The organism is Demequina pelophila, assembly GCF_000971175.1.
In the GTDB taxonomy this organism is placed as follows: Bacteria; Actinomycetota; Actinomycetes; order Actinomycetales; family Demequinaceae; genus Demequina; species Demequina pelophila.
In genome coordinates this window covers 57,672-154,220 of sequence record NZ_BBLY01000007.1, presented here as the reverse complement: position 1 = coordinate 154,220, position 96,549 = coordinate 57,672, and the positions used below count along the sequence as shown (strand labels likewise).

At 72.2% G+C, this 96,549-nt stretch carries 91 protein-coding genes, 2 tRNA genes and 1 pseudogene (1 of these 94 cut by a window edge); 53 read left to right on the top strand and 41 right to left on the bottom strand.

Features of this window, described 5'->3' with window-relative positions:
- The first annotated feature begins 55 nt into the window (after window positions 1–55).
- Entirely contained in the window at window positions 56–427 is a 372-nt protein-coding gene (locus AOM03_RS11205) for a YccF domain-containing protein (protein ID WP_062381381.1), read from the top strand.
- Window positions 428–449: 22 nt separating this feature from the next.
- Here AOM03_RS11205 and AOM03_RS11200 read toward each other — a convergent pair whose 3' ends face one another.
- Both AOM03_RS11200 and AOM03_RS13100 read right to left on the bottom strand, forming a co-directional pair.
- Window positions 450–3,140 (bottom strand): DEAD/DEAH box helicase, encoded by a 2,691-nt coding sequence (locus tag AOM03_RS11200; RefSeq protein ID WP_062381379.1) that lies wholly within the window; start codon window positions 3,138–3,140, stop codon window positions 450–452.
- Window positions 3,137–4,531 (bottom strand): hypothetical protein, encoded by a 1,395-nt coding sequence (locus AOM03_RS13100; RefSeq protein WP_082092364.1) that lies wholly within the window; start codon window positions 4,529–4,531, stop codon window positions 3,137–3,139. The genes AOM03_RS11200 and AOM03_RS13100 overlap by 4 nt, the downstream gene beginning before the upstream one ends.
- Between AOM03_RS13100 and AOM03_RS11190 the strand changes: the two genes are divergently transcribed.
- The 11 genes from AOM03_RS11190 (at window position 4,520) to AOM03_RS11145 (ending at window position 14,646) form a co-directional block, all read left to right on the top strand.
- Window positions 4,520–5,161, top strand: a complete 642-nt coding sequence (locus AOM03_RS11190) for a hypothetical protein (RefSeq protein ID WP_062381375.1) — start codon at window positions 4,520–4,522, stop codon at window positions 5,159–5,161. The two genes, AOM03_RS13100 and AOM03_RS11190, sit on opposite strands and share 12 nt — an antisense overlap.
- 46 nt (window positions 5,162–5,207) lie before the next feature.
- Entirely contained in the window at window positions 5,208–6,212 is a 1,005-nt protein-coding gene (locus AOM03_RS11185; protein ID WP_062381374.1) for an HAD-IIA family hydrolase, read from the top strand.
- A gap of 6 nt (window positions 6,213–6,218) precedes the next feature.
- On the top strand, window positions 6,219–6,392 hold the full coding sequence (locus AOM03_RS12760) for a hypothetical protein (protein WP_156157730.1): 174 nt from the start codon (window positions 6,219–6,221) through the stop codon (window positions 6,390–6,392).
- A gap of 2 nt (window positions 6,393–6,394) precedes the next feature.
- Window positions 6,395–7,216, top strand: a complete 822-nt coding sequence (locus tag AOM03_RS11180) for a TlyA family RNA methyltransferase (protein ID WP_062381372.1) — start codon at window positions 6,395–6,397, stop codon at window positions 7,214–7,216.
- On the top strand, window positions 7,213–8,076 hold the full coding sequence (locus AOM03_RS11175; RefSeq protein ID WP_062381370.1) for an NAD kinase: 864 nt from the start codon (window positions 7,213–7,215) through the stop codon (window positions 8,074–8,076). Before AOM03_RS11180 ends, AOM03_RS11175 begins: the two co-directional genes overlap by 4 nt.
- 2 nt (window positions 8,077–8,078) lie before the next feature.
- Window positions 8,079–9,761 (top strand): DNA repair protein RecN, encoded by a 1,683-nt coding sequence (gene recN, locus AOM03_RS11170; protein WP_062381368.1) that lies wholly within the window; start codon window positions 8,079–8,081, stop codon window positions 9,759–9,761.
- 5 nt (window positions 9,762–9,766) lie between these two features.
- Complete coding sequence (steA, locus tag AOM03_RS12835; protein WP_062381366.1) at window positions 9,767–10,891, top strand: putative cytokinetic ring protein SteA; 1,125 nt, start codon at window positions 9,767–9,769, stop codon at window positions 10,889–10,891.
- Complete coding sequence (locus tag AOM03_RS11160) at window positions 10,888–11,793, top strand: copper transporter (protein ID WP_062381364.1); 906 nt, start codon at window positions 10,888–10,890, stop codon at window positions 11,791–11,793. Before steA ends, AOM03_RS11160 begins: the two co-directional genes overlap by 4 nt.
- 14 nt (window positions 11,794–11,807) lie before the next feature.
- Window positions 11,808–13,535 (top strand): CTP synthase, encoded by a 1,728-nt coding sequence (pyrG, locus tag AOM03_RS11155; protein WP_082092362.1) that lies wholly within the window; start codon window positions 11,808–11,810, stop codon window positions 13,533–13,535.
- On the top strand, window positions 13,532–14,188 hold the full coding sequence (locus AOM03_RS11150; RefSeq protein ID WP_062381362.1) for an NUDIX domain-containing protein: 657 nt from the start codon (window positions 13,532–13,534) through the stop codon (window positions 14,186–14,188). The genes pyrG and AOM03_RS11150 overlap by 4 nt, the downstream gene beginning before the upstream one ends.
- A 104-nt stretch (window positions 14,189–14,292) precedes the next feature.
- Window positions 14,293–14,646 carry a hypothetical protein gene (locus tag AOM03_RS11145; RefSeq protein ID WP_062381361.1) on the top strand — a complete coding sequence of 118 codons (354 nt, stop codon included), beginning with the start codon at window positions 14,293–14,295 and terminating at the stop codon, window positions 14,644–14,646.
- Window positions 14,647–14,659: 13 nt separating this feature from the next.
- On the opposite strand, the gene ilvA is transcribed toward AOM03_RS11145, so the two are convergent.
- Together ilvA and AOM03_RS11135 are read right to left on the bottom strand one after the other, a co-directional pair.
- On the bottom strand, window positions 14,660–15,889 hold the full coding sequence (gene ilvA, locus AOM03_RS11140) for a threonine ammonia-lyase (protein ID WP_062381359.1): 1,230 nt from the start codon (window positions 15,887–15,889) through the stop codon (window positions 14,660–14,662).
- A complete protein-coding gene (locus tag AOM03_RS11135) occupies window positions 15,886–16,803 on the bottom strand; it encodes a COX15/CtaA family protein (protein WP_162197282.1) in 918 nt (305 codons plus the stop codon). The genes ilvA and AOM03_RS11135 overlap by 4 nt, the downstream gene beginning before the upstream one ends.
- A 294-nt stretch (window positions 16,804–17,097) precedes the next feature.
- On the opposite strand from AOM03_RS11135, the gene AOM03_RS11130 reads away from it, so the two are divergent.
- The 10 genes and pseudogenes from AOM03_RS11130 to AOM03_RS11090 all read left to right on the top strand — a co-directional run bounded on the left by AOM03_RS11130 (window position 17,098) and on the right by AOM03_RS11090 (window position 24,370).
- Complete coding sequence (locus AOM03_RS11130; RefSeq protein ID WP_062381356.1) at window positions 17,098–17,748, top strand: helix-turn-helix transcriptional regulator; 651 nt, start codon at window positions 17,098–17,100, stop codon at window positions 17,746–17,748.
- Between the two features lie 2 nt (window positions 17,749–17,750).
- Window positions 17,751–19,175: a Fe-S cluster assembly protein SufB gene (sufB, locus tag AOM03_RS11125; RefSeq protein WP_062381354.1), complete on the top strand. Its 1,425-nt coding sequence runs from the start codon at window positions 17,751–17,753 to the stop codon at window positions 19,173–19,175.
- Window positions 19,172–20,380, top strand: a complete 1,209-nt coding sequence (gene sufD / locus AOM03_RS11120; RefSeq protein ID WP_062381352.1) for a Fe-S cluster assembly protein SufD — start codon at window positions 19,172–19,174, stop codon at window positions 20,378–20,380. Before sufB ends, sufD begins: the two co-directional genes overlap by 4 nt.
- Entirely contained in the window at window positions 20,373–20,723 is a 351-nt protein-coding gene (locus AOM03_RS11115) for a Rieske (2Fe-2S) protein (RefSeq protein ID WP_062381350.1), read from the top strand. Before sufD ends, AOM03_RS11115 begins: the two co-directional genes overlap by 8 nt.
- Window positions 20,720–21,490, top strand: a complete 771-nt coding sequence (gene sufC, locus AOM03_RS11110) for a Fe-S cluster assembly ATPase SufC (RefSeq protein WP_062381347.1) — start codon at window positions 20,720–20,722, stop codon at window positions 21,488–21,490. Before AOM03_RS11115 ends, sufC begins: the two co-directional genes overlap by 4 nt.
- A 4-nt stretch (window positions 21,491–21,494) precedes the next feature.
- Window positions 21,495–22,766, top strand: coding sequence for a SufS family cysteine desulfurase (locus AOM03_RS11105; RefSeq protein WP_062381345.1), 1,272 nt, complete (start codon window positions 21,495–21,497; stop codon window positions 22,764–22,766).
- The gene (gene sufU / locus AOM03_RS11100) at window positions 22,763–23,248 is read left to right on the top strand and encodes a Fe-S cluster assembly sulfur transfer protein SufU (protein WP_062381343.1); all 486 of its coding nucleotides are present in this window, start codon (window positions 22,763–22,765) and stop codon (window positions 23,246–23,248) included. The genes AOM03_RS11105 and sufU overlap by 4 nt, the downstream gene beginning before the upstream one ends.
- Window positions 23,245–23,571, top strand: coding sequence for a metal-sulfur cluster assembly factor (locus AOM03_RS11095; RefSeq protein WP_062381339.1), 327 nt, complete (start codon window positions 23,245–23,247; stop codon window positions 23,569–23,571). Before sufU ends, AOM03_RS11095 begins: the two co-directional genes overlap by 4 nt.
- Window positions 23,572–23,577: 6 nt before the next feature.
- Window positions 23,578–23,733 (top strand): annotated as a pseudogene (locus AOM03_RS13155) (DUF1697 domain-containing protein); the annotation flags it as partial.
- A gap of 160 nt (window positions 23,734–23,893) precedes the next feature.
- Window positions 23,894–24,370, top strand: coding sequence for an acyl-CoA thioesterase (locus AOM03_RS11090; protein WP_062381337.1), 477 nt, complete (start codon window positions 23,894–23,896; stop codon window positions 24,368–24,370).
- A 92-nt stretch (window positions 24,371–24,462) separates the two neighbouring features.
- Here AOM03_RS11090 and AOM03_RS11085 read toward each other — a convergent pair whose 3' ends face one another.
- From AOM03_RS11085 to AOM03_RS11060, 6 genes are all read right to left on the bottom strand, one after another.
- Window positions 24,463–25,353 (bottom strand): glycine betaine ABC transporter substrate-binding protein, encoded by an 891-nt coding sequence (locus AOM03_RS11085; protein ID WP_062381335.1) that lies wholly within the window; start codon window positions 25,351–25,353, stop codon window positions 24,463–24,465.
- A gap of 104 nt (window positions 25,354–25,457) precedes the next feature.
- Window positions 25,458–26,390 carry an ABC transporter permease gene (locus AOM03_RS11080; RefSeq protein ID WP_082092361.1) on the bottom strand — a complete coding sequence of 311 codons (933 nt, stop codon included), beginning with the start codon at window positions 26,388–26,390 and terminating at the stop codon, window positions 25,458–25,460.
- Window positions 26,387–27,682 carry a quaternary amine ABC transporter ATP-binding protein gene (locus AOM03_RS11075; protein WP_062381332.1) on the bottom strand — a complete coding sequence of 432 codons (1,296 nt, stop codon included), beginning with the start codon at window positions 27,680–27,682 and terminating at the stop codon, window positions 26,387–26,389. Before AOM03_RS11075 ends, AOM03_RS11080 begins: the two co-directional genes overlap by 4 nt.
- 425 nt (window positions 27,683–28,107) lie before the next feature.
- A complete protein-coding gene (locus AOM03_RS11070) occupies window positions 28,108–28,977 on the bottom strand; it encodes an acyl-CoA thioesterase (protein ID WP_062381330.1) in 870 nt (289 codons plus the stop codon).
- Window positions 28,974–29,408 carry a globin gene (locus AOM03_RS11065; protein WP_304524059.1) on the bottom strand — a complete coding sequence of 145 codons (435 nt, stop codon included), beginning with the start codon at window positions 29,406–29,408 and terminating at the stop codon, window positions 28,974–28,976. The genes AOM03_RS11070 and AOM03_RS11065 overlap by 4 nt, the downstream gene beginning before the upstream one ends.
- A complete protein-coding gene (locus AOM03_RS11060; protein WP_156157729.1) occupies window positions 29,405–30,514 on the bottom strand; it encodes a mechanosensitive ion channel family protein in 1,110 nt (369 codons plus the stop codon). The genes AOM03_RS11065 and AOM03_RS11060 overlap by 4 nt, the downstream gene beginning before the upstream one ends.
- Before the next feature lie 55 nt (window positions 30,515–30,569).
- Here AOM03_RS11060 and malQ point away from each other — a divergent pair, with 55 nt between their 5' ends.
- Entirely contained in the window at window positions 30,570–32,726 is a 2,157-nt protein-coding gene (gene malQ / locus AOM03_RS11055; RefSeq protein ID WP_062381326.1) for a 4-alpha-glucanotransferase, read from the top strand.
- Window positions 32,727–32,893: 167 nt separating this feature from the next.
- Here malQ and pepN (AOM03_RS11050) read toward each other — a convergent pair whose 3' ends face one another.
- Together pepN (AOM03_RS11050) and pepN (AOM03_RS11045) are read right to left on the bottom strand one after the other, a co-directional pair.
- Window positions 32,894–35,491, bottom strand: a complete 2,598-nt coding sequence (pepN, locus tag AOM03_RS11050) for an aminopeptidase N (protein ID WP_062381325.1) — start codon at window positions 35,489–35,491, stop codon at window positions 32,894–32,896.
- 176 nt (window positions 35,492–35,667) lie between these two features.
- Complete coding sequence (pepN, locus tag AOM03_RS11045) at window positions 35,668–38,265, bottom strand: aminopeptidase N (RefSeq protein ID WP_062381323.1); 2,598 nt, start codon at window positions 38,263–38,265, stop codon at window positions 35,668–35,670.
- A 118-nt stretch (window positions 38,266–38,383) separates the two neighbouring features.
- Between pepN (AOM03_RS11045) and AOM03_RS11040 the strand changes: the two genes are divergently transcribed.
- Window positions 38,384–39,751 (top strand): MFS transporter, encoded by a 1,368-nt coding sequence (locus AOM03_RS11040; protein ID WP_174441940.1) that lies wholly within the window; start codon window positions 38,384–38,386, stop codon window positions 39,749–39,751.
- 18 nt (window positions 39,752–39,769) lie between these two features.
- Here AOM03_RS11040 and AOM03_RS11035 read toward each other — a convergent pair whose 3' ends face one another.
- From AOM03_RS11035 to AOM03_RS11020, 4 genes are all read right to left on the bottom strand, one after another.
- Window positions 39,770–40,366 carry a DUF3558 family protein gene (locus AOM03_RS11035; protein ID WP_062381321.1) on the bottom strand — a complete coding sequence of 199 codons (597 nt, stop codon included), beginning with the start codon at window positions 40,364–40,366 and terminating at the stop codon, window positions 39,770–39,772.
- 71 nt (window positions 40,367–40,437) lie between these two features.
- On the bottom strand, window positions 40,438–41,739 hold the full coding sequence (locus tag AOM03_RS11030; protein ID WP_062381319.1) for an MFS transporter: 1,302 nt from the start codon (window positions 41,737–41,739) through the stop codon (window positions 40,438–40,440).
- Window positions 41,736–42,677: an AraC family transcriptional regulator gene (locus tag AOM03_RS11025; protein WP_062381317.1), complete on the bottom strand. Its 942-nt coding sequence runs from the start codon at window positions 42,675–42,677 to the stop codon at window positions 41,736–41,738. Before AOM03_RS11025 ends, AOM03_RS11030 begins: the two co-directional genes overlap by 4 nt.
- 162 nt (window positions 42,678–42,839) lie before the next feature.
- Window positions 42,840–44,630 carry a chloride channel protein gene (locus tag AOM03_RS11020; RefSeq protein ID WP_227589976.1) on the bottom strand — a complete coding sequence of 597 codons (1,791 nt, stop codon included), beginning with the start codon at window positions 44,628–44,630 and terminating at the stop codon, window positions 42,840–42,842.
- Between the two features lie 56 nt (window positions 44,631–44,686).
- Between AOM03_RS11020 and AOM03_RS11015 the strand changes: the two genes are divergently transcribed.
- The gene (locus AOM03_RS11015) at window positions 44,687–45,142 is read left to right on the top strand and encodes a MarR family transcriptional regulator (RefSeq protein WP_062381313.1); all 456 of its coding nucleotides are present in this window, start codon (window positions 44,687–44,689) and stop codon (window positions 45,140–45,142) included.
- A gap of 59 nt (window positions 45,143–45,201) precedes the next feature.
- On the opposite strand, the gene AOM03_RS11010 is transcribed toward AOM03_RS11015, so the two are convergent.
- A complete protein-coding gene (locus tag AOM03_RS11010; RefSeq protein WP_156157728.1) occupies window positions 45,202–45,684 on the bottom strand; it encodes a tRNA (cytidine(34)-2'-O)-methyltransferase in 483 nt (160 codons plus the stop codon).
- A gap of 78 nt (window positions 45,685–45,762) precedes the next feature.
- On the opposite strand from AOM03_RS11010, the gene AOM03_RS11005 reads away from it, so the two are divergent.
- Window positions 45,763–47,607 (top strand): ABC transporter ATP-binding protein, encoded by a 1,845-nt coding sequence (locus tag AOM03_RS11005; protein ID WP_062381395.1) that lies wholly within the window; start codon window positions 45,763–45,765, stop codon window positions 47,605–47,607.
- Between the two features lie 35 nt (window positions 47,608–47,642).
- A complete protein-coding gene (locus AOM03_RS11000; RefSeq protein ID WP_062381309.1) occupies window positions 47,643–49,340 on the top strand; it encodes an alpha-glucosidase in 1,698 nt (565 codons plus the stop codon).
- Between the two features lie 40 nt (window positions 49,341–49,380).
- On the opposite strand, the gene AOM03_RS10995 is transcribed toward AOM03_RS11000, so the two are convergent.
- Window positions 49,381–50,400: a DUF3558 domain-containing protein gene (locus AOM03_RS10995; protein ID WP_062381307.1), complete on the bottom strand. Its 1,020-nt coding sequence runs from the start codon at window positions 50,398–50,400 to the stop codon at window positions 49,381–49,383.
- Between the two features lie 142 nt (window positions 50,401–50,542).
- Window positions 50,543–52,480, bottom strand: a complete 1,938-nt coding sequence (locus AOM03_RS10990) for a M13 family metallopeptidase (RefSeq protein WP_062381305.1) — start codon at window positions 52,478–52,480, stop codon at window positions 50,543–50,545.
- A gap of 176 nt (window positions 52,481–52,656) precedes the next feature.
- On the opposite strand from AOM03_RS10990, the gene AOM03_RS10985 reads away from it, so the two are divergent.
- The gene (locus tag AOM03_RS10985) at window positions 52,657–53,109 is read left to right on the top strand and encodes a ribose-5-phosphate isomerase (protein ID WP_062381393.1); all 453 of its coding nucleotides are present in this window, start codon (window positions 52,657–52,659) and stop codon (window positions 53,107–53,109) included.
- A 37-nt stretch (window positions 53,110–53,146) separates the two neighbouring features.
- On the opposite strand, the gene AOM03_RS10980 is transcribed toward AOM03_RS10985, so the two are convergent.
- The gene (locus AOM03_RS10980) at window positions 53,147–54,412 is read right to left on the bottom strand and encodes a GNAT family N-acetyltransferase (protein ID WP_062381303.1); all 1,266 of its coding nucleotides are present in this window, start codon (window positions 54,410–54,412) and stop codon (window positions 53,147–53,149) included.
- A gap of 78 nt (window positions 54,413–54,490) precedes the next feature.
- Complete coding sequence (locus AOM03_RS10975) at window positions 54,491–54,991, bottom strand: CoA-binding protein (RefSeq protein WP_062381301.1); 501 nt, start codon at window positions 54,989–54,991, stop codon at window positions 54,491–54,493.
- 140 nt (window positions 54,992–55,131) lie between these two features.
- Between AOM03_RS10975 and AOM03_RS10970 the strand changes: the two genes are divergently transcribed.
- Entirely contained in the window at window positions 55,132–55,632 is a 501-nt protein-coding gene (locus tag AOM03_RS10970) for a Dps family protein (protein WP_062381299.1), read from the top strand.
- Between the two features lie 100 nt (window positions 55,633–55,732).
- Here AOM03_RS10970 and AOM03_RS10965 read toward each other — a convergent pair whose 3' ends face one another.
- The 3 genes from AOM03_RS10965 to cysK all read right to left on the bottom strand — a co-directional run bounded on the left by AOM03_RS10965 (window position 55,733) and on the right by cysK (window position 58,330).
- Window positions 55,733–56,665, bottom strand: a complete 933-nt coding sequence (locus tag AOM03_RS10965; protein WP_062381297.1) for an aldo/keto reductase — start codon at window positions 56,663–56,665, stop codon at window positions 55,733–55,735.
- Between the two features lie 20 nt (window positions 56,666–56,685).
- Complete coding sequence (gene cysE / locus AOM03_RS10960) at window positions 56,686–57,333, bottom strand: serine O-acetyltransferase (protein WP_082092358.1); 648 nt, start codon at window positions 57,331–57,333, stop codon at window positions 56,686–56,688.
- Window positions 57,334–57,394: 61 nt separating this feature from the next.
- On the bottom strand, window positions 57,395–58,330 hold the full coding sequence (gene cysK / locus AOM03_RS10955; protein WP_062381294.1) for a cysteine synthase A: 936 nt from the start codon (window positions 58,328–58,330) through the stop codon (window positions 57,395–57,397).
- A gap of 695 nt (window positions 58,331–59,025) precedes the next feature.
- Between cysK and AOM03_RS10950 the strand changes: the two genes are divergently transcribed.
- From AOM03_RS10950 to AOM03_RS10935, 4 genes are all read left to right on the top strand, one after another.
- Window positions 59,026–59,502 carry an SRPBCC family protein gene (locus AOM03_RS10950; protein WP_082092357.1) on the top strand — a complete coding sequence of 159 codons (477 nt, stop codon included), beginning with the start codon at window positions 59,026–59,028 and terminating at the stop codon, window positions 59,500–59,502.
- Window positions 59,503–59,558: 56 nt separating this feature from the next.
- Window positions 59,559–60,017, top strand: coding sequence for an SRPBCC family protein (locus AOM03_RS10945; RefSeq protein WP_062381291.1), 459 nt, complete (start codon window positions 59,559–59,561; stop codon window positions 60,015–60,017).
- 167 nt (window positions 60,018–60,184) lie between these two features.
- Complete coding sequence (locus tag AOM03_RS10940; RefSeq protein ID WP_062381288.1) at window positions 60,185–60,601, top strand: DUF1761 domain-containing protein; 417 nt, start codon at window positions 60,185–60,187, stop codon at window positions 60,599–60,601.
- A 154-nt stretch (window positions 60,602–60,755) separates the two neighbouring features.
- Window positions 60,756–61,703: an aldo/keto reductase gene (locus tag AOM03_RS10935; protein ID WP_062381286.1), complete on the top strand. Its 948-nt coding sequence runs from the start codon at window positions 60,756–60,758 to the stop codon at window positions 61,701–61,703.
- 171 nt (window positions 61,704–61,874) lie between these two features.
- Here AOM03_RS10935 and AOM03_RS10930 read toward each other — a convergent pair.
- Window positions 61,875–61,948: transfer RNA gene (locus tag AOM03_RS10930), tRNA-Gly, on the bottom strand.
- Between the two features lie 77 nt (window positions 61,949–62,025).
- Here AOM03_RS10930 and AOM03_RS10925 point away from each other — a divergent pair.
- The 4 genes from AOM03_RS10925 to AOM03_RS10910 all read left to right on the top strand — a co-directional run bounded on the left by AOM03_RS10925 (window position 62,026) and on the right by AOM03_RS10910 (window position 63,749).
- Window positions 62,026–62,099: transfer RNA gene (locus tag AOM03_RS10925), tRNA-Pro, on the top strand.
- Window positions 62,100–62,397: 298 nt separating this feature from the next.
- A complete protein-coding gene (locus tag AOM03_RS12830; protein ID WP_062381284.1) occupies window positions 62,398–62,688 on the top strand; it encodes a type II toxin-antitoxin system prevent-host-death family antitoxin in 291 nt (96 codons plus the stop codon).
- Window positions 62,689–62,710: 22 nt separating this feature from the next.
- Entirely contained in the window at window positions 62,711–63,085 is a 375-nt protein-coding gene (locus AOM03_RS10915; RefSeq protein WP_062381281.1) for a type II toxin-antitoxin system RelE family toxin, read from the top strand.
- Between the two features lie 76 nt (window positions 63,086–63,161).
- On the top strand, window positions 63,162–63,749 hold the full coding sequence (locus AOM03_RS10910; protein ID WP_227589975.1) for a type IV toxin-antitoxin system AbiEi family antitoxin domain-containing protein: 588 nt from the start codon (window positions 63,162–63,164) through the stop codon (window positions 63,747–63,749).
- 33 nt (window positions 63,750–63,782) lie between these two features.
- Here the strand turns inward: AOM03_RS10910 and AOM03_RS10905 are convergent, their stop codons facing one another.
- Window positions 63,783–64,178, bottom strand: a complete 396-nt coding sequence (locus tag AOM03_RS10905) for a DUF1304 domain-containing protein (protein ID WP_062381279.1) — start codon at window positions 64,176–64,178, stop codon at window positions 63,783–63,785.
- Between the two features lie 211 nt (window positions 64,179–64,389).
- On the opposite strand from AOM03_RS10905, the gene tig reads away from it, so the two are divergent.
- Window positions 64,390–65,934 (top strand): trigger factor, encoded by a 1,545-nt coding sequence (gene tig, locus AOM03_RS10900; RefSeq protein WP_082092355.1) that lies wholly within the window; start codon window positions 64,390–64,392, stop codon window positions 65,932–65,934.
- Between the two features lie 94 nt (window positions 65,935–66,028).
- On the opposite strand, the gene AOM03_RS10895 is transcribed toward tig, so the two are convergent.
- A complete protein-coding gene (locus AOM03_RS10895; protein WP_062381277.1) occupies window positions 66,029–66,544 on the bottom strand; it encodes a DUF4190 domain-containing protein in 516 nt (171 codons plus the stop codon).
- Window positions 66,545–66,622: 78 nt separating this feature from the next.
- Window positions 66,623–67,069 carry a DUF4190 domain-containing protein gene (locus AOM03_RS12825; protein ID WP_062381275.1) on the bottom strand — a complete coding sequence of 149 codons (447 nt, stop codon included), beginning with the start codon at window positions 67,067–67,069 and terminating at the stop codon, window positions 66,623–66,625.
- A gap of 286 nt (window positions 67,070–67,355) precedes the next feature.
- Here AOM03_RS12825 and AOM03_RS10885 point away from each other — a divergent pair, with 286 nt between their 5' ends.
- The 3 genes from AOM03_RS10885 to clpX all read left to right on the top strand — a co-directional run bounded on the left by AOM03_RS10885 (window position 67,356) and on the right by clpX (window position 70,148).
- Window positions 67,356–67,934 carry an ATP-dependent Clp protease proteolytic subunit gene (locus AOM03_RS10885; RefSeq protein ID WP_062381388.1) on the top strand — a complete coding sequence of 193 codons (579 nt, stop codon included), beginning with the start codon at window positions 67,356–67,358 and terminating at the stop codon, window positions 67,932–67,934.
- Entirely contained in the window at window positions 67,931–68,632 is a 702-nt protein-coding gene (locus AOM03_RS10880) for an ATP-dependent Clp protease proteolytic subunit (RefSeq protein ID WP_439645044.1), read from the top strand. Before AOM03_RS10885 ends, AOM03_RS10880 begins: the two co-directional genes overlap by 4 nt.
- Window positions 68,633–68,894: 262 nt before the next feature.
- Window positions 68,895–70,148 (top strand): ATP-dependent Clp protease ATP-binding subunit ClpX, encoded by a 1,254-nt coding sequence (gene clpX / locus AOM03_RS10875; protein ID WP_062381273.1) that lies wholly within the window; start codon window positions 68,895–68,897, stop codon window positions 70,146–70,148.
- 115 nt (window positions 70,149–70,263) lie between these two features.
- On the opposite strand, the gene AOM03_RS10870 is transcribed toward clpX, so the two are convergent.
- From AOM03_RS10870 to AOM03_RS10855, 4 genes are all read right to left on the bottom strand, one after another.
- A complete protein-coding gene (locus AOM03_RS10870; protein ID WP_062381271.1) occupies window positions 70,264–71,193 on the bottom strand; it encodes a DUF559 domain-containing protein in 930 nt (309 codons plus the stop codon).
- A gap of 254 nt (window positions 71,194–71,447) precedes the next feature.
- Window positions 71,448–74,267, bottom strand: coding sequence for a valine--tRNA ligase (gene valS / locus AOM03_RS10865; protein ID WP_082092354.1), 2,820 nt, complete (start codon window positions 74,265–74,267; stop codon window positions 71,448–71,450).
- 83 nt (window positions 74,268–74,350) lie between these two features.
- A complete protein-coding gene (locus AOM03_RS10860) occupies window positions 74,351–75,091 on the bottom strand; it encodes an anti-sigma factor (protein ID WP_082092368.1) in 741 nt (246 codons plus the stop codon).
- Window positions 75,088–75,537 carry an RNA polymerase sigma factor gene (locus AOM03_RS10855; RefSeq protein WP_062381267.1) on the bottom strand — a complete coding sequence of 150 codons (450 nt, stop codon included), beginning with the start codon at window positions 75,535–75,537 and terminating at the stop codon, window positions 75,088–75,090. Before AOM03_RS10855 ends, AOM03_RS10860 begins: the two co-directional genes overlap by 4 nt.
- Before the next feature lie 107 nt (window positions 75,538–75,644).
- Here AOM03_RS10855 and AOM03_RS10850 point away from each other — a divergent pair, with 107 nt between their 5' ends.
- The gene (locus AOM03_RS10850) at window positions 75,645–76,058 is read left to right on the top strand and encodes a carboxymuconolactone decarboxylase family protein (protein ID WP_062381265.1); all 414 of its coding nucleotides are present in this window, start codon (window positions 75,645–75,647) and stop codon (window positions 76,056–76,058) included.
- Window positions 76,059–76,063: 5 nt separating this feature from the next.
- On the opposite strand, the gene AOM03_RS10845 is transcribed toward AOM03_RS10850, so the two are convergent.
- Entirely contained in the window at window positions 76,064–77,686 is a 1,623-nt protein-coding gene (locus tag AOM03_RS10845) for a cation:proton antiporter domain-containing protein (RefSeq protein ID WP_062381263.1), read from the bottom strand.
- Between the two features lie 339 nt (window positions 77,687–78,025).
- Here AOM03_RS10845 and AOM03_RS10840 point away from each other — a divergent pair, with 339 nt between their 5' ends.
- From AOM03_RS10840 to AOM03_RS12885, 3 genes are all read left to right on the top strand, one after another.
- Window positions 78,026–78,412 carry a phage holin family protein gene (locus AOM03_RS10840; protein ID WP_062381262.1) on the top strand — a complete coding sequence of 129 codons (387 nt, stop codon included), beginning with the start codon at window positions 78,026–78,028 and terminating at the stop codon, window positions 78,410–78,412.
- 117 nt (window positions 78,413–78,529) lie between these two features.
- Window positions 78,530–79,987 (top strand): NAD(P)/FAD-dependent oxidoreductase, encoded by a 1,458-nt coding sequence (locus tag AOM03_RS10835; protein WP_062381387.1) that lies wholly within the window; start codon window positions 78,530–78,532, stop codon window positions 79,985–79,987.
- Window positions 79,988–80,000: 13 nt separating this feature from the next.
- On the top strand, window positions 80,001–80,144 hold the full coding sequence (locus AOM03_RS12885; protein WP_169746429.1) for a hypothetical protein: 144 nt from the start codon (window positions 80,001–80,003) through the stop codon (window positions 80,142–80,144).
- 233 nt (window positions 80,145–80,377) lie between these two features.
- Here AOM03_RS12885 and AOM03_RS10830 read toward each other — a convergent pair whose 3' ends face one another.
- Both AOM03_RS10830 and AOM03_RS10825 read right to left on the bottom strand, forming a co-directional pair.
- Entirely contained in the window at window positions 80,378–82,018 is a 1,641-nt protein-coding gene (locus AOM03_RS10830; RefSeq protein WP_062381260.1) for an alpha/beta hydrolase, read from the bottom strand.
- Between the two features lie 557 nt (window positions 82,019–82,575).
- On the bottom strand, window positions 82,576–82,773 hold the full coding sequence (locus tag AOM03_RS10825) for a hypothetical protein (protein ID WP_062381257.1): 198 nt from the start codon (window positions 82,771–82,773) through the stop codon (window positions 82,576–82,578).
- Window positions 82,774–82,954: 181 nt separating this feature from the next.
- Between AOM03_RS10825 and AOM03_RS10820 the strand changes: the two genes are divergently transcribed.
- Genes AOM03_RS10820 through AOM03_RS10810 form a run of 3 tightly spaced genes read left to right on the top strand, consistent with a single transcriptional unit; the run spans window position 82,955 to window position 85,535 of the window.
- Window positions 82,955–83,152: a hypothetical protein gene (locus AOM03_RS10820; protein ID WP_062381256.1), complete on the top strand. Its 198-nt coding sequence runs from the start codon at window positions 82,955–82,957 to the stop codon at window positions 83,150–83,152.
- A complete protein-coding gene (locus AOM03_RS10815) occupies window positions 83,149–83,967 on the top strand; it encodes an ABC transporter ATP-binding protein (RefSeq protein WP_062381254.1) in 819 nt (272 codons plus the stop codon). Before AOM03_RS10820 ends, AOM03_RS10815 begins: the two co-directional genes overlap by 4 nt.
- Complete coding sequence (locus AOM03_RS10810) at window positions 83,949–85,535, top strand: hypothetical protein (protein WP_062381252.1); 1,587 nt, start codon at window positions 83,949–83,951, stop codon at window positions 85,533–85,535. Before AOM03_RS10815 ends, AOM03_RS10810 begins: the two co-directional genes overlap by 19 nt.
- A gap of 52 nt (window positions 85,536–85,587) precedes the next feature.
- Here AOM03_RS10810 and AOM03_RS10805 read toward each other — a convergent pair whose 3' ends face one another.
- From AOM03_RS10805 to AOM03_RS12880, 4 genes are all read right to left on the bottom strand, one after another.
- The gene (locus tag AOM03_RS10805; protein ID WP_062381250.1) at window positions 85,588–86,847 is read right to left on the bottom strand and encodes an arginine deiminase; all 1,260 of its coding nucleotides are present in this window, start codon (window positions 86,845–86,847) and stop codon (window positions 85,588–85,590) included.
- A gap of 74 nt (window positions 86,848–86,921) precedes the next feature.
- Entirely contained in the window at window positions 86,922–87,146 is a 225-nt protein-coding gene (locus AOM03_RS10800) for a TM2 domain-containing protein (RefSeq protein ID WP_062381249.1), read from the bottom strand.
- Window positions 87,147–87,263: 117 nt separating this feature from the next.
- Window positions 87,264–87,641 (bottom strand): PH domain-containing protein, encoded by a 378-nt coding sequence (locus tag AOM03_RS10795; protein WP_062381247.1) that lies wholly within the window; start codon window positions 87,639–87,641, stop codon window positions 87,264–87,266.
- Between the two features lie 94 nt (window positions 87,642–87,735).
- Window positions 87,736–87,906 carry a DUF8730 family Cys-rich protein gene (locus AOM03_RS12880; protein ID WP_169746428.1) on the bottom strand — a complete coding sequence of 57 codons (171 nt, stop codon included), beginning with the start codon at window positions 87,904–87,906 and terminating at the stop codon, window positions 87,736–87,738.
- A gap of 132 nt (window positions 87,907–88,038) precedes the next feature.
- Here AOM03_RS12880 and AOM03_RS10790 point away from each other — a divergent pair, with 132 nt between their 5' ends.
- Complete coding sequence (locus AOM03_RS10790; protein ID WP_062381245.1) at window positions 88,039–88,449, top strand: ribonuclease E inhibitor RraB; 411 nt, start codon at window positions 88,039–88,041, stop codon at window positions 88,447–88,449.
- Here the strand turns inward: AOM03_RS10790 and AOM03_RS10785 are convergent.
- Window positions 88,446–89,933, bottom strand: coding sequence for an MFS transporter (locus AOM03_RS10785; RefSeq protein WP_082092353.1), 1,488 nt, complete (start codon window positions 89,931–89,933; stop codon window positions 88,446–88,448). The two genes, AOM03_RS10790 and AOM03_RS10785, sit on opposite strands and share 4 nt — an antisense overlap.
- A gap of 73 nt (window positions 89,934–90,006) precedes the next feature.
- On the opposite strand from AOM03_RS10785, the gene AOM03_RS10780 reads away from it, so the two are divergent.
- Window positions 90,007–90,681 (top strand): SDR family NAD(P)-dependent oxidoreductase, encoded by a 675-nt coding sequence (locus AOM03_RS10780; RefSeq protein WP_062381243.1) that lies wholly within the window; start codon window positions 90,007–90,009, stop codon window positions 90,679–90,681.
- 27 nt (window positions 90,682–90,708) lie between these two features.
- Here the strand turns inward: AOM03_RS10780 and AOM03_RS10775 are convergent, their stop codons facing one another.
- Entirely contained in the window at window positions 90,709–92,391 is a 1,683-nt protein-coding gene (locus AOM03_RS10775; RefSeq protein WP_062381241.1) for an esterase/lipase family protein, read from the bottom strand.
- A 110-nt stretch (window positions 92,392–92,501) separates the two neighbouring features.
- On the opposite strand from AOM03_RS10775, the gene AOM03_RS12755 reads away from it, so the two are divergent.
- The 3 genes from AOM03_RS12755 to AOM03_RS10760 form a co-directional block, all read left to right on the top strand.
- A complete protein-coding gene (locus AOM03_RS12755; RefSeq protein WP_156157726.1) occupies window positions 92,502–94,604 on the top strand; it encodes an ATP-dependent helicase in 2,103 nt (700 codons plus the stop codon).
- A gap of 126 nt (window positions 94,605–94,730) precedes the next feature.
- A complete protein-coding gene (locus AOM03_RS10765; RefSeq protein ID WP_062381238.1) occupies window positions 94,731–95,663 on the top strand; it encodes a 5'-nucleotidase in 933 nt (310 codons plus the stop codon).
- A gap of 135 nt (window positions 95,664–95,798) precedes the next feature.
- Window positions 95,799–96,549, top strand: partial view of a hypothetical protein gene (locus AOM03_RS10760; protein ID WP_062381236.1) — the 5' portion only. The gene runs 167 nt beyond the window's last position; 751 of the gene's 918 nt are visible here — the first part of the coding sequence; it begins with the start codon at window positions 95,799–95,801; its stop codon lies off the right edge, out of view.

The following is a 96,549-nucleotide window of genomic DNA, read 5'->3' as shown; positions in this document are numbered from 1 at the left end:
ACATCACGAAAGCCCCCCAACCCACGGTTGGGGGGCTTTCGCATACCCTGAGCATGTGCGCACACTTCTCAACATCATCTGGTTCTTCCTCGCGGGCATCGAGCTGTGGATCGCCTACATCCTGGTGGGCCTGCTCGCCTGCGTGACGATCATCGGTATTCCCGCAGGCGTCGCCTGTTTCCGGATCGGCAACTACGCGATCTGGCCCTTCGGCCGCGAGGTGGTCGACGACCCGGGTGCCGGCGGATGGTCGCTGCTGGGGAACATCCTGTGGCTGCCCTTCGGCGCCATTCTCTCGATCGCGCACGTGATCACCGCGATCCCTCTGGCGCTGACCATCATCGGTCTGCCCCTGGCGTGGGCGAACATCAAGCTCATTCCCGTGTCGATGTTCCCCCTGGGGAAGAGGATCGTCGAGTCGCACTGACGCCGGGCGACCGGATCTGTCGTCAGGAGGCTCCGACCGCCAGCACCTCGAGCACGGGTGCGCCGGCCTCGTCGCTCGCGTCCAGGTCGACCGCGGCGACGATCGCCCAGTCGTGATCCCCGGCCGGATCGTCGATCACCTGCCGGACCAGCCACGTACGGTGCGGCAGTTCGGCGTGACCGCTCGCCCGTAGCGCCGCGGCGGCGCGCCCCTCGGACGGGTCCGTGGAGGCGTCGACGAAGGTGATCAGCGCGGTCGAGCGTGCGTTCGGCCCGATGCCGATCGCGTCGTCGCCCTGATCCTCGAAGAGCGGGTCGAGCGCGTTCTCCCAGGTACGGGCGTTCCAGCCCGCACCGCCGTCGAGCGATCCGAGCGCCGCATAGTCCTCGCGGGAGGCGAGCTCCACGCGGCGGAACAGGGCATTGCCCACGAGGCGGCGCAGCACCCGCGGCGTCGCGCTGAGGGGACGGGTCGCCCCGACGACCGTGCTGGAGGTCGCCGCGATGGCGGGATCCGCGTCGTCCGCCGTGAGGTCGGGGTTCGACAGGCGCTCCCACTCGTCCAGCAGCGACGAGTCGGTGGAGCGCACCATCTCACCCAGCCAGTCGGTGATCTCGACGACCTCTTCGGTGCGATGCTCCTCCGGCACGGTCTGGCGCATGGCGCGGAAGGCCTCCGCAAGGTAGCGGAGGACCACGCCCTCGGTGCGCTCGAGGCCGTACACGGACACGAGGTCTCCGAAGGTCATGGCCTTCTCGAGCATGTCGCGCACCACGGACTTGGGTGACAGCTGCGCATCCAGGACCCACGGGTTCGAGCGGCGGTACATCGTGAACGCCGGCTCGAGCAGGTCGGCGAGCGGTTGCGGCCAGGTGACGTCCTCGAGCGCCTCGATGCGCTCCTCGTACTCGAGGCCCTCGGCCTTCATCGCCGCGACCGCCTCGCCACGGGCCTGGTGCTGCTGTGCGAGCAGGATCTGGCGCGGGTCGGACAGGGTCGCCTCGATCACGGAGACCACGTCGAGCGCGTGGTCGGGCGACTCGAGCGAGAGCAGATCCATCGCCGCGAGCGCGAACGGGGACAGCGGCTGATTGAGCGCGAAATTGCGCGGCACGTCGACCGTGAGGCGGAGCGACGGACGCGCCCCCCGCGGGTGCGCCGGGTCCGGGATGCGCACGCGCTCGACCACGCCGGCGACGCGGAGCGACCGCGCGATCCGCAGCGCCTGGCGCGCGTGCGCCGAGCGCTGCGCGGGCGACTCGTGGACCGCCGCGAGCAGGTCCCTCATCGCGAGAACGGGATCCTGGATCTCCCGGCCGCCCCGTGCATCGTCCCTGGAACGGGCCAGGACGTTGAGCACCATGGCGTGCGTGACCTGGAAGCTCGAGGTGAGCGGCTCGGGAGGCGCGTCGCGCAGGCGCTCGAACGTCGCATCGGTCCAATTGACGGAGCCCGCGGGTGCCTTCTTGCGTACGATCTTCTTGCGCTTCTTGGGGTCGTCGCCGGCCTTCGCCAGGGCCTTGCGGTTCTCGATGACGTGCTCGGGGGCCTGGACGATCACCTCGCCCTCGGTGTCGAAGCCGGCGCGGCCCGCGCGCCCTGCGATCTGATGGAACTCGCGCGCGGTGAGGTGGCGCATGCGCTCGCCGTCGAACTTCACGAGCGAGGTGAGCAGCACGGTGCGGATGGGGACGTTGATGCCCACGCCGAGCGTGTCCGTGCCGCAGACCACCTTGAGCAGGCCGCGCTGCGTGAGCCGTTCGACGATGCGGCGGTAACGGGGGAGCATGCCCGCGTGGTGGACCCCGATGCCGGCGCGCAGGAACCTGCTGAGAGTCTTGCCGAACCCGGTGGAGAAGCGCTCGCCGTCGAGCGCCTGCGCGATCGCGTCGCGCTCGGAGCGAGTGGCGACCTGCATCGACAGCAGCGCCTGCGCGCGGTCGATCGCGTCCTTCTGAGTGAAGTGGACGACGTAGACGGGCGCGCGTCCGGTCTCGACGAGGCGCTCGACCACGTCCGCGAGCGGCTCGTCCGAGTAGTCGAACGTGAGGGGCACGGGGCGCTCGGCGTTCGCGACCTCGACGACCGGCCGGTCCGAGCGGCCCTCGAGGTCCTCCACGAGCCACGTGGTGTCGCCCAGGGTCGCGGACATGAGCAGGAACTGCGTGCGCGGCAGTTCCAGCAGCGGCACCTGCCACGCCCACCCGCGCTGGGGGTCGGAGTAGAAGTGGAACTCGTCCATGACGACGAGCGACGCATCGGTCTGCGCGCCGTCGCGCAGCGCCAGGTTCGCGAGGATCTCCGCGGTGCAGCAGATGATGGGCGCATCCGCGTTGACGGCCGAGTCACCGGTCATCATGCCGACGTTGGCGGTGCCGAACATCTCGATGAGCGCGAAGAACTTCTCCGACACGAGCGCCTTGAGAGGAGCCGTGTAGAACGTGCGGCCGCCGCGCCCTGCCCGGTGGGCGGCGAGCGCCGCGAAGTGCGCACCCGCGGCGACGAGCGACTTGCCCGAGCCGGTGGGCGTGGCGAGGACGACGTGGGAGCCGGAGACCAGCTCGATCAGGGCCTCGTCCTGGTGCGGGTACAATGGTGTGCCCTGGTCCGCGGCCCAGGAGGCGAATGCCTCGTACACCGCGTCGGGATCGGGGTCCGTGCCGGGCGCAGTCTCGGGCAGCCGGGCGAGCAGGGAGCGGTCGGTGGAGGTCATCTCCACCATTGTCCCGCCTTCGCCGGCCCCCAGGCGCCGCGACCGCACACCGCCGCGCCACCCGGGACCGTCTCACCAGGTGATTCGCGCGAGACTTCAGGGACAATGGGACGAGTCCCACATTTGATCGGAGCATCATGGCCGCAGAGAACGACCGCAGCGCGGGCGACGACGAGCGCAAGCGACGCCGTCCCAGCTACGACGAGCGGCCCGGACGCAACCCCCGCGGGGGAGAACGCGGCGACCGTCGTGACGGCCAGCGTCCCGCGCGCGGCTCCGACCGCGACGGCGAGCGCCGTCCCCGTCGCGATGGGGATGATCGTCCGCGTCGTTCGTTCGATGGCGACCGGAATGACCGGCCTCGGCGCAACTTCGATGGGGACCGGAACGATCGTCCCCGTCGCAGTTTCGATGGGGACCGTCCGCGTCGCGATGGCGACGAGCGCCCGCGCCGTTCCTACGATGGTGATCGGAATGACCGGCCTCGTCGTAGCTTCGATGGTGACCGTCCGCGTCGCGATGGCGACGACCGACCCCGTCGTTCGTTCGACGGGGACCGCAACGACCGCCCTCGGCGCAGCTTCGATGGTGATCGGAATGACCGGCCTCGTCGTAGCTTCGATGGTGACCGTCCGCGTCGTGACGGTGATGATCGTCCGCGCCGTAACTTCGATGGTGATCGCAACGACCGTCCCCGCCGTAACTTTGATGGCGACCGCAACGACCGTCCGCGCCGTAGCTTCGATGGTGATCGCAATGACCGGCCTCGTCGTAGCTTCGATGGTGACCGTCCGCGTCGCGACGGTGATGATCGGCCACGTCGTTCGTTCGACGGCGACCGGAATGACCGGCCTCGCCGCAACTTCGATGGTGACCGCAGCGACCGCCCGCGCCGTAGCTTCGACGGCGACCGCAGCGACCGCCCGCGCCGTAGCTTCGACGGGGACCGCAACGACCGCCCCCGCCGCAGTTTCGACGGCGACCGGAATGACCGTCCCCGCCGCAGTTTCGACGGCGACCGGAATGACCGTCCCCGCCGTAGCTTCGACGGCGACCGCAACGACCGCCCCCGCCGTAGCTTCGACGGGGACCGCAACGACCGCCCCCGCCGCAACTTCGATGGCGACCGCAACGACCGCCCCCGTCGCAACTTCGATCGGGACGGCGACCGTGGCCCCCGTCAGGGAGGCGGCCCCCGCCAGTACCGCGAGGACCGTGGCGGCGCCGACCGCGAGCGCGGCCCCCGCAACGCCGCCGTGCCGCTCACGCGTGGTCCCGAGGTCGACGCTCCGGAGATCCCCGAGGAGATCACGTACAACCAGCTCGACCGCGCGGTGCGCGCGCGTCTGCGGACCCTGAGCAAGGACAACGCCGAGGACGTGGGCCGCCACCTGATCATGGCCGGCCACCTCATCGACATCGACCCGGAGCTCGCCTACCGGCACGCCCAGGTCGCGGCGCTGCGCGGCGGCCGCGTGGACGTCGTGCGCGAGGCCGCCGCCCTCACCGCGTACGCGACGGGCCGGTACGCGGAGGCGTTGCGCGAGTTCCGCACCGTCCGCCGTCTGGGCGGCTCGAACGAGCACCTGCCCGCGATGGCGGACTGCGAGCGCGGCCTGGGCCGTCCCGAGCGCGCCCTGGCCCTCGCGCAGGAGCCCGAGGCCAACAACCTCTCGCGGGAGGCCGCGGTGGAGATGCAGATCGTCGTCGCCGGCGCCCGTCTGGACATGGGAGACGCGGAGGCCGCGCACCTGGTCCTCACGCGCATCGTCCCCCCGAACGAGGAGCTGCGCGCACGAATCGACGAGGCGCGCGTCGAGGCGCTGCGCGTGCTGGGCCGCGACGAGGAGGCGGACGCGCTCGAGGCCTCGATCCCCGAGCCCGTCGAGGAGCCGGTGGACGAGGACGTGGTCCTGTACGACACGGCCGAGCTGCCCGACCCCGAGGCCGAGTTCGAGGACGACGACGAGGCGCCCGGGCAGGATGAGCCTGGTAGCGACCAGCCCGCCGGGGACCGCTGACCCCGAGCACGCACGAACAGCACGACCGAGGAGCGAGGGACACGCGATGACCGGACTGATGGGCACGAGCGCGCCACTGCAGGAGGAGTTCGACGTCGCGCTCGTCGACCTCGACGGCGTCGCCTACAAGGGCCCGTACGCCATCCCGACGGCGCCGCCCGCCCTGGCGGCGGCGCGCGCCGCGGGGATGCGGATGATGTTCGTGACGAACAACGCCTCCCGCGAGCCCGAGACCGTCTCCGACCACCTCACCGAGCTCGAGATCCCCACCGACCCCGGCGAGGTCATGACGGCCGCCCAGGCGGGCGCGGAGCTGCTCGCCGAGCACGTCCCCGCGGGCGCCAAGGTGCTCATCGTGGGCGGCGCCGGGCTCCACACGGCGGTCGCGGCCAAGGGCTACGAGATCGTCGCGAGCGCGGACGACCACCCCGCCGCGGTGATCCAGGGCTTCGACCCGACCGTCGGCTGGAAGCACCTCGCCGAGGCGGCGTACGCCATCCGCGCGGGCGCCCGCTTCTTCGCCACCAACCTCGACATCACCATCCCCACCGACCGCGGCATGGCACCCGGCAACGGCACGCTCGTGGGCGTGGTGCAGGCCGCGACCGGCGTGACCCCGCTCGCGGCCGGCAAGCCCGAGCCCGAGATGTTCCGCCTCGCCGCCCGCAAGGCTGGCGCCGAGCGACCGATGATGATCGGCGACCGCCTCGACACCGATCTCCAGGGCGCGCGCGCCGCGCACATGCCCGGGCTGCTGGTCTTCACCGGCGTCTCCACCGTCAAGGACGCGATCCTGGCCCGGCCGGAGGAGCGTCCGGCGTTCCTGGGCACCGACCTGGGCTGCCTGGCCGAGCCGCACCCCGAGCCGCAGCTGGTCCACCACTGGTGGCACGTGGGCGAGGCCCGCGCGCGCGTCACCGAGGGCCGACTCGTGGCCGACGGCGGCCGCCCCATCGACCGCATCCGCGCCGCGTGCGCGGCGGCCTGGGCGGCGGCGGACGCGGGGGAGCGCCTCGAGGTTGAGACGCTGCCTCGCCTGCCGCTAGCCTGACGCATCATGGCTGACACCACCGAGTCGCAGTCCGAGCACAACGAGGTCGAGTACCCCGCGGAGGTCCGCGAGGCGCTCCTGGCCGTCACGGAGCTGCCGGACGATCTCGAGCAGCAGGCCGAGTTCTTCGAACGCGTCCAGCAGGCGCTCGCGACCCGCCTGCGCGAGGACACGCAGTAGGCATGAGACTCGACCGCGCGCTCGTCGCGCGCGGGCTCGCCCGCTCGCGCACGCACGCCCAGCAGCTGCTCGCGCGCCACCTGGTCACGGTCAACGGCCGCGCCGTCGACAAGGCCTCGCTCGAGACCGGGGACGATGCACGGGTCGAGGTGGCCTCCGAGGGCACCGACTACGTGTCCCGGGCCGCGCACAAGCTCCTGGGCGCGCTCGACGCCTGCCCCGAGATCGCGGTCGAGGGCCGGCTCGCGCTCGACGTGGGCGCCTCGACCGGAGGCTTCACCCAGGTGCTGCTCGAGCGCGGCGCCGCGCGCGTGCACGCGATCGACGTGGGCCACGGCCAGCTCAGCCCGCAGGTCGCCGCGGACCCGCGCGTGCGCGTCCGCGAGGGCCTCAACGCGCGCGAGCTCACCCCCGCGGACCTGGGCGGCGACCGGCCCGACCTGGTGGTCGCGGACGTGTCCTTCATCTCCCTCACGCTGCTCGTGAGGCCCCTCGTGTCGACCCTCGCGGACACCGCCGACCTGCTGCTCATGGTCAAGCCCCAGTTCGAGGTGGGGCGCGAGCGCCTGGGCCGCGGCGGCGTGGTGACCGACGCCGACGATCGGGCCCGCGCGGTGGCGACCGTCGCATCGTCCCTTGTCCAGGAGGGTGTCGCGATCCACCGGATCGCTGCCTCCCCGCTGCCCGGCCCGCATGGCAACGTCGAGTTCTTCGTGTGGGGCTCGCGCGCATGGCAGGCTAAGGGCCACGGCGCCCGGCCGCGCCCGCTCGACGAGGCGGAGGTCCGGGCGGCCATCGCCGAGCAGACGGGAGGGACGCCATGACGCGGCGCATCCTCGTCGTGGCGAACCCGCATCGCGACGAGACGCTCGAGGCCGCGCGCCTGGTCGCCGACACCCTGGGCGACGCCGTCGTGGACGTGTGCACGGAGCTCGATCGCATGCCGGCGGGGCCGGCCGAGGCCGCCCTGGTGCTGGGCGGCGACGGGACCATGCTTCACGCGGCCGCGATGACGCGCGGCACCGGCATCCCGCTCCTGGGCGTCAACCTGGGGCGCGTGGGCTTCCTCGCCGAGCTCGAGCGCGACGACGTGGTGCACGCCGCGCGGCGCCTGGCCGACGGCGACTTCGACATCGAGGAACGCGGCACCCTCGACGTCGTGGTGACCGCTCCCGACGGCACGACCACGCACGGCTGGGCGCTCAACGAGGCGACCGTCGAGCGCGCCAACCTGCGCACCACCGTGGAGGTCGCGCTCGACATCGACGACCACCCTCTGTCCACCTTCGGCTGCGACGGCGTGGTGGTGGCGACCGCGACCGGCTCGACCGCGCACGCGTTCAGCGCCGGCGGCCCCGTGCTGTGGCCGGAGGTCGACGCGGTGCTGGTGGTCCCGCTCGCCGCGCACGCGCTGTTCTCCCGGCCGCTGGTGGTCGGGCCCACGTCGCGCGTGTCGATCGAGATCCTCGAGCGGTCCTCGAGCGACGGCCAGGTGGTGCTCGACGGCGCCCGCGCGATCGACCTGCCGCGCGGCGGCCGCTGCGAGGTGCGCCGCGGTACCCAGCCCGTGCGGCTGGCGCGCATGAACGACGCCCCCTTCTCGGAGCGCCTGGTGCGCAAGTTCTCGCTGCCGGTCGACGGCTTCCGCGGCACGCGCCGCGACCGCTGGAACCCGGAGATCTAGGCATGCTCGACGAGCTCAGCATCGAGAACCTGGGCGTCATCGAGGCCGCGCGCCTGCCGCTGCGCGCCGGGCTCACCGTGGTCACGGGCGAGACGGGCGCGGGCAAGACCATGGTGCTCACGGGCCTCGGGCTCATCCTGGGCGCCAAGGCCGTCCCGGGCACCATCCGCGGCGACGCCGAGGAGGCCGTGGTCGAGGCCGTGCTCGGGGTGGCGGGGGACGATGCGCTGGCCCTGGTCGAGGACGCGGGCGGCCGCCTCTCGGACGGCGGGGAGATCATCGTCACCCGCACGGTGGGGCGCGCGCGATCCCGCGCGACCCTGGGTGGGCGCACGGTGCCGCAGGCGCTGCTGAGCGACCTCGCCGAGCACCTGGTGACCGTCCACGGCCAGGCCGATCAGGGACGCCTGCGGTCCGCCGCGCGCCAGCGCGACCTGCTTGACGAGTACGCGGGCGAGGAGCACCGGGCGCTGCTGGCCGGGTACCGCGAGGCGTGGGCGGCGTGGACCGCCGCGACCCGCGAGCTCGAGAGGATGCGCGACGGCGCGGAGGCCGAGCGCGCCGAGGCGCGCCGCCTGCGCGACGACCTGCGCGCGATCGAGGAGGTCGAGCCCGTCGAGGGCGAGGACGAGGCCGTCGCGGCGGAGGCGCGCGCGCTCGAGAACGTCGAGGCCGTGCGCATGGGCGTTCACGGCGCGCACGAGGCGCTCGCGGGGGACGCCGAGCTGACCGCGGCGGCGGCCCTCGAGGCGGCACGCCGGGGGATCGGGGAGGCGGCCCGCCACGACGAGTCCCTCTCCGAGCTCGAGACCCGCGCCGCCGAGCTCGCGTACCTCGCCTCCGACCTCGCCTCGGACCTGCTGCGCCGGCTCGACGACCTCGAGGCGGATCCGGCCCGCCTCGACGCGGTCCACCGCCGTCGCTCGGCTCTGAACGGCCTGCTGCGACGCCTGGGCACCGACCTGCCCGGCGCGCTCGAGTACTGGGAGCGCGCGCAGGAGCGGGTGGCGGCCGACGACGGCTGGGACGCCCGGCTCGCCGCGCTCGAGGAGGACGAGGCCCGGCTGGGCGCGCGCGTCCGCGAGGCGGCCGAGGCCCTCACCGCATCGCGCACGACCGCCGCGACGGCGTTGGCCGCGCGCGTCGCGCAGGAGCTGCGTCTGCTCGCCATGAAGGACGCCGCCTTCGCCGTCGAGGTGACGGCCGCGGAGCCGGGGCCCACGGGCGCCGACGTGGTCGCCATGACGCTCGCCGCGCATCCCGGCGCCGAGCCCCGACCCGTCGCGCAGGCGGCCTCCGGGGGAGAGCTGTCGCGCATCATGCTCGCGCTCGAGGTGGCGCTCGCGGACCACGCCCCCGAGGGCGGCCACACCTTCGTCTTCGACGAGGTCGACGCCGGCGTGGGCGGGCGCGCCGCCGTCGCCGTGGGCCAGCGGCTCGCGGCGCTCGCGCGCACCCACCAGGTCATCGTCGTGACGCACCTGGCCCAGGTGGCCGCGCACGCCGACCACCACCTGGTGGTCGCCAAGAGCGTCGACGGAGGCACCACCCGTACCGCCGTGCGCGAGGTCGACGGCGACGCGCGCGTGGAGGAGCTCGCGCGGCTGCTGTCGGGCCACGAGGACTCCGCCACGGCGCGTGCGCACGCGCATGAGCTGTGGGAGGCCGCCCGCGTGGCACCATGAGCGGCATGACCGCCCAGACCACCTCCGCGCTGACCGGGCCCGCCCGCGTCGCGCCCACGACCGCGGCGCTCCTGCGCCGGCTGCGTCCCGGTGACGTCGCCATCATCGACGCCCTCGACCTCGACTCGCGGACCGCGCGGGCGCTCGCCGCGCATCGTCCCGCGGCCGTCGTCAACGCCCGCGCGTCCGTCTCCGGACGCTTCCCCTCGACCGGGGCGCGCACGCTCCTCGAGGCCGGCATCCCGCTGATCGACGCGGCGGGGCACGACGTGCTCGGCGTGCGCGACGGCGCCGCCGTCGAGATCGTCGACGGCACGGTGCGCATCGACGGCGCGGATGTCGCGACGGGCATGCGCCTCACCCGCGAGGCCGCCGAGGACCGCATGCGCGAGGCCGCGTCCGACCTCCACGTCCACGTCGCATCGTTCACCGCGAACGCCCTCGCCGTGCTCGAACGGGACGCCGACCTGCTGCTCGACGGCGTGGGCCTGCCCTCGTTGCGCGTGCCCGTGCTCGGGCGCGCGGTCGTCATCGTGACCCCGCGCGCCGGCGAGCCCGACCGCGCGCTGCGACGCTTCGTGCGCGAGCGCCGGCCCATCGTCATCGGCGTGGGCGAGGGCGCGGACATCGCGCGGGCCGCGGGCATCTCGCCGCGGATCATCGTCGGCGACGTCGAGGCGCTCGGCGAGGAGACGCTGCGGCGCGCCACCCAGGTGATCGTCCACGACCCCGAGGGCGCCGAGGCGGGCCTCGCGCGCGCCCAGGCGATCGGGCTCACGCACGACGTCGCGGACGCCTCGCTCGCGAGCGAGGACCTCGCCGTGCTCGCGGCCTACGCGGGCGGCGCGTCCGTCATCGTCGTCGCGGGCGGCCGCGAGGGCCTGCTCGACTTCGTCGAGGACCGCTCGACCACCGCCGGCGCCGCGCTGCTCACGCGGCTGCGCGCGGCGGGCGTCGTGGTCGACGGCGCCGTCCTGCCGCACGTCTACCGCCACCGCTACAGCGGATGGACGGTGGGCACCGCGCTCACGCTCGCCACGGGCGCGCTGGGCCTCGCGCTGTGGGGCACCCCCGAGGTGCGCGACGCCCTCGTCGACGGCTGGAGCTGGCTGACGGGGCTGCTCGGATGAGCGATCGCCGCGCGCTCGCCCTGGGCGGCGCGGTGGGCATCGCCGCGCTCGCGTTCGGGGTGCTGCTGGGCTCGGGTCCGCTGCGCACCTCGCTCCTGGGCGGCTCCTCCGACACCATCGCGGGGCTCCAGGCGGACCTCGACGCGGCCACGGCCGCCGGGGACGCCGCGCAGGCCGCGGCCGACGCCTCCGAGGGCTACCTCGACGGCGTCGCGCCGTACCTGCTGTCCGGCGTGCTGACCGACCGGCGCGTCGCGCTCGTGACCGGACCCGACGCGCCCGCCGACGACGCGATGCGCGCCGGGCTCGAGGCGCGCATCGTCGACGCCTGGGGCGAGCTCGCCGGGGTCGTCTCGATGAGCGCCGAGTGGAGCGACACCGCGACGGCGCCGTTCCGCGAGGCGCTCGCCGGGCAGGTGGCCGGATCTCTCGTGGGAGTGGACGATGCGACGGCCACCGCCGTGCTCGCGCACGCCTTCGTGCAGGGGGCCACGGGCGCGGCGCCCACGGGCGCCGACCGGGCCGACGTCGACGCCGCCGGCACGGATCGCGGCGCGGTGGTCTGGGACCTGCTCGCGCAGGCGGACCTGGTCGCGGGGGAGTCGCTCAGCGCGGTCGACGCGGTCGTGGTGGTCGCCGACGGGTCCGAGGCGCTCGGCTCGGTGGTCGAGGCGCTGGTCGCGTACGACGCGCCGGTGACGGTCGTGGGGGCCGCCGCGGATGTGGCGGACTACCAGGACAGGGACGATCTGGCGACGGTCGCCGGCGACGCGCTGGTGGCGCCCATCTCCGGCGCCGCGACGGTCGCGGAGACGCTCGCCGGAGCGCTGCCGCACTACCGTGACGGCGATGTTCCTGCCCGACTGGGGACCTCCGACGCCGCGTCGGGGACCGTCGGCTGATAGAGTCGAAGCCCGTGGAGCGAACGCGATTCTCGTCCGGTACGGACGCTATTACCAAGCACATCTTCGTCACCGGAGGCGTGGTCTCCTCCCTCGGGAAGGGCCTGACGGCGTCCAGCCTCGGCCGCCTCCTGCGGTCCCGTGGACTGCGGGTCACCATGCAGAAGCTCGACCCGTACCTCAACGTGGACCCGGGCACCATGAACCCGTTCCAGCACGGCGAGGTCTTCGTGACCGACGACGGCGCGGAGACGGACCTGGACATCGGCCACTACGAGCGCTTCCTCGACGTGGAGCTCTCGGCGGCCTCGAACGTCACCACCGGCCAGGTGTACTCGCAGGTGATCGCCAAGGAGCGCCGCGGCGAGTACCTGGGCGACACCGTCCAGGTGATCCCGCACATCACCGACGAGATCAAGCGCCGCATGCGCGCGCAGGCCGGCCCGTCCGTCGACGTCATCATCACGGAGATCGGCGGCACGGTGGGCGACATCGAGTCGCAGCCGTTCCTCGAGGCCGCCCGCCAGGTGCGCCACGACGTGGGCCGCGACCACGTGTTCTTCCTGCACGTCTCGCTCGTGCCGTTCATCGGCCCCTCGGGCGAGCAGAAGACCAAGCCCACCCAGCACTCGGTCGCCGCGCTGCGCTCGATCGGCATCCAGCCCGACGCCCTGGTGCTGCGCTCGGACCGGGTGGTCCCCGCATCGGTCAAGAACAAGGTCGCGCTCATGTGCGACGTCGACGCGGCCGCCGTGGTCAACGCCGTCGACGCGCCGAGCATCTACGACATCCCCAAGGTGCTGCACGCGGAGGGCCTCGACGCCTACGTGGTGCGCCGCCTCGACCTGCCCTTCCACGACGTCGAGTGGGGCGCATGGAACGACGTCCTCCAGCGCGTCCACAAGCCCTCGCACGAGGTCGAGGTCGCGCTCGTGGGCAAGTACATCGACCTCCCCGACGCCTACCTGTCGGTGAGCGAGGCGCTGCGCGCCGGCGGCTTCCACCACAACGCCAAGGTGCGCATCCGCTGGGTCGCGTCCGACCGCTGCCAGACCCCCGAGGGCGCCCAGGAGGCGCTCGGCGGCGTCGACTGCGTCCTGGTCCCGGGTGGCTTCGGCGTGCGCGGCGTCGACGGCAAGATCGGCGCGCTGCGCTGGGCGCGCGAGAAGCACGTCCCCACGCTGGGCATCTGCCTGGGCATGCAGACCATGGTGATGGAGTACGCGCGCAACGTGCTGGGCCTCGAGGGCGCCTCGAGCTCCGAGTTCGACGCGGACACCCCGCACCCCGTGGTCGCCACCATGGAGGAGCAGCTCGAGATCGTCGAGGGCAAGGGCGACCTGGGCGGCACGATGCGCCTGGGCGAGTACCCCGCGGTCCTCAAGGCCGGCTCCGTGGTCGCCTCCACGTACGGCAAGTCCACCGTGGGCGAGCGCCACCGCCACCGCTACGAGGTGAACAACGCGTACCGCGCGCAGCTCGAGGAGGCGGGCTTGGTGGTCTCGGGCGAGAGCCCCGACCGCTCGCTCGTCGAGTTCGTCGAGCTCCCCGCGGACGTGCACCCGTACTACGTGGCCACCCAGGCGCACCCCGAGTTCCTGTCGCGTCCCACCAAGGCGCACCCGCTGTTCGCGGGCCTGATCGGCGCGGCGATCGCGGCGCAGGACGGTTCCACGCCGGGCGGCGCCGCGCAGGGCGGCTCCGCGCAGGCGGCGCAGGCCGACTCGGTCGCAACCGCGTGACGCTCGAGGCCGACGGCCTGCCCACCGACCGGGCAGCGTCGCGTCCGATCCTCGCGCGCGAGGAGTGCTTCGCGGGCCGCGTCTGGAACGTCGTCAGCGACCAGGTGGACCTCGAGCACGCCCGCGTGACGCGCGACTTCGTGCAGCACACCGGCGCCGTGGGGATCCTGGTGCTCGACGAGCTCGAGCGCCTGTACCTGGTGCGTCAGTACCGTCACCCCGTGGGGGGCGAGTGCTGGGAGCCGCCGGCCGGCCTGCTCGACGTCGCCGACGAGGACCCCGTCGAGGCCGCGGCCCGCGAGCTCCACGAGGAGGCGGACCTCACCGCCGCCACATGGCACACGCTCACCGACTACTTCCCGTCCGCGGGCGGCAGCTCGGAGAGCGTCCGGCTCTTCCTGGCGCGCGACGTCTCGCCGGTGCCGGAGGCCGAGCGGCACGTGCGCTCCGAGGAGGAGCGCGACATGGAGGGGGCCTGGGTGCCTCTCGACCAGGTGCTCGACGCGATCGCGGACGGCCGCGTCCATGCGTCGTCGATCGTCATCGGCGCGCTGGCCCTGGACCGCGCGCGCCGGTCCGGGTGGTCCACGCTGCGTCCCGCGGACGCGCCGTGGATGCTCGCGCCGGCGGACCGTCGTCGGAGCGCCGTTTAGGGTCTCTGAGGCCACGGCCGCGCGCGGTGGGCGTACGTCCGGCTTCTATTGCGGATCGCGCGGGCCGGGCCTAGCGTGATGACGGTCCGAACAGGGGGGATCCGATGGCGGACTACACGGGCAAGGCGCAGTTTTTCGCGGCCTTCAGGTGTCCTGAGGAGCATGAGGCCGAGGGCGACCGGATCTTCGCGTCCCACGTTGCGTGGATGGAGCGCACACATCCGCGGGAGGGTGACCTGGCGCTGCTGCAGTACATGGTGTCCAAGAGCCACGATGGTCAGGGCAACGTGCAGTTCCTGCTCGCCGAGGTGTACGAGACCGCGGCGGGGGTCGAGAACCACAGCCGTCTCGCGCACGCGGACGAGCAGGACTCGAACCTGCCCGCGCTCCTCGCGTTCCGTGAGAAGTGCGAGACGATCGGCTGGGGCTCCGCCGACGTCGTGCACTCGCTCTGGTAGGTGGGCGCTCCGCTCAGTCGCCCGCGACCGCGGGGGAGAAGCCGGCCGCGCGCAGCGCCTCGAGCACCTGACCCTGGTGGTTGGGGCCGCGGGTCTCGACGCTCACCTGGAGCACCACGTCGTTGAGCGCGAGGCCCAGGTCGTGGCGGGTGTGCAGCACCTCGATGACGTTCGCGCCCACCGACGCGAGCAGCTCCGAGACCCGCGCGAGCTGGCCCGGCCGGTCCGGCAGCGGGATCCGCAGCGTCATGTAGCGGCCCGAGGCGACCAGGCCGTGGGCGACGATGCGCTGGAGCAGCATCGGGTCGATGTTCCCGCCGGAGACGAGCGCGACCGTGGGTCCGGTCGGCTCGATCAGGCCGGCCAGGATGGCGGCCACGGGCACGGCGCCCGCGGGCTCGACCACGAGCTTGGTGCGCTCGAGCAGCGTGAGCACCGCGCGCGCGAGGTCGTCCTCGCTGACCGTCACCACCTCGTCGACCAGCTCGCGCACGATCGGGAAGGTGTGCTCGCCGGGCCGCACGACGGCGATGCCGTCGGCGATGGTGGGGGAGCGGTCGATGGTGACGGGGTGGCCCGCCGCGAGCGACGGCGGGAACGCCGCGGTGGCCGCGGCCTGGACGCCGACGATGCGCATCGGCCGCCCCTCCCGCGCCGCGCGCTCCTTGGCGGCCACCGCCACGCCGGAGATGAGCCCGCCGCCCCCGATGGGGACGATGATCGTGTCCGCGTCGGGCACCTCGTCGAGGATCTCGAGGCCGATGGTGCCCTGGCCCGCGATCACGTCGGGGTGGTCGAACGGGTGGATCATCACCGCGCCGGTGCGCTCGGCATGCGCGGCGGCCAGCGCGAGGCACTCCTCGACCGTGGCGCCGTCGGTATTGACCGTGGCGCCGTAGCCCTTGGTGGCGAGCAGCTTGGGCACGGGCGCGCCCAGCGGCATGAAGATGGTGGCGTCGAGTCCCAGCTGCTGGGCGGCGAAGGCCACGCCCTGGGCGTGGTTTCCGGCCGATGCGGCGACCACCCCGCGTGCCCGCTCCTCCGGGGTGAGGCGGGAGAGCCGGTAGGTGGCGCCGCGGAGCTTGAACGAGCCGGTGCGCTGGAGGTTCTCCAGCTTCATGTAGGTGGGCACGCCCAGCACCTCGGACAGGTACGACGCATGGTCCACGGGGGTGCGCTGCGCCACCCCGGCCAGCACCCGGGCCGCCTGCTCGACGTGCGCGAGCGTGACCTCGCGGGTCATGCGGCGGTCCGCTCCGCCCGCGTGAGGTAGTGGAAGGCGGCGTGCGCGCCCGTGAGCGCCGCGGCGCCGGCGAGGTGCAGGCCCACGAGCAGCTCGGGAAGGTCGAGGAAGAACTGCGTGTAGCCGATCACGCCCTGCGCGGCCGTCACCGCGGCCAGCACCAGCCAGGCCTTGCGGACCTCGTCGCGGCCGCCCGCGGAGACGTCCCGGCGCAGGCGCCACACCAGCGCGGCGAACACGATCACGAAGGCCCACACGGTGAGCGCGTGGATGCGCGCGACCGCGACCGGGTCGAGCGCGAGGCGCTCGGTGGCCTCGGCGTCGCCCGAGTGAGGCCCGGCGCCGGTGGTGAGCACGCCCAGCACCAGCAGCCCCGCGAGCAGGACGGTGAGGGTGCGACGATGCCAGGGCATGGGCGCACCCGCGCGGCGGGGCGCGTCGCGGAAGCGCAGGGCAAGCCACACCGCGTTCCACACCAGCAGGGTGGACAGCAGGAAGTGCGGCGCGACGACCAGCGGGTGCAGCTCGACCAGGACGGTGATGCCGCCCACGACCGCCTGGCCCACCACGCCCAGCAGCGGCACCAGGCCCCACCACTTGAGCTCGGGGCGGGCGCGCCACACGGCGACGGCGAGCGCCACGGCGATGATGAGCAGCACGAACGTGAGCGTCCGGTTGCCGAACTCGATGAACGGGTGCAGGCCCGCCTCGGCGTGGAACTCGGGCGTGAACCGGCCCGGCTCGCACTCGGGCCACGTCGAGCAGCCCAGCCCCGACCCCGTGAGCCGCACCGCGCCGCCGGTGACGATGATGCCGCCCTGGGCGAGGATGTTCGCGAGCGTGAGCCCGCGCGCATGGCGGCCCAGGAAACCGGTGACGGAGCGGACGGGGGACGTGTCGGCGACGGTGCTCACGGCCACATCCTAGAACCGGGCGAGGACCGCCCCCGTCCACGTCACCTCTCCACACACGCCCGCCCGAAGCCGCCGCGAAAATGCTGATATCCGCGCGACACGCCGACGACACGCCGCCCGGTGTGTGGAGCCGCGCATTTTCTGTGTGGAGGGGTGACGGGGCGGCGGGCCTCCGGGTTAGGTCCGCCTTGCTTGCGGCGGAATAATTCGGCAACGAGAATGTTGTGCAATCGCGACACCGGGCGTCCCCGCGCCCCGGTGCGGTCCCCAGCCTCGCGAGCCAAAGGAGCAGTCATGTCCGTCGACACCACGCGCGACCGCGTGCTGTCCCTCATCGCGACCGCCGGACCGATCACCGCCGCGGCGCTGGCGGAGGAGCTCGGCGTGACCGCGGCGGGCGTCCGCCGCCACCTCACGCAGCTCATTGACGACGGCCACATCGCCGAGCACGAGCCCCCGGGCGTCCACGTGCGCGGCCGCGGCCGTCCCGCCCGGTCCTTCGTGGTCACGGGGGACGGGCAGAGCTCCCTCCCGACCGCCTACCGCTCCGTCGCGGCCGACGCGATGGACTTCCTGCGCGACCGCGGCGGGCTCGACGAGTTCGTCGAGTCCAAGGCCCGGGAGCTCGAGACCTCCCTGCGCGCGTCGATCGACCCGCAGGACCCCATGGACCGCAAGGTCGCCGCGCTCGCGGAGGCGCTTGGCGCCCAGGGCTTCGCCGCCTCGGTCCGTCCCGGACCGGGCGGCATCACCGTCCAGCTGTGCCAGGGCCACTGCCCGGTGCAGGAGCTGGCGGACCGCACACCGGAGTGGTGCGAGGCCGAGACCCGGGCGTTCGCCCGGCTGCTCGACGTCCACGTGCAGCGCCTGTCGACCATGGCCGGCGGCGCGCACGTGTGCACGACCACCATCCCGCTCACCACCCCGACCCGTAAGGAAGGATGAGCATGAGTGCTCCCACCGAGATGACGCAGGACGAGGCGATCGCCTCGATCGGCAACTACCAGTTCGGCTGGCACGACAAGGACGACGCCGGCGCGCTCGCGAAGCGCGGCCTCAACGAGGACGTGGTGCGCGAGATCTCGGCGCTGAAGGACGAGCCCGAGTGGATGCTGAACATGCGTCTCAAGGGCCACCGCCTGTTCGGCAAGAAGCCGCTGCCGCACTGGGGCTCGGACCTCACCGGCATCGACTTCGACAACATCAAGTACTTTGTGCGCTCCACCGAGCGCCAGGCGGCCAGCTGGGAGGACCTCCCCGAGGACATCAAGAACACGTACGACAAGCTGGGCATCCCGGAGGCGGAGAAGCAGCGCCTCGTCGCGGGCGTGGCCGCGCAGTACGAGTCCGAGGTGGTCTACCACCAGATCCGCGAGGACCTCGAGCAGCAGGGCGTGATCTTCCTCGACACGGACACCGCGCTCAAGGAGCACCCGGAGCTGTTCGAGGAGTACTTCGGCACCGTCATCCCCCCGGGCGACAACAAGTTCGCGGCGCTCAACACGGCCGTGTGGTCGGGCGGCTCGTTCGTCTACGTCCCGCCGGGCGTCCACGTGGAGATCCCGCTCCAGGCCTACTTCCGCATCAACACGGAGAACATGGGCCAGTTCGAGCGCACGCTGATCATCGCGGACGAGGGCTCGTACGTGCACTACGTCGAGGGCTGCACCGCGCCCATCTACAGCTCCGACTCGCTGCACTCCGCGGTGGTCGAGATCATCGTCAAGAAGAACGCCCGGGTGCGCTACACGACCATCCAGAACTGGTCGAACAACGTGTACAACCTGGTCACCAAGCGGGCCACCGCGGCCGAGGGCGCCACCATGGAGTGGGTCGACGGCAACATCGGCTCCAAGGTCACCATGAAGTACCCGGCCATCTTCCTGCTGGGCGAGCACGCCCGCGGCGAGACGCTGTCCATCGCCTTCGCGGGCGAGGGCCAGCACCAGGACGCGGGCTCCAAGATGGTGCACGCGGCCCCCAACACCTCGAGCTCGATCGTCTCCAAGTCCGTCGCGCGCGGCGGCGGCCGCACGTCCTACCGCGGCCTGGTGCAGATCCTCGAGGGCGCCAAGAACTCGAAGTCGAACGTGCTGTGCGACGCGCTGCTCGTCGACCAGATCTCCCGCTCCGACACCTACCCGTACGTCGACGTCCGCGAGGACGACGTCCACATGGGCCACGAGGCGTCCGTCTCCAAGGTGTCCGAGGACCAGCTGTTCTACCTGATGTCCCGAGGCCTCGAGGAGTCGGAGGCCATGGCCATGATCGTGCGCGGGTTCGTCGAGCCCATCGCGCGCGAGCTGCCCATGGAGTACGCGCTCGAGCTCAACCGCCTCATCGAGCTCCAGATGGAAGGATCCGTCGGTTGACCGTCACCGATCACAGCCAGGCCACCGCTGACAAGGCGCACAGCCACGGCATCATCCCCGACGCCTCGCGCGCCGACCGCCCCACGTCCTTCGACGTCGACGCCTTCCCCGTGCCCTCGGGCCGCGAGGAGAACTGGCGCTTCTCGGCCGTGCGCGACCTCAAGCCGCTGTTCGCGGACGAGCCCGTCGACGGCCACCTCGAGTGGACCGTGCCGGACCTGCCGGCCGGCGTGACGCTCGCCCAGGTCCCCGCGGACGATGCACGGGCCCGGACCGTGCGCGCCCCCGGCGACCGTGCATCGGCCCTGGCGGTCAAGCACTCCGGTGGCGCCATGGCGCTCACCGTCGCCGCGAACACCGTGGTCGACGAGCCCATCACCATCGACCTGCGCGGCACCGGCGCGGACGTGCGCGGCCACCTGCTGGTCGAGATCGGCCGCTCGGCCGAGGCGACCGTGGTGATCCGCCGCACCGGCACCGCCACGTACTCCGAGTACGTCTCCGTGGACCTCGCCGACAACGCGGGCCTCAACCTGGTGCTGCTGCAGCAGTGGGAGGACGATGCGGTGCACGCCGGAGAGGTGGTGGCCCGCCTGGGTCGCGACTCCCGCCTGCGCGGCTCCGTGGTGACGCTGGGCGGCAAGGTGGTGCGCCTCAACACGTCCGCGGCCTTCGCGGGCGAGGGCGCCTCCGTGGACCTGTTCGGCCTGTACTTCGCGGACGCGGGCCAGCACCAGGAGCACCAGCTGTTCGTCGACCACGCCGTGCCCAAGTGCACCTCGCGCGTGACCTACAAGGGCGCGCTCGCGGGCGCGACCGCGCGCACCGTGTGGATCGGCGACGTGCTCATCCGCGCGGCCGCCGAGGGCACCGACACCTACGAGCTCAACCGCAACCTGGTCCTCACGGACGGGGCGCGCGCGGACTCGGTCCCCAACCTGGAGATCGAGACCGGCGAGATCGAGGGCGCGGGCCACGCCTCCGCCACCGGCCGCTTCGACGAGGAGCAGATGTTCTACCTGCGCTCGCGCGGCATCTCCGAGGAGCAGGCCCGCAAGCTCGTGGTGCGCGGCTTCTTCGCGGACCTCATCCACGAGATCGGCGTGCCGGCCGTGGAGGAGTCGCTCCTGCGCGAGATCGAGCTCGAGCTGGAGCACGTCGAGGAGGAGCTCGAGCACGAGGCCGCGGAGACCGCCGGTGAGTGAGCAGCTCGCCTGCATGGTCGACGACCTCGAGCCGGGGACCGCGATGCTGGCCGAGCTCACGCTCGAGTCCGGCGCGGACATCCCGGTCGCCGTGGTGCGCTGCGACGACGGCGGCTTCTACGCGATCGACGACCTGTGCACCCACGGCGAGGTGTCGCTGTCCGAGGGCGAGATCGACGGCTGCATGGTCGAGTGCTGGGCCCACGGCTCGCGCTTCGACGTGCGCACCGGCGAGCCCGACGAGCTGCCCGCCATGACCCCTGTGAAGACCTACCCCACCCGCGTCGACGGCGAGCGCGTGCTCGTCGACGTCGACCGCCCCCGTACCAAGGAGAACGCATGACCACCGCGCCTGCCCACACCCTGGAGATCCGCAACCTCCACGTCACCGTCGAGACCCCCGAGGGCACCAAGGAGATCCTCAAGGGCGTCGACCTCACCATCCGCTCCGGCGAGACCCACGCCATCATGGGCCCCAACGGCTCGGGCAAGTCGACGCTGGCGTACTCGATCGCGGGCCACCCCAAGTACACGATCACCCAGGGCGAGGTCTTCCTCGACGGCGAGGACGTGCTCGAGATGAGCATCGACGAGCGCGCCAAGGCGGGCCTGTTCCTCGCGATGCAGTATCCGGTCGAGGTGCCCGGCGTCTCCGTCGCCAACTTCCTGCGCACCGCGAAGACCGCGCTCGACGGCGAGGCCCCCAAGCTGCGCACCTGGGTCAAGGACGTCAAGACGTCGATGGAGAACCTGCGCATGGACCCCGCGTTCGGCGAGCGCGGCGTCAACGAGGGCTTCTCCGGCGGCGAGAAGAAGCGCCACGAGATCCTCCAGATGGAGCTCCTGCAGCCCAAGATCGCGATCCTCGACGAGACCGACTCGGGCCTCGACGTCGACGCGCTGCGCATCGTCTCCGAGGGCGTCAACCGCGCCAAGGAGAACACGGGCCTGGGCGTCATGCTCATCACCCACTACACGCGCATCCTCAACTACATCAAGCCCGACTACGTCCACGTGTTCGTCAACGGCCGCGTGGCCGAGGAGGGCGGCCCCGAGCTCGCCGAGCGTCTCGAGGCCGAGGGCTACGACCGCTACCTCGCGTCCGCGTAATCCGATGCTCGAGAACGTCCGCGACGACTTCCCGCTCCTCGCCCGCACGGTGAGGAACGGGAGGCCGCTCGTGTACCTCGACTCGGCCGCGACCGCCCAGAAGCCGCAGGCCGTGCTCGACGCGGAGTTCGGCTTCTACCGCGAGCACTACGCCGCCGTCGCGCGCGGCGCGCACCTGCTCGCGGAGGAGGCGACCGCCGCCTACGAGGACGCGCGCGCGGACGTCGCCGAGTTCGTGGGCGCCGCGCCCGAGGAGATCGTCTGGACCTCGGGCGCGACCGCCGCGCTCAACCTGGTGGCCAACGGCATGGCCGCCGCCTCCGCGGGGCTGGGGGGCGACGCATCGTCCCCCTTCGCGCTGGGGCCGGGCGACGAGATCGTGGTCACCCAGGCCGAGCACCACGCCAACCTCATCCCGTGGCAGCAGCTCGCCACGCGCACCGGGGCCACCCTGCGGTGGATCCCGGTCGACCCCGACGGCGCGCTGGTGCTCCACGACCTGCCCACGTATATCACGGAGGCCGCGCGCGTCGTCGCGTTCACGCACGCCTCCAACGTGACCGGCCTGGTCACGGACGTCGAGCCGATCGTCCGCCGCGCCCGCGAGGTGGGCGCGCTCACCGTGCTCGACGGCTGCCAGTCGGTGCCCCACCTGCCGGTGGACGTCGCCCAGCTGGGCGTGGACTTCATGGCCTTCAGCGGGCACAAGATGCTGGGGCCGTCCGCGATCGGCGCGCTGTGGGGCCGCAAGGAGCTGCTCGACGCGCTGCCGCCGTCCGTGTACGGCGGGGGAGCGATCGCGACCGTGACCATGGAGGAGACCACCTGGCTCGAGGCGCCGATGCGCTTCGAGCCCGGGTCCCCGCCCGTCGCCCAGGCGGTGGGCATGGCCGCGGCGGCGCGGTACCTGACCGGGCTGGGCATGGACGCGGTCGCGGCGCACGAGCGCCGCATCGCCCACGTGCTGCGCTCCGGGGTCGCGGAGCTGCCCGGGGTCCGGCTCATCGGGCCCGTGGGGGACCCGGCGCAGGACGACGTCTTGGGGCTCGCCTCCGTCGCCGTCGAGGGCGTCCACCCGCACGACGTGGGCCAGGTGCTCGACGACCGCGGCATCGCCGCCCGGGTGGGCCACCACTGCGCCCAGCCCCTCCATCGTCGCCTGGGACTGGCCGGCTCCACCCGCGCGTCCACCCACGTCTATTCCACGGAGGACGACGCCCTCGCGTTCGTCGAGGCGCTCGCCTCCGTCCGTTCGTTCTTCGGAGTCACCGCATGAGCAGCCTCGAGCAGATGTACCAGCAGGTCATCATGGATCACGCCCGCCAGGGCCACGGCCGCGGCCTGGTCGAGCTCGACCTCCCCGCGACGGGGGAGTCGCACCAGGTCAACACCACGTGCGGGGACGAGGTGACCCTGCGCGTGGGCCTGTCCGGCGACACGGTCGAGTCCGTGTCGTGGGAGGGCCAGGGCTGCTCGATCTCGCAGGCTTCCATCTCCGTGCTCGCCGAGATCGTCGAGGGCGAGTCGCTCGCCACCGCCGACGAGGCGTACGAGGCGTTCCGCGCGCTCATGCAGTCCAAGGGAGTGCCGCTCGACGACGAGCGCGAGGACCTGCTGGGGGACGCGACCGCGTTCGTCGGAGTGGGCAAGTACCCTGCTCGTATCAAGTGCGCACTCCTGGGATGGGCAGCCCTGCGCGACGCCCTCATCCAGGCGCGCGCCGCACAGGCTTCGGAAGCACAAGGAGGACCGGCATGACCGACACCAAGTCGCCTGCCAATGCCGCGGACGTCGAGGAGGCGCTCCGCGACGTCATCGACCCCGAGCTGGGGATCAACGTGGTGGACCTGGGCCTCGTCTACGGCGTGGCCCTCGACGAGAACCAGCACGCCGTCATCGACATGACGCTCACGTCCGCGGCCTGCCCGCTGACCGACGTCCTCGAGGACCAGGCGTCGCAGGTGCTCTCGGGCCTGGTCGACGGGTTCCGCATCAACTGGGTGTGGATGCCGCCGTGGGGCCCGGACAAGATCACGCCCGAGGGCCGCGAGCAGTTGCGGGCGCTCGGCTTCAACGTCTGACGGGACGTGACCACCACCCACGTGGTCCTCATCCGCGCGATCAACGTGGGCGGGCGCAACAAGGTGCCCATGACGGAGCTCCGCGCCTCGCTCGAGGCCGCGGGGCTCTCGTCTGTGCGGACCTACATCCAGTCCGGCAACGGTGTACTTCCGGCGGCTCGGCGCGGAGAGGAACCGGTCGCGGATGTCGACGGTGACGAAGTCGCCCTGGTACCGCGCGATGACCATCCGCAACTGGCGCACCGCCACCGCGCTGGCGGCGATGCTGGACGAGTGACGGGGCCCTGGCCGCCGGGACGTCGGCAGCGCTAGGTTGGCCCGCATGACCCGACTCCACGTCCCGATCACGCTGCGGTGGTCGGACCTCGACGCCTACGGCCACGTCAACAATGCGGAGATGCTGCGGCTGCTCGAGGAGGCACGCATCCGTGTCTTCTGGGCCGTCGAGCACGACGACCCCGACGCGCCCGCGACGGCGCTGCTCGCCGGGGGAGTGGGCGCCGACACGATGACGCTCATCGCGGGCCAGCAGATCGAGTATCTGGCGCCGGTGCCGTACCTGCGCCGGCCCATCGACGTGCAGGTGTGGCTGGGGCGCATCGGCGGCGCGAGCGTCGAGATCTGCTACGAGGTGTGGTCGCCCGCAGGGACGCCGGACCCGGTGCTGTACGCGCGGGCGTCGACCACGCTGGTGCTGGTAGACGCCGCGACCCAGCGGCCGCGGCGGCTCGCCGACCGGGAGCGGGAGGCCTGGTCCGTGTATCTCGGGGAGCCCGTGGCCTTCCGGTCGAGGGGATAGCCCAGGGCCGGCGTCCCGGCGACGGGGGCCGGGGAGAGACGACAGGCGCCGGCCCCTGTCGGGGACCGGCGCCTTGCGAGCGGGGCGGATGACTACGCGGTGAGCGAGTCGACCCACTCCTGGTTGTCGGCGATGAACTCCGCGATCGTGGCGGCCTCGTCGTCCGAGTCGTTGAGGAGGTTCTCCAGGTCGTACAGGAGCTCCGCGGACATGGTGAACGAGGACAGCCAGGAGGCGACGTCCGGGAAGTCGGCCGCGAAGCCGGTGCGCGAGTACGTGTAGATCGACTCGGCGTCGCCCAGGGCGCCGTCCGGGTCCTCGAGGTTCTTGATGTCGTACGCGCCGTACGCCCAGTGGGGCTCCCACAGGGTGACGATGACGTTCTCGCCGTTCGCCATCGCCGCGTCGAGCTCCGCGAGCATCGCCGGGGTCGAGGAGGTCAGGAACTCCATGCCCTCGAGGCCGTACCCGGGGATCACCTTCTCGTTGAGGGCCTTGGTGAGGCCCGCGCCGGGCTCGATGCCCACGATGCGGTTGCCGAACTCGTCGGCGTTGTCGGCCAGGTCGGCGAGCGAGTCGATGGGGGAGTCCGCGTTGACGGCGACGGTCAGCGCCGCGCTGTCGAACCAGGCGCCCAGCTCCTCGATCGAGTCGCCGAACTCGTTGAGGTAGTCGGCGTGGGTGCCCGGCAGCCACACATCGGTGGTGACGTCGTAGTCGCCGTCGGACAGCGCCTGGAACACGGGCGCGGGGTCCGCGTACTCGAGGGTGACGTCGTAGCCCTTGTCCTCGAGGATGGCCTCCCACAGCAGCGACGTCGCGACGGCCTCGTCCCAGCCGTTGAAGACGCCGAAGGTGATCTCGCCCGCGGCGTCCGCGCCGGCGACGTCGTTGTCGGTCGTCTCCTCCGACGACCCGCAGCCCGCGAGAGCGAGGGCCGCCGCGGTGGACGCGGCGACGATCGCGGTCGTGTGCTTCTTCATGACACTTTCCTTTCCAGGCGTCGGGAGTCTCCCGACGCCTTTCCCACGCGGAGGTTCCGGTCCCTCCGCGCTCTGGCGGACGCCCTCAGACGCCCGCGAGGTCTTCAGCCGCGGGCGTCCGCGGTCTGGGGCTCCGACGCGGCGGGCGCGGCAGGCGCCTCGTTCGCGGAGGCCCCCATGCGCTCCCGCAGCCTCTTGATGAGGTGCAGGCCGCGCTTCTGCCCGAACGCGCCGGTGAAGCGGTCCAGGATGATCGCGAGCACCACGACGGCCATGCCGGCCTCGAAGCCCAGCGGCTTGTCGAGGGAGGACAGGGCCCGGGTGACCTCGCCTCCCAGCCCGCCGGCGCCCACGAAGCCGGCGATGACGACCATGGACAGCGACAGCATGATGATCTGGTTGACGCCCGCCATGATGGACGGCATCGCGAGCGGCAGCTGGATCTGGCGCAGGATGCGGCCGGGGGCGGCACCGAAGGCCTGGCCGGCCTCGACCACCTCCTTGTCCACGTTGCGGATGCCCAGCTCGGTGAGGCGCACGCCCGGCGCGAGCGCGAACAGCACGGTCGCGAAGATGCCGGGGGCCACGCCGATGCGGAACAGCGCGATCGCGGGGATGAGGTACACCAGCGCGGGCATCGTCTGCAGGAAGTCCATGACCGGCTTGACGATCGCCGAGACGACGTCGTTGCGCGCAGCCCAGATCCCCAGCGGGATCGACACGACCACCGCGAGGAACGCGGCGACGATCACGAGGGACAGCGAGTTCATCGCGTTGTCCCACTGGTCCACGCCCACGATGAACAGCAGCCCCAGCGCGGTGCCCAGCCCGAACTTCCAGCCGCGGGCGAACAGCGCGAGGATGGCGGCCACCACGATGACGGCCAGCGTGGGCGGCGTCGAAAACACCCAGTTCACGGCGTCGTACAGGCCCAGGAAGATGGTGCGGAGCAGGTCGAAGAACCAGGTGAGGTTGGTCTGCATCCAGGTCAGTGCATCGGTCACCCACTGACCGAAGTCGATGCGGAAGTCCATCAGCGCACCTCCTTCGCGTCGATGGCGCCCGTGTGGACGGCGGCCTCCAGGGCGCGGTCCACGACGGCGGCCGGCAGGGGATCGGGGCGGGGGGCGGCCTGCTGCGCGGCCGCGGGCTCGCCGCCCAGGGCGGCCAGCAGCGTGACGCGCGGCACGACGCCCACGAGGCGTCCCGCATCGTCCATCACGCCCAGCGGCAGGGCCGCCTCGATGGCGGGGATGAACAGGTCGGCGAGGGCCGTGTCCTTGGACACGGCGCCGTGGTCCTCGCGGACGATGCGCGTGAGGTCGCGCTCGCCGGCGCGGACGGCGGCGAGCGCGTCGCGGTCGGTCACCCAGCCGATGAGCGTGCGGTCGCGCTTGGCGACGTACATGGCGGACATCTGCTCGTCGCGCATCATCTTGAGGGCGCCGTGCGGACCCACGGTCGGGTGGATGACCGCGCGCGGCTTGCGCATGACCGACTCGGCGGTGAGCACGCGCGTGCGGTCCACGTCCTGGACGAACTGCTCGACGTAGTCGTTGGCCGGGTTCGTGAGGATGTCCTCGGGCGTGCCCACCTGGACGATGCGCCCGTCGCGCATGACGGCGATGCGGTCGCCCAGGAACATGGCCTCGTTGAGGTCATGGGTGATGAAGATGATGGTCTTGCCCAGCGTCGCCTGGAGGTCCAGCAGTTGCTCCTGCATCTCGCGGCGGATGAGCGGGTCGAGGGCGGAGAACGCCTCGTCCATGAGGAGCACGTCCGTGTCCGCGGCGAGCGCGCGGGCGAGGCCGACGCGCTGCTGCATGCCGCCCGAGAGCTGGCTGGGGAGCTTGTCCTCCCAGCCGGCGAGGCCGACGATCTCGGTGACCTCGCGGGCCTTCGCCTCGCGCTGGTCCTTGGGCATGCCCTGGATCTCGAGGCCGTAGGCGACGTTGTCGAGCACGGTCTTGTGGGGCAGCAGCGCGAAGTGCTGGAACACCATGGAGATGCGCTTGCGACGGATCGCGCGCAGCTGCTTGGCGGGGATGTGGGTGATGACGTCCTCGCCGACGGTGACGCTGCCGGCGGTCGCGTCGTGCAGGCCGTTGAGCATGCGGATGAGCGTCGACTTGCCCGAGCCGGACAGCCCCATGACGACGAAGATCTCGCCGCGCTGGACCTCGAAGGAGGCGTCGATGACGGCGGCGGTGGCGCCGCCGAGCTGGTCTCGTGGGGTGCCGGCGCGGAGCTTCTTCACCGCGTCCTCGGCGTTGCGTCCGAAGACCTTGAACAGGCCCTCGGCTTTCAGTGCGATCGTGCTGTCGTTCACATGTCCTCGTCTGCTCCTGGAGCTTCTGCTCCGGTGTGCGCGAGGGCCTCCCGGCTAGCGAGGGGACTCGCAGCCGTCGGACGGCAATCACGGGCCCGCCTGGCGGCGCCTCACGGCGTCGCTACTAACTCTCCGGCGCCCACCCTCAGAGGGGCGCGACGGAAGGCCTTCGGCTGGTCGTTGTCCGGCCGTTCTGGCGTGCGAACTGGCACGCCGCCTTGGCCGGCGCTTCGACCGTAGCAAGGTTCACCAAGAGATCGCAAACCCCGGGTGGGTGAGGTTTACCGGATTGTGACCTTTGGGGTCGGGCGATCGACAACCAGCTACCCGTGGCGCGCAGAGACCTTGCAGAAGCGACCACCAGCTACCCATTCGGGGGCGGGGCGGGGCGGGGCGGGACTGGGTGCGGGCGGGGCGGGCGGGCCTCAGCCGAGGCGGATCATGCCCTCCTGCGCGGCGCTCGCGACCAGCGTGCCGTCCTGCGCGAACACCCACGTCCCGGTGAGACCCCGGGCGCCCTGGGCGGTGGGCGCGTCCTGGACGAACAGCAGCCACTCGTCCGCGCGCACCGGCCGGTGCCACCACATCGCGTGGTCGAGGCTGGCGATCGCGATCTCGCGGGTGGCCCACGACGCGCCGTGGCGGCGCAGCAGCGGCTCGAGCATCACCTGATCCGAGCCGAAGGCCAGGAGCGCGCGATGCATGAGCTGGCTGCCCTCGACCGGCCTGCGCGTGCGCATCCAGGTGTGCTGGAAGGTGCCGCGGCTCTCGTCGGGGCCGGTGAAGATCGACCCCTCGATGTGCCGCACGTCGAACGGCGCGCTGGTGAGCCAGAAGTCGGCAGAGGGATGCCCGGCGAACGGCGCGAGCACCTCGATGCCGGAGGTCACCTCGTCGGGCCCGGGAACCTCGGGCATCACCGCCGCGTGCTCGGGCCCCTCCTGATCCACCTGGAAGGACGTGATCATCGACAGGATGGGCCGGCCCTCCTGCAGCGCGTGCGTGCGCCGCGCGGAGAAGGAGCGCCCGTCGCGCAGCACCTCGACCTCGAACTGCAGCGGCTTCGACGCGTCGCCGGCGCGCAGGAAGTAGCCGTGCAGCGAGTGCACGTGCCGGTCCTCGTCCACCGTGGCGCCCGCGGCGAGCAGGCCCTGGGCGAGCACCTGGCCGCCGAAGACGCGCCCGCCGGGCATGGGGAGCGAGTCGCCCTCGAATCCCGTCTCGGACGTGCGCCGCAACTGAAGGGCCGCGAGGCCCCCGGCCATCGCATCGTCCGCCCAGACGTCCTCCATCATGCCTCCTCGCTCGGCCCGGCCGAGTTCACCATCGAATGCGCCGCGCGCTCCAGGTAGTCCATGAGCGTCGCCTCGTGCAGGGGCGCGAGCGCGCGGTTCGCCACGGCGGCCCGCATGCACGCGATCCACCGGTCCCGCGCGTCCGCGTCGACGCGGAAGGGGAGGTGGCGCATGCGCAGGCGCGGGTGGCCGCGCGTCTCGGAGTAGGTCGTGGGCCCGCCCCAGTACTGCTCGAGGAACAGGGTGAGGCGCTCGATCGCGCCCTCCATGTCCTGCTCCGGGTACATGGGCCGCAGCACCGGGTCCTGCGCGACGCCCGCGTAGAAGTCGCGCACCAGCGCGTCGAAGGTCGCGTGGCCGCCCACGGTGTCGAAGAAGGACTGCTGGGCAGCGGCCTGACCGGGGACGATGCTCGGGCCGGGAGAGCTCACTCGTCGCCGTCCGCGTCGTTCGGGGGAGGGAGGGGCTTGCCCGAGTCGTCGGTGGGCTGGTGGTGGTCGGACGGGCGCTTGCCGTCGTGGAGCTCGACCTTGACCTTGGGGGTCTTCGCGTCCATCACCATCGCGTCGCCGGGGACCGCGAGCTCGATGCCGCGCTCGGAGAAGATACGGCGCATCTCGCGGCGCACCTCGCGCATGATGTCCCACTGCGTGGCCGGGTTGACCTGGACCAGGAGGCGCAGCATGACCGCGTTGTACTCGAGGGACTCGACGCCGGCGACCTCGGGCTCGGCGAGGATGTTGGCGGCGACCTCGTCGGACTCGTGGCGGGCCGACTCGACGGCGTCGAGCATGGCCGTGCGTGCGGCCTCGACGTCCGTGTCGTAGGCGAACCGCACCTCGATGAGGGCGCGCGACCACATGCGGGTCATGTTGCCCACACGGGCGATCTGTCCGTTGGGGATGTACCAGACCGTGCCGTCGAGCGAGCGCAGCCGGGTGGAGCGCAGGCCCACCTCCTCGACCGCGCCGGTGGCCTCGCCCAGGTCCACCACGTCGCCCACGCCGTACTGGTCCTCGATGAGCATGAAGACGCCGGAGAGGATGTCCTTGACGAGCGACTGGGCGCCGAAGCCCAGGGCGACGCCGACGATGCCGGCGGACGCGAGCATCGGCCCCACGGGGATGCCCAGGGTGGTGAGCAGGGTCAGGATGCCGATGCCCACGAGGACCACCGCGAGCGCCGAGTTGAGCACCCGGCGCAGGGTTGCGGCGCGCTGGCGGCGGCGCTCGGCCTCGAGGCGCAGCTCCATGGTCTCGGGTTCGGCGACGGGGATCCGGGCCCGGCGCAGGGCCTTGCGCGTGCGCGCGTCCTGGAAGGGGGCGCCCCGCTCGATGCCCACGGTGACGCCGTTGATGAGCGCGCGGCCCACGAACCAGCCGATGACGAGCAGCACCGCCACGATCGCGAGGCCGATGGCGCCGGTCTCGATGCTGGTGAGCCATTCCCGCGCCTGCTCCTGGAGCTCGTCGACCGTGGGGACGGCCGATGCGGTCGGTTCGGGCTCGGACGAGGCGGACGTCATCACAGGTAGCACGGGCCCACAGTAGCCGTGACCTTTGCTCCATGCATCGACCCTGATGCGTGGCAGGATGGAGGGCGTGACTGACGCTCCTGAGGTCGAGCGCGAGATGCCGTCGGAGGCGCTGGCCGCGCTGGCCCGTGCGTGCGGCGTCTCGGTCGACTACCACGCCATCGACGGCACGTTCGTGACGTGCTCCGCCGCCGCCATTCGTGCGGCCCTGACCGCGATCGGGCTCGACGCCTCGTCGGACGAGGCGTGCGCGCGCTCGCTCGAGGCGCTCGAGGACCAACGCTGGAGCCGCCTGGTGCCTCCCGTGACGGTCCTGCGCGAGGGCGACTCGGCCGAGATCCCGGCCCACGTGGTCGACGGCGACTCCATCTCCGTGAAGATCCACCTCGAGTCGGGCGAGCGGCGCAAGCTCAAGCAGCTCGACCGCTGGGTGGAGCCGCGCAAGGTGGGCGGCACCCGCGTCGGCCGTGCCACGTTCAAGATTCCCGGCGACCTGCCGCTCGGGTGGCACCGCATCGAGGGCAAGACCAAGGGCCGCCGCGGACGCGGCTACGTGGTCGTCACCCCGCGCCGCCTGGACGTGCCCTCGGAGGTCACGAACAAGCGCCCCTGGGGCCTCACCACGCAGCTGTATTCGCTGCGCTCCGAGCGCTCGTGGGGGATCGGCGACCTGAGCGACCTGGCGGACCTGTGCGCGCTGGGCAAGTCCCGCGCGGACGCGGACTTCGTCCTCATCAACCCGCTGCACGCGACGGAGCCGGTCGCCCCCATCGCGAACTCGCCCTACCTGCCCACGTCGAAGCGCTACCTGTCGCCGCTGTACATCCGCGTCGAGGACATCCCCGAGGTCGCGTACCTGCCCTCGCAGCGCCGCGCGGTGCTCGGCTGGGAGGCCGAGCGGCCGCAGCGGGCGAACGCCAGCTCCGAGAACATCGATCGCAACACCCTCTGGCGCGCGAAGTCCGTCGCGCTGGAGGAGGTGTTCCGCGCGCCGCGCTCGGCCGGCCGCGAGGCCCTGTTCGAGGCCTTCTGCCTGCGCGAGGGCTCCTCGCTCGAGGACTTCGCGACGTGGTGCTCCATCGCGGAGGCTCACCGCGGCGTCGCGTGGCCCGAGGAGCTCGACTCGCCCACGTCGCCCGCCGTGGCCCGGTGGCGCGACGAGCACGCGGACCGCGTCCTCTACTACGCGTGGCTGCAGTGGATCGCCGAGGAGCAGGTCGAGCGGGCGCAGTCCGTCGCGCGCCGGGCCGGCATGAGCATCGGCGTCATGATCGACCTGGCCGTGGGCGTGCACCCCGAGGGTGCCGACGCGTGGGCCTTCCGCCGCGTGCTCGCCCAGGGCATGTCCATGGGCGCGCCGCCGGACTTCTACAACGCGCTGGGCCAGGACTGGTCCATCCCGCCGTGGCAGCCGCGCGCCCTCGAGGCCGCAGCGTACCTGCCGTTCCGCGACATGGTGCGGGCGTCCGTGCGCAACGCGGGCGCCCTGCGCATCGACCACGTGCTGGGCATGTTCCGTCAGTGGTGGGTGCCCAACGGCCACCTGCCGCTGGACGGCGTGTACATGTACGTCGACCACGAGGCGCTCATCGGCATCATCGCGCTCGAGGCGCACCGCGCCGGCGCGCTGGTCATCGGCGAGGATCTGGGCACCGTCGAGCCGTGGGTGCGCGAGTACCTCCACGAGCGCGGGCTGCTCGGCTGCTCGATCGCCTGGTTCGAGCGCCACGACGACGGCACGCCGCGCCTGCCCGAGCACTACCGCGCGGACACCCTCGCCGCCGTCACCACCCACGATCTCCCGCCCACCGCGGCGTACCTCGCGGGCGACCACGTCACGCTGCGCGAGCAGCTGGGCATGCTGGGCGGAACCGTCGAGGAGGCCCGCGCGGAGGCCGCCCGCGAGCGCGACGCCTACGTGGGGATCATGCGCGAGCGCGGCTGGGTGCCCGAGGACCCGACCGAGGAGGAGCTCATCGCCGGGCTCCACCGCTGGGTGCTCGAGAGCCCCGCGCTGCTCACCGGCATCGCGATCACGGACGCCGTGGGCGACCGCCGCGCGCAGAACATGCCCGGCACGGACACGGAGTACCCCAACTGGTGCATCCCCGTGACCGACGGCAACGGCGTGCCCGTGCTGCTCGACGAGATCTTCGAGCACCCGCGCGCCCGGCGCCTGTTCCGGGCGATCAAGGCCGCGCGCGACGCGGACTGACCCGAGCCCTGGCCGCCGGACGCTGGACGCCGGCCGCTGAACTCTGGACACTCCGCACGGATCTCGGCTCGACACGCCGGGCGCGGGCCCCGTTCGGGGGCTCGCGCCCGGCGTGTCGCCTCAGAATCCGTGCGGAGTGTCCGCGGCGGGGAAGGCGCGGGAAGGCGTCAGGCCTTCCGGCTCGCCTGCTGCGCCGCGAGCGCGCGGTGCATCTCGTCGAGGCCCTCGATGACCACCTTGCGCAGGACGCTCGGGGCGTTCGCGTGGTCGACCAGCCACTCGGCGACGCGGTCGTCGAGACCCTCGACCCGGCCCGCCAGGTGGATGGGGAACACGTACTTGGCGACGCGCGCGCCCACGAAGCCCTCGTTCGCGACGTAGTAGGGCAGCAGCTCCTCGAGCAGGGTCGGGGCGAGCGGCGCCAGCAGCGCCGGGTCGGTGACGCGGGCCAATCCCAGGCCCACCTCGTACTGCGTCGCGTTGTTCAGCGCGGTGCCGTCCGGGTGCGCGAGCGCGTCCCAGGCGGCGGTCTTCGCCTCGAGCGTGCCGATCGCCGCGCGCACGCCCGCGGCGCGACGGCGGCCCGCGGCCGTGTCGTCCGTCGCGAGGCGCGCCTCGATCTCGGGCTCGCCCGCGGCCCCGCACGCGGCGACGCCGGCGAGCAGGTCCCAGCCCAGGTCGGTGTCGACCTCGAGCCCGGGCAGCGTGGCCGTGCCGTCGAGCAGCGCGGTGAGGCGCGCAGCCTGCCCGGAGGTGCGGGCCACCTGGGCGTAGGCCTTGAGCAGCTGCAGCTGGAGGTCCGACCCGGCGGCGGCGCCCTCGACGGCCGTCCATAGGCGCTCGGCGGCGTCCGCGCCCACGCGGGCCAGCAGCTCCGGCGCGACGTAGCGGCCGAGCGCGACGACGAGCGTGCGGGCGTGGGACTCGGCCGCGGTCGAGTTCGCCATCACGGGCAGCGCGGTGAGCGCGGCGTCGATGTAGCGCTGGGCGGGCAGCGTCGCGTCGCGGCACATGTGCCACAGCGCGTCGAGGACCACGGCCTGGAGGTGCGCGTCGGTGATGTCGCCGATGCGCGCCGCCACGGTCGCGAGCGACGCCTCGTCGAGGTGGAGCTTGGCGTACGTGAGGTCGCCGTCGTTGACCAGCAGCAGGTCGGGGCGCGGCAGGCCCACCGCGGCCGGGACCGCGACGGGCTCGGCGCCGCCCACCTCGAGCGACTCGGTCCAGGCGGTCGCGAGCCCGGCCTCCGTCGCCGCATAGCCCGCGACGCGGACGCGGTGGCGGCGGTGGACCGGGAAGTCCTCGGGGACCTCCTCGGCGACGGTCAGCGCGGTGACGACCCCCGCATCGTCCATGGCGATGTCCGCGCTGAGCACCGAGACCCCGGGGGTCTCGAGCCACGCGTGCGCCCAGGCGTCGAGGGAGCGGCCGGCGGCGGCCTCGACCTCGGCGAGGAACTCCGCGAGGGTGGCGTTGCCGTAGCGGTACTTCTTCAGGTACGAGGCGACGCCCGCGAAGAACTGGTCCTCGCCCACGAACGCCGCGAGCTGCTTGAGCGCCGAGGCGCCCTTGGCGTAGGTGATCATGTCGAACGCGGAGACGGTCGCCTCGGTGTCCGGGACCTCGGTGACGATCGCGTGGGTGGTGGGGAGCTGGTCCTGCACGTAGGCGACGGACTTGCGGTTGGCGCCGAAGGTGACCCACGAGTCACGGAACTCGGTGACCTGCTCGGTGGCCCAGGTCCCCACGAACTCCGCGAAGGACTCGTTGAGCCACAGGTCGTCCCACCAGCGCATCGTCACCAGGTTGCCGAACCACATGTGCGCGAGCTCGTGGAGGATCACGTTGAGGCGGGCCTCGCGCAGCGCCTCCGAGGGGCGCGAGCGGAACAGCAGCCGGTCCTCGGAGATGGTGACGGCGCCCACGTTCTCCATGGCGCCCAGGTTGTACTCGGGGACGAAGATCTGGTCGTACTTGGCGTACGGGTACTCGGTGTCGAAGACGCGCTCGTAGAGCTCGAGGCCCGCCTGGGTCGTGGCGAGGATCTCCTCCGCGTCCAGGTGGTCCGCGAGCTGGGCGCGGGCGTACACGCGGGCGGGGATCTCGCCCCTGCGCGAGGTGAGGCTGCCGCCCGCGCTCACGTACGGGCCCGCCATGACGGCGGCGACGTAGCAGGGGAGCGCGACGGTGGGCGCGAACACCCAGCGGTTGACGCCGGTCTCGCCGTCGGGGTGGACGGAGGTGGTCGCGCCCTCGACGGCCGTGGGCTCGGGCGTGCGCGAGTTCGACAGCACGGTCCAGTGCTGCGGCGCGAGCACGGTGAAGGCGAACGTGCCCTTGATGTCGGGCTGGTCGAAGCAGGCGAAGGCGCTGCGGGTGTCGTTGGCGGCGAACTGCGTGTAGAGGTAGGTCTCGCGCGTCTCGGGGTCGACGAAGCGGTGGACGCCCTGGCCGTCGGTGCGGTACTGGAAGCGGGCCTCGACCTCGACGTGGTTGGTCGCGTCGAGCGGGCCGAGCGTGAGGCGGCCCGCGGAGACCACCTGCGAGACGTCCAGGCTGGTGCCGTTGAGTTCGACGCGGACGACGTCCGCGGCGACGCAGTCGAGGAACGTCGTGGCACCGGGCGTCGCGTCAAAGGCGATGGTCGCGACCGAGCCGAACGTGTCGCCGGCGGGGGTGAAGTCGAGCGTCACGTCGTACTGCGCGTCGGAGACGAGGGCCACGCGCGCGGCCGCCTCCTGCTTGGTGAGGTTCAGTCCTGGCATGGGGGTGAGTCTTCCAGGTCTGGATGGACGATGCGTGGGACGGGTGGTCGGGTAGGGCGCCCGGGCGCATGAGAACGGCCCCGGGCCCCCCGAAACGATTTCGGGGAGCCCGGGGCCGAGTCCGGGCGGTGGGCCGACGTCGCGTGGGGAGCGACGCGGCGCGAGGGACGGGGTCGCTAGGCCGAGTACCCCGCGTCCACGGCCTGCGCGGCCAGGGCGCGGCGCACGCCGTCGCGGCCCTCGACCACCAGGCGCTTGAGGGCGTCGTGCGCGTCCGCGTTGGACTCGAGCCAGGCATCGGCCTTGGCCTGGAGGTCCTCGACGCGGCCCGCGAGGAGCACCGGGTAGAGCCCCTCGATGAGGTTCGTGGCGATCTCGTTCGTCTTGGTCTCGTAGATCCGGCGGATCGAGGCGAAGTAGTCGTCGACGAAGGGCTCGAGCAGCGCGGTGTCCTGCACGTCGTTGAAGCCCGCGGTCGCCGCGTACTGCAGCGCGTTGGGCAGGTCCTTCTCCGCGTTGACCAGCGCGTCCCACGCGGTGCGCTTGGCCTCGGGGGTCGCGATCGCGGCGCGGGCGTGCGCGGCGCGCCGCTCACCCGACGCGGTCGCGTCCTTGGCGAGCTGGAGCTCGATCGCGATGTCCTCGACGCGGCCGCCGGCCACCAGCGCGGTGAGCAGGTCCCAGGCGAGGTCGGAGTCCACCGGCAGCCCCTCGAGCGCCAGGCGCCCCTCGAGCACCGCGGCGATCGTCTCGTGCATCGCCTCGGTGGTCGCGAGCGACGCGAACGCCTTGAGCAGCTGGAGCTGGCCGTCGGAGCCGGGCGCGGCGGCCACGGTGAGCTGCCACAGCTCGCGTGCCGCGGCCGTCTGGGTCTCGTCCGCCACGGCGGGCGCGACGTACAGCGACAGCGCGGTCGACAGCTGGCGCAGCAGCATGAGCACCACGGTCGACTCGGTCTCCGCGCCGATGGTGCGCAGCACCAGGTCGACGTACTGACGGGCGGGCATCTCCGCGTCGCGGGTCATGTCCCACGCGTTGGCGAGCACCATGGAGCGCGGCAGCGCGTCGAGGGTGCCCACGTGCTCGGCGGCCGTCGCGAGCGACACCTCGTCCATGCGCACCTTGGCGTACGCGAGGTCGCCGTCGTTGAGCAGCACCAGGGCCGGACGCGAGCGGCCCACCAGGTCGGCGATCTCCGTGCGGGCGCCGTCGATGTCCACCTCGAGGTAGGTGGTCCGCGCCAGGGCCTTGCCGCCGTCGTAGGAGTCGACCAGGTCGTAGCAGCCGATGCCGATGCGGTGCGGGCGCTGCGTGGGGTGCTCGGCCGGGGTCTCCTGGAGCACGGCGAACGACGTGACGGTGCCGTGCGCATCGGTCTCGATCGAGGGGCGCAGCGTCGTGACGCCGGCCTTCTCCAGCCACACGGACGACCACTCGGACAGGTCGCGGCCCGAGGTCGCCTCGAGCTCGACCAGCAGGTCGCGCAGGGTCGTGTTGCCGTGGTGGTGCTTGCGGAAGTACTCGGCGACGCCCGCGAAGAACTCGTCCTGTCCCACGTAGGCGACCAGCTGGCGCAGCACGGACGCGCCCTTGGCGTAGGTGATGCCGTCGAAGTTCACCTCGACGTCCTCGAGGTCCTTGATGTCCGCCATGATCGGGTGGGTCGAGGGCAGCTGGTCCTGGCGGTACGCCCACGACTTCTCGAGCGAGTTGAAGCTCACCCAGGCGTTCTTGTACCGCGTGACCTCGGCGGTCGCGAGCGTCGAGGCGAACTCCGCGAACGACTCGTTGAGCCACAGGTCGTTCCACCACTTCATGGTCACCAGGTCGCCGAACCACATGTGCGCGAGCTCGTGCAGCACGGTGACGGTGCGGCGCTCGATGCGCGCCTGCGAGGTCTTGGAGCGGAACACGTAGTCCTCGAGGAACGTGACGCAGCCTGCGTTCTCCATCGCGCCCGCGTTGAACTCGGGCACGAAGATCTGGTCGTACTTCTCGAAGGGGTAGTCCATCTGGAACTTGTCCTCGAAGAAGGTGAAGCCGCGCTGCGTGTCGTCCAGGATGACGTCCGCGTCGAGGAACTCCGCGAGCGCCTTGCGGCAGTACACGTTGGCGCTCAGGGTCCCCTTGCGCGACTCCACCGAGCCCTGCACCTCGTGGTACGGGCCCGCGACGATCGCGGTGACGTAGCACGGGATGCGCGTGGTCGCGGAGAAGTCCCAGCGCGCGACGCCGCGCGCCTGGCCCGCGATCTCGACCGAGCCGTCCACGCCGGTCCGGGTCGCCGGCGAGTTCGACAGCACGTGCCAGTGCTCGGGGGCGGTGACGGAGAAGGTGAAGGCGGCCTTGAGGTCGGGCTGCTCGAACACGGCGAACACGCGACGGGTGTCCGCGACCTCGAACTGCGAGTAGAGGTACACCTCGCCGTCCTCGGGGTCGACGAAGCGGTGCAGGCCCTCGCCGGTGTTCATGTAGGCGCACGTCGCGTCGATCACGAGCTCGTTGTCCGCGGCGAGGTCGGGCAGCGCGATGCGGCTGTCCGCGAAGTGCGCGGCCGGGTCGAGCTCGACGCCGTTGAGGACGATGCGCTCGACGCTCGGCGCGATGAGGTCGATGAAGGTCGACGCACCGGCCGTGGCGGCGAAGCGGACGGTGGAGACGGACCGGAAGGTCTCCTCCGAGGTGGTGAGGTCGAGCGACACGGCGTACGAGTCGACGGTGACAAGGGCGGCGCGGGCCTCGGCCTCGGCGCGGGTGAGGTTGGTACCTGGCATGGCGGGAATTCTTTCACGCGCCGGAAGGCGGTGCCTCCGCACGGCACGGGACGATGCGGGGGAGAGGGGGCGGTGCATCGGCCCCGGTTCGTGCGCGGCAGCGCCCTAGACTCGGGTCGTGACCGAGCGGGCGGACGAGGCGGAGCGCGCCGACGACCGCCCGGCGCCCCGGCGCCGGCGCCTGGTGGACCTCACGCCGCTCCGGGCGAGCCCCGCCTTCGCGCGGCTGTGGCTCGGCGGCGCGATCGCGGGCGTCGGCGCCCAGATGTCGATCGTCGCGGTGGGCCTGCAGATCTACGACATCACCGAGTCGACCTTCATGGTCGGACTGGTGGGCGGCACCGCGCTCGTCCCCATGATCATCGCGGGCCTGTGGGGCGGGATGCTCGCGGACGTGATGGACCGCCGGCGGCTGCTCATCGCCTCTTCGATCACCTCCTGGGTGGCGACGCTGGGCCTGGTCTCGCTCTCGGTCTGGGACGTGGTCGCGCAGCAGTCGGGCGGGCGCGCGGAGGCGTGGCCGTTCCTGGTGGTCACCACCATTCATGCCGTCGCGGCGACCATCACCGGCACCACCCGGTCGGCCGTCGTGGGGCGCATCCTGCCGCCCGAGCTGCTGTCGCGGGCGAGCGCGCTGCACGGCATGTCGATCGGGGCGCAGTTCACGGTAGGCCCGGCGCTCGCGGGCGTGCTCGTGGCGGCGGTGGGGTTCGTGTGGACGTTCGCGATCGATGCGGTGCTGTTCACCGCGGGCTTCCTGGGCGTGTGGATGCTGCCGTCCCTGCCGCGCCTGGGAGAGCGCGCCCAGGCCGGCTGGGCGATGCTGCGCGAGGGGATCGGCTTCCTGCGCCGGGCGCCCAACCTGCGCATGAGCTTCATCCTCGACATCGTCGCGATGACGTTCTTCCGGCCATATGTGCTGTTCCCGGCGCTCGGGGCGACGGTGGTGGGCGGCGGCCCGCTCGCGGTGGGCCTGCTCACCGCGGCCGGTGCCATCGGCACCCTCCTCGCGAGCCTGTTCTCCGGGCCGGTGGCGCACGTCCACCGGCACGGCATCGCGATCTCGCGGGCGATCACCGCGTTCGGGGTCTTCGCGATGGTGTTCGGCGTGGTCGCGCTGGCGCTGTCGCGCTCGGAGCACCCCGCCGAGCCGGGCTGGGCCGGCATCCACGGGGGCGCCCTGCTCGCGCTCGCGGCGTGCATGATCGGCATGGGCGCGACGGACGAGGTGAGCGCGATCTTCCGCCAGACCATGATGCTGCAGGCGGCGCCCGATCACATGCGTGGCCGCATGCAGGGCGTGTTCATCGTGGTGGTGACCGGGGGGCCGCGCCTGGGCGACATGTACGCCGGCGTGCTGGCCACCGTGGTGGCGCTGTGGTTCCCGCCGCTGCTGGGCGGGGTCGCGATCATCGCGCTGGTCGCGATCCTCACGCGCGCGAATCGCGCGTGGCGGGACTACGACGCGCGCACCCCGACGCCGTGACGCGGGGGCGAGGGCGGCTCAGCCCAGCTTGCCCGCGACCACCGCGGACAGGGACCCGTTGATCGACCGGTTGGAGCGCACGTCGCGGTCCGGGTCGATGTACGAGATCTTGGCGTAGTACCCGCCCGCCTCGATCGAGACGGAACGCCCGCCGCCCGTGATGAACACGGCATCGGCCCCGTCGATCTCGCCGTCCTCGACCTCGCCGAACGTCTCCTCCGCGATCGCCCGGCGCTCGTCGAAGGAGGCGTCGGACCAGCTCAGGGTGACCTGCAGGCGCGGCGTCGAGGAGTCCTCCGCCGGCGTGCGCCACAGGCAGGCCGCCTGCTGGGAGTTGGTGACCACGCCGTAGACGACGCCCTCCTCGAGCGTCACGCCGCTCGCCTCCGCGATCTCCTCGACCGTGAGCAGGTCGCACGGGTCGGGCACGCCCGCCGGGAGCTCCGGCGCGGCCTCGACCTCGGTCGCGGCGTCGCTCGTGGGCCCGGCGGTCGGCTCCGCGGAGACCCCCGGCGAGGGGGTCGTGGAGTCGTCGAGCGTGGAGCTCGGCGTGCACGCGGCCAGCAGGGCGGTGGCGGCGAGCGCGGTGGCGACGAGGCCGGGGCGGAAGGTCATGCGGGGGTGCTCCTCGGGATGGGACAACGACGAAGGTAGCACCGTCGCGCCGGCGGACCGCGGGAGGGAGGTCACGGGGACGATGCGTGGGCCGGGTCGGTCAGCCATGCCGGGTCGGGCACGGTGCGCAGCCTCCACAGCGGCGAGCGCACCAGCAGCGCGATCCCCGCGAGGTTGCCCACGGCCGCGATCCAGAACGTGGCGGCGAGGCCCAGATGGGTCGCGAGCACGCCCGCGCCGAGCGCGCCCAGCGGCCCCACGCCCCACATGAGCGTGCGGATCGACGCGGTCATGCGGCCGATCATGCGCGGGGGGCACTGCCGTTGGCGCATCGACACCTGCACCACGTTGAAGGCGACGATCGAGAAGACCACCACGAGCTCGCCGGCGCCGATGAGCGCGATCGCGGCGGCGCGGGGCACGTGGAGCGCGAGCGGCATGGCGAAGAACGCGATGCCGCCGATGAGGTAGGTCACGGGGATCGCGTGGCCCTGGCCGAACCGGCGGCCGAACCACGGCGCGGACACCGCGCCCAGGATGCCGCCCAGCGAGCCGCACGACAGCAGCAGCCCGTACGCGGTGGCGGACATCTCGAGCTCGCGCAGCAGCAGCACCGGCACCATCGTCATGCCCAGCGTGGCGAACAGGTTGGACACGGTCGCGGACACCACCACGGGCCGGATGTAGATGTTGCGGAGCACGAAGGAGACGCCCTCGCGCATCTCCCCGATGAGCCGCGCCTCCCGGCGCGGCGGCGGCACGTCGCGCGGGATCCGCCAGATCGCGATCGCGGAGGCGAGGTAGCCCACCGTCGCGGCGAGCGTGAGCAGGGGAGCGGCGAGCGCCTTGGCGAGCAGCCCGCCCAGCCCGGGCCCGGCGGCGCGCGCGGTCTCCGCGGTGATCTGGAGGCGCGCGTTCGCGTCGTCCAGCTGCTCGCGCCGCACCAGCGACGGCACCATCGACATGTAGGACATGTCGAAGAACACCTGCGCCGCGGACAGCGCGAGCGCGGCGACCACGAGGCCCGTCATCTCGAGCACCCCCAGCCACCACAGCAGCGGCACCGTCGCCATCACCGCGGAGCGCACCAGATTGGCCGCGACCATGACGCCCCGGCGCGAGACCCGGTCGACCCAGGCGCCCACCGGCAGCGACAGCGCGAGGAAGGCGAGGCCGGGCACGGCGCCCAGGACGCCCACCTGCATCTCGGACGCCGCGAGGTACGTGACCGCGATGATCGGCATGGCCACCTGCGCGACCTGGACGCCCACGGCGCTGATGGTCTCGCCCGTGAGGAGGCTCATGTAGGCGCGGTTGCGCCACAGCGACGGGCCGCCGGAGGCGACCGGCGCGTCGACGGGGACCAGCGTCACGGGCGCGCCTCCTCGGTGGTGCGGCGCGTCCGCGCCTCCGAGGGCGTCAGGCCGAACTCCCGCTTGAAGGCGCGCGCGAAGGACGCCTCGGACTGGTAGCCGTGGCGGGCGGCCACCTGGGCGACGGGATCATTCTCCGACTCGAGGGCGGCACGCGCCTCCTCGAGGCGCCAGCGCGCGACGTAGCGCATGGGGGAGGTGCCCACGGTCGCGGTGAACAGCTCCGAGAACGCCGAGCGGGACATGGTGGCGGCGCGCGCGAGCTCCTCGACGGTCCACGTCGCGCCCGGGTCGGCGTGGAAGGCGGCGAGCGCGGCGCCCAGCTGGGGATCGCGCAGCGCGGCGATCCAGCCGTCGCGCCCCACGGCCTCGTCCTCGAGCGCGGCCCGGATCACCAGGACGGTGACGATGTCCGCGAGCCGCGTCATGATCACCTCGCCGCCCGGGCGGGCGGACGTGGCCTCGCGCCGCACCATGCGCACGGTGGCCAGCAGCCACGACGAGGCGGCCTCGTCGGCGGCGAACACGTGCACCTGCGGCGGCAGCACCGTGACGAGCCGCTGGGCGGGGCCCGAGGCGACCCGCACGAAGGCCGTGAAGAGGTGGGTCTCCTCTCCCGAGTCGCCCACGGTCGCCTGCGAGAGGCGGCCGGCCTGAGTGCGCGGCAGGTCCGCGAACGGCACGGGCGCGGCGTCGCCGGCGCGCAGGGTGTGCGCGAGGCCGTGCGGCAGCAGCGCCATGTGTCCCGCGGACAGGTCGAGGGTGCGGCCGCCGTCCGCCGTGAGCACACACGAGCCGGTGGTCACCAGGTGCAGCACCATGAGCCCGTCGCTCGCCGGCAGGTCGATCGCCCACTCGCCGCGCAACGACGTGAGGTCGTAGCGCAGGCCCTCGAGGCGGAGTCGATGGAGGGTCTGGCCCAGGAGGTCGTCGGTCACGCCTGCCAGGATCGCACCGGGAGGTCCCGGAATCCGCCGCGATGGACGATGCGCACAGGAGTGCGGCGTCTACGTTGCCCGAGCGCCGCCCGAGTGGGAGGCGGTCGGAGCCCTGGTGGGGCGGGTGGCGGAGTCCTGGTGGGCGGGGCCGCCTGGGTCGGGTCAGTCGCGCGTGGGCGTGAGGCGCCGGAGCACGGCCTCCTGCGGGAGCCAGCCGACCAGCACGCCGGCCTGGTCCACGACCGCGAGGCCGTCGGCCCCGTCGTCCTCGACCACGGCGTCGAGCACCTCGGTCACCGGAGTCTCGGGCGACACGGGCGTGCGCCACTCGAGGAGGCTGGCGACGGTGACGTCGGCGACGTCGTCATCGTCCGCGACGGCGGAGGCCGCCGCCGAGGTGGTGGCGATGCCCGTGAGGGTGCCGTGCGCGTCGACCACCGGGAGCGCGTGGCGACGGGCCGCGATGAGGGCGCGCATCGCATCGTCCGCCGGCAGGTCCTCGCCGAGCGTGGGCGGGGTGGCCGCCATGAGGTCGCCCACGGTGACCCCCTCGAGGGGGTGCTGCGCGGGGCGCTCGCCGATGTCGATGCCGCGTCGGCGCAGCTTGAGCGTGTAGATGGTGTCCTTCGACAGGCGCGCGGAGACGAGCGTCGCGACGGCGACGGCGAGCATGAGCGGCAGGATGATGGTGTACTCGCCGGTGAGCTCGAACAGGATGATGACGGCCGTCAGCGGGGCGCGCGCGGAGCCGGCGAACACGGCGGCCATCGCGACGAGCGCGTACGCGCCGGGATTGAGATCCAGTCCGGGCATCAGCATGTCCGCCGTCTGTCCGAAGGCGGCGCCGAACATCGCGCCCAGGAACAGCGACGGTGCGAAGACGCCGCCGGAGCCGCCGATGCCGATGGTGAGCGACGTCGCGATCACCTTCGCGACGAGCATGACGAGCAGGAACGCCACGGTGTACTGGCCCATCACGGCGCCCTCGAGGACGGGGTAGCCCACGCCGTACATCTGGGGGATCGCGAGCAGCAGCAGGCCCAGCAGGAGGCCGCCCACCGCGGGCCGCGCCCACTCGGGGCCGCGCCAGACGCGGTCGCACAGGTCCTCGATCCAGTACAGGGCGCGCGTGAAGCCCAGCCCCACGAGCGCGGCGAGGAGCCCGAGCACCACGTAGAGGCCGTACTCGGTCAGGTGCTCGACGGAGAACTCGGGCAGGACCAGGAACGCCTCGTCGCCCATGACGGCGCGTCCGATGACCGATGCGGTGACGGCGGCGATGACGATCGAGCCGAAGTGTCGGGCGGCCACGGAGCCGAGCAGCAGCTCGAGCGCGAAGAAGACGCCCGCGATGGGGGCGTTGAAGGTGGCCGCGATGCCGCCGGCGGCGCCGCACGCGACCAGGAGGCGCAGCTGGGACTCGTTGAGGCGCACCCAGCGCCCGAGCGTCGAGCCTACGGCGGAGCCGATCTGGACGATGGGCCCCTCACGCCCCACCGAGCCTCCCGAGCCGATGGTGATGGCCGAGGCGAGCGCCTTGACGAACGCGACCTTGGCAGGGATGCGGCCGCCGCGGCGGTGGATCGCGTACATCACCTCGGGGACGCCGTGGCCGCGGGCCTCGGGCGCGAACTTCGCGACGAGCGGGCCGTAGATGAGGCCGCCGACGGCGGGGGCGAGCACCACGAAGAAGCCGCCGAGCCAGGGGAGCCACGGGTGCTCGGGGTGGCCGGTGGTGCCCGCGTAGTCGGCGTGGCCGGAGAAGATCCAGGTAGCCCGCTCGATGAGCCAGCGGAAGGCGATGGCGCCGAATCCGGCGAGGACGCCCACCGCGAGGGACAGCACGATGAGGGCGCCGTTCTCGGAGCGGCGGAACCAGGCGGCGGCCCGGCGGGGTGCGGAGGGGCGGGCGGGTGACGGGGCGGCGGCGGTCACGAGGGCGTGCTTCCTCACAGATTGTACGATTGCAACCTTTTGACCGTAGCACGGATCTCTGCTATCGTCCAGGTGTGCTCATCGACGTCACCGATTCGACCATCGTCGCTTCTCGCGCCCTGCTGGGCATCGTAGCGCGCTCCATGTCGCCCGCGCTGGAGGAGGTGACGGTCCCGCAGTTCCGTGTCCTCGTGGTGCTCTCCAACAAGGGAGGCATGCGCATGGGCGACCTCGCGGAGCAGATCGGCGTCCACCCCTCGACGCTCACCCGCACGGTCGAGCGCCTCGAGCAGAACGGCTTCATCCTCCGCAGCCCCGTGCCCGGCAACCGCCGCGAGATCCGCGTGAGCCTCGAGGAGCGCGGCGCCGCGCTCGTCGAGACCGTCACCCAGGCGCGCCGCGCGACCATCCTGTCGATCATCGAGACCCTGCCCGCCGAGGAGCAGGAGACGGTGAAGCAGGGCATGACGCTCTTCGCCCGCGCGGCCGGCGAGCCGGACCCCGCGGACCTGCTCGAGCTGGGCATCTGAGAAGGAGGCCGGGCACGCCGCCCGGCCACCGCATCGTCCCCGGTGCTCGCGCCTGCGCGTCAGGCGGCGTCCGGCGGGTTGAACCCCAACTGGCGTGCGGCCTCGTAGATGGTGATCGCGGCGCAGTTCGCGAGGTTGAGCGAGCGTCGGCCCGGCAGCATCGGGATGCGCAGCCGCTCGGTGATGCGCGGGTGTGCGAGCACGTCCTCGGGCAGGCCCGTGGGCTCGGGGCCGAACAGCAGCACGTCGTCGGCGCGGAAGTCCACGTCCGTGTACGTGACCGACGCCCTGGCCGTGAAGGCGAACACGCGCGCCTGCGGAAGGTCCGCCAGCAGAGCCTCGAGGTCCGGGTGGATGGTGACGCTCGCGAGGTCGTGATAGTCGAGCCCGGCCCGGCGCAGCTTCGACTCCTCCATGGAGAAGCCCAGCGGCTCGATGAGGCGCAGCGGCGCCCCCGTGACGGCCGACAGCCGGATCGCGTTGCCCGTGTTCTCGGGGATGCGGGGCTCGTAGAAGGCGATCGAGGGCAGCGCGACGGTCATGCGCGCCATTGTCGCAGGCACGCCGCGGCCTAGGCTGTCGGCATGTCGCATCCACCGCCCGGGCCCCGGCGCGCGGCCATGGGCGGGATGCCCGGCCGCGGCGTCGCGAGCCGCGACGAGGAGGCGCAGCGGGCCCTCAACGCCCAGGCGCCCGACATCCCCGACCTGTGGCCGCGGGTCCTCGCCCTGTTCCGGCCGTACCGCGGCGCGCTCGTCACCACCGCGGTGCTCGTCGTCGTCGCGGCCGCCGCGACGGTGGTGCCGCCGCTGCTGGTCGAGCGCATCTTCGACCACGCGCTGTTCCCGCCCGACGGCGGCGTGCGCCTGGGCCTGCTCGCGGAGCTCACGGGCCTCATGATCGCGATCTTCGTCGCCGCGGCGGGGCTGGGCATCTGGCAGACGTACCTCACCTCGACCGTGGGCAACCGCGTCACCGGCGACCTGCGCGAGCGCCTGTTCGTGCGGCTGCAGTCCATGGAACTGGGCTTCTTCACCCGCACCCGCACCGGCGTGATCCAGTCCCGCCTGCTCAACGACGTGGGCGCCGTCTCCGGCGTGCTCACCACGTTCGTGTCGAGCATCGTGGGCAACGCGGTGACGGTGGCCGCCTCGCTGGTCGCCATGGTGCTGCTCGACTGGCGCCTCACCCTGCTCGCCGTGGTGCTCATGCCCGCCCTCGTGTGGGTGCAGCGGCGCGTGGGGCGGGTGCGCGCGCGCATCGCCGCCCGCACGCAGGAGTCGCTGTCCGAGCTGACCGCGATCACCCAGGAGACCCTGTCCGTCTCGGGAGTGCTGCTGTCCAAGACCTACGGCCGCCAGCGGCTCGACGCGCGCCGCTACGCCGACGAGAACGCCACCCAGATCCGCCTCCAGGTCCAGCAGGCCATGACCGGCCAGTGGTTCTTCGGGATGGTGTCGGTCGTCATGTCCTCGGTCCCCGCGGTCATCTACCTGGCCGCCGGCTGGCTGCTGGGCGCGGGCTCGTCCACGCTCACGGCGGGCACCATCGTCGCCTTCACCGCCGTCCAGTCGCGCCTGCTGTTCCCGCTCATGGCGCTCATGCGCACGGCGCTCGAGATCCAGACCTCGCGCGCGCTCTTCGCGCGGATCTTCGAGTACCTGGACCTCGAGCCCGCGATCACCGACGCGCCCGACGCCGTCCCCGTCGAGGACGCCCCGGGCCCGCTCGGCCGGGTCGAGTTCCGCGACGTCGCCTTCCGCTACCCCGGGGCACGGGACGATGCACGGCCCACCCTGGGCGGGGTGTCGTTCGTGGCGGAGCCGGGCTCCACGCACGCCTTCGTGGGCCCCTCCGGAGCGGGCAAGACCACCATGGTCTACCTGGCCGCGCGGCTCTACGACGCGACCGCCGGAGAGGTGCGCTTCGCGGGCGAGGACGTGCGGCGGCTGGCGCACGAGTCGGTGATGGCGCACATCGGCGTCGTGAGCCAGGAGACCTACCTGTTCCACGCGTCCATCGCGGACAACCTGCGGTACGCGAGGCCGTCCGCGACGGACGCGGAGCTGGTCGAGGCCTGCCGCGCCGCCTCGATCCACGACGCCATCGAGGGCTTCGAGGACGGCTACGACACCATCGTGGGGGAGCGGGGTTACCGGCTGTCGGGCGGGGAGAAGCAGCGCATCGCGATCGCCCGCGTGCTGCTCAAGGACCCGCCCGTGCTGCTGCTGGACGAGGCGACGAGCGCGCTCGACACGGTGGCCGAGCGCATCGTCCAGCAGGCCCTCGACCGCGCGGCACGGGGGCGCACCACCCTGGTGGTCGCGCATCGTCTCTCGACCATCCAGCACGCGGACGTCATCCACGTGGTCGAGGGCGGCCGCATCGTCGAGGACGGCACGCACGGCGAACTGCTCGCGGCGGGAGGCCTGTACGCCGCGCTCGCGGCCCGCCAGACGCACTAGTGTGGACGGGTCGCCGTCGACAAGGAGGAGCGTCCGTGAGCAGTGACTGGTGGAAGTCCGCGGTGGTCTATCAGATCTACCCCCGGAGCTTTCAGGACTCGAACGGCGACGGGATCGGCGACCTGCCGGGCATCCGCTCCCGGCTGGGCCACCTCCAGGATCTGGGCGTCGACGTGCTGTGGCTGTCGCCCATCTACGCCTCGCCGCACGCGGACAACGGCTACGACATCTCCGACTATCACGCCATCGATCCGGCGTTCGGCACCATGGAGGACTTCGACGCGCTGCTCGCGGAGGTCCACGAGCGCGGCATGAAGCTGGTCATGGACCTGGTGGTCAACCACACGTCGGACGAGCACCCGTGGTTCCTCGAGTCGCGCTCGTCGCGGCGCAGCCCCAAGCGCGACTGGTACTGGTGGCGTCCCCCGCGCGAGGGCTTCGCGGCCGGCGACGTGGGCGCCGAGCCCACCAACTGGCGGGCCTTCTTCTCCGGATCGACGTGGGAGCTCGACGAGGAGTCGGGCGAGTACTTCCTCCATCTGTTCCACCCCAAGCAGCCGGACCTCAACTGGGAGAACCGCGAGGTGCGTCAGGCGGTCTACGCGATGATGCGCTGGTGGCTGGACAAGGGCGTCGACGGCTTCCGCATGGACGTCATCAACCTCATCTCCAAGGAGCTGCCGCTGCGCGACGGCGCGCCGCTGCCGGGCGGGCTGGGCAACGGCTTCCCGCTGTACGCCAACGGGCCGCGCATGCACGCCTACCTGCAGGAGATGCGCCGCGAGGTGTTCGACGGCCGCGACGCGGAGCTGCTCACCGTGGGCGAGACCCCGGGCATCACCACGGACGAGGCGCTGCTCATCACGGACCCCGCCCGCCGCGAGCTCGACATGGTCTTCCAGTTCGAGCACGTCGACGTGGACCACGGGCCGGGCGGCAAGTTCGATCCCCAGCCGCTGGATCTGGTGCGCCTCAAGTCGATCCTGGGGCGTTGGCAGCACGAGCTGGGCGAGCGCGGGTGGAACAGCCTGTACTGGGACAACCACGACCAGCCGCGCGTGGTCTCCCGCTTCGGCGACGACCGCGACCACTGGGCCGCCTCCGCCAAGGCGCTCGCGGCCGTGCTGCACCTCCAGCGCGGCACGCCCTACGTCTACCAGGGCGACGAGCTGGGCATGACGAACGCCGGGTTCACGTCGATCGACCAGTTCCGCGACATCGAGTCGCTCAACGCGTATGACGAGCTGCGGGCGCTGGGCGTGGGGGAGGAGCGCGTGCTCGACGGGCTGTCCGCCATGAGCCGCGACAACGCGCGGACCCCGGTCCAGTGGACGGCGGGACCGCACGCCGGCTTCACGTCCGGCACCCCGTGGATCGACGTCCCCGCCAACCACGCCTGGCTCAACGCCGAGGCGCAGGTGGAGGACCCCGACAGCGTCTTCAACTTCTACCGATCGCTCATCGACCTGCGTCACGGGGAGGCCGTGGTGTCGCACGGCTCGTTCGCGATGCTGCTGCCCGAGCATCCGCGCGTGTTCGCGTTCCGCCGCGAGCTCGACGGCTCGGTGATGACGGTCGCCGCGAACCTCTCGGGGGAGCCGGTCGACGTGGACATCGACCTGGGCGCCGCGCGGCTGGTGCTGCACAACCAGGGCGTGGCGGTGGACCCGCCGCCCGTGGTGGGGCCGATGCACCTGGCGCCCTGGGAGGCGCGCGTCTACCTGGCGAGGTAGGAGGCGCGTCGCGGTTGCGGCGGCGGGCGCGGGGCGCCCGTCAGGCGTCGCCCGCGGTCGCCTCGGCGAGGTTCCCCGCGACCGCCTCGGCGAGGTCGGCGATCGTCCGCGCCGGCACGAAGTTGTCCGGGTGCCAGTCGTACTCGATCGTCACGTAGAGGTCGCCCACCTCCATGCCGATGAACGTTCCCTCCCACCTGGTCCACGCGTCGGTGGCGCCGGCGACGGTGGCGTCCGCGGTGTCGATGTAGAGGTCCTCCCAGTATGCGCGGTCGGCCGTCGCGTCGCCCCGCGAGACCGTGAGGAACAGCATCGTGGGCACCTCTGCGGCGGTCCAGCCGCATCCGCCCCGCGTCAGGTTCGAAGAGTCGCTGTCGAGCCCCTCCTCGGTGAACTCGTATCCCGTCGCCGCGAGCAGCTCCTCCTCCGAGACCAGCGCGCACGGATCGGGAAGCCCTGACGCCGCGAACGCGTCGTCGCCGAGGATGTTGCCGGCCACGACGTGGGCGATGGCCAGGACCGTCGCGCTGGGATCCTCCTCCGGGTACCACGAGTACTCCAGTTCGACGTAGACGTCGTTCACCACCATGTGGAGCGTGTGCCCCGCGGGGCTCAGCCAGGCACGGGTGGCGCCGACCACCTCGTCGGTCTCCACGAGTCGGCCCTTCCACTGATCGCGATACGTGTCGACGGTCCCGGTGCCGGGGGAGACGGCCACGGCGAGGAAGGGGTGGCGCGCGCTCCAGAGGCAGGCGAGCGAGTCCTCATCGGACAGCTCCTCCTCGATCACGCCCTCGTCCCACGCGAGGCCGGTCGCGGCCTGGAGCTCGTCGGCGCTCGCGAGCGTGCACGGGTCGGGCAGGTCGGCGACCCCCGGTGAGGCATCGTCCGTGGCCTCGGCCGGCTCCGGCGTCGAACTCGGGTCCGCGGTCGCGGTGGCCTCCACCGTGCCGGCGGCGGTGGGGGTCTCCTCGGCGTCGCCCGTGCACGCGCCGAGCGTCAGGGTCAGGCATCCGAGCGCGACCGCCCCGAGCGCCGCACGCCATCGCAAGGTCTTCATCGGAACCACCTCGTCCCCGTCGACCTCCCCGCCTTCAAGTCTCGCACCGGACAGTGGTGTCCGCTGGGTGGGGACGGAGAGGGCCCCGGGGCGCGCACGCCCCGGGGCCCTCCGCGCACGGGCGACCCGTGCATCGTCCCTGCTACCAGATGGAGACGCGCTCCTCGGGGGCGAGCCACAGCTCGTCGGCCTCGGTCACCTCGAAGGCGTCGTACCAGGCGTCGAGGTTGCGCACGATGCCGTTGACGCGGAACTCCGACGGCGAGTGCGGGTCCGTGGCCAGGCGGGTCACCAGGGCCTCGTCGCGGACCATCATCCGCTCGGTGAGCGCGTACCCGATGAAGAAGCGCTGCACGGCGGTGAGGCCGTCGATCTCCGGCGCCGCGGTGATGGGGTGGCCCAGCGCGATCTCGTAGGCCTTGAGCGCGATCTCCACGCCGGCGAGGTCGCCGATGTTCTCGCCGACCGTGAGCGCGCCGTTGACGCGGTGCGCGTCGTCGAGCTGCTTGGGGGAGTAGCCGTCGTACTGGGCGATGAGGCGCTGGGCGCGCTCCATGAACGCGGCGCGGTCCTCCTCGGTCCACCAGTCCTCGAGCGCGCCGGTGCCCGAGTACTTCGAGCCCTGGTCGTCGAAGCCGTGGCCGATCTCGTGGCCGATCACGGAGCCGATGCCGCCGTAGTTGATCGCGTCGTCCGCGTCCGGGGTGAAGAACGGCGCCTGGAGGATTGCGGCGGGGAACACGATCTCGTTGGCGACGGGCAGGTAGTAGGCGTTGACCGTCTGCGGGGTCATCAGCCACTCGGAGCGGTCGACCGGCTTGCCGATCTTCGCCCAGTCGTAGTCCTCCTCGAACGCGGAGGCGGCGCGCACGTTGCCCAGCAGGTCGTCCGCGGCCAGCTCGAGGCCGTCGAACTCGCGCCACTTGTCGGGGTAGCCGATCTTGGGCGTGAACTGACGCAGCTTCTCCAGCGCCTTCTGCCGGGTCGCGGGCGTCATCCAGGGCAGCGACTCGATCGACTGGCGGTACGCCTCGATGAGGTTCGCGACCAGGCGGTCCATCTGCTCCTTGTACGCCGGCGGGAAGTGGCGGGCCACGTACTCCTGGCCCACGAGCTCGCCGACGACTCCCTCGACCAGGCTGACGCCGCGCTTCCAGCGGTCGCGCTGCTCGGTCGCGCCGGACAGCACGGTGCCGTAGAAGTCGAAGTTCGCCTTGGAGATCTCCTCCGTGAGGTAGGGCGCGCGCGAGGAGACGATGCGCCAGCGCAGGTACGCCTTCCACGCCTCCAGGTCGGTGGCCTCCCAGGCGGCGCCCAGCGCCGTGAAGTAGGAGGGCTCGCTCGCGATGAGCAGCTCGTGCGCGGCCTCCGGCATGCGGATCGCGTCCGCCCAGATGGCCCACGGGAAGCCCGGCGCGTCCTGGGTGAGGCTCGCGAGCGTGGTCGGGTTGTACGTGAGGTCCGCCTCGCGGGTCTTGACGCGGTCCCAGTGGTCCTTCGCGATGGCCGTCTCGAGCGCCACGATGCCCGCGCCGTCGAAGGCGGCGCCGGTGAGGCCCGCCATGCGGTCCACGTGGGCGACGTACTTCTCGCGCGTCGCGGCGTGCGCGTCCTCGCGGTAGTAGGCCTCGTCCGGCAGGCCCAGGCCCGACTGGCCGAGGTACACCACGTTGCGGTCCGGGTCCGACTTGTCCGCGAACACGTAGTAGCCCACCGGGCCGCCCACGCCGGAGCGCTGCAGCTCGCCGATCACGCGCGCCAGGTCGTCGTGCGACGTCGCGCCGTCGACCAGCGCGAGGTCCGCCTCGAGCGGGGCCACGCCCAGCCCGTTGACGCGGTCGACGTCCATGAAGGACGCGTACAGCGCGCCGATCTGCGTGTCCGCGGCCGCCTCCTCGATGATGACGCGGACCTGCTTCTCGGCCTCGTCGCGGAGCGTGTAGAACGAGCCGTCCGCGGCGCGGTCGGCGGGGATCTGGTGCGTCTCCTCCCACGGGCCGGAGACGTAGCGGAAGAAGTCGTCCTGCGCGCGCACGGACGGCGAGAACTCGGACTGGTCGATGCCGGAATGCAATGTCATGCACTCACCCTAGGCGTGACGTCCGACACACGGCGGGACGTTTCGCTCACGGCGAGGGTCTTCCTGGGTGCCGGGAGGGGAGGCGAGGGACGATGCGCGGGCCGGGTTTCGCATCGTCCTCCGGCCGGATGGCCCGCGGGGAGGCCGGCGCGGCGCGGCGCTGGCACAATGGCGCCATGCGCCTCCACATCGCCGCGGACCACGCAGGGTTCGAGCTCAAGCAGCACCTTCTCGCCCACTTCACGCAGGCCGGCCTCGAGGTGGTCGACCACGGCGCGTACGAGTACGACGCGCTCGACGACTACCCGCCCATGTGCATCGCCGCGGCCGAGGCCGTGGCGGCGAGCGCGGGGGAGGACCTGGGCATCGTCATCGGCGGCTCGGGCAACGGCGAGCAGCTCGCCGCCAACCGCGTGCCGGGCATCCGCGCGGCGCTCGTCTGGTCGGTCGAGACCGCGAAGCTCGCGCGCCAGCACAACGACGCGCAGATCGGCTCGCTGGGAGCCCGCATGCACTCGCTGGAGGAGGCCACCGCGATCGCGGACGCGTTCGTGGCCGAGCCCTTCTCCGGCGACGAGCGCCACCAGCGCCGCATCGACCGCATGATGGGCTACGAGCAGTCCCGCTGAGCCTCCGCGTCGGCGCGCCCCGGGCGAGCGCGCCGCGTCAGAAGAACAGGTTGCACACGGGCGCCTGGACCCACCCCAGCGCCGCGGCCAGCGCGCGCACCGCGCCCGGGCGGCGCTCCTCGACGAGCCCGGCGGAGGCGAGCGCCTCGACGCTCGCGCCGCCCAGGTAGGCCGCGGACAGCTCCTGGATCCCGATCACGACGTGTGGCTCGGCGCCGTGCGCGTCCTCCACGTGCCCCTCGCCGTCGCGCGTGGTGATGCGCCACGGGCCGGCGTTGTCCGGGAACAGGGGGTCCTCGACGCGCACGACCACGTCGACGGGGGTGACGTACGAGCGTGCCGTGAGCGCGGCGGGCACGTCGACGAGGCGCAGCCACAGGTTGTCGCGCAGGCGCGGGGCCGCGGACCGGAGGTCGACGAGCATGTGGACCAGCGCATCGTCCACCGCGAAGGGCGCCGCGTGGACGGTGGCCATCAGGTCGATGTCCGCGAGCACGGACCAGAGCCGATGCGTGGCGGCCGGGGTGAGCGCGGCGTGCTGCTGCACGGTCACCTTGCCCGACGGCATCGAGTCGTCGCCGAAGTCCGCCTTGCGGCGCAGGATGGCATACGCGACGGGCTCGTCCCCGTCCTCGACGATCGCGATCCGCAGCCGCTCCGAGTCGCGGTGGTCGGAGACCGGATCGCAGAAACGTGCCTGCAGCGCGTAGTCCGACTCGAGCGTCATGGTGCCCGGGCGGGCGAGCCGCGCCTGGACGGTGCGCATGACCCGGCCGTGGCGCTCGAGGCTCAGCCGTTCGAGGCGCACGGTCAGCGCGTCCGCGCCTGCCACCTCCCGCAGATCCGCCCGGCGCGGCACGCGCAGGGTCAGCTGCTGCGCGGCGAGGCCGTAGCCGAACCGCTGGTAGATCTCGGACTCGGCGGCGTAGAGCGCCGAGGCGACCTCCCCGCGGCGGCGGGCGTCGGCCAGATGGTCGGCCATCATCGCGCGCAGCAGGCCGCGCCTTCGGTGCCCGGTGTGCACGCCCACGAACGTCAGGCCCGCGACGGGCACGTGCTCGCCGCCCGGCACGGCCATGCGGAACGTATAGGAGGAGTTGACCGCGGCGAGCTCGCCCAGCGGGCCGCGCCCGGGGTCCGCGATCTCCATCGCGCGGGCCCGGTCGAACGGGATCGCCGCGAGCCAGTCCTCGGCCTCGCCGGGCGCGAAGTCGCCGGTGAAGGCCCACGAGTCGACCTCGAGCATCTCCGCGCCACGGTCGCGGTCGATGGACACGAGTCGATACCCGGCGGCGAGGCTCATGCCCTCATCGTGGCACCTTGAAACGGTATGGCGCGGATTGGACGGGGCCGATGCGCGTGTCGCCTCGGGGGAGAGCCGTCAGTCGCGCGCTGCCTCGATGCGGTCGGCCAGGCGGCGGTACTCGATCTTGATGCAGCGGTTCTGCACGGCGGTCATGTCGTGCTCCGCCGCGATCCGCATCGCGTGCGCGTTCGCGATGCCCAGCTGGAGCCACACGCCGCCCGCGCCCGCGTCGGCCGCGTGCTGCGCGATGGTCGGGGTGTACTCGGCGCGGCGGAACACCACGACCTGGTCGACCTTGACCGGCACCTCGGCGAGGGTGGGGAAGAAGCCGTGTCCACGGATCTCCTCGCCCTCGGCGGCGGGGTTCACCAGGAACAGCTCGTACGGGGTGTGCTCCATGAGCCACACCGCCACCTGGTAGCTCGTGCGGGCCGGGTTCGGGGAGGCTCCCACGATCGCCACCCGGCGGGTCTGGGCGAGGATCTCGACCATCGCATCGTCCCCGGGTGCGTCCTGCACGGCAGGGGCGGGGCAGGCCTCCGCGGCGGGCTGCGGGTCGAGCGAGAAGATGTCCATGATGCTCGCAACATAACAGCGTGGGAGCGGATTCCGGTACGGACGTTGGCCCCGGGAATGTCGGCCGCGGCAGGCCGGTTGCACCCCAGTGGAGCCGCGGGGCGCTTTCCGCGGCCTGCGAACCCGACGGAGGAGGAGACATGAAGCCCGCCACGCCCGCCAGGACCACCGCGACCCAGCCCAGGATCGGCATCAAGTCCGAGGATCTCACGGCCATCAACGCCGGCCTCGCGCAGGTGCTGTCCGACACCTTCACCCTGTATCTCAAGACGCACGGCTATCACTGGAACGTGACCGGCCCGCACTTCCGCTCGCTCCACCTCATGTTCGAGGAGCAGTACACGGAGCTGTGGAAGGCCGCCGACGTCCTCGCCGAGCGCATGCGCGCCCTCGGGGCTCCCGCCCCGGGCTCGTACGCCGAGTTCACCGAGCACACGTCCATCAAGGACAACGACCGCACCGCGGACGCGATGACCATGGTCGAGAACCTGCGCCGCGACCACGAGACCGTCGCGCGCCTGGTGCGCCCGCTCGTCGAGGTCGCGGAGGAGGCCGGCGACGGCGCCACGGCGGACCTGTTCAACGCGCGCCTCGCCGCGCACGAGGACGCCGCCTGGATGCTGCGCTCGTTCGCCGGATAGCCCGCCCACCGCATCGTCCCCCGAGACGGCACGAGGCCCCGGTCGATCGACCGGGGCCTCGTCGTCTGTGTGAGGGCCGCGGGCTCAGGGGCCCCGGCGGTCAGGGCACCAGGTAGCCCGCGGCGCGGAACAGCGCGTACCACTCCGCGCGGGTGAGGGTGATGTCCGAGCCCTGGGCCGCGGCGGCGACGCGCGCCGGCGTGGTGGTCCCCAGCACCACCTGCATGCGCGCGGGGTGGCGGGTGAGCCACGCGACCGCGATCGCCTCGGCGGGCACGTCATACTGCGCGGCCAGCCGGTCGATCACGGCGTTGAGCTCGGGGTACTCGGGCGAGCCCAGGAACGGGCCGGTGAAGAATCCGGCCTGGAACGGCGACCAGGCCTGAAGGGTGATGTCGTGGAGGCGGCAGTAGTCGATGACGCCGGTGTCGCGCGCGATCGACTGGTCGAGCGCCGCCATGTTCATGGCCATCGGACCCGCGATGGTGGGGGCGTGGGTGATCGAGAGCTGGATCTGGTTGGCGACCAGCGGCTGGCGCACGTGCTTGCGCAGCAGATCCATCTGGCCCGGGGTGTGGTTCGAGACGCCGAAGTGGCGCACCTTGCCGGCGGCCTCGAGGTCGTCGAAGGCGCGCGCGACCTCCTCGGGCTCGACCAGCGCGTCGGGACGGTGGAGGAGCAGGATGTCGATGCGGTCCGTGCCGAGCGCCTCGAGCGAGCCCTCGACGGAGGACACGATGTGCTCGTACGAGAAGTCGAAGTACGGCCCGGGCTGGCGGATGCCGCACTTGGTCTGGAGGGTGAGGCGGTCGCGTTCGGACGGGGTGAGCCGGAGGGCCTCCGCGAAGCGGCGCTCGCAGCCGTGGTACGGCGGGCCGTAGATGTCGGCGTGGTCCATGAAGTCGATGCCCGCGTCGAGGGCGGCGCTCACGAGCGCGCGCACCTCCTCGTCGGACTTCTCGACGATGCGCATGAGGCCCAGGACCACGTCCGGGACGACGATGTCGGTGTGCGGCAGGGTGAAGGTTCGCATGGCCCCACCCTAGGGGCGCGTCAGATGTAGTACATGGCCGGCTCGTGCACCGGCTCCGGCGGGGCGTCCGGGTTGGGGTGCCGGTGCGAGTCGCCCGAGTCGACGGCCGATGCGGCGGTCGAGGCCTCCGTGGGCCCCGGGTGGTTGCGGATCACCGCGGGGATGCCGACGGCGGTCGCACCGTCCGGGACGTCCTTGACGACCACGGCATTGGCGCCGATGCGCGCGTCGCATCCGATGTGAAGGGGGCCGAGCACCTTGGCCCCCGCGCCGATCACGACGCGGTCGCCGATCGTGGGGTGGCGCTTGCCCGGGCTCATCGTGGTGCCGCCCAGGTTGATGCCGTTGAACATCAGCACGTCGTCGCCCACCACGGCGGTCTCGCCGATCACCACGCCCATGCCGTGGTCGATGAACACGCGCCGGCCCAGCTGCGCGCCGGGGTGGATCTCGATGCCCGTCGCGCGCCGCGCGTACTGCGAGACCAGCCGCGCGTACGAGCGCAGCCCCCGGCGCCACAGCCAGTGCGCCACCCGGTGATACCAGACGGCGTGGACGCCCTGGTAGGAGCCCGCGATCACCCACCACGCGGGCGCGGCGGGATCCCGCCGCCTCGCCGTGCGGATGTCCTCGAGCGCTCGGCCGAGCGCTGAGATGTCGGATGCCATGGCAGGAAGCCCTTCCAGGTGGGATGTGGTGCCGGGGGCGGCAACGCGCCGCCGTGCTGGATTAGTCCATCAGGTCCGAGTACAGGACGGAGGACAGGTAGCGCTCGCCGAACGACGGGATGATCGCGACGATGGTCTTGCCGGTGTTCTCCGGGCGCTTCGCCACCTCGATCGCGGCGTGGAGCGCGGCGCCGGAGGAGATGCCCACGAGCAGGCCCTCCTTGCGGGCCGCCGCGCGTGCGGTCGCGACCGCGGTCTCCGCGTCGACGTCGAAGATCTCGTCGTAGACCTCGGTGTTGAGGATCTCGGGGACGAAGTTCGCGCCGATGCCCTGGATCTTGTGCGGGCCCGGCTTGCCACCGTTGAGGATGGGGGACTCCGCGGGCTCGACGCCGATCACCTGGACCGAGGGCTTGCGCTCCTTGAGCACCTCGCCCACGCCCGTGATGGTGCCGCCGGTGCCGATTCCCGCGATGAGGATATCGACCTCGCCGTCGGTGTCGTTCCAGATCTCCTCCGCCGTGGTGCGGCGGTGGATGGCGGGGTTGGCCTCGTTCGCGAACTGGCGGGCCAGCACCGAGCCGGGGCGCTCCTCGGCGATCTTGGTGGCCGCCTCGACGGCGCCGCGCATGCCCTCCGGGCCGGGGGTGAGGACCAGCTCCGCCCCGAAGGCGCGGAGCAGCGCGCGGCGCTCCTTGGACATCGTCTCGGGCATGGTCAGCACCACGTTGTAGCCGCGGGCCGCGCCCACCATCGCGAGCGCGATGCCCGTGTTGCCGGACGTCGCCTCGATGATGGTGCCGCCGGGCTTCAGCGATCCGTCCGCCTCGGCGGCGTCGACGATGGCGACGCCCAGACGGTCCTTGACGGAGTTGGCCGGGTTGTAGAACTCGAGCTTGCCGAGCACGGTGGCGTCGACGCCCTCCGCCAGTGCGTTGATCTTGACGAGCGGGGTGTTGCCGATGAGGGCGGTCGCGTCCTCGTAGATGCGGGCCATGAGCGGTCCTTCTCCTTTGGTGGTGGGGAAATGCTGGGGGTGCAACGCTGATCTATCAGGAATAATGCCGGGCAGAGCGGCGGCGTGAGACCTTCCGATCCTCGGATCGGGGAGCGCGCCGGCGCTCTACAGACAGCAGCAGCCGCAGGCGCACGAGCGCGCGGCGGGGCGTGCGACGACGGCAGAGGCGGCGGCGAATGCGCGGCTCTCGATGCTCATCGTGGGTGCCCTCCGGTGCGGATAACGCGAGCCTAGCGGCGCCGCGAGTCGTGCGGCAACCCCCTGGTCGACCAGGGGAACGGGTGCGTGTGGCGCACCTCACGCGGTACCGCCGCCCGATTCGTGACGTGCGGGCGCCGGTGTCCGATCCGGTGCATGCCCTTCCCCCACAAATGGGGATACCCGCACCGTGGCTGCCTTCGTAGCGTAGGAGGTGCCAGGGGTGCCCGCGGGGGGCGGCACCCGTGGGGGTGGGCGGGCCCGCTCGCGCGGACGCGAGGCGGCGGGCCCGCCCGCCCACCCCTCGCGGCGGCTGCGTGGATCCCTGGCCGACCCTGGACCCCGGGCCGGACCGTGCATCGTCCCTCGACCGCGGCGTGTCCGCCGGCCCGGCGGCGCCAACCTGCAACTTTGGTCGCGTGCGCACTACGGTGGGCTGATGGGGCGCGTTCGTCGCTCCGCCGCGGGGAGGAATCATGGCAGGGGCGCTGGATATGTCCGTCGAGCGGGAGGGGACCATCCCCGCGACCGCGAAGGACGTATGGCGGTGCCTGACAGAACCGGACCTGCGGGTCGAGGTGTTCTCCATGGTGATCCAGGCGGTGACCGAGGAGGGCCAGCCGGGGGAGCTGGGGCACGTCATGCAGTTCAGCGAGCGCGACGCGGGCGCCGAACCCAACGTCATCCGCCTCACCACCCTCGAGGCGGAGCCCTATACCCGGCTGGTCCAGGAGCGGGTGGGGCCCGACGGCGAGTTCACCGTGACCACCTTCCTCGAGGAGACGGCCGAGGGCACGCACGTGCGGCGCGTCTTCCACGTGTACAAGCCGCAGCCGACGCTCGCGGAGCGTGCGATGCGCAGCGCGATCGCCACGTTCTTCTCGCTGGGCGGGACCGTGCGGCTCAAGGCCGACATCGGGGACCTGGCGCGGCACTTCGCCGTCCGGGTCTGAGGCCGGGCGCGCGCCGGGGCTAGCCTGGGGCCGAGGCAACGGACCGAGGGGGAGCGATGTCAGGGCATCGGATCGAGACCGAGCGGCGCATCGAGGCGTCGCCCGAGGCGGTCTGGAAGGTGGTCACGGACCTCGACGGCGCGGCCGACGTGATGAGCGCGATCGTCGCGATCCAGCGGCTCGAGGGCGACGGCTACGAGCCGGGCGTGCGCTGGCGGGAGACGCGCCGCATGTTCGGCCGCGAGGCCGACGAGGTCATGGAGGTCGCCGAGGTCGACGCGCCGCACCGCACCGTGGTGGTGGCCGAGAACCGCGGCACCGAGTACGAGACCATCTTCACGCTCATCCCCGACGGCGAGGGCACCCTCCTGCGGGTGAGCTTCACCGCCGAGACGCCCCACCCCGGTCCGGCGCAGCGCGTGGGATGGCTGCTGTTCGGGAAGGCGGGGATGAAGGCGACCCGCAAGGCGCTCGACACGGACCTCGAGGAGATCGCCGCGGCCGTCGAGGGCTGAGCCCCCCGCCGCCCGGCCCCGCCCGGCCCCCGACCCCGCTGCCCAGCTCGGCCCCGCCCGGCCCCCGCCCCCCGCCCCATCCGGAATGGGTAGGTGGTGGTCGCTTTCGCGAGGTTGCTGCGCCTGAGGGGTAGAGGGTTGTCGTTTCGCCTCGTAGTCTCGGCCTCATGGACTGGCTCTCGCTCGCGGACGTCAACTGGATCGCCGTGCTCGTGGCGTTCCTCGCGGCCTTCGCGCTCGGCTTCTGGTGGTACTCGCCGGTGGGTCTGTTTCCGCTGTGGCAGCGCCTCAACGGGATGACGCGCGAGGACATGGAGGGCGCGAGCATGGGCGTCGCCTTCGGCGGCACCATTGTCGCGAACGCCCTGGGCGTGATCCTCCTGGCCGTGCTCATGAACGGACTCGGCATCGACGACTGGGCCGGCGGCCTCGTGCTGGGCGCGCTCATCGGCCTGGTGTTCCGCGGCGGGGCCCATGCGCTCCACAACGGCTTCGCGCTGCGCCACCCCGGCATCACGCTCATCGATGCGGCGCACGACACTGCGGGCCTCGCGCTTGCGGGCGTGGTGATCGGGCTCTTCTAGCGAGCGCCCGCACCCGGGCCTCCGGCACTCGACCCGGCCGCCGCATCGGCGCCGACCTTCCGCGCCGGCACCCCACTCCCTCGACGACACTGAACGACCCAGGCTTCCCGGACCATCGCATCGTCCCGGGGCCCGCTACCCGACAGGAGCCCGCATGACCACTGAGCAGATCGCCTCCGCACTCGGAACCCTCGACCTGACCGACGCGCCCCTGGCGCTTGGTGGGAACGTGTTCGGCTGGACCGCCGACCGCGACGACTCCTTCGCCATCCTCGACGCGTTCGTCGCCGGCGGCGGGCGCCTGGTCGACACGGCCGACGTCTACTCGGCGTGGGCGCCCGGCAACTCGGGCGGCGAGTCCGAGACCGTGATCGGGGAGTGGCTCGCCGCGCGCGGTCGCCGTGACGACGTCCTCGTCGCGACGAAGGTGAGCGAGCACCCCGAGTTCACGGGGCTCGGCGCGGCCACCGTGCGCGCCGCGGCCGAGGCCAGCCTTGCGCGCCTCCGGACGGATCGGATCGACCTCTACTACGCGCATTTCGACCACCCCGACACGCCGCTCGAGGAGACGGCCGCGGCGTTCTCCGCGCTGGTCGACGACGGCCTGGTGCGGGAGATCGGCATCTCCAACTACACGGCCGCCCGCATCGACGAGTGGTGCGCGATCGCCGATCGCGACGGCCTCCACCGGCCCGTCGCCCTCCAGCCTCACTACAACCTGGTCGAGCGCGGCTTCGAGGGCGAGCTGCGCGCCGCCGCGGAGCGCCACGGCCTGGGCGTGCTGCCGTACTGGTCGCTCGCGAAGGGCTTCCTCACGGGCAAGTACCGGGACGATGCGGTGGTCGACAGCCGGCGCGCCGCGGCTGCGGGCGCGTACCTCGATGCGCGCGGCCGACGCGTGCTCGCGGAGCTCGACCGCATCGCCGCCGCGCACGACGCCCACGTGGCGGCGGTCGCGCTGGCGTGGCTGCGGGATCAGCCGACGGTGGTCGCCCCCATCGCCTCGGCGCGCACGCTCGACCAGCTGGCGCCGCTGGTCGCCTCGATGACGCTGGTGCTGTCTGCGGAGGAGCTCGAGGCGCTGAGCGCGGCCTCCGCCTGACGGGGGCGGGCGCCCTCGCGTTGGGGTGCTGGTGGTAGATCCGCGCACGACTCTGTGCGAAAGCGTGCGCGCATCTACCACCACAGCAATGGGGGCCGGCGGGCCGACGGGTCTGACCGCGCCGCAGAGCCGAGACGCCGAAGGCCCCCTCCGCGGAGGGGGCCTTCGTCATGGAGCGGGTGACGGGAATCGAACCCGCGTAATCAGTTTGGAAGACTGAGGCTCTACCATTGAGCTACACCCGCATCGCCGCCTGCGCGGCGCGTACTAGAGTAGCCGAGCCCCGCCGATGCGGGGAACAGCGCCCCCTGTTCGGGGGCCACGGGGTGTAGCGCAGCTTGGTAGCGCATCTGCTTTGGGAGCAGAGGGTCGCAGGTTCAAATCCTGTCACCCCGACGGTGAAAGTCCTGGTAACTCGTGAGTTCCCACGACCATCATTGGACGTGAAACATGACCAGGTCATCGTTTACTCATCTTTGTGGCGATCGCCGGCGGCCTGCGGATGTCGCGTTGTCGTGGCAGTGCCTGCTCATCGAGATTCCTCGACAATGCGCATGATCATGCGTATGGTGATGCGTATGGGCTTGGGCCAGGTGCCCTCCACGTCCCGGCCAGGTGCCGAGGCTTTCGCTCCACCCCGGCCGGGTGCCGGGTGTTCGCCTCGCGGCTGGGTGCCGCGAGCGAGGAGGTTTCCATGAAGACCGATACGCGTGATCTCGTCAGCGCGACGAAGGCGGCCCGTGACTTCGCCAGCATCACGGCCCGAGTCGCCGACGGCAACCGCGTTGTCGTGCTCAAGAACAACGAACCCTCCGTCGCCATCGTGCCGATGGCCGACATGGAGCAGCTCGACCGCATCGCCGAACGGGAGGAGGACATGCGCCTGCTCGCGGTAGCCCTCACCCGTATCGCGACCGACGACGGCGCTGGCCGAAAGAGCCTGGAGGAGTTCGCCGTCGAGCTTGGCATCGACCTCGACGACTGACGTCACGCCGAAAGGCCGCACCTTGGCAACCATCATCCTGACCCCCGAGGCGCAGGACGACGTCCGCGCGCTCGACGGGTCCGCCCGCAAGCTCGTCGTGAGCGGCCTGAACAAGCTCAAGGATCTGCCCGAACAGCGCGGCGCACCCCTCGGCTCTCGCGCTTCGGGGAACCTCACCGGGCTGCGCAAGCTCGTCGTTGGCAACCGCCAGTACCGCATCGTCTACCGCGTCGAATCCGACGGTTCGATCGTCGTGGTTTGGGTGGTCGGCTCGCGGGTCGATGCCGAATGCTACGACGTTGCCGTTGCGCGACTTGAGATGTACTCCCACCGACCGGAACTGCGCGACATGCTCCGGGGGCTCCTCGACACTGCCTTCGACGCCCCAGCCGATTGATCGCATTGCCACCTGGTTCAACGGAAATCGTCACAGATAGGCTTTGTCTGTTCCGGATTTCGTCGGGAGGGGGGGCGTGAGCGTGGATCCATCTGCTCATCCCACGACGCTCGACTACGGCTCGCTCGCGGCTCACGGGATCACCCGTCATCAGCTTCGGGCCTTGACTGGCGCAGGGGAGTACGCGCGCATCGCGCCGGGGCTTTTCCTGCGTGCCGGTGCGGCTGACGACACGACGGCGGCGTGGATGGCGATCGCCGCCAAGCGTCCGCAAGCGACGCTCTGCCTGCTCTCGGCTCTCGCCTTACACGAGCTGGCCGACGAGATCCCCACCCGCTCCCACATCGCGATCCCACGCGGGACGCACCCGATCGAGGCGCCGACGGCTCCGATCGTGTGGCATCGATTTGACGCGGTAACTTTCGACATCGGGCGTGGCGAGCACCGCCTGCCCGGCGGACTTCTGATCGGCCTCTACTCGGCGGAGCGGACGATCATCGACTCGTTCCGACTGCGCCATGACTGGGGCGCGGACCTCGCTATCGAGGCGTTGAAGCGATGGCTGCGCACTCGAGAGAGCAACCCGTCGGCGCTCCTCGCGATGGCCGCATCGTTCCCCAATGCGCGGCCGGCGATCCGGGCGGCACTGGAGATCCTGCTGTGAGCCCGAACTGTCACCCCGACGGGACGATGCGGCTCAACCGTTGAGGACCGCGGCGACGGTGAGCGCCACCGCCAGCAGGGGAGCGACCGCCTGGACCGCGGCGGCGCGCAGATAGCGCCGCCCGCCCGAGACCACCAGCACCACGGAGGCCGCGGCCATCGCGCCACAGCCCGCCAGCACCAGCGCCAGCCCCGCATCGCGCCATCCCGCGGCGGTGAACACCACGCCCACGACCGCGATCAGCGCGAGGAACAGGTTGTAGAACCCCTGGTTGAAGGCGAGCGGACGGGTGACCCGGGCATCGTGCTCCGTGCGGATCCCGAACACCGCGCGCGTCTCCGGCCGCATCCACGCGACGGACTCGAGCCAGAAGATCGCCACGTGCACCAGCGCGGCCAGCGCGGCGAGGACGAGAGCGGCGGCGAGCATCGGGCCTCCTTGGGACGATGCTCGCCAGCCTAGGCGCGGAACCCGCCCCTTCCGCGGCGCCGTGCCGGGAGCGAGCGCAACCCGGCCCGTGCATCGTCCCCCGCTTCGAATTGGGCGCCGTGCGTGCGGCGGGTACGATAGGCGGGTTGCCCGTCCAGCGGGAGCATTCCGCGCCCCGCGGGCCCGATACCCCCACATTCAGGAGTACGTAGTGACCAGCGCCCTCGAGAAGATCGACGCCACGACCGTCAAGCTCACGGTCTCCCTCACCGAGGCTGACCTCGCCGACAGCATGAAGCACGCCTACGAGCACGTGGGCAAGCAGGTGCAGATCCCCGGCTTCCGCAAGGGCAAGGTGCCGGCGAAGGTCCTCGAGCAGCGCGTGGGCAAGGGCGCGATCATCGAGCACGCGATCAACGACGGCCTGGCCGGCTGGTACTCGGAGGCCGTGCGCGAGCAGGACATCCGTCCGTTCGGCCAGCCCGAGGTCGAGGTCACCAAGGTCCCCGGCTCGGTCGAGGGTGACGAGGGCGCCGAGTTCGTCGCCACCGTCGAGGTTCGCCCCGAGGTGAAGCTCCCCGCCGCCGCCGACCTCAAGGTCGAGATCGAGCCCGCCGACGTCTCCGAGGCCGACGTGGACGAGCGCCTCGACGCGCTCCGCGAGCGCTTCGGCACCCTGGTGTCCGTGGACCGCCCCGCCGCCGACGGCGACTTCGTGACGCTCGACCTCGCCGCGGTCATCGACGGCGAGACCATCGACAACGTGCAGGGCACCTCCTACCAGATCGGTGCCGGCAACATGCTCGAGGGCCTCGACGAGGCCGTCACCGGCCTCTCGGCCGACGAGGAGACCACCTACGAGGGTCCGCTCGCGGCGGGCGACCACGCCGGCGAGACCGCGCAGATCACCGTCAAGGTGACCGCCGTCAAGACCCGCGAGCTGCCCGAGGCGGACGACGACTTCGCCCAGCTCGCCTCCGAGTTCGACACGCTCGCCGAGCTCCGCGAGGACCTCGAGGGCCAGGCCAAGCGCATCAAGGCCAACAACCAGGCCATGGAGGCCCGCGAGAAGCTCCTCGAGCTCCTCGCCGACGCCGCCGACTTCGAGCTGCCCAAGAAGGTCATCGAGTCCGAGGTCCACGCGCACCTCGAGAACGAGAACCGCCTCGAGGACGACGAGCACCGCGCCGAGGTGACCGAGGAAGCCAAGAAGGCCCTGCGCACGCAGATCATCCTCGACCAGCTCGCCGAGGACCTCTCGATCGAGGTCGAGCAGTCCGAGCTCCTGGACTACCTGCTCAACGCCGCCCGCCAGTACCAGATGGACCCGGGCACCTTCATCGGCCAGGTCGAGAAGGCCGGCCAGATGCCCGCGATGGTGTCCGAGGTCGCGCGCTCGAAGGCCACCGCCTTCGCCCTGCGCCGCGCCACCGTGGTCGACACCAACGGTGCGGCCGTGGACCTGTCCGGCGTCATCGGCTCGCTCGAGGACGAGAAGGGCGAGGAGGCCGCCGAGGCCGAGGCCGCCGCCGAGGTCGTCGAGGTGGTTGAGACCGTCGAGGAGACCATCGAGGTTGTTGAGGTCTCTGGTGAGGGCAGCGTCGAGGCGCCCGCGGAGGAGGCCGCCGAGGCCCCCGCCGAGGAGGCCCCCGCCAAGAAGCCCGCGAAGACCACCCGCGCGCGCAAGACCACCAAGAAGGCCGCCGCCGCGGACGCCGAGGCTGCGGACACCGCCGCCGCGGACGCCGAGAAGTAACCCGCCCGGGCCGTCCGGCCCGCACGCGACGACGCCCCGGTCACCGCACGGTGACCGGGGCGTCGTGCTGTCCGGACGCGGCGTCCGGGGTCGCTCAGGAGGTCTCGACCGTGATCGAGTTCCACCAGTCGGTGCACGCCGGGTCGTTGGCGCAGGACGTCACCGCGATCACCGCGAAGATGAGGAACGCGATGCCCAGCAGGATCTGGAGGTAGCCCAGGATCAGGCCCGCGATGCCCAGGCCCTTGTAGTCGGCCTCGCCCTTGTTCGCGGCGCTCACGCCCAGGTGGCCGAAGATCACGCCCGCGAGCCCGATGCCCAGCAGGCTGGTCACCAGCGACACGACGTTCATCCACGTGCGCGGCTTGGTCGTGGCGTACTGCGCCGGCGCCGCCTGCGGCGGGTAGCCGGGCTGCTGGCCGTACGGCTGCTGCGCGTACTGCGGCTGGCCGGGCTGGGCGGGCTGGGGCTGCCCGTACTGCGGCTGTGCGTACTGGCCCTGCGGCGCCGCGTAGGGGTCGCCCTGCGGAGGCTGTTGCGGCTGGGGCGGCTGCTGGGCCTCGGGGGAGCGGTACGGGTCGTCGGCGTTGTCGGGTCGCTGGTCGCTCATGGCGGTTCTCCTTGATCGTGCCTGGTTCCACGCTAGTCCAGGCGGGGGACGATGCGGTGTCGGGTCGAGCCGGCGGCCTCAGTCGCCGGTGCACCAGTCGGCGGGGTTCGAGCCGGCGCACTCGCCGATCGCCCACCCGGCGAAGCCCAAGGTGAGCGCCACGACCGCGACGAGCAGCAGCATCCCGATGCCGACGATCACGTAGCCGACGATGAGCCCCGCGAGGCCCATGCCCTGGTTGTCCGCCTCGCCGCGCTTGGCCGCGCTCTGGCTCAGGTGGCCGAGCACGATGCCCGCGATCGCCGTGAACCACGTGAACAGGCCCAGCAGCGACAGCACGAGCGAGAGCGTGCCCATCCAGTTCTTCTCCGTGCGCGGATCGCGCGGCGGCACCGGCGGCGGCACCTGCTGCGGGTAGGGCTGATAGGCGTGGTGCTGCGGCGCCGCGTACTGGGGCGGCGGCCCCGCCTGGGGCGGGGGAGCCGCGCCCTGCGGCGCCGGCTCGTTCTCGGGTGCGGTGGTCATGATGCCCCTCCTCGTCGCGGTGGTGGGTGCCTCCTCTCCCGACGCTAGACCCGGCGGCCCGCCCGCGCATCGTCCGCCCGCCCGATCCCCGCGCCCGGGGCATCGGGGACCGCCCCGAGGGGGCATCGCATCGTCCCGGGGGACGATGCAGGGGTTCCGTTCACCCCGTAGCGAAACCTGGGGCGGCGCGGGGGGTGGGTGTCGGTGCCACGCGTTAGGGTCAAGCAGAACCCTTGACAGGAGGAGACTCGTGAACGAGATCACGGCGCGAGGCGAGGGGCCCGGGATGGCGCTCAACGACTCGATCTTCAACAGGCTGCTGCGTGAGCGCATCATCTGGCTGGGCGACGAGGTGCGCGACGACAACGCGAACGCCATCTGCGCCCAGATGATGCTGCTCGCGGCGGAGGACCCCGAGAAGGACATCTACCTGTACATCAACAGCCCCGGCGGCTCGATCACCGCGGGCATGGCGATCTACGACACGATGCAGTACATCAAGCCGGACGTCGCGACCGTCGCGATGGGCATGGCGGCGTCGATGGGCCAGTTCCTGCTGAGCTCCGGCGCGCCGGGCAAGCGCTACGCGACCCCGCACGCCCGCGTGATGATGCACCAGCCGTCGGGCGGCATCTACGGCACCACCACGGACATCCGCATCAACGCGGAGCTCATCATGCACATGAAGAAGGTGCTCGCGGAGCTCACGGCGGAGCAGACCGGCAAGTCCCTGGAGCAGGTGACCAAGGACGCCGACCGCGACCGCTGGTTCACGGCGGACGAGGCGCTCGAGTACGGCTTCGTCGACAAGGTCATCAAGCACGCCGTCGAGGCCGGCGACAAGTCCCAGGGAGGCAAGGCGTGAGCGACATCCAGCGAGCATTCGAGGCCGCCGGTCGCACGGCCGGCTCCTTCGGCGGCGTGGCCCCGGCGGGACCGTCGTCGCGCTACATCCTGCCGTCGTTCGAGGAGCGCACGGCCTACGGCTTCAAGCGCCAGGACCCGTACGCGAAGCTGTTCGAGGACCGCATCATCTTCCTGGGCGTCCAGATCGACGACGCCTCGGCGGACGACGTGATGGCCCAGCTGCTCGTGCTCGAGTCGCAGGACCCGGACCGCCTCATCACCCTGTACATCAACTCGCCCGGTGGCTCGCAGACCGCGCTCACCGCGATCTACGACACGATGCAGTACATCAAGCCGGAGATCCAGACGGTGTGCCTGGGCCAGGCCGCCTCCGCGGCGGCCGTGGTGCTCGCGGCGGGCTCGCCCGGCAAGCGCCTCGCGCTGCCCAACGCCCGCGTGATGATCCACCAGCCGCGCATCGAGGGCGGCGCCCGCGCGCAGGCCTCGGACATCGAGATCTACGCGGAGGAGATGCTCCGCATGCGCGAGTGGCTCGAGAACACGCTCGCCTTCCACTCGGGCCAGACGCCCGAGAAGGTGCGCGAGGACATCGAGCGCGACACGTTCCTCTCGGCCGAGCAGGCCCGCGAGTACGGCCTGGTCGACCAGGTGCTCGAGTCGCGCAAGGGCGTGAACCCGGTGGTCAAGCCCGCCTGACCTGCTGTGACGCCTGGGGCGTCGGTGCCGGCCTCGTGCCGGGGCCGGCGCCCCTCGCGCGTATCCGGGCTGCGGTGAGGCGTGCGCGCGGGCCTCGGACGGTGTCCCGCTCGGGCGCACGGCGAGGTGTGAGGGCGTCGGTGAGGCGCGCATCGTCCCTGCTCCGGCGCGGTTGCCGAGGGCGGGCGGCGCGCCGCCCGCACGGATGTCGGAGGCGGGCCCTACTCTAGAAGGGCACGGAAGTCTAACGAGGAGTCTCTCGATGAATCGACCCGCGGACAGCGGCGACCTGCTCAAGTGTTCGTTCTGCGGCAAGACGCAGAAGCAGGTGCGCAAGCTCATCGCCGGCGGCGGTGTGTACATCTGCGACGAGTGCATCGAGCTGTGCAACGAGATCATCGAGGAGGAGTTCGCGGAGCAGGTCGAGGCCGAGTTCGTCGAGCTTCCCAAGCCCCGCGAGATCTACGACTTCCTGGGCCAGTACATCGTGGGCCAGGAGCAGGCCAAGCGCGCGCTGTCCGTCGCGGTCTACAACCACTACAAGCGCGTGCGCGCGGGTGAGGGACGCAAGGGCGACGACGACCAGGTCGAGATCGCGAAGTCGAACGTCCTGTTCATCGGCCCCACGGGCACGGGCAAGACGTACCTCGCGCAGACCCTCGCCAAGATGCTCAACGTGCCGTTCGCGATCGCGGACGCGACCGCGCTGACCGAGGCCGGCTACGTGGGCGAGGACGTGGAGAACATCCTCCTCAAGCTGCTGCAGGCCGCCGACTACGACGTCGACAAGGCGCAGCGCGGCATCATCTACATCGACGAGATCGACAAGGTCGCCCGCAAGGCGGAGAACCCGTCGATCACGCGCGACGTGTCCGGCGAGGGCGTCCAGCAGGCGCTGCTGAAGATCCTCGAGGGCTCCACCGCGTCGGTGCCGCCGCAGGGCGGGCGCAAGCACCCGCACCAGGAGTTCATCCAGATCGACACCACCGACGTGCTCTTCATCCTGGGCGGCGCGTTCGCCGGGCTCGAGGAGATCATCTCTTCGCGCGTGGGGCGCAAGGGGATCGGCTTCGGGGCGACGCTCAAGGAGGCCGACAACTCGGACCTGTTCGCGCAGGTGACGCCGGGCGACCTGCACAAGTTCGGGCTCATCCCCGAGTTCATCGGCCGCATGCCCGTCATCGCGACGGTCCGGCCGCTCGACGTGCCGGCCATGGTGTCCATCCTCACCGAGCCCAAGAACGCGCTGGTCAAGCAGTACCAGCGGATGTTCGAGCTCGACGGCGTGGAGCTGCTGTTCGAGGCCGAGGCCGTCGAGGCGATCGCGGAGCAGGCGCTCGAGCGCGGCACCGGCGCGCGCGGCCTGCGCGCCATCATGGAGGAGGTCCTCCAGGAGACCATGTTCGAGGTCCCCGGTCGCGACGACATCGCGCGCGTGGTGGTGACCCGCGAGGTGGTCATCGAGCGCGTCCAGCCCGCGTACCTCACCCGCGTCGAGGAGCAGGGCGCGGCGTAGCCGGCTTCGCGTTCTCGGGCGAGCCCCGCCTCCGCCCCACGGCCCCTTCCTCGGAATGGGTAGATGGTGGTCGGTTCCGTGAGGTTGCTGCGTCTGAGGGGTAGCTCAGTGTCGTTCACGTGCCGGACCGCGACACGAGGACCCCTCTGACGAGCGCTCGACACCAGTCGGGCCGTTCGACCACATCGTGATACGGCAGGCGGATCGTCTGAATCCCGACCGTCGCGAGCAACGCGTCGCGCTGGTTGTCGCGCAGGCGCTGCTCGGGGCTCGAGTGGTAGGCGGCGCCGTCGAGCTCGACGGCGGTGAGCGTCTCGGCGTCGAACATGTCGAGTCTGAACCGGAGGCCTTGCACGACCACCGAGTGCTGCCGGATGAAGCGCGAGAACTCGCGGGTGTTGAACACGCGGCGCAGGCCCGCCTCCTCGAGGTAGCTCTCCGACCCGGCTGCCGCGGCTTGGAGCCGGTCCACGAGTTCGCGGCGTTCGGGCACGCGGGGGACCGACTCCAGGGTGGCCTGCAGGCCGGCGGCGGAGACGAGTCCCGTGCGGATCGCCCGGTACAGCGCGGAGGCGCGATCCCTCCTGGGCAGGCGGCCGTATCCGAGGATCACGGCGTGCGACGGGCCCATGACCGTGAGGGCGCCCACCCGGCTGACGGGCGGATCCCACGTCACGCGGCGGAGGCGCAGCCAGTCCGGGGTCTGGGGATGGCTCGGGTGCGGCAGCGCGATCTCGACCTGCGCGGGTGGCTGTGCGAGGAAGCCCCAGATGAACATCGCTGACGAGCCCGACACCGCCGCGGCGGGGCCGGCCCACAGGAGCGCGGCGTCGACCCGGGCGGCGAACGAGTCGCGGTGGATCGCGCCGACGTACGCGTCGGGGAGGAGGCGCGTGACCTCGCCGCGAGCGATCGCGGTGCGAGCCTTGCGCGCGGTCGCGAGGCCGGCGAGCTCGGCGAAGGTGAAGGCGCGAGGTTCGCGCGCCAGGGCCTCGGCGAGGGTCAGTCCCGGCGCGAGATCGGGGAGTGATCGCAGGTGTGTCACGCCACCGTTGTAGGCGGGGCGAGGGACTGCGAGCGCGCCTTCCCGGTCCCGGCTGCGGACTGCGCCTTTGCGTCGGGGCCTGGGGACATCGGCCGGGACGGGGTGGTGGTCGCGGGAAACGACCATGAGCTACCCCTCAGACGCAGCAACCTCGCGAAACCGACCACCACCTACCCATTTCGGGAGGGGGCCTACCCGCGCGGGGACGGGCAGGGGATCGGTTCGCGAGGCTGCTGGAGCGTCGAGGGTCGGGGCTACGCCTCGCCCAGGACCACGTTCTCCGTGCGCATGACGTTGGGGTCCGCGATCTCGTCGGGGGCGCCGTCCGTGTTGACGAGTCCGTCCACGCCCGGCTCGAGGGCCGCCATCGCGTCCACGATCTGCATCGTGACCACGCGGCCGGCGGCCTTGAGGTCGGGCTCGGCGGCACGCACGGCCGCGACCTTGGCCTCGGGCACCAGCAGGTCCACCGACTCGATGGGCGTGCGCTGGGGCACCTTGGCGTCCGACTTGAGCTTGCGCAGCGCCGAGAGCGCCTCACCGGTGGCGGTGAGGAACGCGGCGCCCGAGAGCGCGGAGGAGACGGGGGAGGAGACGGGGGAGGAGGCGGAGGCGGGGGAGGAGGCCCCGGCCCCACCACCCACGGCCTCGCGCAGCGGCGCCGACTCCGGCCACGGGGCGCGGTGGATGGAACCCGAGCGGAACCACGACCACACCTCCTCGGTCGCGAAGGGCAGCACCGGCGCGAACAGGCGCAGGAAGGTGTCGAGCGCGAGCGTCAGCGCGGCACGCGCGGAGGCGGCCTCCGGCGCGCACGGCGCCAGCGGGTCGATCGCGGCACCCGGCGCGGCGCCATCGTAGGCGCGGGCCTTGACCAGCTCCACATAGTCGTCGCAGAACGTCCAGAACAGCGTCTCCGCGACCTCGAGCGCACGCGTGTGGTCGTACGCCTCGAGCGCCGCGGTGGCGGCGTCCACCACGTCGGCGAGAGCGCCGAGCATGGCCTGGTCGAGCGGCTCGGTCACCGGCGCGGCGGTGACGTGCGCCGCGGCGTCGATCCCGGACTCGAGCGACTCGTTCGCCGCCGTGGAGATCCCGGTCGCGCCCAGCACGAACTTCGAGGCGTTGAGGATCTTCATCGCGAGGCGACGGCCGATCTTCATCTGGCCCTCGTCGAACGCCGCGTCGGTGCCCAGGCGCGCCGCGGCGGCCCAGTAGCGCACCGCGTCCGAGCCGTGCTGCTCGAGCAGGCCCATGGGCGTGACCACATTGCCCTTGGACTTCGACATCTTCTTGCGGTCGGGGTCGAGGATCCAGCCGGAGATCGCGGCGTGCTTCCACGGCAGGCAGCCGTGCTCGGCGTGCGAGCGCACCACGGTCGAGAAGAGCCAGGTGCGGATGATGTCCTGGCCCTGGGGGCGCAGGTCCATGGGGAACGTCGCGGCGAACAGCGCCGGGTCGTCGCGCCAGCCGCACACGATCTGCGGGGTGAGCGAGGACGTCGCCCACGTGTCCATGATGTCCTTCTCGCCGGTGAAGCCGCCGGGCACGTCGCGCTGGTCTGCGCTGTAGCCCGCGGGGACATCGGTGGACGGGTCGACGGGCAGCGCGTCCTCGGACGGCACCAGCGGGTGGTCGTAGTCGGGCGAGCCGTCCGCGAGCACCGGGTACCAGACGGGGATGGGCACGCCGAAGAAGCGCTGGCGCGAGATGAGCCAGTCGCCGGTGAGGCCCTTGACCCAGTTCTCGTAGCGCACGCGCATGAAGTCGGGCTCGAAGCCCAGCTCCGCGCCGCGCGCCACCAGCGCCTCGTTGAGGTCCGCGTCGGTGCCGCCGTTGCGGATGTACCACTGGCGGGTGGAGACGATCTCGAGCGGCTTGTCGCCCTTCTCGAAGAACTTCACCGGGTGGGAGATGGTGCGCGGCTCGCCCTCCATGAGGCCGGCCTCGACCAGCATCTCGACGATGCGCTTCTGCGCGGAGAACACGGTGAGCCCGGCGATCTCGGCATACGCGGCCAGGCCCTCCTCCGAGGTGATCCCGGCCGGTGCATCGGCCAGGATCCTGCCGTCCCAGCCGACCACCGGGCGCGTGGGCAGGCGCAGCTCGCGCCACCACGTCACGTCGGTGATGTCGCCGAAGGTGCAGATCATCGCGATGCCCGAGCCCTTGTCCGGCTGCGCGAGGTGGTGGGGGACGATGGGCACCTCGACGCCGAACAGCGGCGTGCGCACGTGCTTGCCGAACATCGGCTGGTAGCGCTCGTCGTCCGGGTGCGCCACGAGCGCCACGCACGCGGCGAGCAGCTCGGGGCGGGTGGTCTCGATGTACACCGAGCCGTACGAGCCGGTGGCCTCCTCGAGGTCCGCGGCGGGCTCGAACGCGAGGCGGTGGTAGGCGCCGGGGCGGTCGCGGTCCTCGAGCTCGGCCTGAGCGACCGCGGTGCGGAAGGTGACGTCCCACAGGGTGGGGGCCTCGGCCTGGTAGCACTCGCCGCGCGCGAGGCCACGCAGGAACGCCTGCTGGGCGACCGCCTGCGACGACGGGGAGATGGTCTGGTATGTGCGCGACCAGTCGACGGACAGGCCCAGGTGGCGCCACAGCGCCTCGAACTGCTGCTCGTCCTGCTCGGTGAGCTCCTCGCACAGCTCCACGAAGTTGCGGCGCGAGATGGGCACCTGGTCCGCGGCCTTGACGGACTTGGCCCCGCCCGAGTGCGGGGGCACGAAGCCCTCGGTGTACGGCAGGGACGGGTCGCAGCGGACGCCGTAGTAGTTCTGCACGCGGCGCTCGGTGGGCAGGCCGTTGTCGTCCCACCCCATGGGGTAGAACACCTCGCGGCCGCGCATGCGCTGGTAGCGCGCCACCACGTCGGTGTGCGTGTAGCTGAACACGTGGCCCACGTGCAGCGAGCCCGAGACCGTCGGCGGCGGCGTGTCGATCGAGTAGACCTCCTCGCGGGTCTTCGACGCGTCGAAGCGGTAGGTGCCCTGGGCCTCCCACGCCTCGTTCCAGCGGTCCTCGAGTCCGTCGACGGTGGCCTTGTCAGGGATGCGAGAAGTCATGGGGGACATTGTTCCATTCCGCCCGCCCGCGGGCGGCACCTGCGGTCCCAGGGACGATGCGCGGGTCGCCCGAGGACGATGCGCCGGTCGCCTCAGTCGTCGCCGACCGGTCGGGCGAGGTCGACCTCCGCGACGACGTCGGTGGGCGCGCCCGACCCTCCCTCGGGCTCGGTCGACAGCACGATGGCCGTCGCGCCGGTGAGGTCCGCGAGCCACGCCGCCGCCCAGCTCCCGTCCGGGGTGCGGACCGCCTGCGGACCGGCGGTGACCTGGTCCGCGCCGCGCACCCACAGCTGGTAGGTGCGTCCCTCGGCGGGCTCGGGCAGGTCGCCGCCGAGCGCGACGCCGTCGAGCTCCTCCCCGCCCACCGCGCGCGAGACCCACACGGACGCGTCGCCGATCGCGTAGTCGACCCGGTCCGCGGCCGTGCGGATGCGGTCGTGGTCCGAGCGCGCCTCGACGACCGGCGGCCGGTTGAAGTCGTCGATGACGGTCACCGTGCCGATGATCACGCCCGCGGCCGCCAGCACCAGTCCCGCCCCGATCGCGACCCGGGTCCACCCGGGGCGAGGCGGCGCGCCGCCGGGCACCTCCTGCTCCGTGGCATCGACCGCCGCCCGGATGCGCGTGGCGAGGCCGTCGGGAGTGGCGAGAGAGCCGCCCGGGGCGACCGGCGCATCGTCCCCCGCCAGGAGGGCGACGCCGGGGGAGAGCGCGACCAGGTGCCGCCGGCAGGCGGCGCAGCCGCGCAGATGCGTCTCGAAGGCCTCCGCTCGCCCCGGAGGCAGCGCGCCGAGCGCGAAGGCGCCCGCGTGGTCGTGCGGCTCCATCATGGGCGCGTCCCCGCGAGGGCGGCGAGGGCGCCGCCGAGCCGCAGCGCGACCGTGTCGGCGTCCGTGTCCAGCCGGCGCGCGGCCTGATCGACCGTGAGGCCGCCGGCCCAGCAGGCCTCGAGCGCCTCGCGCTGCGGCACGGGCAGGCGGGCGAGGGATCCGCGGGCCGCGTCGGGCAGGGGGAGGGGGCCGCCCGCCCGCTCGGCCCGGGCGAACCGGTGGGCGAGGGCGAGGACCCAGGCCCGCGCATCGGCCGGGGATTCCAGCGCGGGGGCGGACCTCCAGGCCTCGACGAGGGCGCGCTCGGCGGCGCGCGCGGCGGCGTCGGGGTCGCCGCAGACGGCCAGCGCGTGGGACCAGGCGGCCGGCAGCGTCGCGTCGATGACCCGGTCGAACGCGCGGCGGTCGCCGCGGCCCGCGGCCTGCAGCGCTGCGTCGACGTCCACCGTGTCATCCTCCCGACCGGTAGGAACAGCGGCAAGGGCGCGGGGCTTCCCGCACGCCTCCCGCACGCCTCCCGCATCCTGCGGCGCGGCCGGAATAACCTCGTCCCATGCGGGCCCAGGTCGCGGGGGAGGTGCTCAAGGAGCTCGAGGCGCTCGACGCGCACGCGGGCTCCGTGCTCGACCCGCGCCTGCGCGACATGATCCGGCTGCGGGTCTCCCACCTCAACGGCTGCACGCACTCGGTGCGCCTCCACTCCGAGTCCCTCGCGATGGAGGGCGTGCGGCCCGACGTGATCGCGGCGCTCGCGCGGCCGGTGCTGCTCTCCCGTGACGGGCTGCTCACGCACGGGGAGTCCGCCGCGCTGCGCCTGGCCGAGGTGCTCACGGACCCGCCGCGCGGGCTCGAGCCGCAGGCGCGGGCGAGCGCGGGCCGGTTCTTCAACCCGGTGCAGATGGGCGCGATCGTCGAGGCGGTCGCGCTGACGAACGCCTGGAACCGGGTGCTGCGCGGAACCGAGTAGCGGGGTCAGGAGCCGCGCGCGTCGCCGTCGCTCGCGAGCCGGACCATGAGGTCCGCGGCCTCGTGCACCCCGACCACCACCCGGGAGGCGCCCTGCTCCGTGAGGTACTCGATGTCGCGGCGGCCGTGGCCCCGCGCCAGGATCGCGACGCGCGGCGCGAGCGCGCGTGCGGTCGCGGCGATCGCGCCCGCGTTGAGGGGGTCGGGCACGCTGATGAGCACCGCCCGTGCCGTCGCGATGCCCGCGGCCGTGAGCACGCCGTCGCGCGAGCCGTTGCCCAGGATCGCCTCGTGGCCGGACTCGCGCACCGCCTCGACCCGGCGCTCGTCGTCGTCGACCACCACCACATCGACCCCGCCGTCGCGCAGCCCGCGCGCCGCGCGCCGGCCCACGCGCCCGTGGCCCACGACGATCACGTGGCCGCGCGCCTCCGCGGTGAGCGGGCGCTCGCCCCCGTGGCGCTTGCGCGTCGCGCGCTCCACGACGACGAACAGCAGCGGGTTGACGATGATCGACAGGATCGCGGCCGCGAGCACCAGGTCCTGCGCCTCGCCGGGGAGGACGTCGAGGTCCGCGCCGAGCGTGACGAGGATGAAGGAGAACTCGCCGATCTGCGCGAGCGAGGCGGCCACGACGAGCGCCATCGACCGCGAGTACCGCATCGCGCGGACCAGGGCGAACGCGACGATGCCCTTGCCCAGGATGATCACGGCCACCGTGGCGACCAGCGCGAGCGGGCGCTCGAGGACGATGCGCGGGTCGACGAGCATGCCCACGGAGACGAAGAACAGCACCGCGAAGGCGTCGCGCAGCGGCAGCGAGTCCTCCGCCGCCCGATGCGACAGCTCGGACTCCCGCAGCACCATGCCCGCGAAGAAGGCGCCCAGGGCGAGCGAGACGCCGAACAGCTGAGCGGCGCCCACCGCGACGCCCAGGCCGATCGCGAGGACGGCGAGGGTGAAGAGCTCGCGCGACCCCGCATCGGCCACCCGGGCGAGCAGCCAGGGAATGGCGCGCGTGCCCACGATCAGCATGATCGCCGCGAACCCGCCCACCTTGACGAGCGTCCAGGCGAGCTCGCCGGCCACGGCGCCCGCGGTGGCGCCGTCGGTGGCGAGCACCGGCACCACGACGAGGGCGAGCACCATCGCCAGGTCCTCGACGATGAGCCAGCCGACCGCGATGTGTCCGGCGCGCGTGTCGAGCAGCTGTCGCTCCTCGAGCGCGCGGAGCATCACCACCGTCGACGCCACCGACAGCGCGAGCCCGAACAGCAGCGATGCGTCGAGCGACCAGCCCAGCGCGAGGCCCAGGCCGGTGCCGAGCGCCGTGGCGACGGTCATCTGCGCGATCGCGCCGGGGAGAGCGACCTTGCGGACGGCGAGCAGCTCGCGGAAGGAGAAGTGCAGGCCCACGCCGAACATCAGCAGGATCACGCCGATCTCGCTGAGCTGGGTGGCCAGGTCGACGTCGCCCACGTAGCCGGGCGTGTAGGGCCCGATCATCAGGCCCGCAGCGAGGTAGCCGACGATGGGCGACAGCCGCGCCTTCTGCGCCGCGAACCCGAGCACGAAGGCCGCCACCAGGCCCACGCCGATCGTCATGACCAGCGGCGCATGATGCAGCATGTCGCGAATCTACCGGACGGCACCGACGCCCCGGCAGGCTCGCGGCGGGCGCGGGGCGGGCGCGGGGCGGGCGCGCGGCCGACAGCCGGCCGCCCTCCGACCGACGCCGAATCGTGACCCGATTTGTGGCACTCTGCGACCCCTCATCGCACGTGTCGTGGGTTAGAGTCCTAGGCAACAGGTCCCGTAGTGCGCGGCCGGTGGTCCCTGCCGGCCGAGGGTGCGCGGGTGGTTCCCAGCCTCGAGGGCGCGTCGCGCTGGACGCGCCCTCGACGCACGTTTCCGGCATCGCTCGCCCATCCCGCGCGCGCTCCGTTGCACCGGCGTAACGTCAGGTACATGGTGAGATTCCTGGTGAGTGCGGCGATCTTCCTCGGGTCGGCCGCGTTGGGTCTGTGGATCACGGCGATGGTCCTCGACGGCTTCACGATCACGGCGACGGGCCTGGTGGTCGCCACGGTGATCTTCGCGGTGCTGCAGAGCCTGCTGTCCCCGTTCATCCTCAAGATGACGGCCAAGTACGCCTCCGCGTTCACGGGCGGGGTGGGCCTGGTGTCGACGTTCGTGTCGCTGCTCCTGACCTCGCTCCTCGCCGACGACCTGCAGATCGACGGCGTGAGCACGTGGGTCTTCGCGACGGTGCTCGTGTGGCTCGTCACGGCGCTCGCGACGCTGCTCCTGCCGCTCATCTTCCTGCGCAATCAGGCGGAGAAGCGCAAGGGCTGAACCCGTGCATCGTCCCGTGGCGGGGCGGTGGTGAGGCATACCCCGAGGGGTATAGAGTGGTAACGAGGGACCGTCAATGGGGACGGTCCCCGCAGATCAGCGAGGAAGGTGATCGACATGGCCCGCGTGGTCGTCCTCGGCGCCGGCGTGTCCGGGCACACCGCCGCCCTCTACCTGCGCAAGCTGCTCCCGCGCGAGCATGAGGTGGTGGTGGTCAATCCCAAGCCCACCTACAACTGGATCCCGTCCAACATCTGGGTGGGCGTGGGACGGATGGCGCCGGAGAAGGTGGTGTTCGACCTCGCGCCGGTCTACAAGAAGGCGGGCGTCACGTTCGTGCAGGGCAAGGCCTTCGCGCTGTGGCCCGAGGGGGATGAGGCCGATGCGCGGCCCGCCGTGGAGATCGAGCACACCTCTCCCGGACGGGACGGGGAGACCGAGAGGCTCCGCTACGACTACGTCATCAACGCGACCGGCCCCAAGCTGAACTTCGGCGCGACGCCGGGGCTCGGGCCGGACGGCGGCCACACGGTCTCCGTGTGCACGCCCGATCACGCGACGGAGGCCTCCGCCAGGCTCGCGGCGCTCACGGAGGTGCTGCGGACGCGCAAGCAGACCGTGGTGATCGGCGTGGGCCACGGCACGTGCACCTGCGAGGGCGCGGCGTTCGAGTACACGTTCAACGTCGAGCACGAGCTGCGCGAGGCGGGCGTGCGCGACAACGCGGACATCGTCTACCTCACCAACGAGAACGAGCTGGGCGACTTCGGCGTGGGCGGCATGCAGTTCGAGCAGAACGGCTACCGGACCTCGTCGCAGCTGTGGACGGAGTCGCTGTTCCGCGAGCGCGGCGTGCGCGCCATCACGGGTGCGGCCGTCACCTCGATCGACCCAGGCGTCATCCACTACGACCAGCTCGACGGGTCCCACAACGACCTCGCCTACGACTTCGCCATGCTGCTGCCGCCGTTCAAGGGCAACGACTGGAAGGCGTTCGACCGTGCGGGCGAGGACATCACGGGCACGGTCTTCGCGCCGTCCGGGTTCCTCAAGGTCGACGCCGACTACACCGCCAAGCCCTACGAGGAGTGGACGGCGAAGGACTGGCCGCGCACCTACCAGAGCCCCGCGTACCCCAACGTGTTCGCGGTGGGCATCGCGTTCGCGCCCCCGCACCAGATCTCCCAGCCGCGCAAGACGCCCGACGGGGTGCCCGTCGCGCCGTCGCCGCCGCGCACCGGCATGCCGTCGGGGACCATGGGCAAGGTGGTCGCCAAGTCGATCGCGGACATGATCGTCAAGGGGGCCGAGGCTCCCACCCACTCCGCGTCGATGGCCGAGATGGCCGCGGCGTGCGTCGCGTCCGCCGGCCACGGCATGCGCACCGGCACGGCCGCCGCGATGACCATGAGCCCCGTGGTGCCCGACTGGGAGAAGTACCCCGAGACGGGGCGCGACCTCAAGGCCACCCGCGGCGAGATCGGGTTGTCCGGCCACTGGGTGAAGCGCATGCTCCACACCCTGTTCATCTACAAGGCGAAGGCCCGCCCGGGCTGGACCTGGATCCCGGAGTGATCGGAGGCCTGTGATGGATACCACCGACGAGCGCATCTCGAACGCGCCGCTGCCCACGCGCGAGGAGCTCAAGCGCCGGCGCAACCCGTTCTTCCAGCTGCTGAGGTTCATCGGCACCTCGTGGACCATGTGGAGGCTCGCGCAGAAGCATCACTAGGCGGGGTGGTGCGTTCGGTGGGTGCGTGCGTGTGCACACCTCCGGTCCGGGTGCTCCCGCGGTTCGGGCGCTCCCGCGGTTCGGGACAGTGAGGACCGCTTCTGAGGCGTTCCTGCGCGCTGCGGGACACTCTGGACCGGTGCTGCAGGGGTGCCGCGGTCCTCAGCGTCCCGCAGGGCGCACGGAGGGCGGTTCGGCGGTCCTCAGTGTCCCGAGCCCGGTGACCGGCGCCCTCAGTCGCCCAGTTGCTCCAGCAGTGAACGCTGCTCGGCGGCCCGCTCTTCGAGGTGGGCCGCCAGCGCGGTCGTCTGGGCGTCGGTCCAGCCCTCCGGGTTCGTCACCGCGACCCAGCACTCGAGGTTGGAGGTCGCGGAGTACATGTGCCCGAAGCCCTCCGGCACCGAGCCTGCTCCGGGCATGTCGAGCAGGGTCTGCCAGCCCGTGATGAGCGGGAACCACTGCATCGTGTCCGAGACTCCCGGTGCGCGGTCGCCCTCCAGCCACGCGGGCTCCCGGTAGAACGCGGTGGGGTGGAAGAACACCACGGGGTCCGAGCCGTGCTGGAGGTACACCACGCGGGTCTCGCCCCAGGTGGCGGTGGGCTCGGACAGGGTGTTCTCGGCGCCGGTGAAGCGGACCGTCCGGCCGTCCGAGACGACCGGGAGCCACGCGGGGGAGCCGGCGTCGCGGCCCGCGGTGAGCTCGTTGTGCAGCGGGTTGACGAAGGGCGGGCCGGACATGAACGCGCCGTCGATGGGCTCGTTGATGATGTCGATGCCGCCCAGCACGGACTCGACGCCGTACGAGCCCAGCGACAGCCCGTACAGGTAGAGCTCGGGGCGGTCGTCCTCGGGGAGCGCGGCCCAGTGGTCGTGCACCGTGCGGAACACGGTGAGCGAGGCCTCCTTGACGGCGGCCTGGTCCGCGAGCAGCGAGATCCAGCTGGGCAGGTACGAGTACTGCAGGCCCGCGATGGCGGTGTCGCCGTCGAAGAGGAATTCGAGCGAGTCGACTGCATTGGGTTCGAGGAACCCTGTGCCGGTGGTGGTCCCGAGCACCAGCGCCTGGCGCTCGAACGCGCCGGTGCGCACCAGCTCGTCGAGCAGCAGTCGGGCGCGATCCTCGACGGTGTCCGCGGACTTGAGCCCCACGTAGACCCGGATCGGCTCGGTCGCGCCACCCCCGGACCAGTCGTCCAGCTCGTCGGTCGTGGGTCCCGAGGACACGAAGCTGCGTCCCTGGCGCCCCAGGTCCTCCCACGCGACCAGCGACCCCGTCCCACCGGATCGCAGCGCGGAGTCGACGGGCTCGACGCCCGCCTTGTCCTCGCCGTCGCGCACGGAGAAGACCGCGTTCGACACGGTGAAGAAGCCCTGCACCAGCAGGCCGGTGGCGAGCAGCCACAGCAGCAGCAGGAGTCCGCCGGTCGCGAGCGTGATCGCGAGCCGCCGGGGGAGCCAGCGGTCGAGCGTGTCGCCGGCCCAGCGGAACAGCGTGCGCAGCGCGCGCGAGACGATCAGCAGCAGCGTCGCCACGAGCACGCCCACGCCGATGACGATGGGCCACGCCGTGGGGTGCAGGTCCTCCATGCCGAAGGCGATGCGCGTCTCGTTCTGCCAGCCCACCCACCGCCAGATGCCGATCGACAGGTTGATCGCGATCCACGCGAGGAAGAGCCCGACGACGATCTGCCGCGCCCGACCCTTGAGGTCGGGGATGCCCAGGTAGTTCCACACGTAGTGGGTCGCGGCGCCGATCCCGTAGCCCACGATGAACGACACCCCCGACGCGACCCCCTGCACGGCCGGCACGCGGGGCAGCAGCGACGGCAGCAGCGAGATCGACACGAACATCGCCGCGAACACGAGTCCCACCCCGGAGAAGCTCGGCTCGAGGATGCGCGGGGGGCGGGGGCGGCCGCGGCGCAGGCGGACCCGCTCGCTGCGCGGCGGGTGTTCGTAGGTGCGCCGGGGGCGGCGTCGGGCGCGCTCGGTTGACCGGCGCGCGCTTGACCGGCGCGCGCTCGACCCGGCGCGCCTGCGGAGTCGGCGCGGCCCGCCCGGGTCCGCCGGGCGCCCGGGGGCCGTGGTCGCGCCCCCCGCACCCGCATCGGCCTCCGTCTCCACGGCGCCTCCTTCCCCTGCGCTCGACTGTATCCGCGAAACCCTGGGCCGGGGGAGGGCGGGGCCGCGCGCCCGGATTTGTGGTCGGGTACACGAATCGGGCCGATGCGGGGCCTCCTGGTCGCGCTCGCGCACCCGGTCGGGGCTATTGGTCGAGTGTCGAGACCTGGGACCGAGCACACTTGGTTACGGTTCGGTAACCAGGGCGGATGGCGGCTACCAGGCGCGCTACCGTCGTGGGCGTGCGGTCACAACGGCGTGAGCGCACCTCAACGTGAGTGGGATCTGAGGCGGGGACCCGGCCCCCTTCAGCACCCCGGATCCGTGGGCGCGCACGCCGGCGCGAGCGATGGGCCGGGCGCGGACCCCTCTGGGTCGAGCCGCCCTCCCGCGAGCCACCACAGCAGCGTCGCGCCGCCGAGCACCGCCACGGCCGCCCCGATCCACAGCCATCGGCCGACGGCGAGCATCAGCACGCAGGCGTGGTGCTCGGGCGTGCGTTGCATGGTCGGCCCCCTTCTGCGATGGTCGCGCGGCCCGCGCGAAGGTGCAAGCCCCGCGGCCGCATTCGACTGCGCGATGCCGCGGGTGCGGGGCGCGGTTGGTGTCCGTGACCTCGGTCCCTGCGCATCGGGGCATCGGCGCGTCAGGATTATTGGATAACACCAAGTGATGCGGAGGGCTCCCATGTCTGACTCGACCGGCACCAACTCGACCAAGTGGCTCCTCTTCGTGGCGCTGGGCTTGTTCGTCGCCGTCACCATGGGCCTGGACACCGATTCCTCGATCGACGTGTACGGACACGCGATCAACCCGTGGGTCGTGTACTGCGGCCTGTACCTGGTGGGCGTGCTCGCCGGCTGGGCCAGCCGCTCGCGGCGATGACGTCCGACCGGAGCGAGGCCACTGGGGTCGAGTCCACCCGAGCCGATGCAACGGTCGCCCCGGCCGTCGCGGTCAGGGGTCTCGCCAAGGCCTTCGGCGACACGCGCGCCGTCGACGGGATCGATCTCTCGATCCCCGCGGGCTCGTTCTACGGCATCGCCGGCCCCAACGGCGCGGGCAAGACCACCGCGATCCGCATGGTCATCGGCGCGCTGCGCCCCGACGCCGGCAGCGTCGTGGTCGACGGGGTGTCCGTGTGGCCGGACGCGCGCGAGGCTAAGCGCCGCGTGGGCTTCGTCGCGGACAACCCGCCCCTCTTCGAGAGGCTGACCGGCCGCGAGATGCTCGAGTACGCGGGCCTGCTGCACGGGCTGGCGCGCGAGGACGTGGCGCGGCGCACCGCCGAGCTGCTGCGCATCCTGGACCTCGAGGACGCCCAGGACAAGCTCATCGTCGACTACTCGCTGGGCATGACCAAGCGCATCGGCCTCGCCGTGGCGCTGCTGCACTCGCCGCGCGTGCTGGTGCTCGACGAGCCATTCGGCTCGCTGGACCCCGTCAACACGCAGGTGATGGAGGAGATGCTGCAGCGCTACCGCGCCGGCGGCGGCACCGTGGTGTTCTCCTCGCACGTCATGGACGTGGTGGAGCGGCTGTGCGACCGCGTGGTGGTGATCGCTGACGGGCGCGTCCGCACCGAGGGCGCCGTGTCCGAGGTACGCGGCGACGCGCCCACGCTGCAGGACGCGTTCGTGCGGCTCATCGGCGCGCGCGATCTCGACGAGGGCGAGTTGGCATGGTTGCAGTCCTCGTAGGGCTCCGCCGCGCGCTGCAGCGCGGGGCTCGCGAGGGCACCGCGACGCGCGTCCTCATCTGGATGGGGCTCGTGGCCGCGGGGCTCGGGGGCTTCGCCCTGGTCGCCTTCCTTGGATGGAACGGGGCCGCGCCGGGCACGACCCACCTGGTCCTCCCGGCCCTCCTGTCCGGAATCCTGGTGTGCTGGCTCCTGCTGCCCCTGGCCGCGCCGCAGTTCGCCGATCAGACGGTGGACCCGGCGCGCCTCGAGATGTTCCCGCTGACCACCAGGGAGAAGGTCGCCGGGCTCGCCGCCGGCGCCGTGCTGTCGCGCACCGCGCTGCCGACCTTCCTCACGGTGTGCGGCCTCGCCGTCGTCGCGGGTGCCCCGCTCTGGGCGCGCCTGCTCGTGCCGGTGCTCGCCGCCCTCTACACGGCCGTGTGCGTCATCGCCTCGCGGACCGTGCAGGCGACGCTCGCGCGTTTCGCGTCCTCCCGCCGTGGCCGCGACGTGGGTGTGATCCTCGCCGCGGCCTTCACCCTCGCCGTCTACCTGGGCTCGCAGGCCCTGGGCGGCGTGACCGGGGAGGCGGTGGCCGCGGCCGAGCGCGCCGGCGCCGGCGGCTGGCTCGCGTGGACGCCGGGCGGCGTCACGGCGCGGGCGGTCACCGAGGCGGCCGACGGCCCCGCGGCCGCAGCGATCGCCGTCGTGGTGTTGGCCGCGTGCGTCGCCGCGCTGCTGGGCTCGTGGGTCCTGGTCTTCGCGCGCCGCGAGTCCGGCAGCGGGGGAGGCGGCCGCTCGCGCGGGCGCCGGACCGATGCGGAGTCTGGTCCGCGCCTCGCCCTCGTCCCGTGGTGGATGCGGCCGCTCGAGGCGCTCGCCACGGGCCCCGACGCGCGCGTCGCGCTCGCCGCGGCCGCCCAGCACGTGCGCTACCTGTGCTTCCGTCACGCGACCGCCGCGCAGCGCCTCGCGATGGCGGCGGTGCTGGGCGGCGTGATCTGCTTCCCGATGGCCGGGGACGGCGACCTCGTGGGAGGCGCGCTGGGCTTCTGCGCCTATGCGGCGCTGCAGGTGGCTATGCCGGTCTTCGGCTTCGACGGCCCCGGCATCACCTACCTGGACGCGGCGGCCGGTCGCGTGCGGCCCGTGCTGTGGGGCAAGGCGCTCGTGTCCACCGCGCTGGTGTGGATCATGGGCGCCGTCTACGTGGTGGTTCTCGCGGCGGTGAGCGGGAACTGGGCGGGACTCGCCTCCGGCCTGGTCATGGCGGGCGCGGGCTCGGCGTGGGCGTGCGCCGTCGCCGTCGGGGCGGGCGTGTTCGCCCCCGTCGATGTCACCCGCAAGGCCACGAACATGGGCAGGGTCTTCGGCTCGCTGACCCTGGTGCTGCTGGCTGGCGGCCTGGGGGTGGCGGTGCTCGGAATCGGCACCTGGGCGCTCGGCTTCTACGTGCCCCCGCTCGTGGCGGCCTTCATCGCGCTCGCGGTGGCGGCGGGTGGTGGGGCGCTGCTGCTGCGCGCCCACGCGGCCCGCGCCGAGCGGGACTTCGCACGCGTCGCGGCGGCGATCCCCGCACCGGCCTGAGCGCGGGGGCGCCGGCCGCACGATGCGGACCGTCGCGGCGCGCGACCGACGCTCAGGCGTCGCGGAGCAGCGGCTGGGTCATGCAGTGGGCGCCTCCGCGGCCCCGTCCCAGCTCGGCTCCGACGATCTCGAGCACCTCGACGCCGGCCTTGCGCAGCTCCGTGTTCGTGTGGGTGTTGCGGTCGTACGCGACCACCACGCCGGGCTCGAGCGCGAGCAGGTTGTTGCCCGAGTCCCACTGCTGGCGCTCGGACTCGTAGCGGTCGCCGCCGGTCTCGATGAGGCGCAGCTGGGGCAGCCCCAGCGCGTCCGCGACCACCTCGGTGAACGGCTTGTCTTCGCGCGTGACGTCCAGGAACGTGGGCGCCGGCGCCTCGCGGATCGTGAAGGTCTCGATGCGGTCGACCAGGCCCGGGAACACCGTGGCGATGTCGCGGTCCGCGAGGGTGAACACCGTGTCGAGGTGCATCGCGGCGCGCAGGCGCGGCATCTTCGCGACGATCACGCGCTCCGCGCCCTCGGCCATGAACAGCTCCATGGCGAGCTGGGTGATCGCCTGGCGCGAGGAGCGCTCGGACATGCCGACCACCACGGTGCCGTTGCCGATGGGCATGACGTCGCCGCCCTCGAGCGTCGCGAGCCCGCTGGGCAGCTCGGGGTCGCCCCACCAGACGTTCACCGCGTCGGCGAAGTCGGGGTGGAAGGTGTAGACGGCCTTCATGACGAGCGTCTCGGCGTGACGGGCCGGCCAGTACAGCGGATTGAGCGTGACGCCGCCGTAGATCCAGCTGGTGGTGTCGCGCGTGAAGAGCGTGTTGGGCAGCGGCGGCAGCAGGTAGTCGCGCATGCCGGTGGACTCGCGCACCAGCTGGATGCCCGGCGGGGAGAAGTCGCGCGGCAGGTCGGTGGTGCTGAGGCCGCCCAGGATGTAGCGCGCGAGCGTCGCGCTGTCGAGCTCGCCCAGGTAGGTGCGGATGTCGAGCGCGAGGCCCAGCCCCACCTCGTCCGGCGTGATCTTGCGGTCGAGCAGCCAGTCGCGCGCGTGCGGGATGGCGAGCGTCTCCGCGAGCAGCTTGTGCAGCTCCTTGACCTCGATGTCGCGCTCGCGCATGAGTTCGACGAAGGCGGCGTGGTCGCGCTCGGCGTTCTCCACCCACATCACGTCGTCGAACAGCAGGTCGTGGCAGTTGCGCGGGGTGAGGCGCCGGTGCGCCAGCCCGGGGGAGCAGGTGAGGACGGTGTGGAGGCGGCCCACCTCCGAGTGCACGCCGTACTCCGGCATGGTGATGGGCGGGGCAAGCGGCTCGGGCATCGTCGTCTCCGGGTCGGGTTCAGGCAACAACGAACCTAGCAGGGGACGATGCCCGGGCCGGCTTTCGCTCCCGGCTACCGGATCCCGGCGGCGCGCTGGGCGTTCACCGTGCGCACCTGGCCGGGGATGGTGAACAGGTCCACCAGCCAGCCGATGCCGAACAGGCCGAAGGTGAGCAGCCACAGGATGCCGCGGCCGATCTTGCCCAGGTAGAAGTGGTGGATGCCCCAGATCCCGAGGAAGAACCACAGGATGTAGGTGATCGCGGTGTCCTTGGGCGGAAGCGGGGTGGCGTACATGGCGGTCTCCAAAGCGTCGGGGCGGGACTGGTGCCAGCCTAGGCGCGCCCGGGTGCGCCCACCCTGGGGGAAGCCCCCCAATCGGGGCGGGGGAGTGCATCGTCCCCCGTCGATCTCCTAGCCCAGGACGTAGTGGCCGATGAGCTTCGAGAGGTACGCGACGTCCGTGTTGCCGGCGAACTCGAACTTCACCTTGCCGACGGCGGAGAAGTAGACCTCGAGCTCGGCGTCGCGGTCGAAGGTGCCGGCGGTCTCCACGGACCACGTCTGGATCTTGTTGTACGGCAGGGACGTGAAGTCCTTCTTCTTGCCGGTGACGCCCTGGACGTTGAGGGCGATGATGCGCTTCGAGGTGAAGACCACCATGTCGCGCATGCCGCGGAAGGACATCATCACCTGCTCGCCGTCGAGGAGGAGGTGGGCGAACTGGGAGTCGGCGGAGGCGTTGTCGACGTGGGAGAGCTTGGCGAAGGACGGGTTCTGGAAATCGATCATGCTTCCAGCGTAAAGACAGGGCCCGACATCCTGATGGGATGCCGGGCCCTGCGGAGGGGGGAGTGCGGGAGCGTGGACCCGCCTTGTCGCGCGGTCAGCGCGAGAAGATCGAACCGAAGATCGAGTTGAAGGACCCCGCGCTCGACTTTTGCTCGCAGGAGCAGCGCTGGTCCTGGGCGACGCCCGCCAGGGCCTGCTCGACGTGGTTGCCGCAGCCGGTCCAGGTGGCCTTGCCGCACTGGTTGCAGGTGATGCGAGAGCACATGGGGATTCTCCTGAGAGGTCGTTGGTCGCGGCCGGTCTGCCGCACGTGGAACACCGTAGCACATACCCGGGGGGGTATGTCTAGAGGGCCGGTCCCGGGTTTCCGGGCGCCGCCGGCCGGTAGCGTGAGGCCATGGGTTTCCTGTCGAAGTTGACCGGTCGGTCGCGCCGTCGCGTCCCGCCATACGACCTCTACGCCGCCGACGCCGAGCAGCTCGCGGCGCTGGCCGCGCGCGGCGCGGACGTGGGCGCGCCGCGCGAGTCCGAGTTCTTCCTGAGCTTCACCTCCGAGCCGCGTGCCCGCGCCGCCGCCGACGAGCTCCGGTCCGCGCGCGTCACGCACGAGTTCGTCGAGCCCAGCCACGACATCCCCGAGTGGATGATCTTCGTGCGCGGGTTCCGCAAGCCGCTGGTGCCCGACTTCCTGCGCGAGACCATCGACCTGTGCGAGGACCTGGTCGCCCGCCACGGCGGCGAGTACGACGGCTGGGCCGGCCTGCTCACCGACGAGGAGAAGGGCCCCGACTCGGAGTCGATCGTCTAAGACTCGTCGGGGCGTCGCGCGCCCTCCGATGACCCGGATTCCTGCCCTTTCGCGTCGTTCCGTATCCCCGCCCAGGCGAGCGTGCCCCCCGCGACCAGGAGCGCCGCCGTCACCACGGTGGCGCGGTGGAAGCCCGCGAGGTCGAGCTCGCCGCCCACGATGGTGCCGATCAGCGCGACGGTGATGAGCCCCGCGATGCGCGCGATCGCGTTGTTGACCGCGCTCGCGATGCCGGATCGGGCCGGTTCGATCGCGCCGAGCACCGCGGCCGTCAGCGGTGCGACGGTGACGGTGAGTCCCGCGCCGAGCGCGAGGATGCCCGGGAGCGCCTGGGTGGCGTAGGCGAAGTCGGTGTCGACGGCGAGCAGCAGCAGGGCGCCCGCCGCCATGATCAGGGGGCCGGCGGTCATGAAGGCGCGGGGGCCGCGGCGGCCGGCGAGGGCGCCGATGCGGGAGCTGCCCAGGATCATGAGGACGGTGATGGGCAGGCTCGCCAGCCCCGCCTGGGTGGCGCTGAGCCCGGCACCCTGTTGGAGGTAGACGCCCAGGACGAAGCCGTTGAGGGCGAGCGCCCCATAGACGAACGTGGTGGCCGCGTTGCCCCACCCGAAGTTGCGGACGCGGAACATCGCAAGTGGAAGCATCGGGTGCGCGGTGCGGGACTCGTGCCACAGGAAGCCGGCCAGGGCCGCTGCGCCCGTGGCCGCGCTCGCGGCGACGAGCGGGTGGCCCCAGCCCAGGCGCGGCTGCTCGATCAGCGCGAGCACGGCCGCTCCCAGGCCGAGCGAGCACAGCAGTGCCCCGGGCAGGTCGACGCGGGCGCGGGGCATCGCGCGCGACGCCTGTGTCGCGGGCGACGCCTGTGGCGCGAGCGACGGGCTCGGCGCGGTGAGCCCGCGCAGGAGCGCCAGCGTGACGGCGATGGGAAGGATGTTGATCGCGAACGCCCAGCGCCACGACGCGAGGTCCGTCAGCAGCCCGCCCAGGACCGGCCCCGCGACGAAGGCGCCGGTGGTCGCCGCGGTCCAGGTTCCGATCGCTCGCGCCTGGTCCGCGCCGCGGAAGGTGCTGGTGATGAGTGCGAGGCTCGACGGGACCAGCAGCGCGCCGGCGACGCCCTGCGCGAGGCGCGCGCCGATCAGCACCTCCGCGGTGGGGGCGACCGCGATCGCGAGCGACGCCGCTCCGAACCCGAGCAGCCCCAGGCGCAGGATCCGCACGCGCCCGAACGCGTCCGACAGGGCGCCGGCCACCAGGATGAAGGCGCCGAGCGTGATGAGGTACGCGTCCACCACCCACTGCTGGGTGGAGACGCCGCCGCCCAGCTCGCGCTCGACCGCCGGGAGCGCGACGGTGACGATGCTCCCGTCGAGGAACGCGACGAAGCTCGCGAGGATCGCGATGGTGAGGATGCGGCGCTCGGCGGCCGTGGCGCGTGACGCGTCGTCGCCCGATTGCCTGCCGCCCGCGGGCGCCTCGCTCATAGGGTCACGGTAGGTCGGAAGGCGGGGCCGGCGCCCGCTAGGGTCGGAGCAACTCGACGGAGAGGACCTCCCCATGGCGACGTTGGCGATCATCGGAGCGGGACCGGGCCTGGGCGCCGCGGTGGCCCGCAGGTTCGGCCGGGAGGGCTACGCGGTCGCGCTGATCTCCCGCGATCAGGACAAGCTCGACCGGCTCGCCGCCGAGCTCACGGACCAGGGCGTCACCGCGCGGGGCTTCGCCGCCGACGTGCGCGATGGTCGGGCGCTCGAGGAGGCGCTCGCGGCCGCCGGCGAGGCGCTCGGCCCCGTCGCCGTCCTGCAGTACAGCCCGCTCCCGTCGCGCGACTACCTGAAGCCCGTGCTCGACCTCACCCCGGAGCTCGCACTCGAGGCGCTGCGCTTCTCCGCGCTGGGCCTCATCCACGCGGTGCGCGCCGTGCTGCCGGGGATGCGCGCCCGGGGCGAGGGCAGCATCGTCCTCATCAACGGGGGCACGTCGATCCAGGCGCGGCACGGCTTCGCCGGCACCTCCGTCGCGTTCCCGGCCGAGTCCGCGTACGGCGAGATGCTGCACGACGCCCTCGCGGACGAGCCGGTGCGCGTCCATCAGCTGGTCATCCCGGGCGCCATCCCGAAGCTCCAGGTGGAGAACGGGATCGACGGCGTGGCCGAGCGCATCTGGGCGCTGCACGCCTCGGACGGCGGCTTCCGCGAGATGCTCATCCCGCTCGAGGACGGGCGGGAGTAGCCGCCGCACGGCCGGGAGCAACGGCCCTCACGCCTCCGTGATCTCGAGGCGAAGCCGCGCTCGGTCGCCCAGGACCCCGTCGCGCGCGGCCCGCGGCAGCGGCACCTCGGCGACCCAGCCGGGGAAGTCGAGCGGGGGAGTGCCGCTCGGGTCGTAGGACGCATTGGGACCCGGGATCTCGGAGGCCCATCGCGCCCAGGCGACCAGTCCATCGTCCCCTGCGGGACCCACGTCGACGATGAGCGAGTCCTCCCAGTCCGCCACCTGCTCGAGGTGGCCGCCCATCCCCAAGAAGCCGCCCGTCTCGGTGAGGCGGAACACGCGCATGCGCAGGGCGTAGCGGCTCAGGCCGGAGTCGGGGGCCGCCCGCGGGTCGCGCGGCACCGGCCCGGGATGGGTGGTGGACGATGCTCGGCTCCGGTCCCGATTGAACCTTGCCTTCCCGAGCAGGTAGACGCTCGCGAGGGGCACGGGCGTGTCGGCGGTGTCCGTGTCCGTGAGGTCGGCACCCGCGGTGAGCGCCGCGATGCGCCGGCGCAACTGCTCCTCGGTGAGCTGGATGGGGCAGTGTTTGTCGACCGACTGCTCGTGGAGGATCACGGGCAGGCCGCGGACGGTGACCTGGACGTCGGCCTGCCAGAAGGAGTCGAGGTCCGGACGGTCGAACTCGGCGCCGCCCTCGAGCCTCGCCAGCCGCTGCCGCAGCTGCTCGAGCGACAGCCCCGCCAGCGAGTCCTCGTGCGTGAAGTCCACGCCCACCAGGTGCACGCGCACCCGCCACTTCGCGAACAGGAAGCGGCGCAGGTTCTGGTAGGCCTCCTCCGAGTTGACCAGGCCGTACGAGCCCGAGTGCGCGCGGTGGACGAACGCGCGCGGCGCACCCTTGACGTACGCGTTCTCGATGCGCACCAGGCCGTCCGACTTCACCCCGATGGCCTTGCGCGCGAGCCCGTAGTCGGACGGGTTGGTGCCCACCACGCAGAACGCGCGGTCGGACGGCAGCGCCTCCTCGGGCATCACCTGCGGGTCGTAGTCGCCGGTGTCCTGGGCGGCGGGCGCGAGGAACTCGTGCATGTTGGCGCGCGCGAACATCTCCGAGCCGAAGATGCCCACGTGCTCGTTGAGCAGGTCCGCCAGCGCGAAACGGGTCTCGATGCCGCCGTGCGGGGTGCCCATGGTGAGCAGCTTGGCCACCGTGTCCGGCCCCGCGTCGCGCACGGCGCCGTCCTCGCGGGGCGTGCCGCACACCGTCTGCAGCATCGACCGGCACACGAGCCCGCCCATCGAGTGGGCGACCAGGTAGACCGGCGGGCGCCCGTGCACCCGGTCGCGGATGAGCTCGATGAAGTCGTACAGGCCCAGCGCGGCCGCGCGCAGGTCGAAGACGTCCGGGTTGGCGCCGCCGAAGGTGCGCGAGTGCAGGTCGTAGAAGCGGTACACCCAGATGGACGCCGGGTCGAGCGAGTTCGCGCGCGCCCGCTGCAGGGTCGCGTGCTGGTCGCCGCGGACGATCAGGTCGTAGCCCTCGTCGATCATCAGCCGCAGCAGCGGCGACTCGAACTGATGGAACAGCGGCTCGCCGTCCCCGCCCACCCGCACCACGGTGGAGCCCTTGTTGAAGCCGTAGAACGCATCGTCCACCGCCGTGTCGATGCCCGCCGGCCCTCCCGCGTAGCCACGCACATACACCACCGGGTAGCGGTCGTCCATGGTGCCCCCTTGCCTCGCCCGCGCTTCCACCTTCCGCCCCTCCGGGCGGGGTCGCAACCGGGGACGATGCACGGGCGGGGGTGTCGGTCCCCGCGCCTACAGTGGTGGGCATGGTGGAGAGCGCGGCGCAGGGCGGGGTGTTCGAGGACCTCAACCCCGCGCAGCGCGAGGCCGTCACCACCGGCGCGAGCCACAACCTGGTGCTCGCGGGCGCCGGGACGGGCAAGACGACCACGATCGTGGCGCGCATCCGCCACCTCATCCGCCAGGGCGCCTCGCCCGAACGGATCCTGGCGATCACGTTCACGCGGCGCTCGGCCGCGGAGATCAGGTCGCGCGTCCAGGGGGAGGCGGCCCGCGCATCGTCCCAGGTCTCTGCCATGACCTTCCACGGGTGGGCGATGCGGGAGGTGCGCGCCGCCCCGGACGTGTTCGGGTACGAGGGCTGGAGCGTGCTCGACCAGGACGATCAGGCGCAGGTCATGCGCGGCGTGCTGGGGCGCGGCAAGCGCGTCGAGGGGCTCAAGGCGTCGCAGATCATCGACCTGGTGTCCTTCGCGCGGAACACGCGGGTGCCGCTTGCGCAGGCGATCCGCGCCAAGCATCCCGACCAGACCATCGACGTCAAGGCCGTCGCGACCGTGGTGCGCGCGTTCGAGGAGCGCAAGAAGGAGCGGCGCTACCTCAACTACGACGACATCCTCACGATCTTCGCGGCCCGGCTCGCCGACCCGGAGGTCGCGGCGTGGGTGGGATCGCGGTACGACGAGGTCCTCATCGACGAGATGCAGGACACCAACCCGCTGCAGTGGCAGATCATCGACCCGCTGGTGCCGCACACGCGCTTCTACTGTGTGGGCGACGACGCGCAGTCGATCTACGGCTTCCGCGGCGCGGACTTTGAGTCCATCCACTCGTTCCGCGACCGCGTGCCCGGCGCGCGCGTGCTCAAGCTCGAGGACAACTACCGGTCCACGCAGGAGATCCTGGACGTCTCCAACTGGCTGCTCGACCGCTCGCCGCTGGGCTACGACAAGCACCTGCGCGCCGTGCGAGGGCGGGGCGCGAGGCCGGAGCTGCACTCGTTCGAGACGCCGCAGGACGAGGCCGGCTGGATCGCCGCGGAGATGCTCCGCGCCCACGGCGACGGCCGGCCGTGGGGGACGCACCTGGTGCTCACGCGCACCAACTACTCCGGGCGCGCGATCGAGGCGCGGCTGGTGGAGAACGAGATCCCGTACGTGTTCTTCGGCGGCGTGAAGCTGCTCGAGAGCGCGCACGTGCGGGACGTGCTCGCGGCGCTGCGGGTGGTCGCGAATCCGGACGACGAGGTCGCGTGGATGCGGCTGCTCACCCTGGTGCCGCGCGTGGGGGACCGGACCGCGGTGCGCGCGTTCGACGCGGTGCTGGACGCGCGGGCCGCCGGGGCGTCGGCGCGGGAGGCGCGGTCCGTGGGACTGGCCTCGCTGCCCGCGTGGCTGCGCGACGGCCTCGACGCGATCGAGGACGCGAGCGCCCGGGTGGACGATGCGGTGGGCCGGGCCGCCGCGATGCTCCAGCCCGTCCTGGCCCACAAGTACCGCAACGAGAACTGGGAGGCTCGCGCGCGCGACCTGGTGCATGTCGAGCGGCTCGCGGCGTCGCGGTCCTCCATCCTCGAATTCATCGAGGAGTACCTGCTGTCGCCGGTGTTCACGTCCGAGCTCACCGCGGAGGACCGGACCACGGATCACGTGATCCTGTCCACGGTGCACTCGGCGAAGGGTCTCGAGCGGGACTGGGCGTTCTGCACCGGGGTCTCGGCGGGGGCGTACCCGTCGCCGCGCGCGCTGGGCGACGAAGCCGAGGTCGAGGAGGAGCGGCGCGTGCTCTACGTGGCGCTCACGCGGGCCAAGGACCGGCTGATCATCACGCGATCCGTGGTGCACACGCCGGTGCGGGCGTGGGTGGGCGGCTCGGCCGGGGTGGTCGAGGCCGAGGACGCGTACTTCCTGGGAGGCCTGCCCGAGACGCTGGTGAGCGAGGTGGCTCACTGGGCTCCGCGGCCGCCCCGGCCGGTGCTGGGGCGGGGTGGGGCTGGTGGCTCGGGTGCGGGTGGCCCGGGGGCTGGCGACTCGGGTGCCGGCGGTCCGGGTGCCGGCGAGGCGGGGGCAGCTCGGCCCGCGCCGGCCGAGATCGACCTGGGCGTCGACCTGGGGGATGTGGACTGGTAGCAGGTCGCACCGATCCCGGCGTCGAGGCCGCGCGCGGGAGGAGGCCCCGCATCGTCCATTGGCGCCCCGGGCCGTGCGTCGCTACCGTGTGGAGGCGCACCGCCCGCTCATGTTCCCGGAGGACCCATGCCCGCCTACAGTCTCGAGGGCCGGCTGGTCGTGGGCGTGGCGTCGTCGGCGCTGTTCGATCTGACGGAGTCCGACGCGTACTTCCGCGAGCACGGCGAGCGTGCCTACGCTGAATACCAGGACCGTCACGTCGACGTGCCGCTCGAGGGCGGTCCGGCGTTCCCGTTCATCAAGCGTCTGCTGCAGCTCAACGACCTGCGTCCGGCGGACCCGGTGGTCGAGGTGATCGTGCTGTCGCGCAACGACGCCTCGACGGGCATGCGCGTCATGCGGTCGATCGAGCACCACGGGCTCGACGTGAAGCGCGCGATCTTCACCCAGGGGCGCGCGCCGCTCGACTACATCGAGGCGCTGGGCATGAGCCTGTTCCTCTCGCAGCACCGCGAGGACGTGCTCGCCGCCGTCCGCGCCGGGCACCCGGCGGGTCACGTGCTGCCCTCGACCGCGGACTACGACGACGCCGACCGCTCGCTGCGGATCGCCTTCGACTTCGACGCGGTGCTCGCCACGGACGAGTCCGAGCGCGTGTACCGCGCGGACGGGATCGAGGGCTTCACGGCCAACGAGGTCGCCAAGCGCGACGTCGCGCACGCGCCCGGGCTGCTCAAGCCGCTGCTCGAGGACCTCAACCGCATCCAGCGCTTGGAGCAGGAGCGCCAGGGCCTGGACCCGTCGTATGAGCCGCGGGTGCGGATCGCGCTGATCACCGCGCGGGGCGCCCCGGCGCACGAGCGCGCGGTGCTGTCGCTGCGGAGCTGGGGCGTGACGGTCAACGACGCGTTCTTCCTGGGCGGCGTCGAGAAGGCCAAGGTGCTCGCGGTGATGCGCCCGCACGTGTTCTTCGACGACCAGGACGGTCACCTCACGGGCGCGCTGTCGCACGCCGCCGGGGTGCACGTGCCGTACGGCGTCGCGAACGAGGTGGCGTAGGAGGCCGCTGCGCGGGACCAGGGCGGGACCTGGGTCCTGGGCGCCGGAGGCGCTTTGCCCGGTTGTGGCGGATGTCACGGCCTTCGAGGAGTTGGTTCGCACTCACGGGAACTTGTGTGAACTTACGGTTTTTGCATGAGTCAAATCGATGAAGCCTTGAACTCGGCGGAGACACGAAGGCCCTTCGCCGCGCGCTACGAGCACCGGGGCACGGGCATCGCCCTGGCGGGCCTCGGCGGCCTCTTCCTGCTCGCGGGCCTCGGCGGCGAGCCGGTCTCGCTCGTCTTGGCGCTGGCGCTGATCGCGGGTTCCGTCTACCTGCTGCGGGGGGTGGGCGAGAGCCCCGCAACCGCCCAGCGTCGGGCCGCGGCGGCGGAGCGACGGGAGCAGGCCGTGCAGGCCGCCACGGATGCCCTGGCCGCAGCCGAGGGCGGCGGCGCCAAGCTGGTTGCGTACCGCAATCTGGAGTCGGTGCTTGCGCGCGAGTACCCGGCGGACGCCGCGGCGCGTTTCGACGCCGCCTTGGACTCGATCGGGTTCGACCGTGGCGACCTCGACTCACCGCGTTTCGGGTACGTGGCCGCGGTGTCCGGCGGGTCCGTCGAGGTCTTTCGCGACTGGGTGGTGTTCGGGCAGGAGGCTCACGACGTCGACGCGTCGACCCGTTGCCAGGTCTTCGTGGACGGCGCGGTCCAGGTGAGCTCGCACGTGGAGGAGGACAGGAACGGCCGGAAGCGTGTGGTCAACCAGCAGCACGACATGCGCCGCGCGACTCTCCAGTTCACGAGCGCGTCGTGGTCCATGTCCGTCGCCATCCAGCCGGATGCCGTTGACGAGGCACGGCTCCTGGCAGCGAGGCTCGTCGGTCACGTCGAGTCCCTGGCTC

What these genes read in the sequence shown, in the direction of transcription:
- AOM03_RS10985 (WP_062381393.1), top strand. Translation starts at nt 52,657, where the DNA reads ATGCGCCTCCACATCGCCGCGGACCACGCAGGGTTCGAGCTCAAGCAG.
- AOM03_RS10990 (WP_062381305.1), bottom strand. Translation starts at nt 52,480, where the DNA reads ATGACATTGCATTCCGGCATCGACCAGTCCGAGTTCTCGCCGTCCGTG.
- AOM03_RS12885 (WP_169746429.1), top strand. Translation starts at nt 80,001, where the DNA reads ATGGATACCACCGACGAGCGCATCTCGAACGCGCCGCTGCCCACGCGC.
- AOM03_RS10980 (WP_062381303.1), bottom strand. Translation starts at nt 54,412, where the DNA reads ATGAGCCTCGCCGCCGGGTATCGACTCGTGTCCATCGACCGCGACCGT.
- AOM03_RS10860 (WP_082092368.1), bottom strand. Translation starts at nt 75,091, where the DNA reads ATGATGGAGCCGCACGACCACGCGGGCGCCTTCGCGCTCGGCGCGCTG.
- AOM03_RS12760 (WP_156157730.1), top strand. Translation starts at nt 6,219, where the DNA reads ATGGCTGACACCACCGAGTCGCAGTCCGAGCACAACGAGGTCGAGTAC.
- AOM03_RS12880 (WP_169746428.1), bottom strand. Translation starts at nt 87,906, where the DNA reads ATGTGCTCTCGCATCACCTGCAACCAGTGCGGCAAGGCCACCTGGACC.
- AOM03_RS10935 (WP_062381286.1), top strand. Translation starts at nt 60,756, where the DNA reads ATGACCACTGAGCAGATCGCCTCCGCACTCGGAACCCTCGACCTGACC.
- AOM03_RS10885 (WP_062381388.1), top strand. Translation starts at nt 67,356, where the DNA reads ATGGCGCTCAACGACTCGATCTTCAACAGGCTGCTGCGTGAGCGCATC.
- AOM03_RS12825 (WP_062381275.1), bottom strand. Translation starts at nt 67,069, where the DNA reads ATGACCACCGCACCCGAGAACGAGCCGGCGCCGCAGGGCGCGGCTCCC.
- malQ (WP_062381326.1), top strand. Translation starts at nt 30,570, where the DNA reads ATGGAGGGCGTGACTGACGCTCCTGAGGTCGAGCGCGAGATGCCGTCG.
- valS (WP_082092354.1), bottom strand. Translation starts at nt 74,267, where the DNA reads ATGTCCCCCATGACTTCTCGCATCCCTGACAAGGCCACCGTCGACGGA.
- AOM03_RS11005 (WP_062381395.1), top strand. Translation starts at nt 45,763, where the DNA reads ATGGGCGGGATGCCCGGCCGCGGCGTCGCGAGCCGCGACGAGGAGGCG.
- AOM03_RS10905 (WP_062381279.1), bottom strand. Translation starts at nt 64,178, where the DNA reads ATGCTCGCCGCCGCTCTCGTCCTCGCCGCGCTGGCCGCGCTGGTGCAC.
- AOM03_RS10780 (WP_062381243.1), top strand. Translation starts at nt 90,007, where the DNA reads ATGGCGACGTTGGCGATCATCGGAGCGGGACCGGGCCTGGGCGCCGCG.
- AOM03_RS10835 (WP_062381387.1), top strand. Translation starts at nt 78,530, where the DNA reads ATGGCCCGCGTGGTCGTCCTCGGCGCCGGCGTGTCCGGGCACACCGCC.
- AOM03_RS12830 (WP_062381284.1), top strand. Translation starts at nt 62,398, where the DNA reads ATGAAGACCGATACGCGTGATCTCGTCAGCGCGACGAAGGCGGCCCGT.
- AOM03_RS10840 (WP_062381262.1), top strand. Translation starts at nt 78,026, where the DNA reads ATGGTGAGATTCCTGGTGAGTGCGGCGATCTTCCTCGGGTCGGCCGCG.
- recN (WP_062381368.1), top strand. Translation starts at nt 8,079, where the DNA reads ATGCTCGACGAGCTCAGCATCGAGAACCTGGGCGTCATCGAGGCCGCG.
- AOM03_RS11090 (WP_062381337.1), top strand. Translation starts at nt 23,894, where the DNA reads ATGACCCGACTCCACGTCCCGATCACGCTGCGGTGGTCGGACCTCGAC.
- AOM03_RS10765 (WP_062381238.1), top strand. Translation starts at nt 94,731, where the DNA reads ATGCCCGCCTACAGTCTCGAGGGCCGGCTGGTCGTGGGCGTGGCGTCG.
- AOM03_RS10785 (WP_082092353.1), bottom strand. Translation starts at nt 89,933, where the DNA reads ATGAGCGAGGCGCCCGCGGGCGGCAGGCAATCGGGCGACGACGCGTCA.
- AOM03_RS10850 (WP_062381265.1), top strand. Translation starts at nt 75,645, where the DNA reads ATGCGGGCCCAGGTCGCGGGGGAGGTGCTCAAGGAGCTCGAGGCGCTC.
- AOM03_RS10810 (WP_062381252.1), top strand. Translation starts at nt 83,949, where the DNA reads ATGGTTGCAGTCCTCGTAGGGCTCCGCCGCGCGCTGCAGCGCGGGGCT.
- AOM03_RS11180 (WP_062381372.1), top strand. Translation starts at nt 6,395, where the DNA reads ATGAGACTCGACCGCGCGCTCGTCGCGCGCGGGCTCGCCCGCTCGCGC.
- AOM03_RS11085 (WP_062381335.1), bottom strand. Translation starts at nt 25,353, where the DNA reads ATGAAGAAGCACACGACCGCGATCGTCGCCGCGTCCACCGCGGCGGCC.
- AOM03_RS10845 (WP_062381263.1), bottom strand. Translation starts at nt 77,686, where the DNA reads ATGCTGCATCATGCGCCGCTGGTCATGACGATCGGCGTGGGCCTGGTG.
- pepN (WP_062381323.1), bottom strand. Translation starts at nt 38,265, where the DNA reads ATGCCAGGTACCAACCTCACCCGCGCCGAGGCCGAGGCCCGCGCCGCC.
- pepN (WP_062381325.1), bottom strand. Translation starts at nt 35,491, where the DNA reads ATGCCAGGACTGAACCTCACCAAGCAGGAGGCGGCCGCGCGCGTGGCC.
- AOM03_RS10965 (WP_062381297.1), bottom strand. Translation starts at nt 56,665, where the DNA reads ATGCGAACCTTCACCCTGCCGCACACCGACATCGTCGTCCCGGACGTG.
- AOM03_RS11160 (WP_062381364.1), top strand. Translation starts at nt 10,888, where the DNA reads ATGAGCGATCGCCGCGCGCTCGCCCTGGGCGGCGCGGTGGGCATCGCC.
- AOM03_RS11175 (WP_062381370.1), top strand. Translation starts at nt 7,213, where the DNA reads ATGACGCGGCGCATCCTCGTCGTGGCGAACCCGCATCGCGACGAGACG.
- AOM03_RS10895 (WP_062381277.1), bottom strand. Translation starts at nt 66,544, where the DNA reads ATGAGCGACCAGCGACCCGACAACGCCGACGACCCGTACCGCTCCCCC.
- AOM03_RS11200 (WP_062381379.1), bottom strand. Translation starts at nt 3,140, where the DNA reads ATGACCTCCACCGACCGCTCCCTGCTCGCCCGGCTGCCCGAGACTGCG.
- AOM03_RS10995 (WP_062381307.1), bottom strand. Translation starts at nt 50,400, where the DNA reads ATGAAGACCTTGCGATGGCGTGCGGCGCTCGGGGCGGTCGCGCTCGGA.
- AOM03_RS10775 (WP_062381241.1), bottom strand. Translation starts at nt 92,391, where the DNA reads ATGGACGACCGCTACCCGGTGGTGTATGTGCGTGGCTACGCGGGAGGG.
- AOM03_RS11105 (WP_062381345.1), top strand. Translation starts at nt 21,495, where the DNA reads ATGCTCGAGAACGTCCGCGACGACTTCCCGCTCCTCGCCCGCACGGTG.
- clpX (WP_062381273.1), top strand. Translation starts at nt 68,895, where the DNA reads ATGAATCGACCCGCGGACAGCGGCGACCTGCTCAAGTGTTCGTTCTGC.
- AOM03_RS11035 (WP_062381321.1), bottom strand. Translation starts at nt 40,366, where the DNA reads ATGACCTTCCGCCCCGGCCTCGTCGCCACCGCGCTCGCCGCCACCGCC.
- AOM03_RS11010 (WP_156157728.1), bottom strand. Translation starts at nt 45,684, where the DNA reads ATGACCGTCGCGCTGCCCTCGATCGCCTTCTACGAGCCCCGCATCCCC.
- AOM03_RS10970 (WP_062381299.1), top strand. Translation starts at nt 55,132, where the DNA reads ATGAAGCCCGCCACGCCCGCCAGGACCACCGCGACCCAGCCCAGGATC.
- AOM03_RS10975 (WP_062381301.1), bottom strand. Translation starts at nt 54,991, where the DNA reads ATGGACATCTTCTCGCTCGACCCGCAGCCCGCCGCGGAGGCCTGCCCC.
- cysK (WP_062381294.1), bottom strand. Translation starts at nt 58,330, where the DNA reads ATGGCCCGCATCTACGAGGACGCGACCGCCCTCATCGGCAACACCCCG.
- AOM03_RS10950 (WP_082092357.1), top strand. Translation starts at nt 59,026, where the DNA reads ATGGCAGGGGCGCTGGATATGTCCGTCGAGCGGGAGGGGACCATCCCC.
- AOM03_RS10805 (WP_062381250.1), bottom strand. Translation starts at nt 86,847, where the DNA reads ATGCCCGAGCCGCTTGCCCCGCCCATCACCATGCCGGAGTACGGCGTG.
- AOM03_RS12755 (WP_156157726.1), top strand. Translation starts at nt 92,502, where the DNA reads ATGGTGGAGAGCGCGGCGCAGGGCGGGGTGTTCGAGGACCTCAACCCC.
- AOM03_RS10815 (WP_062381254.1), top strand. Translation starts at nt 83,149, where the DNA reads ATGACGTCCGACCGGAGCGAGGCCACTGGGGTCGAGTCCACCCGAGCC.
- AOM03_RS11145 (WP_062381361.1), top strand. Translation starts at nt 14,293, where the DNA reads ATGGCGGACTACACGGGCAAGGCGCAGTTTTTCGCGGCCTTCAGGTGT.
- AOM03_RS11130 (WP_062381356.1), top strand. Translation starts at nt 17,098, where the DNA reads ATGTCCGTCGACACCACGCGCGACCGCGTGCTGTCCCTCATCGCGACC.
- AOM03_RS11185 (WP_062381374.1), top strand. Translation starts at nt 5,208, where the DNA reads ATGACCGGACTGATGGGCACGAGCGCGCCACTGCAGGAGGAGTTCGAC.
- AOM03_RS10945 (WP_062381291.1), top strand. Translation starts at nt 59,559, where the DNA reads ATGTCAGGGCATCGGATCGAGACCGAGCGGCGCATCGAGGCGTCGCCC.
- AOM03_RS10940 (WP_062381288.1), top strand. Translation starts at nt 60,185, where the DNA reads ATGGACTGGCTCTCGCTCGCGGACGTCAACTGGATCGCCGTGCTCGTG.
- AOM03_RS10800 (WP_062381249.1), bottom strand. Translation starts at nt 87,146, where the DNA reads ATGTACGCCACCCCGCTTCCGCCCAAGGACACCGCGATCACCTACATC.
- AOM03_RS10825 (WP_062381257.1), bottom strand. Translation starts at nt 82,773, where the DNA reads ATGCAACGCACGCCCGAGCACCACGCCTGCGTGCTGATGCTCGCCGTC.
- AOM03_RS10790 (WP_062381245.1), top strand. Translation starts at nt 88,039, where the DNA reads ATGGGTTTCCTGTCGAAGTTGACCGGTCGGTCGCGCCGTCGCGTCCCG.
- cysE (WP_082092358.1), bottom strand. Translation starts at nt 57,333, where the DNA reads ATGGCATCCGACATCTCAGCGCTCGGCCGAGCGCTCGAGGACATCCGC.
- steA (WP_062381366.1), top strand. Translation starts at nt 9,767, where the DNA reads ATGACCGCCCAGACCACCTCCGCGCTGACCGGGCCCGCCCGCGTCGCG.
- AOM03_RS10795 (WP_062381247.1), bottom strand. Translation starts at nt 87,641, where the DNA reads ATGATCGATTTCCAGAACCCGTCCTTCGCCAAGCTCTCCCACGTCGAC.
- sufU (WP_062381343.1), top strand. Translation starts at nt 22,763, where the DNA reads ATGAGCAGCCTCGAGCAGATGTACCAGCAGGTCATCATGGATCACGCC.
- sufC (WP_062381347.1), top strand. Translation starts at nt 20,720, where the DNA reads ATGACCACCGCGCCTGCCCACACCCTGGAGATCCGCAACCTCCACGTC.
- ilvA (WP_062381359.1), bottom strand. Translation starts at nt 15,889, where the DNA reads ATGACCCGCGAGGTCACGCTCGCGCACGTCGAGCAGGCGGCCCGGGTG.
- AOM03_RS11095 (WP_062381339.1), top strand. Translation starts at nt 23,245, where the DNA reads ATGACCGACACCAAGTCGCCTGCCAATGCCGCGGACGTCGAGGAGGCG.
- AOM03_RS11070 (WP_062381330.1), bottom strand. Translation starts at nt 28,977, where the DNA reads ATGATGGAGGACGTCTGGGCGGACGATGCGATGGCCGGGGGCCTCGCG.
- sufB (WP_062381354.1), top strand. Translation starts at nt 17,751, where the DNA reads ATGAGTGCTCCCACCGAGATGACGCAGGACGAGGCGATCGCCTCGATC.
- AOM03_RS10820 (WP_062381256.1), top strand. Translation starts at nt 82,955, where the DNA reads ATGTCTGACTCGACCGGCACCAACTCGACCAAGTGGCTCCTCTTCGTG.